Source organism: Roseivivax sediminis, from assembly GCF_900112685.1.
GTDB classification, from domain to species: Bacteria; Pseudomonadota; Alphaproteobacteria; order Rhodobacterales; family Rhodobacteraceae; genus Roseivivax; species Roseivivax sediminis.
On record NZ_FOMS01000013.1, the window covers coordinates 45,132 to 126,030 of the forward strand.

General features: G+C 68.0%; 70 protein-coding genes and 1 tRNA gene. 33 read left to right on the forward strand and 38 right to left on the reverse strand.

The genetic code is table 11. From position 1 onward, the window contains the following. From F3H57_RS22330 to F3H57_RS18020, 3 genes are all read right to left on the reverse strand, one after another. Positions 1-893, reverse strand: an 893-nt coding sequence (locus F3H57_RS22330) for a calcium-binding protein (RefSeq protein WP_394349844.1), incomplete at its 3' end; no start/stop codon positions are given. A 1,128-nt stretch (positions 894-2,021) separates the two neighbouring features. Continuing rightward, positions 2,022-2,098 (reverse strand) — tRNA-Ile (locus tag F3H57_RS18015). Between the two features lie 58 nt (positions 2,099-2,156). After that, complete coding sequence (locus tag F3H57_RS18020; protein ID WP_149757623.1) at positions 2,157-3,806, reverse strand: calcium-binding protein; 1,650 nt, start codon at positions 3,804-3,806, stop codon at positions 2,157-2,159. Between the two features lie 172 nt (positions 3,807-3,978). Between F3H57_RS18020 and purM the strand changes: the two genes are divergently transcribed. Together purM and purN are read left to right on the forward strand one after the other, a co-directional pair. Beyond that, the gene (gene purM / locus F3H57_RS18025; RefSeq protein WP_149757625.1) at positions 3,979-5,022 is read left to right on the forward strand and encodes a phosphoribosylformylglycinamidine cyclo-ligase; all 1,044 of its coding nucleotides are present in this window, start codon (positions 3,979-3,981) and stop codon (positions 5,020-5,022) included. Beyond that, positions 5,019-5,615 (forward strand): phosphoribosylglycinamide formyltransferase, encoded by a 597-nt coding sequence (purN, locus tag F3H57_RS18030; protein WP_149757627.1) that lies wholly within the window; start codon positions 5,019-5,021, stop codon positions 5,613-5,615. The genes purM and purN overlap by 4 nt, the downstream gene beginning before the upstream one ends. On the opposite strand, the gene F3H57_RS18035 is transcribed toward purN, so the two are convergent. Further along, a complete protein-coding gene (locus F3H57_RS18035; RefSeq protein WP_149757629.1) occupies positions 5,606-5,794 on the reverse strand; it encodes a hypothetical protein in 189 nt (62 codons plus the stop codon). The two genes, purN and F3H57_RS18035, sit on opposite strands and share 10 nt — an antisense overlap. Before the next feature lie 187 nt (positions 5,795-5,981). Here F3H57_RS18035 and rnd point away from each other — a divergent pair, with 187 nt between their 5' ends. Next, complete coding sequence (gene rnd, locus F3H57_RS18040) at positions 5,982-7,145, forward strand: ribonuclease D (RefSeq protein ID WP_149757631.1); 1,164 nt, start codon at positions 5,982-5,984, stop codon at positions 7,143-7,145. Positions 7,146-7,455: 310 nt separating this feature from the next. Here the strand turns inward: rnd and F3H57_RS18045 are convergent, their stop codons facing one another. Next, the gene (locus tag F3H57_RS18045; RefSeq protein ID WP_149757633.1) at positions 7,456-7,977 is read right to left on the reverse strand and encodes a hypothetical protein; all 522 of its coding nucleotides are present in this window, start codon (positions 7,975-7,977) and stop codon (positions 7,456-7,458) included. A 161-nt stretch (positions 7,978-8,138) separates the two neighbouring features. On the opposite strand from F3H57_RS18045, the gene F3H57_RS18050 reads away from it, so the two are divergent. Further along, on the forward strand, positions 8,139-8,549 hold the full coding sequence (locus F3H57_RS18050; RefSeq protein ID WP_149757635.1) for a SufE family protein: 411 nt from the start codon (positions 8,139-8,141) through the stop codon (positions 8,547-8,549). Between the two features lie 173 nt (positions 8,550-8,722). Here F3H57_RS18050 and F3H57_RS18055 read toward each other — a convergent pair whose 3' ends face one another. From F3H57_RS18055 to F3H57_RS18070, 4 genes are all read right to left on the reverse strand, one after another. Then, a complete protein-coding gene (locus F3H57_RS18055) occupies positions 8,723-9,943 on the reverse strand; it encodes a glycerophosphodiester phosphodiesterase family protein (RefSeq protein WP_149757637.1) in 1,221 nt (406 codons plus the stop codon). A 96-nt stretch (positions 9,944-10,039) separates the two neighbouring features. Further along, positions 10,040-11,704 carry a mechanosensitive ion channel family protein gene (locus tag F3H57_RS18060; RefSeq protein WP_149757639.1) on the reverse strand — a complete coding sequence of 555 codons (1,665 nt, stop codon included), beginning with the start codon at positions 11,702-11,704 and terminating at the stop codon, positions 10,040-10,042. Between the two features lie 96 nt (positions 11,705-11,800). Further along, positions 11,801-12,163: an SUF system Fe-S cluster assembly protein gene (locus F3H57_RS18065; protein ID WP_149757641.1), complete on the reverse strand. Its 363-nt coding sequence runs from the start codon at positions 12,161-12,163 to the stop codon at positions 11,801-11,803. 68 nt (positions 12,164-12,231) lie between these two features. Continuing rightward, the gene (locus F3H57_RS18070; protein WP_149757643.1) at positions 12,232-13,047 is read right to left on the reverse strand and encodes a LysR family transcriptional regulator; all 816 of its coding nucleotides are present in this window, start codon (positions 13,045-13,047) and stop codon (positions 12,232-12,234) included. Between the two features lie 300 nt (positions 13,048-13,347). On the opposite strand from F3H57_RS18070, the gene ubiG reads away from it, so the two are divergent. After that, complete coding sequence (ubiG, locus tag F3H57_RS18080; protein ID WP_149757647.1) at positions 13,348-14,058, forward strand: bifunctional 2-polyprenyl-6-hydroxyphenol methylase/3-demethylubiquinol 3-O-methyltransferase UbiG; 711 nt, start codon at positions 13,348-13,350, stop codon at positions 14,056-14,058. 42 nt (positions 14,059-14,100) lie between these two features. On the opposite strand, the gene rimK is transcribed toward ubiG, so the two are convergent. The 4 genes from rimK to F3H57_RS18100 form a co-directional block, all read right to left on the reverse strand. Beyond that, entirely contained in the window at positions 14,101-15,510 is a 1,410-nt protein-coding gene (gene rimK / locus F3H57_RS18085; RefSeq protein ID WP_149757649.1) for a 30S ribosomal protein S6--L-glutamate ligase, read from the reverse strand. 80 nt (positions 15,511-15,590) lie between these two features. Next, entirely contained in the window at positions 15,591-16,370 is a 780-nt protein-coding gene (locus tag F3H57_RS18090) for a DUF2189 domain-containing protein (RefSeq protein ID WP_149757651.1), read from the reverse strand. Positions 16,371-16,671: 301 nt separating this feature from the next. Beyond that, positions 16,672-16,938, reverse strand: a complete 267-nt coding sequence (locus F3H57_RS18095) for an NfeD family protein (protein WP_149757653.1) — start codon at positions 16,936-16,938, stop codon at positions 16,672-16,674. 4 nt (positions 16,939-16,942) lie between these two features. Then, positions 16,943-17,848 carry an SPFH domain-containing protein gene (locus F3H57_RS18100; RefSeq protein WP_149757655.1) on the reverse strand — a complete coding sequence of 302 codons (906 nt, stop codon included), beginning with the start codon at positions 17,846-17,848 and terminating at the stop codon, positions 16,943-16,945. 109 nt (positions 17,849-17,957) lie between these two features. On the opposite strand from F3H57_RS18100, the gene tgt reads away from it, so the two are divergent. From tgt to F3H57_RS18145, 9 genes are all read left to right on the forward strand, one after another. Beyond that, a complete protein-coding gene (gene tgt / locus F3H57_RS18105; protein WP_149757657.1) occupies positions 17,958-19,085 on the forward strand; it encodes a tRNA guanosine(34) transglycosylase Tgt in 1,128 nt (375 codons plus the stop codon). 206 nt (positions 19,086-19,291) lie between these two features. Further along, entirely contained in the window at positions 19,292-20,905 is a 1,614-nt protein-coding gene (locus F3H57_RS18110) for a thiamine pyrophosphate-binding protein (RefSeq protein WP_149757659.1), read from the forward strand. Further along, positions 20,889-22,103, forward strand: a complete 1,215-nt coding sequence (locus F3H57_RS18115; RefSeq protein ID WP_149757661.1) for a CaiB/BaiF CoA transferase family protein — start codon at positions 20,889-20,891, stop codon at positions 22,101-22,103. The genes F3H57_RS18110 and F3H57_RS18115 overlap by 17 nt, the downstream gene beginning before the upstream one ends. A gap of 145 nt (positions 22,104-22,248) precedes the next feature. After that, positions 22,249-23,616, forward strand: a complete 1,368-nt coding sequence (locus F3H57_RS18120) for a tetratricopeptide repeat protein (protein ID WP_149757663.1) — start codon at positions 22,249-22,251, stop codon at positions 23,614-23,616. Positions 23,617-23,643: 27 nt separating this feature from the next. Next, a complete protein-coding gene (locus F3H57_RS18125) occupies positions 23,644-24,885 on the forward strand; it encodes an OpgC family protein (protein ID WP_149757665.1) in 1,242 nt (413 codons plus the stop codon). Positions 24,886-24,893: 8 nt separating this feature from the next. Then, positions 24,894-26,435, forward strand: a complete 1,542-nt coding sequence (locus F3H57_RS18130; protein WP_149757667.1) for a glucan biosynthesis protein — start codon at positions 24,894-24,896, stop codon at positions 26,433-26,435. Then, positions 26,423-28,306, forward strand: a complete 1,884-nt coding sequence (mdoH, locus tag F3H57_RS18135; RefSeq protein WP_149757669.1) for a glucans biosynthesis glucosyltransferase MdoH — start codon at positions 26,423-26,425, stop codon at positions 28,304-28,306. Before F3H57_RS18130 ends, mdoH begins: the two co-directional genes overlap by 13 nt. Before the next feature lie 115 nt (positions 28,307-28,421). Further along, on the forward strand, positions 28,422-29,270 hold the full coding sequence (locus F3H57_RS18140; protein ID WP_188129733.1) for an alpha/beta hydrolase family esterase: 849 nt from the start codon (positions 28,422-28,424) through the stop codon (positions 29,268-29,270). A 505-nt stretch (positions 29,271-29,775) separates the two neighbouring features. Then, on the forward strand, positions 29,776-31,167 hold the full coding sequence (locus tag F3H57_RS18145) for an Nramp family divalent metal transporter (protein ID WP_223163128.1): 1,392 nt from the start codon (positions 29,776-29,778) through the stop codon (positions 31,165-31,167). A 102-nt stretch (positions 31,168-31,269) separates the two neighbouring features. On the opposite strand, the gene F3H57_RS18150 is transcribed toward F3H57_RS18145, so the two are convergent. From F3H57_RS18150 to F3H57_RS18170, 5 genes are all read right to left on the reverse strand, one after another. Further along, a complete protein-coding gene (locus tag F3H57_RS18150) occupies positions 31,270-32,271 on the reverse strand; it encodes an oligopeptide/dipeptide ABC transporter ATP-binding protein (protein ID WP_149757671.1) in 1,002 nt (333 codons plus the stop codon). Next, on the reverse strand, positions 32,268-33,236 hold the full coding sequence (locus tag F3H57_RS18155; RefSeq protein ID WP_149757673.1) for an oligopeptide/dipeptide ABC transporter ATP-binding protein: 969 nt from the start codon (positions 33,234-33,236) through the stop codon (positions 32,268-32,270). The genes F3H57_RS18150 and F3H57_RS18155 overlap by 4 nt, the downstream gene beginning before the upstream one ends. 127 nt (positions 33,237-33,363) lie before the next feature. Next, positions 33,364-34,269 carry an ABC transporter permease subunit gene (locus F3H57_RS18160; protein WP_223163132.1) on the reverse strand — a complete coding sequence of 302 codons (906 nt, stop codon included), beginning with the start codon at positions 34,267-34,269 and terminating at the stop codon, positions 33,364-33,366. A 25-nt stretch (positions 34,270-34,294) separates the two neighbouring features. Further along, entirely contained in the window at positions 34,295-35,218 is a 924-nt protein-coding gene (gene oppB, locus F3H57_RS18165; protein WP_149757677.1) for an oligopeptide ABC transporter permease OppB, read from the reverse strand. 133 nt (positions 35,219-35,351) lie between these two features. After that, a complete protein-coding gene (locus F3H57_RS18170; RefSeq protein ID WP_149757679.1) occupies positions 35,352-36,974 on the reverse strand; it encodes a peptide ABC transporter substrate-binding protein in 1,623 nt (540 codons plus the stop codon). A 445-nt stretch (positions 36,975-37,419) separates the two neighbouring features. Between F3H57_RS18170 and pyrH the strand changes: the two genes are divergently transcribed. The 8 genes from pyrH to paaZ all read left to right on the forward strand — a co-directional run bounded on the left by pyrH (position 37,420) and on the right by paaZ (position 45,172). Further along, positions 37,420-38,145 (forward strand): UMP kinase, encoded by a 726-nt coding sequence (pyrH, locus tag F3H57_RS18175; protein WP_149757758.1) that lies wholly within the window; start codon positions 37,420-37,422, stop codon positions 38,143-38,145. Between the two features lie 58 nt (positions 38,146-38,203). Next, positions 38,204-39,103 carry a PaaX family transcriptional regulator C-terminal domain-containing protein gene (locus tag F3H57_RS18180; protein WP_149757681.1) on the forward strand — a complete coding sequence of 300 codons (900 nt, stop codon included), beginning with the start codon at positions 38,204-38,206 and terminating at the stop codon, positions 39,101-39,103. A gap of 91 nt (positions 39,104-39,194) precedes the next feature. Continuing rightward, positions 39,195-40,187 carry a 1,2-phenylacetyl-CoA epoxidase subunit PaaA gene (gene paaA / locus F3H57_RS18185; RefSeq protein WP_149757683.1) on the forward strand — a complete coding sequence of 331 codons (993 nt, stop codon included), beginning with the start codon at positions 39,195-39,197 and terminating at the stop codon, positions 40,185-40,187. 60 nt (positions 40,188-40,247) lie between these two features. Beyond that, entirely contained in the window at positions 40,248-40,532 is a 285-nt protein-coding gene (paaB, locus tag F3H57_RS18190) for a 1,2-phenylacetyl-CoA epoxidase subunit PaaB (RefSeq protein WP_149757685.1), read from the forward strand. Continuing rightward, a complete protein-coding gene (paaC, locus tag F3H57_RS18195; protein ID WP_149757687.1) occupies positions 40,532-41,380 on the forward strand; it encodes a 1,2-phenylacetyl-CoA epoxidase subunit PaaC in 849 nt (282 codons plus the stop codon). Before paaB ends, paaC begins: the two co-directional genes overlap by 1 nt. Then, entirely contained in the window at positions 41,374-41,895 is a 522-nt protein-coding gene (gene paaD, locus F3H57_RS18200) for a 1,2-phenylacetyl-CoA epoxidase subunit PaaD (protein WP_149757689.1), read from the forward strand. Before paaC ends, paaD begins: the two co-directional genes overlap by 7 nt. A gap of 67 nt (positions 41,896-41,962) precedes the next feature. Then, entirely contained in the window at positions 41,963-43,039 is a 1,077-nt protein-coding gene (gene paaE, locus F3H57_RS18205; protein ID WP_149757691.1) for a 1,2-phenylacetyl-CoA epoxidase subunit PaaE, read from the forward strand. Between the two features lie 84 nt (positions 43,040-43,123). Beyond that, the gene (paaZ, locus tag F3H57_RS18210; protein WP_149757693.1) at positions 43,124-45,172 is read left to right on the forward strand and encodes a phenylacetic acid degradation bifunctional protein PaaZ; all 2,049 of its coding nucleotides are present in this window, start codon (positions 43,124-43,126) and stop codon (positions 45,170-45,172) included. Positions 45,173-45,176: 4 nt separating this feature from the next. Here the strand turns inward: paaZ and F3H57_RS18215 are convergent, their stop codons facing one another. Genes F3H57_RS18215 through paaG form a run of 4 tightly spaced genes read right to left on the reverse strand, consistent with a single transcriptional unit; the run spans position 45,177 to position 48,336 of the window. Further along, positions 45,177-45,770 carry a TetR/AcrR family transcriptional regulator gene (locus F3H57_RS18215; protein WP_149757695.1) on the reverse strand — a complete coding sequence of 198 codons (594 nt, stop codon included), beginning with the start codon at positions 45,768-45,770 and terminating at the stop codon, positions 45,177-45,179. A gap of 1 nt (position 45,771) precedes the next feature. Then, positions 45,772-47,082, reverse strand: a complete 1,311-nt coding sequence (gene paaK, locus F3H57_RS18220; RefSeq protein WP_149757760.1) for a phenylacetate--CoA ligase PaaK — start codon at positions 47,080-47,082, stop codon at positions 45,772-45,774. Beyond that, the gene (gene paaI, locus F3H57_RS18225) at positions 47,082-47,534 is read right to left on the reverse strand and encodes a hydroxyphenylacetyl-CoA thioesterase PaaI (RefSeq protein ID WP_223163129.1); all 453 of its coding nucleotides are present in this window, start codon (positions 47,532-47,534) and stop codon (positions 47,082-47,084) included. The genes paaK and paaI overlap by 1 nt, the downstream gene beginning before the upstream one ends. Before the next feature lies 1 nt (position 47,535). Beyond that, a complete protein-coding gene (paaG, locus tag F3H57_RS18230; RefSeq protein WP_149757697.1) occupies positions 47,536-48,336 on the reverse strand; it encodes a 2-(1,2-epoxy-1,2-dihydrophenyl)acetyl-CoA isomerase PaaG in 801 nt (266 codons plus the stop codon). 148 nt (positions 48,337-48,484) lie between these two features. Between paaG and F3H57_RS18235 the strand changes: the two genes are divergently transcribed. Then, positions 48,485-49,804: a cytochrome-c peroxidase gene (locus F3H57_RS18235; protein WP_149757699.1), complete on the forward strand. Its 1,320-nt coding sequence runs from the start codon at positions 48,485-48,487 to the stop codon at positions 49,802-49,804. A gap of 122 nt (positions 49,805-49,926) precedes the next feature. Here the strand turns inward: F3H57_RS18235 and F3H57_RS18240 are convergent, their stop codons facing one another. Beyond that, positions 49,927-51,444 carry a CRTAC1 family protein gene (locus tag F3H57_RS18240; protein WP_149757701.1) on the reverse strand — a complete coding sequence of 506 codons (1,518 nt, stop codon included), beginning with the start codon at positions 51,442-51,444 and terminating at the stop codon, positions 49,927-49,929. Beyond that, complete coding sequence (locus F3H57_RS18245) at positions 51,441-52,712, reverse strand: ROK family transcriptional regulator (RefSeq protein ID WP_149757703.1); 1,272 nt, start codon at positions 52,710-52,712, stop codon at positions 51,441-51,443. The genes F3H57_RS18240 and F3H57_RS18245 overlap by 4 nt, the downstream gene beginning before the upstream one ends. 216 nt (positions 52,713-52,928) lie before the next feature. On the opposite strand from F3H57_RS18245, the gene xylF reads away from it, so the two are divergent. The 3 genes from xylF (at position 52,929) to F3H57_RS18260 (ending at position 56,149) form a co-directional block, all read left to right on the forward strand. After that, positions 52,929-53,960 (forward strand): D-xylose ABC transporter substrate-binding protein, encoded by a 1,032-nt coding sequence (gene xylF / locus F3H57_RS18250; RefSeq protein ID WP_149757705.1) that lies wholly within the window; start codon positions 52,929-52,931, stop codon positions 53,958-53,960. A gap of 123 nt (positions 53,961-54,083) precedes the next feature. Beyond that, positions 54,084-55,382 (forward strand): sugar ABC transporter permease, encoded by a 1,299-nt coding sequence (locus tag F3H57_RS18255; protein ID WP_149757707.1) that lies wholly within the window; start codon positions 54,084-54,086, stop codon positions 55,380-55,382. Continuing rightward, positions 55,382-56,149, forward strand: a complete 768-nt coding sequence (locus F3H57_RS18260; RefSeq protein ID WP_149757709.1) for an ATP-binding cassette domain-containing protein — start codon at positions 55,382-55,384, stop codon at positions 56,147-56,149. The genes F3H57_RS18255 and F3H57_RS18260 overlap by 1 nt, the downstream gene beginning before the upstream one ends. Positions 56,150-56,226: 77 nt before the next feature. Here the strand turns inward: F3H57_RS18260 and F3H57_RS18265 are convergent, their stop codons facing one another. Further along, a complete protein-coding gene (locus F3H57_RS18265) occupies positions 56,227-60,585 on the reverse strand; it encodes a choice-of-anchor I family protein (RefSeq protein WP_149757711.1) in 4,359 nt (1,452 codons plus the stop codon). Positions 60,586-60,725: 140 nt separating this feature from the next. Next, positions 60,726-60,905, reverse strand: a complete 180-nt coding sequence (locus F3H57_RS18270) for a hypothetical protein (RefSeq protein WP_149757712.1) — start codon at positions 60,903-60,905, stop codon at positions 60,726-60,728. Between the two features lie 210 nt (positions 60,906-61,115). Here F3H57_RS18270 and typA point away from each other — a divergent pair, with 210 nt between their 5' ends. Together typA and F3H57_RS18280 are read left to right on the forward strand one after the other, a co-directional pair. Continuing rightward, complete coding sequence (gene typA / locus F3H57_RS18275; protein ID WP_149757763.1) at positions 61,116-62,933, forward strand: translational GTPase TypA; 1,818 nt, start codon at positions 61,116-61,118, stop codon at positions 62,931-62,933. Beyond that, a complete protein-coding gene (locus tag F3H57_RS18280) occupies positions 62,930-63,250 on the forward strand; it encodes a cupin domain-containing protein (protein WP_188129734.1) in 321 nt (106 codons plus the stop codon). Before typA ends, F3H57_RS18280 begins: the two co-directional genes overlap by 4 nt. 3 nt (positions 63,251-63,253) lie before the next feature. On the opposite strand, the gene F3H57_RS18285 is transcribed toward F3H57_RS18280, so the two are convergent. From F3H57_RS18285 to alaS, 3 genes are read right to left on the reverse strand one after another with little or no spacing between them, the layout of a single operon-like run. Next, entirely contained in the window at positions 63,254-63,601 is a 348-nt protein-coding gene (locus F3H57_RS18285) for a DMT family protein (protein WP_149757716.1), read from the reverse strand. Further along, complete coding sequence (locus tag F3H57_RS18290) at positions 63,598-63,885, reverse strand: DUF1330 domain-containing protein (protein ID WP_149757718.1); 288 nt, start codon at positions 63,883-63,885, stop codon at positions 63,598-63,600. Before F3H57_RS18290 ends, F3H57_RS18285 begins: the two co-directional genes overlap by 4 nt. A gap of 2 nt (positions 63,886-63,887) precedes the next feature. Then, positions 63,888-66,545: an alanine--tRNA ligase gene (gene alaS / locus F3H57_RS18295; protein WP_149757724.1), complete on the reverse strand. Its 2,658-nt coding sequence runs from the start codon at positions 66,543-66,545 to the stop codon at positions 63,888-63,890. A 160-nt stretch (positions 66,546-66,705) separates the two neighbouring features. Here alaS and F3H57_RS18300 point away from each other — a divergent pair, with 160 nt between their 5' ends. Then, complete coding sequence (locus F3H57_RS18300; protein WP_149757726.1) at positions 66,706-68,277, forward strand: SLC13 family permease; 1,572 nt, start codon at positions 66,706-66,708, stop codon at positions 68,275-68,277. A 157-nt stretch (positions 68,278-68,434) separates the two neighbouring features. Here F3H57_RS18300 and recA read toward each other — a convergent pair whose 3' ends face one another. Continuing rightward, the gene (gene recA, locus F3H57_RS18305) at positions 68,435-69,508 is read right to left on the reverse strand and encodes a recombinase RecA (RefSeq protein WP_149757728.1); all 1,074 of its coding nucleotides are present in this window, start codon (positions 69,506-69,508) and stop codon (positions 68,435-68,437) included. Between the two features lie 182 nt (positions 69,509-69,690). Between recA and F3H57_RS18310 the strand changes: the two genes are divergently transcribed. Continuing rightward, positions 69,691-70,314 (forward strand): gamma-glutamyl kinase, encoded by a 624-nt coding sequence (locus F3H57_RS18310; protein WP_149757730.1) that lies wholly within the window; start codon positions 69,691-69,693, stop codon positions 70,312-70,314. Position 70,315: 1 nt separating this feature from the next. Here the strand turns inward: F3H57_RS18310 and F3H57_RS18315 are convergent, their stop codons facing one another. Next, positions 70,316-71,227, reverse strand: coding sequence for a LysR substrate-binding domain-containing protein (locus tag F3H57_RS18315; protein ID WP_149757732.1), 912 nt, complete (start codon positions 71,225-71,227; stop codon positions 70,316-70,318). A gap of 35 nt (positions 71,228-71,262) precedes the next feature. Here F3H57_RS18315 and F3H57_RS18320 point away from each other — a divergent pair, with 35 nt between their 5' ends. Next, entirely contained in the window at positions 71,263-71,472 is a 210-nt protein-coding gene (locus tag F3H57_RS18320) for a hypothetical protein (RefSeq protein ID WP_149757734.1), read from the forward strand. A 9-nt stretch (positions 71,473-71,481) separates the two neighbouring features. On the opposite strand, the gene F3H57_RS18325 is transcribed toward F3H57_RS18320, so the two are convergent. From F3H57_RS18325 to F3H57_RS18345, 5 genes are all read right to left on the reverse strand, one after another. Then, positions 71,482-71,799, reverse strand: a complete 318-nt coding sequence (locus tag F3H57_RS18325; protein WP_149757736.1) for an antibiotic biosynthesis monooxygenase family protein — start codon at positions 71,797-71,799, stop codon at positions 71,482-71,484. A gap of 378 nt (positions 71,800-72,177) precedes the next feature. Then, a complete protein-coding gene (locus tag F3H57_RS18330) occupies positions 72,178-74,397 on the reverse strand; it encodes an anthranilate synthase component I (RefSeq protein WP_188129735.1) in 2,220 nt (739 codons plus the stop codon). A 212-nt stretch (positions 74,398-74,609) separates the two neighbouring features. Further along, the gene (locus tag F3H57_RS18335) at positions 74,610-76,127 is read right to left on the reverse strand and encodes a tripartite tricarboxylate transporter permease (RefSeq protein ID WP_149757740.1); all 1,518 of its coding nucleotides are present in this window, start codon (positions 76,125-76,127) and stop codon (positions 74,610-74,612) included. Next, positions 76,127-76,609, reverse strand: a complete 483-nt coding sequence (locus tag F3H57_RS18340; RefSeq protein ID WP_149757742.1) for a tripartite tricarboxylate transporter TctB family protein — start codon at positions 76,607-76,609, stop codon at positions 76,127-76,129. The genes F3H57_RS18335 and F3H57_RS18340 overlap by 1 nt, the downstream gene beginning before the upstream one ends. Positions 76,610-76,678: 69 nt before the next feature. Further along, positions 76,679-77,656, reverse strand: coding sequence for a Bug family tripartite tricarboxylate transporter substrate binding protein (locus F3H57_RS18345; protein WP_149757744.1), 978 nt, complete (start codon positions 77,654-77,656; stop codon positions 76,679-76,681). Positions 77,657-77,858: 202 nt separating this feature from the next. On the opposite strand from F3H57_RS18345, the gene F3H57_RS18350 reads away from it, so the two are divergent. Beyond that, a complete protein-coding gene (locus F3H57_RS18350; protein ID WP_149757746.1) occupies positions 77,859-78,176 on the forward strand; it encodes an NIPSNAP family protein in 318 nt (105 codons plus the stop codon). 11 nt (positions 78,177-78,187) lie between these two features. Here F3H57_RS18350 and F3H57_RS18355 read toward each other — a convergent pair whose 3' ends face one another. After that, on the reverse strand, positions 78,188-79,084 hold the full coding sequence (locus tag F3H57_RS18355; protein WP_149757748.1) for a dihydrodipicolinate synthase family protein: 897 nt from the start codon (positions 79,082-79,084) through the stop codon (positions 78,188-78,190). A gap of 75 nt (positions 79,085-79,159) precedes the next feature. Continuing rightward, positions 79,160-79,873: a GntR family transcriptional regulator gene (locus F3H57_RS18360; protein WP_188129736.1), complete on the reverse strand. Its 714-nt coding sequence runs from the start codon at positions 79,871-79,873 to the stop codon at positions 79,160-79,162. 150 nt (positions 79,874-80,023) lie between these two features. On the opposite strand from F3H57_RS18360, the gene F3H57_RS18365 reads away from it, so the two are divergent. Then, positions 80,024-80,899, forward strand: an 876-nt coding sequence (locus F3H57_RS18365) for an aldehyde dehydrogenase family protein (protein WP_223163130.1), incomplete at its 3' end; no start/stop codon positions are given.

Sequence of the window (80,899 nt, forward strand, 5' to 3'; positions counted from 1 at the left end):
TCGTCGCCGCCATCGGAGCCGTCGTCGCCGCCCCCGGAGCCGTCATCGCCGCCATCGGAGCCGTCATCGCCGCCACCGGAGCCGTCGTCCGGGCCGTTGCCTGCCAGCAAATCCTCGGCCGTCACAACGCCATCGGTAAATTCGAAGAACTCCACTCCGGAAACAGTGTCACTGCCGGTTTCGCTGTTGAGGATGATTTGGGACGTATCGCCCGACGCAGATGCGTCCTGGAAGGCGACGCCGGCCTGCACCGTGTCGTCACCGTCGCCGCCCTCGATCACGTCCGATCCGGCACCGCCGTTCAGGAGGTCCGCGCCGGTGCCTCCGTCAATCGTGTCGGACCCCGTGCCGCCGGAAAGTTCGTCGTTTCCCGCGCCGCCTGCGATCTCGTCGTCTCCGCCGGCGCCGGCAATTGTATCGTCGTCGCCAGCGCCACTCATTATGTTGTCAAAGCTGTCTCCGGTGAAGTCGTCGGCGGCTGGCGTTCCCAAATATGGATTGGCAAATACCGACACGTCTTGGTCTTGGTCGATGTTCAGGGAGAGAAGCACCGCGCTCAACTCTCCGGGGGCTCCATCGGGATAGTGGAAAAAGATATCTCCGCCTGCCTCCAGCACGGCGACTTCGACCTGTTCGCCGAGCGAGACGAACAGCCCGGTGAGGGGTTCCTCGAGACCGACCTGGGCCGTGCCGCCGCCGATATAGGTGACCGGTTCGCCGTTCAGTGTCGATATGCCATCGTCGTCTGTCGACAAGGTTCCGTCGTTGTCGGCGAAGGTTGCCGATTGCTCGCTCCCGAACGCCGAAAGCACGAGCGTGGTGTTTTCCTGTAGCAGATCCGCGGAGACAAGGGTGCCGTCGTACGGGGTCACGTTGATCGTTTCGGTTGGCATGTTTTGGCCCTTTTTTGAGTGAGAACCTTCAATCTCAGGAATGATCCGAACAGCGCGCCGCCAATCGGGCGGCACGGTTCGCTTTCCTCTCGCATATGCTCCGCGGACTCGCGGAGCATTCGGATTGAATTTTTAATATGACCCGACGTGACGAAATGTCGTCCACACACGCCCCCATTGCGCATGTCGAGTGTCTTACGGCTGAAACTTTGGCGCTGTCATCCTCCTCCAATGGCTGCCAGCGTAACGACCGTAAGCCGACATTATACCGATTCCAATTCCGGTCAAAAACTTTCTCGCTTTATTAACATGCGATTAATCATATCTCAGGGGCGCTTGATCGCTTTGTCACGAAATCGGCTTTTTAAGACTTTCGTCGGAAAGGGCGTGGTAGAAGATAATAAAAACAAAATCTTAAGGATTCTGGAGATGTTTATGTCCAGCGATCGGTAGCTTCAATTTCGGGATGAAATATGGCCGGCTGACTGTATTTTGCCGTATTGATGTCGCTGCCGGCGGAGCTTGCCATTTCCATGTCGAATTCATCGGCAGTAAGTCGATCCCGATGTCTCGTAGCCCTTCGGCGCCCGGACTGATTTTATCGGAGGCGTTTTGGGATGTCAGAGTGTCGTTGTCGACCTTGACATGGCGCGCCTCTGCAAGCCGCGCTGCGGCATGTCCGTCGAGATATGCCCCGACGCAGACTTCACGCGCGGATCGATACCCCATACGCAGTTGCGCCCATCCGAGCCGGATGCCCGGAGCCCGCTTCTGCCCGACTTCCTCGATCAAAGCGGTTCGGACAGGGTGCGCGAAAACATTATCGCCCGCTACCGGTCGGCGCGATGCGCGTGCCACACCGTCCTTGCGCTCGCGATCGTCCGACCACTGGGCTGCGGCCGATGGACGGGATCGCGCTCGCGGCCCGAATCGCGCCGCGCACCAGGTGCATGCGATGCGGTGGCCGCTCGGTCGATCTGCGGATCGCCTGGGGCCGCAAGCCAACCCGCTGGACGGCGCTAGTGCGCAGAGTGAAGCAAGATCTCAATGATCCATTGAAGGCCACGACAATGGATGAACGCGAGTTTGGGTTCTTTGGCGTTGATTTTGAAACTTAAATTGGGGTCATGGTAGGCCCGGCAGGACTCGAACCCGCAACCAAAGCGTTATGAGCGCTCTGCTCTAACCAATTGAGCTACAGGCCCCCGTCGCATGTGGTGCCGCGTCGGGACGGCGCCGTCAAGCATCGCCGCGGCGCGCCCGTCAGATGAACGTCGCAAGATCCTCCAGCGCGACGGAGCCCGCCCCGAGGCCCTCGAACTCGACCTGCGCGGAGAGATCATCGCGGCTGAACAGGATGAGCGCGTCGCCGTCCTCGGCCGTGCCGAAGGTCACTTCACTGCGGCGGACCCCCTGGAATTGGATGATGTCCTCGCCGGGGGCGAAGTCGGTGACCAGGTCGCTGCCGAACGCGGCCTCGAAATTGACCGCGAAGACGAAGGTGTCGGCCCCGGCGCCGCCGGTCACGGTGTCATTGCCGCCGCCGCCGTTCAGCTTGTCCGCGCCGCTCCCGCCGGTCAGTGTGTCGGCGCCGGGTCCGCCGCGCAGGTCGTCGGCGCCCAGTCCGCCCGCAAGACGATCCTCGCCCGCCGCGCCGAGCAATGTGTCCCGTCCGGCGCCGCCCTCCAGCTCCTCGCCGGCGGTGTGCCCTTCGAGCCGATCGTGCCCGATCCCGCCGCGAAGTGTGTCGGCGCCGCCGCTCTCGTAACTGCCGTTGAAATTCGGCGCCGCGCTCAGCCAGTCGTCCCCGAGGCCGCCCGACAAAAGGTCGGCGCCGGGCCCGGCATTCAGGGTGTCGTCGCCGCGTCCGGCATGGAGCGAATCGTTCCCCGCGCCGCCAAACATCTCGTCGTCGCCGAGCCCGCCGCCCAGGAGGTCGTCACCGCGTCCTCCGTCGACGATGTCCCCGCCATTTCCGCCCGAGAGCGAATCATCGCCCGCATTGCCGTAAAGTTCATCCCACCCAGGTCCGCCGGCGAGGATGTCGTTGCCATCGCCGCCCGATAGGATGTCGGCATGTCGCCCGCCGAACAGTCGGTCGCCGCCAGCCCCGCCCGAGAGCGCGTCGCGACCCGGACCACCGCCGACGAGATCGGCTCCGGGCCCGCCATCGACCCGGTCGGGTCCGGCCCCGGCGCCTATGATATCGTTGCCCGTTCCGCCGGAGATGTCGTCGCCGCCGCCGAGGCCCCAGAGCGCATCCCCGCCGCCTCCGCCCTCGATCGTGTCCCAAGTCTCAGCGCCGATGAGGTTGTCGCCTCGGCCGGTGCCGATGAGAGGCGGGATCGCGGGCAGGTCCGGTTCGGGATAGCCGCCGGTCGCCGCGGTCAGCAGCGAAAACGGTCCTCCGCCTAGGAGCGGTCCGCTCTGGATCGGCTCAAAGGACACGCGGCCGTCCTCCTCAAGGAACGCGATGTCGGAATAATCGAGGTCGGGCAGGGGCGGACCGTTCAGGACAATGTAATCGGTCTCGTGCTCGCTGTCGCCGAAACCGCCATACACAGTGTCCTGCATGCGCACGAGCACGTCGCGCGGGACGTCGTCCACCACCATCCGGCGCAAGGAGAACACGACGCTGTCGTACTCTTCTAGGCGGTCCGACGGTATGTCGGCGCCGAGCTCGGTAAAGTAGTCAGGCCTTGGATCGCCCTCGTTGCCGCCCAGACTCGTCTCGATCCCGCGGATTGTCCCCGAGACCGTACGCAGCCCGTCGTCGTCCAGCAGCATCATGTGATCGTCGCTCACGTCGAGCGCGAGCCTGATGTCCGTGGCGCCGTAGTCGTAATCTCCGCCGTCCGTACTGTAGGCGAACCAAGAAAAGGTCCGGATGCCGGTAAATGAAATCTCGGGCATGCGTGTCTTCCCCGCTCAAAATGACTGGAAACAGGCTAATCTTCGGGATGCGTTCTGGCAACGAGGCGCTTCGGCGCCATGATGGCGGCCCCGCTCTGCGGTGCCCGTGACCATTGCCGTCGCGGTGCCCCTGCGCTAGGGCGCAGGGCGACAGCAGCCGGGATGCGCGCCGATGACAAACAAGACCGGGATCACCTATGCCGAGGCGGGCGTCGACATCGCCGCCGGAAACGCGCTCGTCGACCGGATCAAGCCGGCGGCGAAACGCACCGACCGGCCCGGCACGATGTCGGGCCTCGGCGGCTTCGGTGCGCTTTTCGATCTGAAGGCCGCGGGCTTCTCCGACCCGGTGCTGGTCGCCGCCACCGACGGGGTGGGCACCAAGCTGCGCATCGCCATCGACACCGGGCACCTGTCGGGCGTCGGCATCGACCTCGTGGCGATGTGCGTGAACGACCTCGTCTGCCAGGGGGCGGAGCCGCTCTTCTTTCTCGACTACTTCGCCACCGGCAAGCTCGACACAGAAAGCGCCGCGCAGGTGATCGAGGGCATTGCCGAGGGCTGCGCGCGCGCGCGCTGCGCGCTCATCGGCGGCGAGACGGCCGAGATGCCGGGCATGTACCCGCCGGGCGATTTCGACCTCGCAGGCTTTGCCGTGGGCGCGATGGAACGGGGCACGGCGCTGCCCGCCGACGTGGCCGAGGGCGACGTGCTTCTCGGTCTTGCCTCGGACGGGGTGCATTCCAACGGCTACAGCCTGGTGCGCCGGCTGGTGGAGATGTCGGGTCTCGGCTGGGACGCGCACTGCCCGTGGCAGGACGGCCCGCTGGGCGCCGCGCTTCTGGCGCCGACGCGCCTCTACGTGCGGCCGGCGCTTGAGGCGATCCGCGCAGGCGGCGTGCACGCGCTTGCCCACATCACCGGCGGCGGCCTGACCGAGAATATCCCCCGCGTCCTGCCGGAGGGCCTTGGCGCTGAGATCGACCTCGGGGCCTGGGAACTGCCGGGCGTCTTCGCCTGGCTTCGCGAACAGGGCGATATCGAGGCGGGCGAGCTACTCAAGACCTTCAACTGCGGCATCGGCATGGTCCTCGCCGTCGCGCCGGACCGCGCGGAGGCGCTGAGCGCCACGCTCTCGGAAGCCGGGGAGCGCGTGGTCCCGCTCGGCCGCGTGGTGCCGGGGCAGGGGGTCGCCTATACCGGCACGCTGAGGTGATGCGTGTCGCCATCCTGATCTCGGGCGGCGGGTCGAACATGACCGCGCTCGCCGACAGCATGACCGGCGATCACCCCGCGCGGCCGGTTCTGGTGCTGTCAAACCGGCCCGACGCCGGCGGGCTCGCGCGGGCCGACGCCCGGGGCATCCCCACGGCAGCCGTCGACCACCGCCCGTACAAGGGCGACCGCGCGGCGTTCGAGGCTGCGCTGCACGACACGCTTTGCGCGGCGCAGCCCGACCTGATCTGCCTTGCCGGCTTCATGCGGGTTCTGACCGAGGGCTTCGTGGCGCGCTGGCAGGGCCGGATGATCAATATCCACCCCTCGCTCCTGCCGAAATATCGCGGGCTCGACACCCATGCCCGGGCGCTCGAGGCCGGCGACACGGAAGCCGGCTGCACCGTGCACGAGGTCACACCGGCGCTCGATGATGGCCCGATCCTCGGGCAGGCGCGGGTGCCGGTGCGGGCGGGCGACACGCCCGACAGCCTCGCCGCGCGGGTGCTGGAGGCGGAACACCGGCTCTATCCGGCGGTGCTCCGCAGGCTGGCCGAGGGCGACAGGAAGCGGCTCGATCTGCCTCAGCGATAGGCCGGACTGACCGAAACGTTGCCGTGCCACTCGCGCGGGCCGCCCTGCATCTCGGGCGGCTGGCTGACGAGGGCGAGCGTGCCGATCAGCAGCACGGCGGCGGTCAGCGCCGCGGCCCAGGTGCCGAGGTCGTGGCGCTGGGTGCGGGACGGGGTCGGGGACAGGTCTATGGCGGTCATGGCGGTTCTCCTTTCAAGGGCCGGACAGCCCCGAGATAGGCATGCGTCATCAATTCCTGAAACGAATGTTCGTGGTCCGCGTCATCGCGTTTCGTGATGAAAGCCGCGCGCCATCGCCACTTTGCTTCACCTGCCGCAATCCGATAGGGTGCTCCGGATTGACACCGAATTCGAACAGCGGGCCCGCATGATCACCATCACCACCACGGACGACCTGGCCGCGTTCTGCGACAGGGCGAAGGGCCAGCCGTACGTGACGGTCGACACCGAATTCCTGCGCGAGCGCACGTATTACTCCAAGCTCTGCCTGATCCAGCTGGCGCTGCCCGGCTCCGACGAGGGCGGCGACGTCGCTCTGGTCGATCCGATCGAAGGACTGGAGATGTCGCTCGAGCCGCTGATGGACCTCTTTCGCGATACATCCGTGGTCAAGGTCTTCCACGCCGCAAGACAGGATCTGGAGATCTTCCATGTCGATCATGGCGTGATCCCCGAACCCCTGTTCGACACGCAGGTCGCTGCGATGGTCTGCGGCTTCGGCGAACAGGTGGGCTACGAGACGCTGGTCAAGCGCATCGCCAAGTCGTCGCTCGACAAGTCCTCGCGCTTCACCGACTGGTCGCGCCGGCCGCTGTCGGACGCACAGAAGACCTACGCCGCCGCTGACGTGACGCACCTGCGGCAGATCTACGAATATCTCGACCGCCGCCTGCGCGACACCGGCCGCCATCGCTGGGTGGCCGAGGAGATCGCCGCGCTGCTCGACCCGGCCACCTACACCACGAAACCCGAGGAAGCCTGGCAGCGGATCAAGACCCGCTCCTCCTCGCCGCGCTTTCTCGCGCTGGTGCAGGAGCTGGCGCGTTTCCGTGAGGCTTACGCGCAGGAGCGCAACATCCCCCGCAACCGCGTCTTCAAGGACGATGCGCTGTCCGAGCTCGCCTCCACCAAACCGCAGAGCCTTGCCGATCTCGGCCGCTCGCGGCTCTTGCTGCGCGAGGCGCGCAAGGGCGACATCGCCGAGGGGATCATCGAGGCGGTCTCGCGCGCGCTTGCCCTTCCCAAGGAGGAGCTCCCCGAGCCCGATCAGTCCCGCGACCGGCTGCAGGTGAACCCGGCGCTGGCGGACCTCCTGCGTGTGCTTCTGAAGGCCAAGACCGAAAGCTCGGGCGTCGCGCCGAAGCTGATCGCCCCGGCGGCCGAACTCGACGCCATCGCGGCGGGGGAACGGGACGTGCCCGCGCTCAAGGGCTGGCGGCGCGAGGTCTTCGGAGAAGACGCGCTGCGCCTCTGCGAGGGTCGAATCGCGCTTTCGGCCAAGGGGCGGAACGTGTCGGTGATCGAGCTCTGATAGGCGGCGGGGGCGTCCCGTCCGACCCGGTCGAGCCAAGCTCCACCCGCCCGAATATCACCGAAGGTGCCGGGCGTGCGCCGGTCCGGCCCGGCGGTCTGGCGCGATGTCACCCTTGTGCGCCGGTCGTATTGCGGAGGGAGTGGCGGGGATAAAGCGCAGACCTCGGAGGACCGAGCGCCAGCCTCCGGTCCGCCGCGCGCCCGACACCTGCGGTCGTTCAGCGGTGAAGCCATCCTTTCGGGCCGGTTCCGTGTGCCGTCCGGACGGAGCCCAGTGGTAGCAGCGCCCCGCGCGCAGCGGGGCCCGCTCAGCGCCGCGAGGTCAGGATGTTCTGGCGACCCCGCACTTCGATCCGGCTGATCCCGGCCAGTTCGTTGTCAGTGAGCCAGACCGCAGCCGTCGCCTTGCGCGCATCGGGACCGGTGTCGCGCGGACCCGGGCGCTGCAGTGCGTTGAACGTGTAGACCAGAGCGCCGCCCCCGGCCGTCTCGTCCGGGATCAGGCGGATGTCGAAGGGGCCGGCGCGGTCGGCGATGCCGGTGGCGCGGATGATCGCGCCGCCAGGGCGCCGCTCCACCAGGAGTTCGTCGATGACGGCAATGGGCGTGCCTGCATAGACCTGGTCCTCACTCCGCTCGCGGCGGAAGATCGATACGCCGCTGCTGCGCCGTGGCAGTAGAGGATTAACCTCGGACCCGGCTTCGACCGTCACCGGCCGCGACGTGGCGCCGCCGAACCAGTTGAACGGATTGAGGCGCGAGTCGCGCACAGTGCCGCAACTCGTCAGCACCAGCGCCGACACCAGCAGGACCCCGATAGATGTCTTCATGGCAATGCCCCGTCCCCGGTCCCGCCGTCCGGGCGGCAGGTCTTGTCCCGTGGGTTATCCGATTGCGCGGGCTTTGAAAAGCACCGCGGCACGGCGAAGGCTGGACGCGAGCCCGCCGGGATCATACGTCAGCGGGGACCGAAGGAACGGGGTATCCGGCAATGGCGCAGCAGGCATTCGAGGACGTGGTCGAGGATTTCGAGTTCCTCGAGGACTGGGAAGACCGCTACCGCATGGTGATCGAGATGGGCAAGGAGATGCCCGCGCTCGACGATGCCTTGAAGGTGCCGGCGACCAAGGTGGACGGCTGCGCCAGCCAGGTCTGGCTGCATCCACGCATCGAGGACGGCCGCTTCCATTTCCGCGGCGACAGCGACGCGATGATCGTGCGCGGGCTGATCGCCCTTCTGTTGCGCCTCTACGACGGGCTTGAGTTGCCGGCGGTGCGGGAGGTCGACGCCAAGGCGGAACTGTCGCGGCTGGGGCTGGAGGAGAACCTGTCCTCCCAGCGCTCCAACGGGCTGCGCGCGATGATCGAGCGCATCCGCGCCCTGGCCGCCGAGACCGCCTGACGGGACAGGTTGGGCAGATTGCCCACCCTACGGGTGTCGTGCTGAACGGGCCGGTGCTGGCCGGTGCTTTCGGGCCGGTGGTCACGCTCCCCGCTCCGAGCCACTCCGCAAGCTCAAGAGAATAGGGCGGCCCCGCAGGACCGCCCCCACTCATGCCTCTAAAGCCTCTGGACTCAAAGGCCCTTGCAGTTGGCGTAGTAGGTCACCGTTGCGGGCCAGTCGGAGAACACGCCGACCACGCCGACCTCCTGCGCCATCACGTCGAGCACCTCGAAATAGTCGCCATCGGTGTCGATCACGTCGTTGACCGACTCGTAGTACCAGCCGCCGCCCTCGTGCAGCGGGCCGGAGCGCTCCAGCGTCCAGGTGATCAGCTCGAGACCGGCCTCCTTGGCGGCCATCGCGTAGTCGGACGCGGTGATCGCGTCATCCTCGCCCACGGTCATCAGCATGTTCAGCGACGGCGCGAGGTAGTTCACGCCCTGTTCGGCGAGGGACGCGAAATCCTCCTGCCAGGTCTCGGGATCCTGCTCGTCGAAGCCCTCGGTCCACTCGACCAGGAACACCGCCTGCTCGCCGAATTCCGGTTCGTTCTCGATCCAGTAGAGCACGTCCTCGAGGTTGAACGATTGCGGCCAGACGCGCGACGGGTCGATGCCGGCGTCCTGGTACTCGTCGATCATCTTCTGCGCGTAGGCTTCCTGCGTGAACTCGCCCATCGGCATCTCGACCGACGGCGACTTCAGCTCGGGCGTGAAGTCGGCGCCCAGCTCGTCGAAAAGCGCGATCGATTCCGCGTGAGTCATCAGAGTCGCGCCGTTCGCGTAAAGGTCGGTGCGCCAGTCGGCGGTGCCGCCCACGTACTCCTCGGCCGTGGTCGCGGAGGCGTCCGCGGCGTCCATCTTCGGCTCGAGCGTGCGGAATTCCTCGAGCGTGATCTCCGAGGTGCGGCACTCGGCGGTGGCGTCCTCACCCTCGGTGGCCGGCGTGAACGGCGTCGTGCAGGTCTCGGCCAGATCGGTCGTGACGATGTTGGTGGTGGTGTGCAGGTCGTTCTGCGCGTGGCGGCAGACCAGTTGCTCGTCCGAGGTGAAGGTCACGTCGCATTCGAGGATGCCGGCGCCCTGGACCGCGGCGGCGCGGTTCGATTCGACCGTGTGCTCGGGGAACATCAGCGGCGCGCCGCGGTGGCCAATCGAGAACTTGGTGGTCTGCGGCTCCTGACCCCGGCAGGACATCAGCTCCGACTTCAGCTCGCTGTCGGCCATCTTGTCGATGAGGTAGAACGGGCGCGGGCCGTAGCTCAGCGCCTGCGCGTCTCCGCCCTCGGACTGGGCGAAGGACGAAACGGGCAGCGCCAGAAGGGCGGAGCCGAGAAGAAACGCACGGGTCATGGGAAAACCTCTCTGTTGATCCGAGGCCTTCGAGTGCCTGCAACCGGCAACGAAGACGTGACGGGGATGTTACGTTTCGATGACGCCCTCAGGCAATCATCCCGCGTCCATCGCGGAGACCTTCGGGAAGATCGGGTGCGCCTCGGTCGCCAGCTCGGCCGCCGCGGCCAAGATGCGCTCGCGCACCTCGCAGATGCGTGGCCAGGCGCTGTTGGGATCGGCGCAGGGCACCATGAACAGCACCTCCTGGCCGAAAACGTCGTGCCCGGCGACATAGACGCCGCGATCGACCTCCAGCGCCTTCTCCTCGTCGGTGTCGAGCCCGTCTAGCACCTCGTAATAGCGCCGGCGCAGCGCGGCCACGTCGGCGTCGTGCGCCAGCCGCAGCCGCACCTCGCCGATCAGGGCCGGATCGCGCATGGTCCAGTTCTCGAACGGCTCGTCGGCGAAATCGACGACCGGCACGACGATGCGCTTGCCGGTCCATTCGCGCAGCTGGACATAGGTGAAATGGATCCGCTCGACCGAGCACAGGTGCCCGTCATACACGATCTTGTCGCCGATCCGCGCCGACTGGTTCAGCGCGATCTGCATCGAGGCCATCACGTTGGACAGCATGTTGCGCGCCGCGAAGGCCAGGACCAGCGTGAACGCGCCGGCAGAGGCCAGGAGCGAGAAGCCCAGCGTGTTCATCAGGTTGGCTTCGCGCAGGATGATCCCGGCGCCGGCCACGACGACCACGACGATCATGCCGCGCCGGATCGCGGCGACCTTGGTGGCCTTCTCGCGCTTGCGCTCCTGCCCCTCGCCGGTGGCGGTCAGCGCGTCGCCGTCGAAGCTGATCAGCCGGTCCATGAACGCGTCGGCGACGTTGATGATCGCCCAGATGGTCGCGGTGACGAAGCCGATCGCGATGAGCGGGGACAAGAGCGTGTCGATTCGCCCCGAGAACAGGAAGACGTTCTGCGTGCAGATCGCCAGCGTGCTCGCCACCACCGCGAGGATCACCGGCGGCCGCAGCGCCACGAGGAAGCTGTCGCTGCCGCTATCGCGCCGCGTGCGGCCCAGCCCGCGCGACATCACCCTGTAGGTCAGCCGCCCCAGCCCCACGGACAGGCCGATGACCAGCGGCAGGCCGATGACCTCCCACCAGCGCAGGCCCCAGAAGGCGCGGGTGCGCAGGGGATCGGGTAGCCAGGCTTCGAGCCGCGAGGGGCCGTAGGCCTCGTAGAGTGCGGGGACATTGTCGACCGTCTGCCGCGAGATCACCCAGACCGGATCGGCATCCGGCACCTTCATGCGGTTGAGCCGTAGGCTGATCGGCCGGCCGTCGAGCTCTACCAGCGCCATGAGCAGGGACCGGCGCGGTTGCCCGGCCATGGCACTGTCGCTGGCGGCCTGCGCATCGAGCGCGTCGGGCCGGTCAAGAAGCTGGTACCAGTTCACCACCACCTTGCGGTCGATCACGGTGAAGAACTCGCGTGCGATCCGAGGGCCGTACTCCTCTTGCTCGTCTTCCGGCCAGCCGGCGAGGTCGAGCAGGTGCGCCGCCTCCTCGAAGCGGCTCGCCCGTCCGAGAGACAGGAAGCTTTCCACCGTCGATTGCGGCGTGGTCCGGTCGAGGTCCACGGGCGCCGGGCCGAGCCCGCGATTGAGCGCCTCGACCTCGTACCACGAGGTGGTTGCCGCGTTCTGCTGCGCCCCCGCCGCAACGGGTAGGAGCAGGGCAAGGCAGGTCAGGACGAATATGATAGGCCGCATATGCGGCGAAATGTAACGGCGCCGCCCCGGATCAAGCAACGCCGTGCACATTGTCGGCCCGGGCGCCGTCGCGCGAGGCCTCGCGCCCGGCCGCGCTTACATGAAGCCCAGCTCGAGCCGTGCCTCGTCGGACATCATGTCCATACCCCAGGGCGGATCCCACGTGATCTCCACGTCGACCTGTTTCACGCCGCCGATGGGCTCCACCGCGTCGGCGATCCAGCCCGGCATCTCGCCGGCGACGGGGCAACCCGGCGCGGTCAGCGTCATGATCACCTTCACCGCGTTCTCGGACGAGATGTCGATCGTGTAGATCAGGCCGAGATCGTAGATATTCACCGGAATCTCGGGATCGTAGACGCCGCGGCAGGCCTCGACCACCTGATCGTAGAGCGGATGGTCGGTGGTCGACGGCGCGATCAGCGGCGCGCCTTCGAGCTTGGGGCTGGCTTCGGTCATGACGGAGCGTCCTCTCCTGTAATCCGACCAAAGATATAGGGATCGGGGTTGCGGCGGTAAAGCCCGCGCTAGGGCCGCAGGGTCACGTCGGTCAGGATCGCAGCCACGGTCTCCAGTGCCGCGCGCACCGGCGGATCGTGGCGCGCGTCGTGATGGGCGACGAGCCATTCCTCGTGCGCGAGCGCGTCGATCTCGGCCCCGATCTGCACGAGCCCGCCCGCGGCGAAGATCGGCAGCACCACGCGCCCGATCCCGGCGCGGGCCATTTCCCGTGCGAGCCCCATGTCCGAGGCGGTGGTCGTGATGGCCCCCGCATGCGTCTCGCGCAGCCAGCGTTCGGAGGGGGCGGTGGCTGCGCCCCGGGGAAGGGCGATGTATCCCTCGATCCCGTCATGCACCGCGAAGACCGCGTAGCGGATTGTCGCGGTGACCCGCCCTGCCAGCCAGGGCTGATCGGGCCGGCGGTTGCGCACGCCGATATCGGCCTCGCGACGCGCGATGTCCACCTGCGCGTTGGAGGCGAGCATCTCCGGCACCCAACCCGCCCGCTTCGCCGGCAGGTGACGCGCCAGCAGCCGCGATGTCCAGAGCCCGGCGGTGATCCGAACCCGGGGCACGGCCTCGGCGGCGGCGAACCGATCCAGCCGGGTAGCGAAACCGCGCAGATCCGCAGCTTGCTCGGCCAGGTCGCGTCCATGCGCGGTCAGCCGGTAGCCCTGTGCGCCGCGCTCGAACAGCCGCGCGCCGAGCTGGCGTTCCAGCGCGGCCATCCTGCGACTGAGCGTCGGTGCCGAGACGCCCGTCGCCCGCGCCGCCGGTTCGAGCCTGCCGGCATCGGCCACCGCCAGGAACAGTCGCAACGCATCGAGCGACAGGTCTTTCATTTCTGAAAGTCTGCCTGCGGCATTCGTGTCTCCTGTCGGCGCATTTGCCGCGGCAGGATGGAACCGTTCTTCCATTATCGCAAGGAGTTGTCGCTTGTCCCCGCCAGACCTGGACCCGCCGAACGATCCCGCCCCGACGATCTACGCCGCCGAACGACGCTCATTCGAGCGTCAGGCCCGCCGCCGCCGCGCCCGGCTGCGGCGCGCGCGCCTCCTGCGCCTTGCCCGCGCCCTGCGCCGGATACGCTGGACGCGGGCGCCCGCCGGGATACCTCGCCGGTCGTAGTACCGATGGGGGGGATGAGGATGAGCACCCGCAACGATCTGACGATCTACGACGGCGCCGCCGCGCGCTGGTGGTCGGATGACATCCGCTGGGTGCGCACGCTCAGGAACCTCGTCCCCGGCCGCTTCGCCTTCTTCGACCGGCACGTGACCTGGGAGGGCAAGCGCGTCCTCGATCTCGGCTGCGCCGGCGGTTTCATGGCCGAGCCGATGACGCGGCGCGGCGCAGAGGTCACCGGCCTCGACCCGGCGGAGGAGGCGATCCGCGCCGCCCGCGACCATGCCGCCTCAGAAGGGCTCGACATCGCCTACGCCGTCGGTGTGGGTGAGGCGCTCCCCTTCGAGCCGGCCCGCTTCGACATCGTCGTCTGCGTCGATGTGCTGGAACACGTCGCTGACCGCGCTCAGGTCCTTTCCGAGGTGGCGCGCGTTCTGGCGCCGGGCGGGGTCTTCCTGTTCGACACCATAGCCCGCAACCGCCTAGCGGCGCTCCTGACCGTCCGTCTGGCCGAGGATGTGCTCGGCCTCCTGCCGCGTGGCACGCACGATCCCGACCTGTTCATCTCCCCCAAGACGCTGAAGGCGGAACTGCGGGCGGCCGGGCTGGAGCCCGGCCCCTTCAGCGGCCTCGGACCGCGCGGCATCACCCGCCGCGGCGATCTGACCTTCGGGCCGGTGCCCGTGCAGAGCGTGCAATACATGGGGATCGCGACGAAGCCGGGCTGACCGCCCGCGGCGCCCGGGGCGGACAGACGCCAAATCGCGCGCCTATCCCAGCAGCTTGCGCCGGCGCACGGGGGCGGGGCGCACCCGCTCCTCGATATGGTCGTAGAGCATCCCGGCGACGTTCTTCTTCGACGCGATCTCGATCCCCTCGAGCCCGGGCGAGGAATTGACCTCCAGCACCTTCGGCCCCGATTCCGACCGGAGCAGGTCAACCCCCGCGAAATTCAGCTTGAACGCCCTGGCCGCGCGTACCGCGGTCTCTCGCTCTTCCCGGCTGATCCGCACGACCATGGCCGATCCGCCGCGGTGCAGGTTCGACCGGAAATCGCCCTCCGCCCCGGTGCGCTTCATGGAGGCGACAACGCGCCCGCCCACGACGAGGCAGCGGATGTCTTCTCCGGCCGCCTCCTTCACGAAGTCCTGTACGAGGAAGTTCGCGCGCAGACCCCGGAAGGCGTCGATCACCGATTGCGCGGCCTTCTTGGTCTCGGCCAGCACCACGCCCTTGCCTTGCGTCGATTCCAGCAGCTTCACGATCATCGGCGCGGTGCCGACCAGCCGCATCAGCGAGTCGGTGTCCTTGGGCGAGGACGCGAAGGCGGTGTTGGGCATGCCGATCTTGTGCCGGGCCATCAGCTGGTGGGCATAGAGCTTGTCGCGCGACGCCGTGATCCCCTCGGAGCCATTGGTGCAGAACGTGCCGATGGTCTCGAACTGGCGGATCACGGCGGTCCCGTAGGAGGTCACGCTCGCCCCGATGCGCGGGATCACCGCGTCGTAACGGGGCAGGCGGGCGCCGTCGTAATGCACCTCGGGCGCCATCGCGTTGATCGCCATGTAGCAGCGGGTGGTGTCGATCACCTCGACCGTGTGGCCGCGTTTCTCGCCTTCCTCGACGAGCCGCCGGGTGGAGTAGTTGTTCTCCCGGCTCAGCACCGCGATCCGGAGCGCCCGGTTCGGCGCCCGCTTGCGCACCGCCGAAGAGGCGTAGACGTCGTAGCTCAGCTCTTTCTGCAAGAACCGGTCGGTGGCGACGATGGTGATGTGGTCCTTCAGCGCCTCGCGTCCCAGCAGCATCCGGCTGGCCATGCTGGCCCGGTTGGTCAGGGTCAGTTCGATCGGCCAGGCCTCGCCGCCGACCTCCAGCGTGCAGCCGATGACGTAGCGGCTCTCGCTCTCGCCGTTGGAACTCGTCACCATGCGCCGGTCGAGCACCTTGGCCGAGCAGGGAATGATCAGGTCGTCACGTCCCGGCACCGGGTGCACGGTGAAGCGCACCTGGGGGTTCTTGGACGAGCCAAAGGTCTCGATGTCATAGGCGTGCAGCGCCGAGGTCCGCGCGCCGGTATCGACCTTCGCGCGCAGCGCCGGCAGGCCGAGATCGGGCAGCGCCACCCATTCCTCCCATCCGAAACGGATGAGGTCCTGCGCGGGGTCTTCGGTGTCGCTCATGGCGGGTCCTCGTCGGGGGGATGGCCCCACGCAGCTATCAAGGCGCCGCGCGCCCGGCAAGCTCGCGCCGGGCAGGCAGGTCAGTCCAGCGCCCCCGCCGCGCGGGCCCGACCGTAGAGATGCCAGCTCGCGTGCCCCAGCACCGGCAGCACCACGAAGAGCCCCAGGAAGGCCGGCAACAGCGCCAGCAGCGTCGCGCCCGCGATGATCGCCGCCCAGAGCGTCATCACCCCGGGGTTTGTCCGTACCAGCCCCAGGCTCGCCCGCATCGCGGTGACGAAATCCACCTCCCGGTCGAGCAGCATCGGCAGGCTCACCGCCGTCAGCGCGAACAGAAGATAGGCCAGCACTGCGCCCACCGCCGCCTCCACCGCCAGCATCGTCAGCCCGTCGCCCGTCAGGTACGTCGCCAGCGCGTCGTGGCGCCCCATCAGCACCGACGGACCCATGAAGAGCGCGAAGAGCATGTGCGCCAGAAAACTCCAGAACAGCACGTAGATCAGGATCACCGCGCCGGCCCACGGGATCTGCCGGGTGCGCTCCGCCCAGACCACGCCGAGGACGCCGCGCCAGCTCAGCGCCTCGCCGCGCGCCCGCCGCCGGCTCACCTCGTAGAGGCCCACCGCCAGGAACGGCGCGGCCAACGGAAAGGCGAGCGTCATCGTCAGTGTCCAGGTCAGAAGCCCGGCGCCAAGCTGCACCAGCGCCAGCCCGAGCACGACGTAGACCCCGCTGAAGAACAGCCCGAACAGCGGCGCCGCCCGGAAATCGGCGAGCCCGGCGCGCAGCGCGGCCCCAAGGTCCGCCGCCTCCAGGCGTGCCGCCGCTCCACGCTCCGTCGTCGCGGGTATCACGGTCATGACATTCTCCTCCTTGGCTCCCCTAGGGCGAGGATATCGCAGGCGGCGCCTGCCGTCTCGCCCCGTGGGCCGCGACACCTCTGCGTCCGCAACGACCGACGTACGGGCAAGGGCGCGTGCCTCCCTTCATCTAACCAGGTAAACCCCGGGGAGCGCGAGCGGTTGGCCCCTCGCCGCGCAACGTCGGCATCCGGCGTCGCGCGCGCCCAAGGCCGAAAACGCGGCCACCGGGCCGCCCGTCCGGACCGCGTCGCGTATCCTCCGATCTCAGGACACTATCGCCACCGACTGCACAATCCGCCTACTTGTTCACGTCGTCCTCGACGATCCGCGCGCGCCCGTCGGGCCGGCCGAAGACTGCGCGCAGCACCAGCCACGAGGCGGCCGACAGCCCCGCCCAGATCGCCAGCAGCGCCGGCAGGCTCGCCGACAGCCAGATCCACATCATCAGCGACAGCGCCCCGGCGCCAAGCGCGAAACCGAGGAAGATGTAGCCCGGCACGAGCACTTCGAGGATCGCCAGCACGACCGCGCCGCAGAGCCAGAGCCACCAGATGTCCCAGGGCATGCGCTCAGTCCTTCTTCGGCGTTTTCAGCATCTTGAAGGCATCTCCGAAGGCGTCGAGCAGGTTCGACGGCAGGATCAGCGTCTGCCGTCCCTCGCTCTCGCCCAGCCTCGACAGCGCCTCCACCTGTTTGAGCGCCACCTGGTACTGCGCCGCCTCGAGCCCGTTGGCCTTGATCACCTCGGCGACCACGCCGGTGGCGTAGGCCTCGGCGTCGGCGGTGATGCGCCGCGCCTTGGCCTCCTGCTCCGAGGCGTAGAGCTTGGCGTCCGCGGCCAGTTCCACCGCGCGCTTTTCCCCCTCGGCCTCGGTCACCTGCGCCCGCCGCGCGCGTTCGGCATTGAGCTGCTGGAGCATCGCAGCCCGCGTGGCATCGTCGAGGTTGACGTCCAGAAGCTCGGCCCGCGTGACCTCGATCCCCCAATCGTCCACGACCGACACGAGCTGCTCCTTGATCGACGCGGTCAGCGCGGAGCGGTTGGACTGCACCTGGTCGAGTTCCATCTTGCCGATCTCCGAGCGCACGATCCCCGCGACGGTGGTAGAGATCGCGCCGTCCACGTCGCGGATGCGGTAGACGGTCTTTTCCGGCTGCACGATGCGATAGAAAACAGAGGTGTCGACCTTCACCAGCACATTGTCGTGTGTGATTGCGTCCTGCTGCATGGTCGGCAATTGTCGCTCGAGGATCGAAATACGGTGCGCCACGCTGTCGATCACCGGCACGATCAGGTTGATGCCGGGCGACAGGACCGACCGCAACCGGCCGAAGCGTTCGACCACGAACTGCTCCGATTGCGGGACGATCTTCACCGCGCGAAAGACGAGGACCACGATCAGGATGGCGATCAGCAGGAAGATCAGCCCGCCGCCGCCTTGAAGGATCATGTCGAAAATCGCGTCGGGTGTCATGGCGGGCGCTCCTGCACGGGGTCTGACCTGTTGAAGCAAGACGCGGCGGCTTTTTCAACGCTTCTCGCGCGGGGTTGCCGGCTGCGGCGGCTTGCGGCAAAGGGCAGCAATGCCTGCGTTCTCCTTCACCCTCGCCGCCCGAGACGGCGCAGCCCGCACCGGGCGGATCGACACGCCGCGCGGTTCGATCCGCACGCCCGCTTTCATGCCCGTCGGCACCGCCGCCACGGTCAAGGCGATGCTGCCCGAAAGCGTCGCCGCGACCGGCGCCGACATCCTTCTGGGCAACACCTACCACCTGATGCTGCGCCCGGGGGCGGAGCGGGTGGCCGCGCTCGGGGGGCTGCACCGGTTCATGAACTGGGACCGGCCGATCCTCACGGATTCGGGGGGCTTTCAGGTCATGTCGCTGGCGGACCTGCGCAAGCTCGACGAGAACGGCGTGACCTTCCGCAGCCATATCGACGGCTCGCGCCACGCGCTCAGCCCCGAGCGGTCGATGGAGATCCAGCGGCTTCTGGGCTCGGACATCGTGATGGCCTTCGACGAATGCCCGGCGCTGCCCGCTGATCGCGACCGGATCGAGCAATCCATGCGCCTGTCGATGCGCTGGGCGGCGCGCTCGCGCGAGGCGTTCGGCGACCGGCCGGGTCACGCGCTCTTCGGCATCCAGCAGGGCGGGCTGGAGCCCGATCTGCGCGAGGAAAGCGCCACGGCCCTGCGCGAGATCGGCTTCGAGGGCTACGCCATCGGCGGGCTCGCCGTAGGTGAGGGGCAGGAGGCGATGTTCGGCTGTCTCGACCACGCCGTCGGCTGGCTGCCCGAGGACCGGCCGCGCTATCTCATGGGCGTGGGCAAGCCGGACGACATCGTTGGCGCAGTGGCGCGTGGCGTGGACATGATGGATTGCGTGCTGCCCTCCCGCTCGGGGCGCACCGGGCAGGCCTGGACGCGGCGCGGACAGGTCAACCTGCGCAATGCCCGCCACGCGGACGATCCGCGCCCGCTCGACGAGACCTGCACCTGCCCGGCCTGCCGCGGCTATTCGCGCGCGTACTTGCACCACGTCGTGCGCGCCCGGGAAATGATCGCCGGCATGCTGCTGACCTGGCACAACCTGCATTACTATCAGGAACTCATGCAGGATCTGCGGGACGCGGTTGCGGAGGGACGTTTCGCGGCCTTCGAGTCGGCGTTCCACGCCGCGCGGGCCGAGGGGGATATCGAGCGGCTGTGAGCCTGCGCGCGCAGCTCTCGGTTCGCCGCCTTGTCGGTCTTACGCTCGAAGTCTGAGGCGTCGTTGGCGCTGCCGCCTTTGAATCGGCGCCCTCTTCCATTCGCGGCCTGCCACGGGCCGCGCCGCGCAAATGCGGTGCGGCTTGCGTTCCGCCGCCGCGCGGGGCTTTCTGTGGCCGAGCCCGCCGCCCGGCCGAGAGGACCCGCATGACATCTTCCCTGCGAACCGCCGACATCCTCGCGCGCCGGCTTGCCGCCGCGGGCTGCCGCACCGCCTTCGGGATGCCGGGCGGCGAGGTGCTGACCTTCGTCGACGCGCTGGGCGCGGCGGGTCTGCGGTTCGTGCTGGTGCGGCACGAGAACGCCGGCGGCTTCATGGCCGAGGGCGTGCATCACCGCGACGACGCGCCCGGCGTGCTGGTGGCGACGGTAGGCCCGGGCGCGCTCAACGCCGTGAACGTGGCCGAGAACGCGCGCGAGGACCGGGTGCCGCTGATCGTGGTGACCGGCGCCGTCGATACGGACACGGCGGCGCGCTACACCCATCAGGTGCTCGACCAGCGGGCGGTCTTCGGCGCGGTCTGCAAGGCCAGTCTCACCATGGTCCCCGGCGCCGCCGAGGCGATTGCCGACAAGGCCATCGCCATCGCCACGGACGGGCGGCCCGGCCCGGTGCATATCGACCTGCCGATTTCGGTGGCCGACGCGCCGGCGGTGGAGGCCGCGGCGCAGCGTCGCCGCCCCACGCTGCCGCTCGTCCCGGCGCAAACGCCCGCTTTCGAGGCGGCGCGCGCGGCCCTCGCAGGTGCCAGGCGGCCGCTCATCGTCGCCGGGGTGGATGCCGTCAACGAGGGGTTGACCGGCCTGACCGCCACGGCAGAGGCGCTCGGCGCCCCGGTGATCACCTCCTACAAGGCCAAGGGCCTGATCGCGGAGGATCATCCGCTCGCGCTCGGCGGCGCGGGCCTGTCGCCACTTGCCGACACCCACCTTCTGCCGCTGGTGCGCGAGGCGGACGCGGTGATCCTGGCCGGTTACGACCCGGTGGAAATGCGCATCGGTTGGCAGGACGCGTTCGATCCGGACGCACAGACCGTCATCGACATCTCGGCGGTGCCGAACACGCATTACATGCACCAGGGCAGCGTGAACGTGCACGGCGCCATCGGTCCGACCCTCGCCGCCCTGACCGAGGGTACGGGGCAGGCGACCGGGTGGAGCGGGCGCATCGAGGAGGTGCGCGCCGCGCTGGGCGCCGCCTTCGCGACAGGGCCGGACTGGGGGCCGGCGGCGGTGATCGACACCTGCCGCCGCGTCCTGCCGCGCGACGCACTGGCCAGCGCGGACAGCGGCGCGCACCGAATCCTCCTCAGCCAGATGTGGCGCTGCTTCGAGACGCGGGCGCTGGTGCAATCCTCGGGTCTGTGCACGATGGGCTGCGCGGTGCCGCTGGCGATGGGCATGTCGCTGGCCTCGCCCGACAGGACGGTGGTGTCGTTCTCGGGCGATGCCGGCTTCCTGATGGTCGCCGGAGAGCTCGCGACCGCCGCCGATCTCGGCCTGCGCACCATCTTCGTGGTGTTCGTCGACCGCTCGCTCGCGCTCATAGAGCTCAAGCAGCGCCAGCGGCAGATGAACAATGCCGGCGTCGATTTCGGCCGCACCGATTTCGCCGCGCTCGGCCGCGCCATGGGCGGGCAGGGCGCCAGTGTCGCCTCCGTCGCCGATCTGGAGGCCGCGCTCGAGGCCGCGTTGGCGGCCGACACCTTCACCGTGATCGCGGCGGAAATCGACCGGAGAGCCTATGACGGACGCATCTGAACCAAAAGGCCCGCTGGACGGGCTGATCGTCTGCGATCTGTCGCGGATCCTTGCCGGGCCGACGGCGACGCAGCTTCTGGGCGACATGGGCGCGCTGGTGCTGAAGATCGAGAACCCGAAGACCGGCGGCGACGACACCCGCGCCTGGGGCCCGCCCTATGCCGAGACGACGGACGGCGTGCAGGACCTCTCGGCCTATTTCATGGCGGCCAACCGCTCCAAGCTGTCGGTTGCGGCGGACATCGCGACGCCCGAGGGGCAGGCGCTGGTGCGCGAGATCGCCATGTCGGCGGACGTGGTGATCGAGAATTTCAAGCCCGGCGGGCTGGAGAAATACGGGCTCGATCACGGGACGCTCTGCGCCGCGCGGCCGGATCTCGTCTATTGCTCGATCTCGGGCTTCGGACAGACCGGGCCGAACCGGCACCTTGCGGGCTACGACCTGATGGCGCAGGGCTATGGCGGGATTATGTCGCTGACCGGGCCGGCGGACGGCGCGCCGCACAAGGTCGGCGTCGGGATCGCGGACGTGATGTGCGGGATGTATGCCTGTATCGGCATCCTCGCCGCCCTGCGCCACCGCGACGCGACCGGAGAGGGCCAGCATATCGACCTCTCGCTGGTCGACAGCCAGATGGCCTGGCTCATCAACGAGGGTACCAATTACCTTTCGTCCGGGCTGCCGCCGGCGCGGCGCGGCAATGCGCATCCCAATATCTGCCCGTACGACGTATTCCCGTGCGCGGACGGCTACATCATCCTCGCGGTCGGCAACGATGGCCAGTTCCGCCGCTTTGCCGGCGCGATGGGCCGGCCGGAGCTTGCCGACGATCCGCGCTTCCTGACCAATCCGCTCAGGCTGGAGAACCGCGCCCCGCTCACGGAAATTGTTACAGATATGCTCGCCGCAGAGCGCCAGAGCAGCATTCTTGAGCGGCTAGGCGCGGTCACGGTGCCGGCCGGTCCAATTCACACGGTGGCGCAGGCCTTGACCTCGGACCAGGCCCGCTCGCGCGAAGCGGTGATCGCAGCGCCGCGGCCCGATGTGGTCGGCGGTTCGGTGCAACTCCTTGGCAATCCGCTGAAATTCTCGCGCACACCGGCGCGGGCCACCGCCCCTCCGCCGCGGGTCGGGGAGCATACGGACATCGCGATGGAGCGGCTGCGCGCGGCTCTGGCCCGGCGCAAGGACGGGTGAGGGGCCACTAGGCGCCGTTCACAAATGCGCAGGCTGGCGGCCATGTGACATGAGCGGGCAACCTCTGCGGCTTAGGCTTGGAACACGGAAGGCGCGCGTCTGCGTGCCTGCCGCGTATGCCCTGCCTGCGAGGATCGACGCCGCCATGCCTTTCGACATCTGCCGCGCCGAGACCGGTCTCGAGACGCCGGAGGCCGCGGAGGCCTGGGACAGGATGGTGGTCGCCGTCCTGAGCCACGGCGCCGCCGCGCCCGAACTCCTGGGCCGGGTGCTCGCGCTGGAGCCGGATGCGCCGCTGCCGCTGGCGGCCAAGGGTCTCTTCTGCCTGATGCTCGGCCGGCGCGAGATGACCGAGGCGGCGCGCGCGGCGCATTCACGCGCCGAGCGAGGGCTGCGCGAGGGTCACGCGCCGCCGCGCGCGCGGGCGTGGGTAGCGGCGCTGGGTTGCTGGCTGGCCGGGCAACCGGGCGGCGCGGTCTTTCACCTGGAGGGGGTGCTGGTCGCCAACCCAGCCGACACGCTGACAATGAAGGTCGTGCACGGCATCCGCTTCATCCTCGGCGACGGGCCGGGGATGCGCCGATCGGTGGAACGCGCGCTGGACGGGCACGATGCCGAGCACCCACTCCTCGGCTACGCGTTCGGCTGTCACGCCTTCGCGCTGGAAGAAACGGGGGACTACGCAGAGGCCGAGGCGGTCGGCCTGCGCGGGCTGCGCCACGCACCGGCGGACGCCTGGGGCCTGCACGCGGTCGCGCATGTCCACGACATGACGCACCGGCCGGATGCCGGCATCGCCCTGATCGAGGGCAACCGCGCGGCCTGGGGCCATTGCAACAATTTCCGCTACCATGTCTGGTGGCACAAGGCGTTGCTGCATCTCGACCGGGGGGAGCACGAAACTGTCCTCGATCTCTACGACACCCGCATCCGCCACGAGAAGACCGACGATTACCGCGATTTCGCGAACGCCGCCTCGCTGCTGATGCGGCTGGAACTGGAGGGTGTGGCCTGCGGGAGGCGCTGGGCAGAACTGGCGGACCTTGCCGAGACGCGGCTGTCGGACGGCTGCCTCGTTTTCGCGGATCTGCACTACATGCTGGCACTGGCCGGCGACGACCGACCGGGGGCGGCGGCGCGGCTGGCCGCGCGGATCGCCGCGCGCGGCGACGGCACGACCGAGACGGGCCGCATCGCCGCTCATCCCGGGGTCGCCGCCGCCGAGGGTCTCGCCGCGTTCGGAGAGGGCCAGTATGCCAGCGCCTTCGCCCGGCTCGTGGCGGCGCGCGCCCACATGCGCACGATCGGCGGCAGCCATGCGCAGCGCGACGTGTTCGAACGGATTACCGTCGATGCCGGCCTGCGCGCCGGCTGTCACGAGGCGGTGGCGGCGATCCTCGCGGAACGGACGGCCTTGCGCTCGGGCCGCGCAGACGCTTTTGCTGAAAGCCGCATGGCCGCGCTGGCCGAGGCGACTCGCGGCGCGCAGAACCCGCTTTTTGCCGCGCAATGACCGCGCCGCCGGATTGAAACGACCGAAATGACACTGGCCCAGAGCGACGCGGCGCCGGCCGCCCAGACCACGCCGCCCACGCTCGCCGCGCACAATGCGCCGCGCGCCCGCATCCGCGACCCCCGGCTCGACTTCTTCCGCGGACTGGCGATGTTCATCATCCTCATAGCGCACGTGCCCGGCAACTGGGTGACGCGCTGGATTCCGGCGCGTTTCGGCTTCTCCGACGCGACGGAGATCTTCGTCTTCTGCTCGGGCATGGCCTCGGCCATCGCCTTTGGCCGGGTGTTCCGCGAACGGTCCTGGTGGCTCGGCACGGCGCGGATCGCGTTTCGCTGCTGGCAGGTCTACTGGGCGCATATCGGGCTCTTCCTCGCCATCGCCGCCTATGTTGCGGCGATGGACGCCACCGGCGCCTTCGCGCGCGACTATGTCGGCCAGCTCAACCTTTATCCGTTCTTCGAGGACACGCAGCAGAACCTCGTGGCGCTGCTTACGCTGACCTACGTGCCGAACTATTTCGACATCCTGCCGATGTACCTGGTGATCCTGGCGATGATGCCGGTGCTGGTGGCGCTGGTGAATGTGCACCGATGGCTCGGCGCGGCGGCGGTGATCGCGGTCTGGGCGCTGGCGCAGGCGCAGGTGCTGGCCTTCCCGGCAGAGCCCTGGTCGAACCGCGAGTGGTTCTTCAACCCGTTCGGCTGGCAGCTCGTGTTCTTCACCGGGTTCGCGTTCATGACCGGCTGGCTGCCGGCGCCGCCGCGGTTGCGCTGGCTGATCTGGATCTGCATCGCGTTTCTTGTGGTGACGACGCCGCTGTCCTCGCCGCGCGTCGTCGACCTTCTGCGCATCCTCTGGCCGGCGGCGGCGGAGTGGGCGATGGGCCTCTATCCCGAGATCCGGCCGCTGAGCTGGAAGACCGATTTCGGCGTGCTGCGCTACCTGCACTTTCTCGCGCTGGCCTATGTCGCCTGGATCGCGGTCGGCCCCGCGGGCGAGCGGTTGAAGCCGCCGCCGGGGGACGGCGCCGTCGCGCGGATGTGGCGCGCGGGCCTCGCGGCGATCCTGAAAGTGGGTCAGCAATCGCTCGCCATTTTCATCACCTCGATGTTCCTGGCGCGCGTCCTCGGCGCCGTTCTCGACGTCGTCGGGCGGAACCATCTGTCGATGTTCCTCGTTAACTGCTGCGGTGCGGCGATCCTTGTCGCGATGGCGTATGCGGTCGGCTGGTTCAAATCGCAGCCCTGGCGACAGGCGAAGACATAGGATTTAACATGTTCAGACGAGAGGTCCTGGCCGGTCTGGCGGCTTGCCTTGCAACGCGCGTGCAGGCGCAGGATCCTGAAGGCGAAGCGGGCAACGATCACGTCCCCGGCCTGCGGCTCGGCGATCCGTCGCCCTTCGCGCCCGACGACGTGCGCGAGCTTGCCCGACAGCGGGCCGCCGCGCCCTACGAGGCGCCACAGCGCGTTCCCGAGGCGTGGAACCAGATCGACTATGACGATTACCGCGCGATCTGGTTCGACCCGCGCAACGCGCTGTGGAACCAGAGCGGGAAAGAGCCCTTCCGCCTCGACGTCTTCGCACCCGGCCTCTACTTCCCGACGCCCATCGACATCGACATCGTCGAGGCCGGGGAGGCGCGGCCCATCGCCTTCGATCTGGAAGTCTTCGACCGCTCCGACCGCTTCCCGGACCTGCCGATCGACGACACGCTGGGCTATTCCGGCTTCCGCCTGCGGGCGGAGCTCGAACATCCCGACATCTTTACCGAATTCGCCGTGTTCCAGGGCGCGAGCTATTTCCGTGGCATCGGCACCGGAGAGATCTACGGCCTGTCGGCGCGCGGGCTGGCCATCGACACCGCCGAGCCCGACGGTGAGGAATTCCCCGAGTTCCGCCGCTTCTGGATCGAACGGCCGCGGCCGGGCGCCGATTCCATCGTCGTCCACGCGCTTCTCGACAGCCCGAGCGCGACCGGCGCCTACCGCTTCGTCCTGAAACCGGGCAAGGCCCTGCAAATCGGCGTCGAGGTAGAGATCTTCGCGCGCGAGCAGCTGACCCATGTCGGCTTCGCGCCGCTGACTTCCATGTTCCAGTTCGACGAGACCAACCGCGACCGGTTCTCGGATTTCCGTTCGGCCATCCACGACAGCGACGGGCTGCTGATCCACAACGGCGCGGGCGAGACGCTGTGGCGCGCGCTCGCAAACCCGAAGCACCTGCAGATCAGTTCCTTCGTGGACGACAATCCGCGCGGCTTCGGCCTCATGCAGCGGGCGCGCGATTTCGAGGATTACGGCGATCTGCAGGCACTTTATCACCGGCGGCCGTCGCTCTGGATCGCGCCGCGGGACGGCTGGGGGCCGGGGGCGGTGACGCTGGTGGAGATCCCGACCGATGACGAGGTCTACGACAACATCGTCGCCTATTGGCGCCCGGCAGAGCCGATGAGCCCCGGCGCGTCGCGCGTCTTCGCCTATGACATGACATGGTCGCAGGAAAGCGACTACGGCACCGGGCTGCGCGTGCTCAACACCCGCGCGGGCGCGGCCCGTGACGGCGGGTTGCGCTTTGCCATCGACTTCGAGGACGGCGATGCGCTGCCGGACGATCTGTCGAAGGTCGATGCGCTGGCGCGTGGCACGGGCGGAGAGATCAGCCCGGCGATCCTCCAGCGCAATCCCGAAACGGGTGGCGCCCGGTTGGCCTTCACCCTGCATCCGGGTGACGCCTCGCAGGTGGAGATGCGCGCGCAGCTGCGGATTAACGGCGCACCGCTGAGCGAGGTCTGGCTGTACAGATGGACCGCCTGACCCCCGATCCCGGCTTCATGCCACCACGCGCACCGCTTGCGATGCGCGAACAGAGCTTCCGCACCCGTCCCGAGGCGCCGCGCAAGCTGCCGCGTTGGCGGCTGTCCGACATCGCCTGGCGGCTCGGCGCCTTCGGCCCGGCGGTGGCGATCACGCTGTCGCTGATCTTCGGGATCGCGCGCTGGTTCCGGTCGGGCGGCTTCACGGTTCAGGAAGGGCTCGTCGTCCTTCTGATCGGTTTCACCTTCATCTGGGTGTCGCTGTCGGTCTCGGCGGTGCTGATGGCGATGCTGCGGCTCTGGCTGGGGCGAACCCCCGCGCCCTCGGGGCCGCGGCCACGCCAGCGCATCGCGCTCCTGGTGCCGGTCTACAACGAATGCCCGTGGGAGGTGATGGGCAACGTCGCGGCGATGCGGCGCGAACTGGCGCAGGGGCCGCACGGCGACGACTACGCCTTCTTCATCCTCAGCGACACCGGCGACGAGGCCATCGCGGCGGCAGAGCGGCGCGCCGTCGCCGCCTTGCGCAGCGAGCCGGGCATCCACGTGCACTACCGCCGGCGGGCCGAGAACACCGACAAGAAGATCGGCAACATCAACGACTGGATCGCCGGCTGGGGCGCCGACTGGGACGCGATGGTCGTGCTCGACGCCGACAGCCTGATGACCGGCGCGGGGCTGCGGATGCTGGCCGACGCACTGGCGCGGGATCCCGATGCGGGGCTGGTGCAGTCCTTCCCGGTGCTGATCTCGGCCGAGACGCTGTTCGGCCGGATGCAGCAATTCGCCACCTCGGTCTACGGCTGGCTTCTGGCCGAGGGGCTGGCGCTCTGGTCGCGGTCCGAAGGCAATTACTGGGGCCACAACGCCATCATCCGCACCCGCGCCTTCGCCGACAGCGCGCGCCTGCCATACCTGCGCGGGCGCGGGGGGCGCGAGTCGCTTATCCTCAGCCACGATTTCGTGGAGGCGGGGATGCTGCGCCGCGCCGGCTGGGCGGTGCGCTTCCTGCCGCGCGCGGGCGGCTCCTTCGAAGAGACTCCGGCGACGCTGATCGACTACATCCTGCGCGACCGGCGCTGGTGCCAGGGCAACATGCAGCACCTGCGGCTCCTGCGCGCGCGCGGCTTCCACCCGATCTCGCGCTTTCACATGGTGCAGGGGGCCTTCGCCTACCTTCTGTCGCCGGCCTGGATCGTGCTGCTGGTCGTCTGGGCCATCTTCCTGCCGATGACGGCCGATGCGCCGGTGAGCTATTTCAGCACCTCCAACCCGCTCTACCCGGTCTGGCCGCAGATGAGCCGGATCGACGGCGGCTGGTTCCTGCTGTTCATCTACACGATGCTGCTTCTGCCGAAGATCGCAGCGGCGGCGCTTCTGGCCGGCACGCGTGGGGTGGTGCGGCTTTACGGCGGGGCGGCGCGGTTCACGGCGACGACGCTGACCGAAATCGCGCTCGCCATCCTCTACGCGCCGATCCTGATGGTTCAGCAGAGCGTGGCGGTCCTGCGTGCGGCGTTCGGCAGGCCGAACCCCTGGGCACCGCAACGGCGCGGTCGCGCTGTTCATGGCTGGGCCACGCTGCTGCGCTTTCACTGGCTGGAGACGCTGCTGGGCGCGGGCATGCTGATCGGCATGGGGGCGGGTCTGTTGTCCCTTTGGCTCGCACCGGTTGCGGCCAGCCTGACGGCGGCGGTTGTGCTGTCGCGCCTCTCCGGCCTGCGCGTGTCCGAATGCCGGGTGGCGCCGCTGCGCCTCGAGACGCCGCTCAGCTTGCGCGAGCCGCGGGTGCAGACCCGCGCCCGTGCCGAGCGCGCCCGCCTGCGCGTGCTTATCGAGGCGCCGGAGGCGGCGTCCATTGCCGCCGAGTAGCGGTGCGAGTGTCTCAGGCCGTGGACGCATGCCCGCGGCGCGTCACATAGGGGGAGGGCGGGTGCAGCCGCGCCCCCGGCTTCGTCGTCCGTCGTCCATGTCGAAAGAGGTGCCCATGCCCGTGCCGATCCTTCGCATCGCTGCGCTTGCCTGCCTCGGCGCCATGAGCGCCGTCGCCGCCGAAGCCGGCTGCGGCCCGGTGGCCGAGCCGTGTGAGGTCGAGGCCGGCACCTACCATGTGGAGCAGCCGGACATGCCCGCGGAGGGCGCCCCGGCGCTCATGTTCATTCATGGCTGGGGGGCATCCGGCGAAGGCACGCTGACCATGCGCGGCGTGGTCGAGACGGCGCTGGCGCGGGGTTACGCCGTGATCGCGCCGGACGGCATCCCGCGCGAAGGTCGATCGGGCAGAACCTGGGCGTTTCATCCGGACCGCCCGCAGCGTCGTGACGAGATCGCCTTCCTTACGGAGGTGCGCGACGACGCGGCAACGCGATTCGACCTCGATGCGGGCAAGATGCTGCTGGCGGGGTTCTCCATCGGCGGGTCGATGACCAGCTATCTCGCCTGTGCGGAGCCCGAGGCGTTCGCCGCCTACGCACCGGTATCGGGCAGCTTCTGGCGGCCGCATCCCGAGGGCTGCGCGGGCCCGGTGCGACTTCTGCACACACATGGCTGGCGTGACGGGACTGTGCCGCTCGAAGGACGGCTCCTGCGGGGCGAGAACCTCGAGGCTCCGGATGCGGTTGCGCAGGGAGATGTCTGGTACGCCATGGATCTCTGGCGCCAGGCGGGCGGGTGCCGTCTTCAGGCGGACACGTTCGGCGACGACGGGACCTATTGGCGCAAGGACTGGACCTCCTGCGTCGATGGCGCGAGGCTTGCATTCGCGCTCTTCGACGGCGGGCACGCCGTGCCGCCGGGTTGGGCGAGGATGGCGCTCGACTGGTTCGAGGCCCGCTGAGCGGGCGGGAGTCCGGCCCCTGTCGCCCCGTCCGGCAGGTCGCTGACGGCTTCGCATCGACCGACCCGCCGGAGGCAGTTTGTCCGCGGTCGAGGCCTATCGCGAGCGCCCGGACGCCTGGCGCCGGCTGGTACTGGGCGTGCCCGGGACGTCCGGTGTGCCCGGCTTTCCGCGACTTGGACCATGAGGCGCATTCCTTGGCCGGGCAAAGCGGAGGGAACATTAGCCACTGTTAAGTCTGATGAATTTGTTCTCGGCGGTTCTCCGCGGACCGCCGGTTAATTGACCATCCCACAAACATCAATTATCTTGCCACTTGGTGTGTGGTATGCCAGCGTACCAGCGCGGGCTGTTCGGCGACGCGGTGTCGGCATTCGCGAATCGTCACCATGCCCCAAGACAACCGCATTCGCCCGACGGGGACGGCATCACATTCGGCAAGACTTGATTCGCCGGATGCAGTCGTTTGTTGGGGGGACATGTTTCATGTCTGGGAGGACAAGACTTGACTGACACTTTGACGAACCCCGGTGTCGCGGGTCCGAGCGCTTCGGACGACGACGCGCAACGGGGCAGCGACATCTACATCGACGCGCCGGGGACGACCCTGACCGACACCTGGAAGAACGCGGGTCCCGGCATCGCCGCCGCGATGACGGGGATCGGCGCCAGCCACATCATGCACGGGCCGACAGCGGGTGCGCAGTTCGGCTATGCGCTGCTTTGGATCGTCCCCGTCGCCTACATCCTGAAGTACTGCTGTTTCGAGTTTGCCCACCGCTACACGATGGTGAAGGGCGAGACGATCATGAACGCCTATGCGCGTCTCGGCAAATGGCCGTTCTGGTACCTGGGCTTCCAATCGCTGGCCAACACATTCGGCATCGCCGGCCGTGCCCTGGGTTGCGGCGCGATGCTCTGGGCCGCGTTCCCGATCATGCCGCTCGAAGCCTGGTCGATGCTCGTCCTGCTGGTGACGATCGCCATCCTGTGGCTCGGCAAGTACAGCGTGTTCGAAGGCATCGTGAAGGTCGCGATCATCGTCTTCGCGCTGTCGTCGTTCGTCGCCTTCGCGCTGCAGGCGCCGCCCGCCGCCGACTACCTGTCGCGGCTGCTGCCGACCCTGCCACCTGCCGGTGCGATGATCCTCTTCGGGTCGATGTTCGGGTACTTCCCGACCACGACCGAGGTCTCGGCGATGCAGTCGAACTGGGCCGTCGATAAGAAAAGCGGCATGGTCTACGTCAAGGAAATGCGGGCCAAGGGGTACAAGGTCGAGGTTCACCCCGACTACATGAAGAACTCCATGACCCTGTACCGTCGCGACATGAACGTGTCCTACATCGTCGCCGCTCTGACCGGCATGGTGTTCGTGATCGTCGGTGCCGTCGTGCTGAACCCGATCGGCCTCGTTCCCGAAGGCCGCGAGATGGGCGTGACCATCGCACGCATCTACACCGACACGTTCGGCGCCTGGGTGTTCCCGATCATCATCGCCGGCGGCATCGCCGCGCTGTTCTCGACCGTCTTCACCTATTTCGACGGTCAGGCCCGCGTGTTCGAGGAATGCTGCGTCCGCCTGAAGACCGACTGGGACAAGCCGACGACGCGCAAGCTGATCAACCGGGGCTTCCAGGTGCTCTGGGTCATCGGCGGTGCGGCCGTGATGTTCGGCATGCCCAAGCCGATCGTCGTCGTGCAGGCTGCGTCGATCCTCGCGCTGATCTTCTCGCCGATCATCTACTGGATGACGATCAAGGCGGTCACGGACGGCTTCGAGACGCCCGAAGAGCGTGAGCACATGCCCGGTAAGTTCATGCTGGGTCTGGCTTGGACCGGGACCATCGGGCTGGCAATCGTCTCGATCTACGTGCTGATCGCGATGGCCATCGCTTAAGCTGAGATCCCTGAAAAAAGTGGCGCCGCGCCGGGAGAGGTCCCGGCGCGGCGTTTTCTAATCGGAAGTGTGGCGACGTGGCTGGCGCCGCACGGTCGCGCTTCAGGCCACCTCCTCGGCGGTCAGGCGGCCGGGAAAGAGGCAGGCGCATTGGTGCCGGCCGCGCCCGGGCTGCGGCACCTCCTCGGCGCAGGCGGCTTCGGCGCGCGGGCAGCGGGTGCGAAAGACGCAGCCCGAGGGCGGCGCCATCGGTGAGGGCAGATCGCCGTGCAGCGGGATGATCGTCTTTTCGCGCTCGATCACCGGGTCCGGGACTGGCACCGCCGACATGAGCGCTTGCGTGTATGGGTGCTGCGGGTCGGCATAAAGAAGCTCCGACGGTGCCTTTTCCATCATCCGGCCGAGATAGAGCACCATCACCTCGTCCGAGATGTGCTTCACCACCGACAGGTCGTGCGCGATGAAGATCATCGCGAGGCCGAGGTCGCTCTGAAGCTCCTGCAGAAGCTCGATCACCTGCGCCTGGATAGACACGTCGAGCGCCGAGACCGGCTCGTCGCAGATCAGCAGCTTGGGCTCCACGATCAGCGCGCGGGCGATGCCGATGCGCTGGCATTGCCCGCCCGAGAACTCGTGCGGGTAGCGGTTGATCATCTGCGGCAGCAGGCCGACGCGGTCCATCATGTCGCGCACACGTGTTTTCACCTCGTCCCGGCCGAGGTCGGGGCGATGGGTGCGCAGCGGCTCCGCAATGATCTGGCCCAGCGTCATGCGCGGGTTGAGCGAGGCCAGCGGGTCCTGGAAGATCATCTGGATCTCGGAGCGGTAGCGCTTCATCCGCGACGGCGATAGCGCCAGAAGATCGTCGCTGCCCTGCCAGATCACCTGGCCCTCGGCCGGGGCCATCTGGATCAGCGCGCGCGCCAAGGTGGACTTGCCGCAGCCCGATTCGCCGACGATTCCGAGCGTCTGGCCGGGCATGAGATCGAAGCTCACCCCGTTCACGGCGTGCAAGTGGCGCGGCGCCGTCCACGGCATGTCGCCGGGCCGGGTGATCCGGAAGCGAACGTTCACGTCACGCGCGGAAATCAGTGGCGTGGTCATGCGGCGACCTCCTTCACGGGGCGGTGACAGGCGCGCTCGCGGGCCTCGCCGGCTGGGGCGAGGGGCGGCATCACCGCGCAATCCTCGTCGGCGAAGGCGCAACGCGGCCGGAACGGGCAGCCGGACGGCGGGCGCGCCATGTTCGGCGGGTTGCCGGGGATCGCCTGCATCGTCTCCTGACCCCGGTCGACGCGCGGCACGGCCTGCAGAAGCCCGCGCGTATAGGGGTGCGTCGGCTGGGCAAAGATCGGATGGACGGGCGCGCGCTCCATCACCTTGCCACCGTACATCACCGTCACACGCTCGCAGAAGCCGGCGACCACGCCGAGATCGTGCGTGATGAGCATGGTTGCCATGCCGAACTCGGCCTGCAATTCCTGCAGGAGGCGCATGATCTGCGCCTGAACGGTGACGTCGAGGGCGGTGGTCGGCTCGTCCGCGATCAGAAGGTCGGGCTGGCACAGCAGCGACATGGCGATCATCACCCGCTGGCGCATCCCGCCCGAGAATTCGTGCGGGTAGAGCCGGATGCGGTCCTTCGCGCCGGGGATGCGCACGGCGTCGAGCATCCGCACCGCCTCGGCCAATGCGGCGCGCTTGCCAAGACCCTTGTGCAGCATCAGCACCTCGGCCATCTGGTCGGAGATGCGCATGTAGGGGTTCAGCGACGTCATCGGATCCTGGAAGATGATTGCGATGCGCTCGGCGCGGATGCGGTTGAGCGTGCGCGCGGGGGCGTTCAGGATTTCCTCCCCGTCGAAACGGATGGAGCCGGAGGCGCGGCCGTTCTTCGCCAGCAGGCCGAGTGTCGCAAAGGCGGTCTGGGACTTGCCCGAACCGCTTTCGCCGACGATGCCCAGCGTCTCGCCGCGGTCGAGCGTCAGCGACAGGCCGTTGACGGCGTGAACTTCGCCGTCGCCGGTATCGAAGGACACGTTCAGGTCGTCGATCTCGAGAAGGGGCATGTCAGGGGGCCTCCTGGCGGTGCGGGTCGTGGTGTGGGGCCGGGCTGCGCCGCCCCGGGGGGGCGGGCCGGCGCTGCCCGGCGTAGCCGCCGGGCGGGCGCGTCGATCGCGCGGGTGCCCTGCATCCTCACCGATCCTTCGGGTCAAGGGCGTCGCGCAGCCCGTCGCCCACGAAGAAGAAGCCGAAGAGCGTCAGGCAGAAGAACAGGAGCGGAAAGGCAAGCTGCCAGATCGTGCCGTAGGCCATGGTCGACGCGCCCTGCGAGATCAGTGCGCCGAGCGAGGTCAACGGCTCCTGCACGCCGAGGCCGAGAAACGAGATGAAACTCTCCGTCAGGATCATCAGCGGTACCAGAAGCGTCGCGTAGACGGCGATCACCCCCAGCAGGTTCGGCACGATGTGGCGGCGGATGATGGTCACGCCCGAGACGCCCGTCGCTCGCGCCGCCTCGATGAACTCGCGGTTCTTGAGGCTGAGCGTCTGGCCCCGGACGATCCGGCTCATCTCCAGCCAGGAGATCAGGCCGAGCCCGACGAACAGCGCCGTCATCGACCGGCCGTACATCACCAGGATCAGGATCAGCACGAACATGTACGGTATCGCCATCAGGATATCGACCGCGCGCATCATCGCCGCGTCGACGCGTCCGCCGACATATCCCGCCGTCGCGCCGTACATCGTGCCGACCACCACCGCGACGAGCGCGCCGACAAGGCCCACCATGAGCGACACCTGCGTGCCCTGAACGGTGCGCGCGTAAAGATCGCGGCCAAGCTCGTCCACGCCGAAATAATGCCCGTTTTCCAGCGACGGGCCGCCCTCCTGCGCGACGACGCCCATGACGTTGTAATCGAGCTCTTCGTTGGACCACTGGGCGAGGTATCCGCCGAAGAGGGCGAAGAGCGTGACGAAGACCAGAAGGACCAGCCCCACCATCGCCGCCTTGTTGGACAGGAAGCGCCGCCGCGCATCGGCCCAGAGCGAGCGGCCCGCGACCTCGTCCTCGCCCATCCGTTCGGCGATCGCTTCCATGCGTTCGGAATCGTAGACCATGGGCTCAGTACCGGATCTTGGGGTCGATCCACCCGTAAAGGATGTCGACCACGAGGTTGAACAGGATCGTCAGCGTGCCCATCAGGATCGTCACCCCCATCATCACCGCATAGTCGCGGTTGAGCGCCGAATCGACGAAGGCCTTCCCGATGCCGCCGGTGGAGAAGTAGACGTCCACCACCACGGACCCGGTGATCATCCCCACGAAGGCCGGCCCGAGATAGGAGATCACCGGCAGCATCGCGGGTTTCAGCGCATGGCGCAGGATCACCCGCCGCTCGGGCAGGCCCTTGGCCCGCGCCGTGCGGATATGGTTCATGTTCAGCGTCTCCAGCATCGAGGACCGGGTGATCCGCGCGATGGAGGCCATGAACGATGTCGACAGCGCGATCACCGGCATGACCAGGTATTCCCACTGGCCGCCCTGCCAGCCGCCGCCCGGCAGCCAGCCGAGCCAGAGCGTGAAGGTCAGCACCAGGATCGGGGCCATCACGAAGTTCGGCAGCACCTGCGCGCCGATCGAGACGCCCACCGCGAAATAATCGAGGACGGAGTTCTGCCTGATCGCCGCAACGACGCCGAGCGTGACGCCGACGACCACCGCGACGATGAAGGACAGTATCCCGTAGGTCAGCGTGACCGGAAAGCCCTGCGCGATGATCTCGTTCACCGTGCGGTCCTTGTAGATGAAGGACGGGCCGAAATCGAACTCGGTCACGATGCCCCAGATATAAGTGAAGATCTGGCGCCAGAGCGGCTGGTCCAGCCCGTACTTGGCGTTGAGGTTCGCCAGCACCTCGGGCGGCAATTCGCGTTCGGACGTGAACGGCCCGCCGGGCGCGGCGTGCATCAGCACGAAGGACACCACGATCAGGATAAGGAGCGTCGGCACCGCGATGGCAAGACGCTTGAACGTATAGGACAGCATGGGCGGCTCCCCGGAGGCTGGGCGACGCGGCGGTGAAGCGGTCAATCGACGGAAGGTAGCGCGGTGCGGCCGGCTGGCAGCCCCGCGGGCGGGGCCGGAGCGGGGCGCCCGGGCAGGGGCGCCCCGTGCGGCGTCACTCCGCCATGCGGTAGAGGTCCTTGCCGTACCAGGTCTGCATCACGTTCTCGGTCGGGATGCCGCCGATCTCGGGGCTCAGCATGTCGACGTTGGCGTAATGGTAGATCGGGATGATCGGCATTTCCGCGGCCAGGATGCGCTCGGCCTCCTGGTACATCGGCAGCGGATCCTCGGCGGTCTTCGACTCCGCCATCACGGCGTCGTACTCGTCGTTGAAGAACTCGCCGTTGTTGTGGCCCGAATACGAGGTGAAGAGGTCGAGATAAGTCGACGCCTCGTTGTAGTCGCCGCACCAGGCATAGCGCGCCAGGTCGAAATCCTGGCTCTGCATGCGGTCGGTATGCACCTTCCACTCGTAGTTCGACAGCGTGATGTTCACGCCGATGGCCTTGAGCATCTGGCTCGCCGCGATGGCGATCTTCTTGTGGTCCTCGGACGTGTTGTACTGCAGCGACAGCTCGAGCGGATCGTCGGGGCTGTAGCCGGCCTCTGCCATCAGCTCCTTGGCCTTCTCGAGCCGTTCCTCCTGGCTCCAGTCCGCCCAGTCGAGGTCGGGGCGTTCGAATCCCGCGGTAGCCCAGTGGGTCCAGTTGTAGCTTGGCTCCTGGCCGCCCTGGAGGATGCGGTCCACGATGATGTCGCGGTCGATGGCATAGGCCAGCGCCTTGCGCACGTTGACGTCGTTGAGCGCCTCGGGGCCCTTGTCGCCCACGTTCATCATGTAGATGTAGCTGCACGAATATGGGGTGGAGGTCGCCTGGTCGGGATATTCCTCCTTCAGGCGCGGGAACTGGCCGGCCGGAATGTCGACGCGGTCGAGCTCTCCGGCGAGGTAGCGGGTCAGCGCCTGGTTCACGTCGTTGATCGTCAGCGCGGTGAGGTTTTCCATCACCACGTTCTCGGCGTCCCAGTAGGTGCCCGACTTGGACATTTCCACGCGCTCGCCCAGGATGTGCTCATCGAGGACGTAGGCGCCGTTGCCGACCATGTTCTCGGGCCGGGTCCAGTTGTCGCCGTGCTCCTCGATCGTCGCCTGATGCACCGGGAAGGTGGAGGCATGCACCACCATCTGCGGGAAGTAGGGCAGGGGCGTGGTGATCGTCACTTCGAGGGTGTGGTCGTCCACGGCGCGCACGCCGAGTTCCGATGGCTCCACGTCGCCGGCGATGATCTCGGCGGCGTTCTCGATCTGCATCAGCTCCATGTACCAGGCGTATTCCGACGCGGTCGCCGGATCGGCAAGGCGCTGCCAAGCATAGACGAAATCGCCGGCGGTGACCGGATCGCCGTTCGACCATTGCGCATCCTCGCGCAGGGTGAAGGTGTAGGTCTTCTGATCGTCGGACACCGTGTGATCGGTCGCGACGCCGGGCACCAGCGCACCCTGCGCGTCCTCGTTGTAGAGCCCCTCGAAGAGGTTGCGCAGGATGTCCGAGCCCTCGACGTCGGTGTTGATCTGCGGATCCATCGACTTGATCGCGTCGAGCAGCCAGAACGTGTAGCTCTGCTCTTCGGCCAGTTCCACGCCCTCGGGCACGGGGTTGTCGGCAAGGGCGGGGCTTGCGGCGAGAAGCGCGACCGCGGACGCGGCGAGGCTGTGTTTCAGCACGGGTGTCATACCTCCGGATAGAATTATGGCCCGGGTCGGTTGCCCGCCCGGAATGATCAAATTTGACGGACGAAGGGGGGAGGGCTTCAAGCCTATCGTTGCGGAAGGCGGGTTTGCGTACGTGTATCGGCCAGAATTTGCCTACCGCGTAGGTTGCGTGCAAGGGGAACGGCAGCGCTGCCGTCAGGCGCTTTTACGATCATGACGCGAGACGGGGGCTGCGCTTGGCAAATGTTGCGAATAGCGATTCGCGGTCGGCGGCTTTCCTGCCGAGTGACCCTTGGACCCTCGGTCGGTTCTTGCATGCGCGTCTCCGGACGTTCGTTCGTTGGGCATTTCGAATTTTTGCAACTTGTTGAAAGTAGATAAAATTCGTTGCGCGTTGACTTGCGCGGGGCGCTCCGATACCAGACCGGCGGCGTTAGCGGAAACGAGGAGCAGGCACGTGCGGGTGATGGTCAAGATCAGCGGCGAGGCCTTGGCCAGTGGTGCCGCCGGCGTCTTTTCGGACGATGCGATTTCGGCGGTCGTGAAGGAGATCCTGAAGCTGCAGGACACCGGGGCGGAGGTTGCCTGCGTCATCGGCGGTGGCAACATCTTCCGCGGCTCGGTCTCTTCGGACTGGAACATCGAGAGGGTCGAGGCCGACAACGTCGGCATGCTCGGCACCATCGCCAACGGCATCCTCCTCCGCGCCAAGATCGAGGCGACCTCCGATATCGAGGTGCGCCTGATGTCGGCGCTCACCATTCCCCAGATCGGGGAGCCCTACATCCGCCGCCGCGCCCAGCGGCACCTCGAGAAGCGGCGGATCGTGCTTCTGTGTGGCGGCATCGGAGAGCCGTACCTGACCACCGACTACCCGTCGGTGCAGCGCGCGATCGAGCTCGACTGCGACTGCGTGCTGGCGATGAAGAACGGCATCGACGGCGTCTATGTCAGCGATCCCCGCAAGGATCCGGATGCCAAGCTCTACAAGACGCTGACCTTCGAGAAGGCGATCAAGGATCGGCTGACCTTCATGGATCACGCCGCTCTCGTGCTTGCTCAGCAGCACCGGATGCGCGTTCACGTGGTCGGCTTCGACGAACCCGGCGCGGCCGGACGCGTGCTGAACGGCGAACAGGTGGGCACCACCATCACCGACGACGGCGGCGTGACCTTCTACGAAGACGCCTGAGTGGCGCGCGCGGCTTTGCCGCGATAGGGTCCGGCGGCACGGTCCGGGATCTCCCCACATGCACGACGGCCTGTCCGCCGAACCTCTTCCGACCGCGATCCGCGATGCGCTGAGCACACCGGCGCCGCGCGCCACGCGCTTCATCGTCACGATCTACGGCGATGTGGCCGAGCCGCGGGGCGGCACGCTTGCGATGGGCACGCTGATCGAGACCTGCGCGGCGCACGGCATTTCCGAAAGCCTTGCGCGGACAGCAGTGTCGCGGCTCGTCGCGTCGGGACGGCTCGACGGCGAGCGCGTCGGCCGGCGCAGTTTCTATCGGCTCACGGACGCCGCGCGGGCGGAGTTCCGCGCCGCGGCGCGGCTCTTCTACGATCCCTGGTCGGAGGCGCGCGGCTGGCTCTTCGCGCTGGGGGAAGCGGCGCTGCCGGAGGATCTGTCGTCTGTCGCCTGGGCGCGCATCGCGCCCGACCTCGCGCTGGCCCCCGACCGGCCGGACGTCACCCGGCCCGATGCGCCGCTTGTCGCCGGGACAGCGCTGACGGGGCAGGCGCCCGTGGCGTTCGCCGCCGCGCACTGGGATCTCTCCGGCGTGGGCGAGGCCTATCGCGCCTTCCTGCGCCGCTACGCGCCGGTCGCCGCCGCGCTCGGCTCCGGGCCACTGCCGGAGGCTGAGGTCTGCCTCGCACTTCGCCTGCGGCTCGTCCACGCTTACCGCCAGGCGGTTCTGTCCGATCCGCGCCTGCCGGTCGGGACGCTGCCGCGCGACTGGCCGGGGCCGGAGGCTCGCACGGTTTTCGCGACTGCCTATCTGAGACTGGCGGAGATGGCGGACGCTCATATCGGGGCCAGCTTCGTCGACGCCGGCGGCGCGCTGCCCGCGGAGACGGACGCGACGCGCGCGCGTCTTGCGAGCCTGCGCCGGGTGCTCGCCCCGGCAGCGGGCCCCGCGCGCTGAAAGCGTCACGCCAAATCGGATATCCGTACTTTAAGTGTGACGTCTCGTGCGTTATGTTCTTAGCAACGGCACCCCCGGCAGGAGGCACCCCATGTACGCCCAGATGGTGAAATCCGAACCCACCGATCGCGATCCGACGCCCGAGGAGCAGGCGTTCCAGGCGCGCATCGACGCGGGCGAGAAGATCGAGCCGAAGGAGTGGATGCCCGAGGGCTACCGCAAGACGCTGGTGCGTCAGATCGGCCAGCACGCGCATTCCGAGATCGTAGGGCAGTTGCCCGAGGGCAACTGGATCACCCGCGCCCCGACGCTGGAGCGCAAGGCGATCCTGCTGGCCAAGGTGCAGGACGAGGCGGGCCACGGGCTCTACCTCTACTCGGCCGCCGAAACGCTCGGCATCAGCCGCGACGAGATGTTCGAACAGCTTCATTCCGGCAAGGCGAAGTATTCGTCGATCTTCAACTACCCGACGCTGACCTGGGCCGATATCGGCGCGATCGGCTGGTTGGTGGACGGCGCGGCGATCATGAACCAGGTGCCGCTCCAGCGGACGTCCTACGGGCCCTATGCCCGCGCGATGGTCCGCATATGCAAGGAAGAAAGCTTCCACCAGCGTCAGGGCTACCACATCATGATGAAGATGGCCCGCGGGACCGACGCGCAGCGCGAGATGGCGCAGGATGCGCTCAACCGGTTCTGGTTCCCGTCGCTGATGATGTTCGGCCCGTCCGACAAGGACAGCGTGCATTCCAAGCAGTCGATGGCCTGGAAGATCAAGATCAACACCAACGACGAGCTGCGCCAGCGCTTCGTCAACGAGACCGTGCCGCAGGCGGAGTTCCTGGGTCTGACCGTGCCCGACCCGGACCTTGCCTGGAACGAGGAGAAGGGCGGTTACGACTTCTCCGAACCGGACTGGGACGAGTTCTACGAGGTGCTGAAGGGCAACGGCCCGTGCAATCGCGAACGGCTCGGCGCCCGCGTGACGGCATGGGAGGACGGCGCGTGGTTCCGCGAGGGGCTGACGGCCTACGCGGAGAAGGCGGCGACGCGGCGCGCGGCCTCGGCCACCGCGGCGGAGTGAGCGGCGCGCCCCACCGGGTGCATTTGCGGGCCGGGAGAGGCCCAACCTGAGGAGGAGACGATGCGCAAGGAATGGCCCCTCTGGGAGGTCTTCATCCGTTCGGCCCACGGGCTGAACCACCGTCACGTGGGCAGCCTGCACGCCTCCGACGCGGAGACCGCGATCCGCAATGCCCGTGACGTCTACACCCGCCGCAAGGAAGGCGTGTCGATCTGGGTGGTGAAGTCGGCGGACATTACCGCCACGGCCCCGTCCGAGAAGGGACCGCTCTTCGATCCGGCGGAGGACAAGGTCTACCGTCACCCGACCTTCTACGACATCCCCGACGACGTGGAGCATATGTGATGCCCTCGCTGCCCGACATGGCGACGCCGAACGTGACGGAGCTTGCCGCCGGCAGGCGCGGCGCGTCGCGCGACATGCTGGCGGAGGTGCCGGACCTCAAGCCGGCGTTCTTCGAATGGCTCTGCCGGATGGGCGACACGACGCTGATCCTTGGCCATCGGCTGTCGGAATGGTGCGGGCACGGGCCCGCGCTCGAGGAAGACATCGCCATCGCAAACACCGCGCTCGACCTCATCGGGCACACGCAGATGTGGCTGAACCTCGCCGGCGAGGTGGAGGGGCAGGGCCGGTCGGCCGACGATCTGGCCTATCTGCGGGACGCCATGCACTTTCGCAACGCGCTGCTTGTCGAGCTGCCGAACGGCGACATCGGCCGCACGCTGATGCGCCAGTTCCTGTTCGACGCCTGGCACCACGAGATGCTGGGGCGGCTCGAAGGCTCCGCCGTCACCGAGGTCGCGGAGATTGCGGCGAAGGCGAAGAAGGAAGTCGCCTACCACCTGGACCGGTCCAGCGACCTTGTCGTGCGGCTCGGCGACGGGACGGAGGAGAGCCACGCCCGGATGCAGGACGCGCTCGATATCCTCTGGCCCTATACCGGTGAGTTTTGCACCGGCGACGCGGTGGACGCGGCGGTGGCCAAGGCCGGCATCGCCCCGCGCCCCGAGGATCTGCGCGCGCCCTGGCTCGCCTTCGTGGGCGAGGTGCTGGAGGAGGCGACGCTGGACATGCCGCAGAACGGCCATGCCCAGAAGGGCGGCCGGCAGGGGCGGCACACGGAGCACCTGGGCTATCTTCTGGCCGAGATGCAGTTCCTCCAGCGCGCCTATCCGGGGGCGGAATGGTGACCGAGACGCTGCCCGACACCGCCACCGTGCGCGCCTGGCTGGACGAGGTGCCAGACCCGGAGATCCCGGTGATCTCCGTCACCGATCTGGGCATCGTGCGCGACGTGGGCTGGCAGGGCGACACGCTCGTCGTGGGCGTGACGCCGACCTATTCGGGCTGTCCGGCGGTCGCCGTGATCGAGTTCGAGATAGAGGCGCATCTGCGCGCGCGCGGCATCGAAGAGGTGCGCATCGAACGGCGCCTGTCGCCGCCCTGGACGACCGACTGGCTGACCGACGCGGGCCGCGAGAAGCTGCGCGCCTACGGCATCGCGCCCCCGGTGGACGGCACCGCGCAGGACGTCTCCACCTTGCGCGCGGCGCGGATGGCGGGGGGGACGAACCTCGTCGTGGAATGCCCCCGCTGCGGGTCCGGCGCGACCGAGAAGCTCAGCCAGCACGGCTCCACGCCCTGCAAGGCAGCCTATCGCTGCCACGAGTGCCTCGAGCCCTTCGACTACTTCAAGTGCATCTGAGAAAGACGGGGAGCCTGATGTCTGCCGCAGCGTTCAAGCCTGTTCGACCGGTCCAGGAGGGGGTCTGATGGCCCGCTTCCACCCCCTCACCGTCACCGACGTGCAGAAGACGACGCGCGACGCCGTGGTCGTCACGCTGACGCCCGGCGAGGCGGACGCGCCCGCCTTCGATTTCACGCAAGGCCAGTACCTGACCTTCCGGCGCGATTTCGACGGGACGGAGCTGCGCCGCTGCTATTCGATCTGCGCCGGGCTCGACGACGGGGCGCTGCGCGTCGGGATCAAGCGGGTGGATGGCGGCGCCTTCTCGACCTGGGCGAACGAGGAGCTGCGCCCCGGCGACACGCTCGACGCGATGCCACCCATGGGCAGTTTTCACACGCCGCTCGATGCCTCTGCCGACCGCCACTACCTGGCCTTCGCGGGCGGGTCGGGGATCACGCCGGTCCTGTCGCTTCTGCGCACGATCCTCGCGCGAGAGCCGGGCGCGCGCTTCACGCTGGTCTTTGCCAACCGGCAGGTCGGCTCCATCATGTTTCGCGAAGAGATCGAGGATCTCAAGAACACCTATCTGGGGCGCCTGTCGGTGATCCACATCCTCGAAAGCGAGGCGCAGGAGATCGACCTTTTTTCCGGCCGGATCGACGCGGAGAAGATGGAGGCGCTGTTCACCCACTGGATCGACGCAGGCGATATCGACACCGCGTTCATCTGCGGGCCCGAGCCGATGATGCTGACCATCGCCGACAGTCTGAAGGCGCACGGGCTGCCAGAGGACCGCATCAAGTTCGAGCTCTTCGCGTCCGCCCAGCCCGGCCGTGCGAAGACACGCGCGGTGTCGAAAGAGGCGGCGGCCTCCGGCGCGGTCTGCGCAGTGCAGGTGACACTCGACGGCACGACGCGCAGCTTCGCGATGCCGCGCGACGGCACGGTGCTGCTGGATGCCGCGCTCGACAGCGCGCTGGATGCGCCGTTCTCCTGCCGCGCCGGGGTCTGTTCCACCTGCCGGGCCAAGGTGCTTCAGGGCGAGGTGGAGATGGAGACGAACCACGCGCTCGAGGATTACGAGCTGCGCGCGGGCTACGTGCTGACCTGCCAGTGCGTGCCGCTCTCGGACACGCTGGTGGTGAGCTACGATGAGTGAGCCACGCGGGGCTACGGGCGTCGCGCCGCGCATGCAAGGCGCCGCGGCGGCGGCCCTCGTCTGATACGGGAAAGGACCGGTCCAATGCTCAAGAGCGCACCGCGCCGACTGGAAAGCTACGTCTCGGGCGCGTGGCGTCCCGGCGCAGGCGAGGGGGCAGAACTGCTCGATGCCGCGACCGGCACCGCCGTCGCGCGGATCGGCGCGGACGGGATCGACCGCGCCGCCGCGCTTGCCCATGCGCGCGAGGTTGGTGGGCCGGCGCTGCGGGCCCTGACGCTGCACCAGCGCGCACTGATGCTGAAGGAGATCGGCCTTCGGCTCATGGACGGAAAGGAGGAGTTCTACCTCGAGAACTTTCATACCGGGGCGACGCGCAAGGACGGCTGGATCGACATCGACGGCGGCATCGGCACGATGCTGACCTTCGCCTCGCGCGCCAGGCGCGAGTTTCCGAACGCCCACGTGATCCCGGAAGGCCCGGTCGAGCAGCTCTCGCAGGACCAAAGCTTCTCGGCCCAGCACATCCTGACGCCGCGCCCCGGTGTCGCGATCCACATCAACGCCTTCAACTTCCCCGTCTGGGGCATGCTGGAGAAGATCGCGCCGTCGCTCATCGCCGGGATGCCGTGCGTGGTGAAACCCGCCTCCCAGACAGCCTACCTGACGGAGTTGGTGGTGCGGCGGATCCTCGGGATGGGCGTTCTGCCGGAAGGCGCGCTCCAGCTTCTTTGCGGCTCGGCAGGCGATCTTCTCGACCATGTCGAAGAGGCGGACGTCGTCACCTTCACCGGCTCCGCGGCGACGGGTCAGAAGCTGCGCGTGCATCCGACGATCGTCGCCCGTTCGGTGCCGTTCACGATGGAGGCCGACAGCCTCAATTGTTCGATCCTCGGCGCCGATGCCGGGCCGGGCACGCCGGAATTCGACCTTTTCGTGCGTGAGGCGGTGCGCGAGATGATTGTGAAGGCCGGGCAGAAATGCACCGCGATCCGCCGGCTGATCGTGCCCGAGGCGCATGCCGACGCGGTGTCCGAGGCGATTTCGGACCGGCTCACGAAAACTGCTGTGGGCCTTCCCGATGACGAGACCGCGCGCATGGGCGCGCTGGTCAGCCGCGGCGACCGCGACGGGGTGCGCGCCCGGATCGCGGAGCTTCAGGCAGAGGCGGAGATCGTCGCCGGAAACCCCGGCGAGGTGCGCGTCGTGTCCGGCGATCCCGACCAGGGCGCCTTCCTCAACCCTGTCCTGCTGCGCTGCGCCGCGCCGCTGACCGCGCGCGCCGTGCACGACGTGGAGGCGTTCGGCCCGGTCGCCACGCTGATGAGCTACGACGCCCCCGAAGAGGCGGTGGCGCTGGCGCGGATGGGGCGCGGATCGCTCTGCTCCTCGCTTTTCACGAACGATCCGGGCACGGCGCAGGCGATGGTCGCCGGCATCGCGCCGTTTCACGGCCGGGTGTTGATCGGCAACCGCGCCTCGGCGAAATCGTCCACCGGTCATGGCTCCCCGCTCGCGCCGCTCGTGCATGGCGGGCCGGGCCGCGCCGGCGGCGGGGAGGAGATGGGCGGCATGCGGGGCGTGAAGCATTTCATGATGCGCACCGCGGTGCAGGGCGCGCCGCACCTTCTGACCGCCGTCACCGGCCAATGGTCGGACGGCGGCGCCACGGATCGCGGCACCCATCCTTTCCGCAAGTCGCTGGGCGAGCTGCAGCTGGGCGATCAGCTTCTGACCGAGGCGCGCACCATCACCGAAGATGACACGGAGCATTTCGCCCGCTTCACCGGCGACACGTTCTACGCCCACATGGACGAGGCCGCCGCGCAGGCGAACCCGTTCTTCGAGGGGCGCGTCGCGCACGGCTACCTGATCGTGTCCTTCGCGGCGGGCCTCTTCGTCTGGCCCGATCCGGGGCCGGTGCTGGCCAACTACGGCATCGACAACCTGCGGTTCCTGACGCCGGTCTATTTCGGAGACACGCTGCAAGTGCGCTTGACCTGCAAGGAGATCAATCCGCGCGAAGAGGCCGAACATGGCGAGGTGCGCTGGGATTGCCTCGTCGCCAACCAGCACGGCGAGACGGTGGCGCAATACGACGTGTTGACGATGGTGGCGAAGAGCTGGACCTGAGCGGTCAGCGCAGACCGCGCACGCCGTCGAGGATCAGCGCCGTGGCGAGGTCGGCATAGCTGTCGCGGGTGATCGGCCCACCATCGTGGAACCACATGTAGACCCAGTTCATCATCCCGAAGAGCGACATGGTGACGGGCATCAACCGCTTCTTCTCGCCTTCGTCGAGCCCGGGATGCACCTCTGCGATCACCTCGGAGAAGCGCCGCACGATGCGCCGCTCGATGGCGCGGATCTCGGCCTGTTCGACCGCGGGCAGCTGCGCGTTGAGCTGTACATTGTGGAAATCGTCGGCACCGCGATAGGCCTCCAGCACCGTGCCGACTAGGCCGCGCAGCCGCTCTTCGGGCGGCGCGGCCGGATCGTCGGCGGTCTCCAGCGCGGTGTCGAGCGCCTCCAGATGCGTGGAGATGATCGCGAAGATAAGCGCGTCCTTCGACGGGTAGTAGTGGTAGAGCAGGGACTTCGACACGCCCGCCGCGCTCGCGATCTGCGCCATCGACGCGCGTTCCATCCCCATGGCGGCGAAGACGCGCGCGGCCTCCACCAAGAGGCCGTGGCGCTTTGCGTCGAAGTCGCGGGCGCGCGGGCGGGCCATCTCAGCCCGGCTCGCGATTATCGACGACGCGCCGCGCCTTGCCCTCGGACCGCGCGACGCCGGACGGTTCGTGCACCTCGACCGTCGCGGTGACCCCGATCACGGACTTGATGTGCTCCGCCAGGTCCCGGCCAGCCGCAGCGCGCGCCTCGGGCGCGGCATGGGTCGCCGTCGCCTCGGCGTGCACGATCATCGTGTCCATGCGACCCTCGCTGCGCAGCTCGATCTGGAAATGCGGGGCGAGGCCGGCGCATTTCAGCACCTGTTCCTCGATTTGCGTCGGGAAGACGTTCACGCCGCGCAGGATCATCATGTCGTCCGACCGGCCGGTGATCTTCTCCATCCGCCGCATGGAGCGCGCGGTACCCGGATGCAGGCGTGTGAGGTCGCGCGTGCGGTAGCGCACGACCGGCAGCCCTTCCTTGGTGAGCGTGGTGAACACCAGCTCCCCCATCTCGCCGTCGGGAAGGACCTCGCCGGTCTCTGGGTCGATCACCTCGGGGTAGAAGTGATCCTCCCAGATATGCAGGCCGTCCTTGGTCTCCACGCATTCCTGGGCGACGCCGGGGCCCATCACCTCGGACAGCCCGTAGATGTCGACGGCGTGCATGTCGAAGGCCGCCTCGATCTCGAGGCGCATGGCGTTGGTCCAGGGCTCCGCCCCGAAGATGCCGACCTTGAGCGAGGACTCGCGCGGGTCGATCCCCTGAGCGCGGAACGCATCGAGGATCGACAGCATGTAGGACGGCGTGACCATGATGATGTCGGGCCGGAAATCGGTGATCAGCGTCACCTGCCGTTCGGTCATCCCGCCCGACACGGGCACCACGGTGCAGCCGAGCTTCTCCGCCCCGTAATGCGCGCCGAGCCCGCCGGTAAAGAGCCCGTAGCCATAGGCGACATGCGCGATGTCGCCCTGCCGGCCGCCCGAGGCGCGGATCGAGCGGGCCACGATGTCCGCCCAGCGGTCGACATCGCCCTGCGTGTAGCCCACCACAGTCGGCTTGCCGGTCGTGCCCGAAGAGGCATGGATGCGCGCGATCCGATCGCGCGGGACGGCGAACATGCCGAACGGGTAGGCGTCGCGCAGGTCCTGTTTCGTCGTGAACGGAAACCGCGCGAGATCGGTGAGCGAGGTGAGGTCGTCCGGATGCACACCCGCCGCGTCGAACTTTGCGCGGTAGACCGGCGCGTTGTCGTAGGCATGACGCAGCGACCATTTCAGCCGCTCGAGCTGCAGCGCCGCGATCTCGTCGCGGCTGGCGATCTCGATGGGATCGAGGATCTCCTTCGGCGGGGTCAGGTCCAGCATCATGTCTCCTCCCTTGGATCGGCGGGGAGCACCCCGGCGATGTCGCGGCCAAGCTCGCGCGACTGCCCGCGGAACTCCGCGATCACGGTGCCGTCCTGCCGCGCGATGGTCACGTCGTAGAGCCCCGAGCGCCCGGCCAGCGCCACTTCCCGCGCGGTGGCGGTCAGCGTCTCCCCCACCGGGCCGGGGCTGAGATAGGTGATGGTGTTCGACTGCGCGACGGTCACGCGGCCGTAGCTGTTGCAGGCGAAGGCGAAGGCGCTGTCGGCCAGCGTGAAGATGTAGCCGCCGTGGCAGATGCCGTGCCCGTTCGCCATGTCGCCCCGCACCGTCATGGTCAGCACCGCCTCGCCCGGCGCGATGCGCAGGATGTCCATGCCGAGCGCCTGGCTCGCGCGGTCGGTGCGCCACATCGCCTCGGCGCTGGCGCGGGCGACCTCTTCGGGCGTCACGTCACTTGCCCTGAAAGCGCGGCGCGCGCTTCTCGAGGAAGGCGGTCACCCCTTCGGCGTAATCGGCGGAGCGCCCGGCCTTGGCCTGCGAATCCCGCTCCGCGTCGAGCTGCGTGTCGAAGTCGCGCTGCGCCGCGCCTTGGATCAGCCGCTTGGTCATGCCGAGGCCGAGCGTCGGCCCCCCGGCCAGCCGCGCGGCCAGCGCGCGGGCCTCCTCCATCAGCGCGTCGTCCTCGACCGCTTTCCAGATCATGCCCCAGGCGGCGGCGTCCTCTGCGCCGACCGGCTCCCCGGTCAGGGCGATCGCCTTGGCGCGCGCCTCCCCTATGAGGTGCGGCAGCATCCATGTACCGCCGGCGTCCGGCACCAGGCCGACCTTCGCGAAGGCCTCGATGAACCGCGCCGAGCGCGCGGCGAGCACGATGTCGCAGGCCAGTGCGATATTCGCCCCGGCGCCCGCCGCGACGCCGTTCACCGCCGCGACCACGGGCTTGTCCAGCCCCCGGATGCGCCGCATCAAGGGGTTGTAGAAGGTCTCCAGCGTACGGCCGAGATTGGGCGGCTCGGTCCAGTTGCGCGGATCGCGGTCGCCGAGATCCTGGCCCGACGAAAACGCCCGACCCGCACCGGTCAGCAGCACCGCGCGGATCTCCGGCTCCACGTTGGCGCGGTCGAAGGCCGCGCGCAGCCCCAGATGCATCGCCTCGTTGAAGGCGTTGAGCGTCTCCGGCCTGTTGAGCGTGATCTCGAGCACGCCGCCCTCGAGCCGGGTCAGGACCGGCACGCCGTCTGGATCGTCCATGTCTCCTCCCGTGCGACTCCTCCATCGCTGCCGGCATTCCATGATAAACCGTCCGGTCGGTCAATGAATTCCTGCAACCGCCATCAGCACAGGCGGTCTTGCATCGCCGCGCGGCCTCGCGTCATGTGGCGGGCGAGGGGGACCTGACATGCGCCACGCCATCCTGGCCGGGATCCTGGCCGCCTCCACGCCCGCGGTCGCCGGGCCCGATCTGCCGCCGCCGCTGACCGATGCCGACTTCCTGCCGGTGCGCGCGGACGAGGCGCGGCTCGGCCAATTGCTGTTCTGGGACCCGATCCTGTCGGGCAACCGCAACATCTCCTGCGGGACCTGCCATCATCCGCGCTTCGCGACCGGCGACGGCGTGTCGCTGGGCCTCGGGGAGGGTGGCATCGGCCTTGGCCCGAAGCGCGTCGCAGACCCGGAGAATCCGCCCGAGGAGCTGATCCCGCGCAACGCCCCACCGCTCTTCAACATGGGCGCGCGGGCTGTCACGGCGATGTTCGCCGACGGACGGATCGAGGTCGATCCCGCGCGCCCCTCGGGCCTGCGGACCCCGATGGAAGAGGAGATGGTCGCCGGCTTCGACAACTTGCTGTCGGCCCAGACCATGTTCCCGGTCCTCAGCCAGGACGAGATGGCCGGGCATTATTCGGAGAACGAGGTCGCGCAGGCCGCGCGGCAGGGCTTCATCACCGGGAAGGGCGGTGCCTGGGCGCTGCTGTCGGACCGGATCGCGGCGATCCCCGCCTACCGGGCGCGGTTCGAGGCGGTCTATCCCGCGATCGCGGCGGGGCGCGAGATCGCCTTCACCGATATCTCCAACGCCATCGCCGCCTTCGTTGCGTTCGAGTGGCGCTCGGACACCGCGCCCTTCGACGAGGTGTTGCGCGGTCAGGCGCAGCTCGACGGCGCGGCGGCCCGAGGCGCGGCACTGTTCTACGGCGATGCGGGTTGCACGGGCTGCCATTCCGGCCCGCTCCAGTCCGATTTCGATTTTCACGCCACCGGCCAGCCGCAGCTCGGCCCGGGCAAGGCGGCGCGGTTCGAGCGACATTCCCGCGATGTCGGCCGGATGCGCGTGACCGGCCGGGACGAGGACGCCTATGCCTTCCGCACGCCCTCCCTGCGCAACGTCGCGAAGACCGGGCCGTGGGGGCATGCCGGCGCCTTCACCGACCTCGGCGCTTTCGTTGCACAGCACGCCGATCCCTCCGCCGGCCTCGACTCCTATCCACGCGCGGTCACGCTGCCCGAGACGGAGCTTGCAGAAGGCCTCTGGACAATCCTCGACGATCCTGCGGAGCGGGAGGAGATCCGCGCCGCCGCGCGCCTCGGCCGTGCCCTGAGCGACGGCGAGATCACCGACATCCTCGCCTTCCTCGACACGCTCACCGATCCCGCCGCGCTCGAGGGGCGCCTCGGCATCCCCGAAAGCGTGCCGAGCGGCCTTCCGATCGACCGCTGAGCATCACCGACCGCCCGCGCGTCCCACATTGGACCGATGCGCATACCCCCGGCTTCTTTGGGCTTCAAATACTCAAATCCCGACCGTACCGCCCGCGCCGTCGCAGGGCAGGCGCGTCCACGTCACCGTAGCGGCGGCAGCGTCTCGCGCTCGAGCCTCACGCGCTGTCCAGCATCCACGCTTTGCCAGGCACTCCAGTCCGCACCCGGCCAGCGAACGCGCAGATCCGCCCGCGTCGCGCCTCCGAGCCCGAAATGGACCGGTCCGGCCTGGCCCCCGGCGTGCCCGCCGCCCACCGTGACCTCGCGCGCGACGACGCCGGCTTCGGTACGCCGCTCGATCCACGCGCCGACCGCGCGGGTGTTCGGCGCCGCCTGCCGCAGCTCGACCGACAGCCAGTGCCCCGTGTCCGGCGTCCGGTTCTGCCAAAGCTCCATCGGCGCGCGGCGGTTCACCACCGCGAGGTCGAGCCGCCCGTCGCCGTCGAAATCGACGAGCGCCGCGCCGCGCGACCGCGCCGTCGTGGCGATCCCCGCCGCCACCGAGGCCTCCGCGAATACGGCCTCCGGCCCCTGCATCAGCAGGTTGTTGGGGTCTTTCATGGCGTTCGACGGCATCTGGTCGACGTTGCCCTTGGCGATGAAGAGATCGAGCCGCCCGTCGTTGTCGATATCGCCGAACTCCGCGTGCCAGCCCGTCGCCGGGCGCCCGTCGTCGCCCACATGCGGACGCTGCGCGTAAGTGCCGACGCTGTAGGGCGCGCTTACGAACTCTGTGCCGTTGCCGAACTGCAGAAGCTGGTCGCCCATGGAGGTCAGCATCACGTCCGGAAAGCCGTTGCCGTCCACGTCCGCAGAGGCGATGCCCATGCCCCAGAGCGACACCTCCTCCCAGCCGTCATCGGTCCCGCGCGGCTCGAGCGGATCGAGCCGCCACATCTCCTCGTGCCCGCCGCGCACGTAGTAATGGCGGTCGTTGGAGATGCGCAGCTCCGGCGTGCCGGTGCGCTGCCAGTCGGAGATCAGCATCGACAGCGCGCACCAGCCCGGCGAGAGCGGCACCGGCGGGCCGTAGAGGTCGCCGTCCGGTCGGATCAGCGCGTTGTCGTCGCATGCCTCGAAGGGGCCATCGGGATCGGACCGGTCCACGTAGTTGCCGAAAGCGAGCGTCGGCAGTGTCTCGCCGTCCTCCCAGGTTGCGCTGAAGGCGGTCGTCCAGGCCGCGCCGGGGTCGAGCCCCAGGTCCGCCGTCGCATCGGTGAAGCCGCAGGCGCCGTCGCCCTTCAGGATCGCGTTCGCGCCGACCCGCAGCACGACGAGGTCGAGGGGGCCGTCTCCGTCGATGTCGAGGGGATAGGCTCCGGTCACGCCCGTCATCTCCGGCAGCTCGCCCGTCTCGAAGCGCAGCGGCGCGCCCGGGCCTTGCGTGGCGTTGACGAAGAGTCGGGCGGGCGCCGCGCCGCCCGCCGCCAACATGTCCGGTCGGGCGTCGCCGTTGCAGTCGAGCACCGCCAGCCCGCCACCGACGAAATGCTCCCAGCCGCCGGAATAAACGTGCGCCACAGGCAGGCCGCCGGAGCGGTCCACGAAGGTCGGCTCCGCCGCCACAGGTGCGGCGAGAAAGAGCGCGAGCCACTTCATGCCGGCTCCTCCCGCGCGGCACCGAGATGGCGTTCGGTCACCGTCGACAGTGCCAGCGCCGCGGCGCCGTAGCCCCAAAGCTGGTCGCCCCAGGCGTGAACCTCGATCCGCGGCGCGGTGCGGCCGGTTTCCAGAATCAGGCGGTTCATCTCGGACAGGGTGTCGTCGGCATAAAGAAAATCGTAGCGCATCCGTTCCCCGGCGAGGATGACCAGTTCGGGATCGAACAGGTTCACCACGTTGGCCAGCCCCACCGCCAGGAACCGCCCCGCGCGGTGGAAGATCGACCGCGCGGCCGCGTCGCCGTCCTTGGCCCGGGCGTGGAGCGTGCCGAGAAGCTGGGACAGCGGCAGTGCAGGCTGCCCGATCCGGCCGAGCGCCACCGCCGCTTCGCGTGCCAGCGCGTAATCGGCCACGTAAGCCTCGAGGCAGCCGCGCTGCCCGCAGCGGCAGAGCGCCCCGTCGAGCTGCACCTTGGTGTGGCCAAGTTCCATCCCCAGCCCGCGCGCGCCGCGATACAGACGGTGGTTCAGCACCAACCCCATGCCGACGCCGTGCTCGATGGTGACCACGGCGAAATCGGCGATCCGGCGGCCCACGCCGAACCACAGCTCTGCCAGCGCCACGAGGTTGGCGTCGTTGTCGATCGCGACCGGCAGGCCCAGCCGTGCCTCCGCGGCAGCGGCGAGCGCGACGTCACGTTCCGGCAGGAGCGGCGACCAGACCACCCGGCCGGACGGCGCATCGACGAAGCCCGGCAGCCCGACGCCGAGCGCCGAGAGGTCGCGACGGTCGATCCCGGCGCGGCTGCAGACATCCTCGATCAGGCGGTCGAGCGTGCTCAGCGTCTCGTCGAGGGTTTCGGTCCCGGCGGCCGGCGCACAGGTGGCGGCCAGTTCGCGTCCCGCGAAGTCGAGGATGACCACGCCATGCTCGCGATCCGACAGCTTGATGCCGCAGACCGCGAAGGCATCCGCCCGGACGCCGAGGGCGACCGGCGGGCGCCCGCGGCTGCCGTCCTGGCCGTCGCGCGGGGCGGCGACCTCCGTCAGGAAGCCCGCCTCGATCAAGTCCGAGGTCAGCGTCGTCACCGAGGCCGGCGAGATGCCGAGATCCTTGGCCACTTGCGCACGGCTGATGGCGCCCGACGCGCGGACGCGTTCGAAGATCTGCTGGCGCAGGGGGCGCTGCACGTCGGACATCGGCGCGATCAGCGGGCCGAAGCCCTGCGGGGCGCTCTCGGCCAAGGGTTCCGTAAGGTCGTCCATTTGTTCGCTCTCCGAACTAATCCAGCCGATCTCCTGCGGCGCGGACCGGTCCGCTCCTCCCCTCAGAGCAGTGTGCAGGCGATCTCGCCCACAATCGCCACTATCTTCAACGAAATTTATTTTGACAACCGAATTTAATGTGGCACTTTTGGAGCCGTCACGGCGATTCCGCCGCAATGGCCCGCGGGGACGGGTCGCGACATGGGAGGATATCTTATGCAAAGAAGAACGCTGGTCGCGGCATTGGCCGCGGCGACCTGCCTGACGGCGCCGGCCTTCGCGCAGGACGACATGACCGTGGGCGTGAGCTGGTCGAACTTCCAGGAGGAACGCTGGAAGACCGACGAGGCCGCGATCCAGGGCGCGCTGGACGAGGCGGGCGCCGACTACGTGTCCACGGACGCGCAATCGTCCTCGGCCAAGCAATTGTCCGACGTGGAAAGCCTGATCGCGCAGGGCGTCGATGCGCTCATCATCCTTGCGCAGGACGCGTCGGCCATCGGCCCCGCCGTGCAGGCCGCCGCGGACGAAGGCATCCCGGTCATCGCCTATGACCGCCTCATCGAGGACGAGCGCGCCTTCTACCTGACCTTCGACAACATCGAGGTCGGCCGCATGCAGGCGCGCGCGATCCTCGAAGAGCAGCCGTCCGGCAACTACGTCATGATCAAGGGCTCGCCCACCGATCCCAACGCGGATTTCCTGCGCGGCGGTCAGCAGGAGGTCCTGCAGGAGGCGATCGACGCGGGCGACATCACCATCGTCGGCGAAGCTTATACCGACGGTTGGCTGCCGGCGAACGCCCAGCGCAACATGGAACAGATCCTGACCGCCGAAGGCAACGAGGTCGACGCGGTCGTCGCCTCGAACGACGGGACCGCGGGCGGCGCCGTGGCGGCGCTGACGGCCCAGGGCATGGACGGGATTCCGGTCTCGGGGCAGGACGCCGACCACGCCGCGCTCAACCGCATCGCCAAGGGCACGCAGACGGTGTCCGTCTGGAAGGACAGCCGCGAGCTCGGCAAGCGCGCGGGTGAGATCGCCATCGAGCTCGCCTCCGGCACGCAGATGTCCGAGATCGAGGGCGCCGAGTCCTGGACCTCCCCCGGAGGCACCACGCTGTGGTCGGAGTTCCTGAACCCCGTGCCGATCACCCAGGACAACCTGGAGACCGTGGTCGAGGCCGGCTGGATCGAGCAGGATGCACTCTGCCAGGGCGTCTCGGACGGCCCGGCGCCCTGCAACTGATGCCGCAGGCGGATGGCGGCCCGAGTCGCCATCCGCTCCACCGGACCGGCCGGAGCCGCGCGGAGCACCCCGCTGCGCCCGGCCGCGATCCGTGATACGTTTTTCCTGACATCGGAGGGGACAATGGCCGAGACCGCCGAAGCCAAGGCCGGATCGCCGCAGCGCAAGCGCCTTCTGGATACGCTGGAGGTCGACTCGCGCCTTCTGGGCATGATCGGCGCCTTCGTGGTGCTTTGCCTCGTGTTCAACGTCTTCACCGACGGGCGTTTCCTGACACCGCGCAACATCTTCAACCTGTCGATCCAGACCGTGAGCGTGGCCCTGATGGCGACCGGCATGGTGTTCGTCATTGTCACGCGGCACATCGACCTGTCGGTCGGCTCGCTGCTGGCCACCTGTTCGGCGGTGATGGCGATGACGCAGACGGTGGTGACGCCGGAATGGCTGGGCCTGGGTCTCAATCACCCGCTGACGGCGCCCATCGCGCTGCTGTTCGGGTTGATCTGCGGTACCGCCATCGGCGCGTTCAACGGCTGGCTCGTCGGGTACCTGACGATCCCCGCCTTCATCGTGACGCTGGGGGGCTTGCTCGTCTGGCGCAACGTCGCCTGGTATCTCACCAATGGGCAGACCATCGGCCCGCTCGATTCAAACTTCGTCCTGCTCGGCGGTATCAACGGCACGCTCGGGGAAAGCGCCTCCTGGGTCGTTGGCGTCATCGCCGTGGTGGCCGCGATCCTCGCGCTGGCCGCGGGGCGCCGCTCGAAAAAGGCACATGACTTCCCGGTCAAACCGCTCTGGGCCGAGGCGTTTCTCGCCGTGGTGATCGCGGCGGTGATCCTAGGCTTCGTCGCCACGCTCAACGCCTATGACGTGCCCAGCAACCGGCTGGAACGGATGTTCGAGGCGCGCGGAGAGACGATGCCCGAGGGCTACTCCACCGGCTACGGCATCCCGTACTCGGTCCTGCTCCTGATCCTCGTGGCGATCGTGATGACGGTGGTGGCGCGCAAGACGCGGCTCGGCCGTTACATCTTCGCAACCGGCGGCAACCCCGACGCGGCAGAGCTGTCGGGCATCAACACCCGCCTCCTGACGGTGAAGGTCTTCGCGATCATGGGCTTTCTGTGCGCGCTGTCGGCCGCCGTCGCCGCCGCCCGCCTGACATTCCATTCCAACGATATCGGCACGCTGGACGAGCTGCGCGTGATCGCCGCGGCGGTGATCGGCGGTACCGCGCTCGCCGGCGGGATCGGCACGATCTACGGCGCCATCCTCGGTGCGCTGATCATGCAGTCGCTGCAATCGGGCATGGCCATGGTCGGCGTCGACGCGCCGTTCCAGAACATCGTCGTCGGGTCGGTGCTGGTCGTCGCCGTCCTCGTCGACATCATCTACCGCAAGCGCACGGGAGCGAAGTGATGGTGGACCGCAGCGGAACGCCCCTTGTCGAGCTCAAGGACATCTCCATCGCATTCGGCGGCATCAAGGCCGTCGATCACGTGTCGGTGGATCTTTACCCCGGCGAGGTCGTCGGCCTTCTGGGCCATAACGGCGCGGGCAAGTCGACGCTGATCAAGTGCCTGTCGGGCGCCTACCGGCAGGATTCCGGCGATGTCTACATCAACGGCGAGAAGGCGACGATCAACAACCCCCGCGACGCGCGCGGCTACAACATCGAGACGATCTACCAGACGCTCGCGCTGGCCGACAATCTCGACGCGGCCTCCAACCTCTTTCTCGGTCGAGAGATCGTCACGCCGCTCGGCCTCGTGAACGAAAGCGCGATGGAGGCGGAGACGCGCAAGGTGATGCACCGGCTCAACCCCAATTTCCGCAAGTTCAACGCGCCGGTCTCGGCGCTGTCGGGCGGGCAGCGGCAATCGGTGGCGATCGCGCGGGCGGTCTACTTCAACGCGCGCATTCTTATCATGGACGAGCCGACCGCCGCGCTCGGCCCCGCCGAGACGCAGATGGTGGCCGAGATCATCGGAGAGCTGAAGCGCCAGGGCATCGGCATCTTCCTGATCGACCATGACGTGCATCAGGTCAAACGCCTCTGCGACCGCGCTGCGGTGATGAAGAACGGCGAGCTTGTCGGCGGGGTGGTTGAGGTCGACAAGGTGTCGACCGACGATCTTCTGGGCATGATCATCGCCGGCAAGACGCCGGCGCATCTCGCGGCCTGACGCGCGGCACGGATCTATGCCCGGAGATGGAAAGGAGCCCCCGCGGGGGCTCCTCGTCGTTTTGGCCTGGCGCCGGATCAGACGAAGAGGAAGTCGTCCGTGCTCAGGTCCGCCGCGTCCAAGCCTGTCAGGGTGATCGTGGTATCCGCCACTGCGACGACCGCGCCGTCGTCGCCGTCCGTGATCGACAGCGCGCCGAAGCCGCCCTGACCGATCACCCGGATCATGTCGGTGCCGTCCACGAAGTCGGTGATGACGTCCGCATCGCCCGCGCCGAAGTCGCGGAAGACGAAGATGTCGGCGCCGTCACCGCCGGTCAGCACGTCCGACCCGACCCCGCCGTTGATGACGTCGTCGCCGTCGCCCCCGTCGATGGTGTCGTCGCGGCCGCCGCCGGCGATGAAGTCGTCGCCGGCGCCGCCGGAGAGCAGGTCGCTGCCGAGGCCGCCGCCGATGGCGTCGTCACCCTCGCCGCCGGAGATGGTGTCCATCCCGTTGCCGCCGCCGAGGCTGTCGTCGCCGGCGCCGCCCATGACCATGTCGTCCTGGAAGCCGCCGCCCATCGTGTCATCGCCGTTGCCACCATCGAGCGTGTCGTTGCCCGATCCGCCGGCCACGACGTCGTCGCCGTCGCCCGCGGTGACCCGGTCGTTGCGGCCACCCGCGCCGATCGTGTCGTTGCCGGTGCCGCCGTCGATCACGTCATCGCCGAAGCCGCCGCCGATCATGTCGTCGCCGCCGCCGCCGTAGACGATGTCACGGCCCGCGCCTGCACCGATCACGTCGTCACCGTCGCCGCCATCGATCACGTCCGCGCCGATCCGGCCGAACAGCAGATCGCGGCCCGCGCCGCCGGTCAGGTCGTCGTCGAGATTGCCGCCGAGCAGAAGCTCGCCCGCGTCACCGGCGACCAGCGACACGCCCGGGTTGATGCCCGACACGGTATAGACCGCCGTGTTGCCGTCGCCTTCATAGGACACGTAGATCTTGTCGGTGCCGTCGATGCTTTCGGATGCCGGCACGAAGTCGATCACCTCGGGGCTGATATTCCCGTAAGCCTCGCTGTCGATGTAGTTGACGTAGCTCGGGTTTTCCGGGTTGGAGAGATCGAAGACGAACACACCGTTGTCACGCTCCAGCCCGATGAAGGCCAGCGGGCGGCCGTCCACCATGCCGACCGCGACCGCCTCGGGCTCCACGCCCTTGTTGTCGGAGCGGTCGTCGAAGTCGCCCTCGTCCTGATTGAAGAGCTCCGGCCGGATTTCCGCGATCAGGCGCGAGAACTGGGCGCCGCTGTCGAACACCACGTTGCCCTCGGTGTCGAGGACGGTGAAGGAGCGGGAGCCGTAGGCATAAAGCTCGTCGTAATCGCCGTCACCGTCGGTGTCGCCGAGATCCGAGCGGATGCCCTGCGGCCCGAGGTTTTCGTCCCGCTGGAGGACCTCCGCGTTCGGGAAGGCGGTGGGGTCAAGCTCCACGTCGCCGACCTCGGTCTCGGTGTCGTCCCGTGCGTCGCCCTCGTTGGCGGAGACGATATAGGTCTCGCCCTCGAACTCGTAGGAGGCGATGGCGTCGGGCTGACGCATCCCGAAGACGTTGTCATAGGTCTGCAGGTTGATCGCGTTGTCGTCGTTCGAGGCGTCGAACGGCACTTCGCCGCGATCGGTGAGCCCGAAGGAGCGGATGTCCGTCACCTCCATGTTCACCAGGTCGATCACCGCGTAGGCGTTGGCCTCCTGCAGCGACACCCAGGCTTCCTCGCCGCCCGGCAGGACGGTGATGTATTCGGGCTCCAGATCCTCGGAAACCGAAACGCCCGGCTCCAGCAGCACGCCGGCTTCGCGCAGCTCGTCCTCCATGCCGTCGAAGGCGGTGAAGTCGAGCGTCGTCACGGTCGCCGCGGCGGCGCCGCTCGACACGTCGATGACCGATACGCTGCCCTGCGGATTGCCCGCGTCGGTCGGCTCGCCCTCGTTCGCCACGAGGATCGTCGAACCGTCCGCGTTGAAGGTCACCATGTCCGGCAGGTTGCCGACCGCGACGGTGTTCAGGAGCGTCCCGGCCTCGTCATAAAGCACGACGACGCCGTCGACCGCGTTGCCGTCTTCGTCCTCGACGTTGATCGCGGCGGCGATCAGGCCGTTCTTTGCGGCGACCGACTGCACGCCAGCATAGCCTTCCACCTCGGTCAGGTCGAACGTGCCGACCTTTTCCAGCGTCGCGGTGCTGAAGATGTCGATCTGGTCCTGCGCGGCGTTGGTGACATAGGCGAACGCGCCGTCCACCGACACGACCTCGGAGCCGCCGGTGAAGAGCTCGGTCTCACCCGAGTCGAGCTGACCGTCACGCAGGATGCGGATGGAGCGGTCGGGCTCGTCGATGGTGATGAAGTCCTGGCCGCCGTTCTGGGCGAGCTGGACGATGCGGGTGTCGTTGGACGGGCTGACTTCGGCATTGTCGAAGGCGTTGTCCTCGTCCGCGAAGTTGGCTTCGAGATATTCGCGGAACGCCTGCTGCTCGCCGAGGATGTTGTCCGCGTCGGGATCGGTGGTCACCGTGCCGTCGTCAGTGACGAAGCGGATGTTGGTCGCCAGTTCCTGGAAGGGGTAGCTGTCGCCGTTGTTGTTCACCAGGAAGTCGAGCGCGACCATGCCGATCGTGTCGGGCGCGGCGCCCGTGAAGCCGCCATCCCGGTAGACGACGATGTCCTCGCCGGTCTCGGGATCGACGATGGCGATGGTCTGCACGCGCTCGCCCGCGGTCGCGGTCTCCACGGTGCCGTTCGCCGCCGGGATGTAGTCGCCGTCCTCGTTCGTGGCGAAGTCCTGCGCCGTCTGCGTCTCGTCGAAGGAGAAGCGCAGGCCGCCGATCTGGGCGAACTGGCCGGGCGTGCTGCCGGCCTCGGTGTCGGTGGCCGCGACCGCGTGCTCCAGGAGCTGTTTCAGCCCCTCCTTGGTCACGTCGAAGAGCGCCAGGCCGTTGTCGAAGCGCAGCGAGTTCTCGACATCGAGCTGGCTGACAAGGCCGTCGCCCTCGGTCGGGGTGCCGTCCGCGTCGACGCTGCCGATCTCGGCGCGGATGCCGCCGCCGTTCTTGAACGACACGACGATGTTGTCATCGACCTCGCGCGCGGCGGCGAGGTTGGCGTCGGCGGTGAGGTTGCCGAGGTTCGTCTCTTCGGTGCGGACCGATTCCCGGCGGCCGTCGAGGAACACCTCGTGCGCGCCGTAGATGACGCCGTCGCGTTCTTCCACGATCCCGGCGACGGCCGAGGTCAGGTCCTCGACGATGTCGGCTCTGGTGGAGCCGTCGATCGCCTCCTCGACGCTGTCTGCGCCGGTGGCGGCGAGCGTTCCGGCCTCGTCGGTGGCGAAGACGCCGGATTCGGCGGCATCGACGCTGGAGGTGTCGACCACGCCGTTGTCGTCGAAAGTCACGACGAGGCGGCCGACATAGGAATATTCACCATCGGTACCGACGATCAGCGTCGGCTCGCCGTCGGCGTTGGTGGTGGCGAACGGATAGGTTTCCTCGGCCTCGTCACCGTCGCGCAGGGTATCCTGCTCGTCCGCCTGCAGCGTGTTGGAGCCGCCGGCGATGATGATGTCGACGCCCGACAGAAGGCCCGCCAGCTCCTGCTCCAGCGCGAACTGCTGCAGGTGCGAGGTGACGATGATCTTGTTCACGCCGTCCGCGATCAGCGCGTCGATCTGCGGCTGCAGCACCTCGGCGAGGGCCGCCATGTCGTTGGCGCCGCCCGAGGTTTCGTCCACGCCGCCCGTGGAAGAGATGCTCTCGATGATCTGGGTGGTCGCGCCGACCACGCCGATGCGCTCGCCGCCTTCCTTGATGATCGTCGCAGGCGCGATGGAGGGCCCGGCCTCGCCCGCGGCGAGGGCTTCCAGGGTTTCGTTGTAGCGGTCCGAGAACAGGATCTCGTCGGTGGCGAGGCCTGAAAGGTTGCCATCGCCAGAGAAGTCGAGGTTCGCCGACAGGTACGGGAAGAAGGAGCCGGCCCATTCGACCACGCCTTCGCTACCCTCGGCGCCGATGATCTCCGAAAACGCGCTGGTGCCGGCGTCGAACTCGTGGTTGCCCACGGCGGAGGCGTCGAAGCCGATGAAATTCATGATCGACACGTCGACCCGGCCGGCCCCGCGGCCGAGGTCGAGCTCGGGCAGCGTGTCGGCGTCGAGGCCGAGCACCTCTGTGTAGTAGCGGGCATAGGCGTCGGTCAGGATGCCGCCGAAGGAGAAGTCCGCGGCGGTCGAGAAGAACACTCCGGGAATGTAGTTGTCGCCGGACGAGATGGTGACCGTGTTCTCGTAGGTGTCATCGAGCGAATCGACGATCGCGGCGAAGTTGGGCGCGTTGTCGAGAGCTTCGACCCCGCCTTCGAGATCGTTGGCGTGAAGCAGTTGCAGCGTATAAGGCATTCAAGTCCCCGAAGCATTCGATTGGTGAGCGAGCTGGGGGCTATCATGCCAATGTGACAGTTTTGTCAGGCGTACATCGATGGGGAACCCACCCGTCGCTGCACCGTCAGGAAAACCTTGCCTTCGGAAGGCTTTAATCGTCAGAAGAATACGCACGACAAGATGACGACCCAGACCGCACCGCCAGCCAGCGTCGCGGGCACCACCCACCATCCCGTCAATATCGGTGGCGTATCCTGCGCGTCGGCGTGCTGCGTGTCGGTCGGCCGCTCCGGGTCGTGCGCCATGGCGCAGCCCCCGGACTTGTCATGTATGACCATCCTGTGTCTCCCTGCCCGAACAATAGCGGCATTCGACACATTTTTTACAGTCCAAAGGCTAATAATTGGCAAATGCGGTCGGCCCTCGTCGTTCGGGTCGGGCCTGCTCCGCGCGGTGCGGTCTTCCGCGCGAGGCAGGTCCGATGCCCTCTGGCCTTTTGCCCCCGTGACGGATAGGTGCCCGGCGAAGAGCCCCGAAGGATGACATATATGGACCTGCGCAACGTCGCGATCATCGCCCACGTGGACCACGGCAAGACGACCCTGGTGGACGAATTGCTGAAGCAATCGGGCGCGTTCCGCGAGAATCAGGCCGTGGCCGAGCGGGCGATGGACAGCAACGATCTCGAACGCGAGCGCGGCATCACCATCCTCGCAAAGGCGACGTCGGTGGAATGGAAGGGCACGCGCATCAACATCGTCGACACCCCCGGCCACGCCGATTTCGGCGGCGAGGTGGAGCGCATCCTGTCGATGGTCGACGGCGTGGTGCTGCTGGTGGACGCCGCCGAAGGGCCGATGCCGCAGACCAAGTTCGTTACGTCCAAGGCGCTCGCGCTCGGCCTGCGCCCCATCGTGGTGCTGAACAAGGTCGACAAGCCGGACGCGGAGCCCGACCGTGCCCTCGACGAGTGCTTCGATCTCTTCGCCAATCTCGGCGCCGACGACGATCAGCTCGACTTTCCGCACATGTATGCGTCGGGCCGGTCCGGCTGGGCCGATCACGACCTGGAGGGGCCGCGGAAGGATCTCTCCGCGCTGTTCCGGCTGATCGTCGATCACGTCCCGGCCCCCAAGCAGGTGGCGCATGTGGACGAGGATTTCAGCATGTTGGCGACGACGCTGTCGGCCGACCCGTTCCTCGGCCGCATCCTCACCGGCCGCGTAGAGAGCGGCAAGGTCAAGGTGGGCGCGACGCTGCAGGCGCTGTCCCGCGTCGGCCAGAAGATCGAGCAGTTCCGCGTCAGCCGCATCCAGGCCTTCCGCGGCCTGAGCTACCAGGACATTGAGGAGGCGCGCGCCGGCGACATCGTCACGCTCGCCGGCATGCAGAAGGCGACCGTGTCCGACACGCTCTGCGCGCTCGCGGTGGACGAACCGCTCGAGTCGCTGCCGATCGACCCGCCGACGATCACCGTGACTTTCGGCATCAACGACAGCCCGCTTGCCGGCCGCGACGGCAAGAAGGTGCAGTCCCGCGTGATCCGCGACCGCCTGATGAAGGAGGCGGAAAGCAATATCGCCATCAAGGTGAAGGATACGCCCGGCGGCGAGGCGTTCGAGGTGTCGGGCCGCGGCGAATTGCAGATGGGCGTGCTGATCGAGAACATGCGCCGCGAGGGTTTCGAGCTTTCCATCGCGCGCCCGCAGGTCATCATGCGCGACGGCGAGGACGGGCGCGAGGAGCCGGTCGAGGAAGTCACCATCGATGTCGACGAGGACTATTCCGGGGCGGTGATCGAGAAGCTGACCGGTGTGCGCAAGGGCGAACTGGTGGAAATGAAGCCCTCGGGCACCGGCAAGACGCGCATCATCGCGCATGTCCCGGCGCGCGGACTGATCGGCTACCAGGGGGAATTCCTGACCGACACGCGCGGCACCGGCGTGATGAACCGGGTGTTCCACGGCTGGACGCCCTACCGGGGCAAGATCGAGGGTCGCCGGGCCGGCGTGCTGATCTCCATGGAGTCTGGCGAGGCGGTGGCCTTCGCATTGTGGAACCTCGAAGAGCGCGGCAAGATGTTCATCGGGCCGCAGGAGAAGGTCTACGAGGGCATGATCATCGGCGAGCACAGCCGCGACAACGATCTCGAGGTGAACCCGCTCAAGGGCAAGAAGCTCACCAACGTGCGGGCCAGTGGGTCCGACGACGCGGTTCGCCTGACGCCGGCGACGGTGCTGTCGCTGGAAGAAGCGATCGCCTACGTCAACGATGACGAATTGGTGGAGGTCACGCCCAACGCCATCCGTCTGCGCAAGCGCTACCTCGATCCGCACGAGCGCAAGCGCATGAACAAGGCGCCGTGACGGGCCTCAAGCGCAGTCCGGGCCTGACGGGCCACGTTACGGGCCGTGACCTCGAATGCGGGGTCACGGTCCTTTTCGTGACGGTGGACGAAATCGGGAAGGGGCCCAAGCTGCATTGGCATCCCTATGACGAATTGTTCGTGATCCGGCGCGGGCGGGCGCGTTTCACCGTCGGCGACGAGGTGATCGAAGGCGGGCCGGGCGACGTAATCCGTGGCCCCGCGCGCATCCCGCATCGTTTCGAGGTGATTGAGGCGCCCTACGAGGCGCAAGATATCCACCTCAACGACGAGTGGATCCAGACCGATCTCGAGTAGCGGTCAGAGCGGCCCGCGAAAGATGAAGAACGCGCCGGCGGCGATGAAGGCAAAGCCCACCGCGTGGTTCAGGGTGATCGGCTCTTTCAGATAGGTCACGGAGAACCCGGCGAAGATGGCGAGGGTGATCACCTCCTGCATCGTCTTGAGCTCCGCCGCCGAATAGACCCGGTGGCCGAGCCGGTTCGCCGGAACCGCCAGACAGTATTCCAGGAGCGCGATCGACCAGCTCACCAAGATGACGAGCCAGAGCGCGCGATACGGGAATTTCAGATGCCCGTACCAGGCCAGTGTCATGAAGACGTTGGAGGCGACGAGCAGCAGCGGCGGCACGACATGCGCCGGCGTCATTCCGAGGTTTCGACGATCAGCAATTCGCGCTCGGAGGCGCCGCGCGCATGGCTCAGTGCCTCCTGGTAGGCGTCCGAGTGATAGCAGGCCTCTGCCGCCTCGACGCTGTCGAACCTGGCGACCACGTTACGCGGCCGTTCCTTGCCCTCGAGCTGCACGAAGCGGCCGCCGCGCGCGATGAAGCGGCCGCCATGCGCGGCGATCGCCGGGCCGGCGAGCTCGGCGTATTTCTTGTAGGCGGCCTCGTCGGTGACGGTGACGTGGGCAATCCAGAGTGCGGGCATCTTTATCCTCCGATCACGGCCTGCGCCGCCTTGATGGCCGCCTCGGCGTTGTCCGCCGACGGCCCGCCGCCCTGCGCCATGTCGGGGCGGCCGCCGCCGCCCTTGCCGCCGAGTTCCGCCACCGCGGCTTTCACGAGATCCACCGCCGAGACCCGGCCGGTCAGATCCTCGGTGACGCCTGCGGCGACCGCCGCCTTGCCGCCGGAATCGGCGATCAGCAGCACCGCGCCAGATCCGATGCGCGCCTTGTGCTCGTCGATGAGCGGCGGCAGGTCCTTGCCGGTGACGCCCGCGACCACCTGGCCGAGGAACGACACGCCGTCCACCTGCGTGGCCTCCGGCGCGGCGCCGCCGCTGCCGGCCATCGCCAGTTCGCGGCGCAGCTGCGCGACCTCGTTCTGCAGCGCCCGGCGCTCTTCGGCGAGGGTCTTGACCCGCTCCCTCAGATCGGCGCGCGAGGTCTTCAGCTCGGTCGCCAGCTCGCCCACCGTGCGGGCCTGCGCGGCGAGGAAGTCGAAGGCCGCGCTGCCAGTCAGCGCCTCGATCCGCCGCACCCCGGCCGAGGACGCGCTGTCGGCGGTCACCACGAAGACGCCGATATCGCCGGTCTGCGCCACATGCGTCCCGCCGCAGAGTTCGATCGAATAGGTCGACCCGTCCGGGCCCTTGCCCGATCCCGGCGCGCCGCCCATGGAGACCACGCGCACCTCGTCGCCGTATTTCTCTCCGAACAGCGCCTGCGCACCGATTTCGCGCGCATCGTCGGGGGACATGATCCGCGTCGTCACCGGCGCGTTCTGCCGGATGTAGTCGTTCACTTCCGCCTCGATCCGGCGCACTTCCTCGACCGTCAGCGCCTTGCCGTGGCTGAAGTCGAAGCGCAGCCGGTCCGGCGCGTTGAGCGACCCGCGCTGCGCCACGTGATCGCCGAGCGCGCCGCGCAGCGCCTCGTGCAGCAGGTGCGTCGCCGAGTGGTTCGCGCGGATCGACGTGCGGCGCGCGTGGTCGACCTCCAGCTTGGCATAGGCGCCGGCCTCGATCGTGCCCTCGGTGACCTCGGCGAAATGCAGGAAGACGCCGGCAACCTTCTTGGTGTCGGTCACCCGCGCTCGGCCCGCGTCGGTCACGATCTCGCCGGTGTCGCCCACCTGGCCGCCGGCCTCCGCGTAGAACGGCGTCTGGTTCAGGACGATCTGCACGCTCTCGCCGGCGCGCGCCGCGTCCACGCTGGCGCCGTCGCGGACGACGGCCTGAACCTGGCCCTCGGCCGTTTCGGTGTCGTAGCCGAGGAAGTCCGTCGCGCCGTGCTCGTCCGCGATGTCGAACCAGATCTCCGCGTCCGCCGCTTCGCCCGAGCCGGACCAGGCGGCGCGCGCGCGGGCCTTCTGCTCGGCCATCGCCGCATCGAAACCCTCGGTGTCGACACTGCGCTCACGCTCGCGCAGCGCGTCCTGCGTCAGGTCGAGCGGGAAGCCGAATGTGTCGTATAGCTTAAAGGCCGAGGCGCCGGGCAGGGGCGTCCCCTCCGGCAGACCCGACAGTTCCTCGTCCAGTAGCTTCAGGCCGCGATCGAGCGTCGCCTTGAACTTGCTCTCCTCGAGCTTCAGCGTCTCCTCGATCAGCGCCTGCGCGCGGCCGAGCTCCGGATAGGCGGCGCCCATCTTCTGCACCAGGCTCGGCACCAGCCGGTGCATCACCGGATCCTTCGCGCCCAGAAGGTGCGCGTGGCGCATCGCCCGGCGCATGATCCGCCGCAGCACGTAGCCGCGCCCGTCGTTCGACGGCATCACCCCGTCCGCGATCAGGAAGGAGGTGGAGCGCAGGTGGTCGGCGATCACCCGGTGATGGGTCGATCCCGGCCCGTCCGGATCGGTCGAGGTCACGTCCGCCGAGGCCTCGATCAGCGCGCGCATGAGGTCGGTCGCGTAATTGTCGTTGGTGCCCTGCAGCAGCGCCGCGACCCTCTCGATTCCCATGCCGGTGTCGATCGACTGCGCGTCGAGCTCGCGCATCGAGCCGTCCTCGAAGAGCTCGTTCTGCATGAAGACGATGTTCCAGATCTCCACGAACCGGTCGCCGTCCTCCTCGGGCGTGCCCGGAGGGCCGCCCCAGTACTGGTCGCCATGGTCGAAGAAGATTTCCGAGCATGGCCCGCAGGGCCCCGTCGATCCCATCTGCCAGAAATTGTCCGAGGTGGGGATGCGCAGGATCCGCTCGTCGGGCAGCCCAGCGACTTTCTTCCAGATATCGGCGGCCTCGTCGTCGGTATGGTAGACGGTGACGAGAAGCCGGCTCTTGTCGATGCCGAGTTCCTTCGTCACCAGCTCCCACGCGAAGGGGATCGCGTCGGACTTGAAATAATCCCCGAACGAGAAGTTTCCGAGCATCTCGAAGAAGGTGTGGTGCCGCCGGGTGTAGCCGACGTTGTCCAGGTCGTTGTGCTTGCCGCCGGCGCGGACGCATTTCTGCGCCGTGGTCGCACGGGTGTAGTCGCGCGTCTCGACCCCGGTGAAGAGGTTCTTGAACTGCACCATGCCCGAATTGGCGAACATCAGGGTGGGGTCGTTGCGCGGCACGAGCGGCGAGGACGGCACAACCCTGTGGCCCTGCTTCTCGAAATAACCCAGAAAGGTCGAGCGGATGTCGTTGAGGCTCGGCATGACGGTCCTATCGGTCGAACGGCTGCATCGGTCCCGCCGGTCTAGCGCCGGGGCGGAGGGGTGTCCATAAGCCACCGGGCCGGCGGAACTTCGCCGGCGGTGCGCGGTTTCGACGTTACGCGAGGTGAAGGACTTAACGAACCACAGGGAGATCGCGATCATGGCCGAGGACACATCCGCCGACGACGACACGCTGCGGGACCCGCGCTGGCTCTGGGGTCTGCGCGCGCTGGGGCTTATCGCCGCGCTCGCCGTCTACCTGGCTCTCGGCGGCTCCGACGGGTTGTCCGAGGAGGCGCGGCGCGTCGCCGCCGTGGGTACGCTCATGGCGATATGGTGGATGACCGAAGCGCTTCCGCTGTCGGCCACCGCGCTGCTGCCGATCGTTCTGCTGCCCGCGCTTGCGGGGATCGAGGTCGGCGATGCCACCGCGCCCTATGCAAGCTCGGTGGTGTTCCTGTTTCTCGGCGGGTTTCTCATCGCCATCGCGATGGAGAAGTGGAACCTGCATACGCGCATCGCACTGATGACGCTGGCGCGGGTCGGCGTGTCGCCGTCGCGCATCGTCCTCGGGATGATGCTGGCGACCGGGTTCCTGTCGATGTGGGTGTCGAACACGGCAACGACGCTGATGATGCTGCCCATCGGCATCTCGATCCTGTCGCTGGTGGTGGACCGGTCCGACACCGACCAGGGCGCGGAAGTCGGAGACGAGGTCGCCGAGGGCAAGGCGGTGAGCGACGTGGTGCGCGACCCGCAGATCCAGCGCTTCGGCATCTGCCTTGTGCTCGCCATCGCGTGGTCGGCGTCGATGGGCGGGCTCGGCACGCTGCTCGGCTCCCCGCCCAACGCCATCGTCGCTGGCTACGCGGCGGACGAGCTCGACCGCGACATCAGCTTTCTCGGCTGGATGCTGATCGGCGTGCCGCTGGCGTTCACCTTCATCCTGATCGGCTGGGCGCTGATGACGCGGGTGCTCTACCGCTTCAAGCTCGACGAGATTCCCGGCGGGCAGGAGATGATCGAGGATCGCCTGAAGGACCTGGGCGCGCTGGGGCAGGGCGAGCGGATGGTGCTGATCGTCTTCGTCTCCGCCGCGTTCCTGTGGATCGTGCCGGGCCTTCTGAGCGAGGTCGGCTTCATCGATAGCGCGCTGCCCTGGCTCGGCATGCTCGACGACACGGCCATCGCGATCGCGGCGGGCATCGCGCTGTTCCTGCTGCCGGGCGCAACGGGCGGACGCATGGTGCTGAACTGGCGCGATGCGGAGAAGGGGCTGCCCTGGGGCGTGCTGCTGCTGTTCGGAGGCGGTCTGAGCCTGGCTTCGGCGGTGGCGGAGACCGGCCTCGACAGCTGGCTCGGCGATCAGGTCGAGGGGCTGGGCGGGCTGCCGATGCTGGCGCTGGTGGCGGCGGTCGTGACGATCGTGCTGTTCTTGACAGAGATCACGTCGAACACGGCCACGGCGGCGACCTTCATCCCGATCCTCGGCGGGGTCGCGGTGGGGCTCGACGTCGATGCGCTGACGCTGCTGATCCCGGCCGCCTTCGCGGCGACCTGCGCCTTCATGTTGCCGGTAGGCACGCCGCCAAACGCCATCGTTTTCGGCACCGGGGCGGTGACGATCGGCCAGATGGCCCGCGGCGGCGTGGTGCTGAACGCGATCGGCATCATGCTGGTCACGCTCTTCGCCTACATGCTGGGCGGGATCGCGCTGGGGCTGGAGTTCTGACCGGGGCGGGCAGGTTGCCCACCCTACGGGAGAGGATAATGCGCCGGGACGAGCGGCTACCGCGGAGTGGGGGCCAGCCCCCACGCCCCCGGAGTATTTTTCGGCCCAAAGAAGCAGGGACGCGGAAGAGAAGCGGGCGGTGGCGCGCCTGGGCGTGTCAGCCTTCGACCAATTCCTCGCCGCTGTCGTCTTCCGACATGTGGAACTCGAGGCCGTGCGCGGCGCGGATCTTGTCCTCGATGTCGAGGGCCATGGCGCCGTTCTCGCGCAGGAAGGTCTTGGCGTTCTCGCGGCCCTGGCCGATGCGTTCGTCGCCGTAGGAGTACCAGGCGCCGGATTTCTCGACCACGCCGGCCTTCACCCCGAGGTCGAGAAGCTCGCCGGTCTTGGAGATGCCTTCGCCGTACATGATGTCGAACTCGACCTGCTTGAACGGCGGCGCGACCTTGTTCTTCACGACCTTAACGCGGGTGGCGTTGCCGACGACCTCGTCGCGGTCCTTGATCGCGCCGATGCGGCGGATGTCGAGGCGCACGGAGGAGTAGAACTTGAGCGCGTTGCCGCCCGTCGTCGTCTCGGGCGAGCCGAACATCACGCCAATCTTCATGCGGATCTGGTTGATGAAAATCACCATGCAGTTCGAGCGCGAGATCGAGCCGGTCAGCTTGCGCATCGCCTGGCTCATCAGGCGGGCCTGCACGCCGACATTCGAATCGCCCATGTCGCCCTCGAGTTCCGACTTCGGCGTCAGCGCCGCGACGGAATCGACCACGACCATGGAGACCGCGCCGGAGCGCACCAGCGTATCGGTGATCTCGAGCGCCTGTTCGCCGGTATCGGGCTGGGAGATCAGGAGCTCGTCGAGGTCGACGCCGAGTTTCTTGGCGTATTGCGGGTCGAGCGCGTGTTCGGCGTCGACGAAGGCGCAGACGCCGCCCTTCTTCTGCTCTTCGGCCACGCAATGCAGCGTCAGGGTCGTCTTGCCCGAGGATTCGGGGCCGTAGACCTCGACGATGCGGCCCTTGGGCAGGCCGCCGATGCCGAGCGCGATGTCGAGCCCGAGCGAACCGGTGGAGGTCGACTCGATATCCTTGAACGGGTTGTCCCCGCCCAGTTTCATGATCGAGCCCTTGCCGAACTGCCGTTCGATCTGCGCCAGCGCCGAGTCGAGCGCCTTCTGCTTGTTCGCGTCGCTCTTGGAAGCCATGTTCAGAAGGTCTGCCGTTGCCATGAGATTTCCGCCCTTATTCCATACGTGCCGCCGCACGGCAATCGCTGCTTCGTTCACTTATTGTTCGCGCCAAGGTGCGATCAAAAGGGGAACAATTCAAGTCCGTTCTTCCCTTCGGCAGAGTTTCGCAACATTGTTAACGGCAGGTTACCGGGACGGACAAAAGACGGCGGTGCGGCACGATGCTGGTATTCTGGAAAGCGCGGCTGGTGCTTCTGGCGGTGCCGAAGACGGGAAGCTCGGCCTACGCCGCCGCGCTCGCACCGCATGCGGGAATGGTGATCACCGATCCGCCGCAGCTCAAGCACGCGCCGGTCTATCGTTACAACCGCTTCTTCCGCCCGATGTTCGAGAAGATGGGGGCGGAGAGCATGGACGTCGTCGCCGTTATCCGGGAGCCGATTTCGTGGCTCGGGTCGTGGTGGCGTTACCGGCAGCGACCGTTCCTCGATGGCAAGCCGGTCTCCACGCGGGGGGTGAGTTTCGACCAATTCGCAGGGGCCTGGTGCCGGGGGGAGCGTCCGCCTTTCGCCGATGTCGGCGACCAGTCGAAGTTCGTCGAGACGCGGCCGAACGGCACGCAGGTGACGCACCTGTTCCGCTACGAGGAACGCGAGGCCCTCGACGCCTTCCTGTCGGAGCGGCTTGGCGTGACCGTGGCGCCGGGGCGGGAGAACGTATCCCTGGCCGCGCGTCTGGAGCTCTCTCCGCGGACCGAGGCGAAGCTGCGCCGCAAACGCGCCGCCGATTTCGCGTTGTGGGACGGGATCGAGAGCGGAAGGCGCATCGCCGAGCCGCAGGTCTGAGTCATGGCGCCGAGGGCCCGCGCCAGGCGCGGACCGACCGGTCCAGTTCGTCCGTGATCCAGTCGCGGAAGGCCCGCGCGGCGGGCTTGCGGTCGGACCTCGGGCTCAGCGCCAGCCAGTAGCTTTGCCCGGTGGCGTGCCGGCCCGGCAGCGGCGCGCAAAGCTGTCCGGCCTCGACCGCATCGGCGGCCAGGGTTTCCCAGGCCATGAACACACCATGCCCGGCGATCGCCGCGTCGAGGCAGAGCGAGGCATCGGCATAGGTGGGGCCGGAAAGGTGCTCCGGCACCGTCATCCCGTGTGCGGAGAGCCAGACCTGCCAGCCGAACAGCGACGGCGTCTCGCGGATCACGGGCAGCGACAGGAGATCCTCGGGCCGGCCGATCCGGCCGGCGAGGGCGGGCGAGCAGACCGGAAAGACCCGCTGTTCCAGCAGTCGTGTCGCCGCGATGCCGCGGCCCGGAGAGGCGCCCACACGGATGCCGATATCGACTTCGGAGCTGCGGAAATCGGTCATCTCGGTGCGCGGCTCCACCCGCACGCTGACCGAGGGGACCCGCGCGTGGAACCGGTGCAGCCGCCAGATCAGCCAGCGGCTGGCGAAGATCGGCGCGACCGAGATCGTCAGGGACTGGCCGTCCTCCTCGGCCAGCTGGCCCAGCGCGGCGGCGAGATGCTCCATCCCGAGCGTGAGGCGCGGCAGGATGCGGGCGCAGGCCTCCGTCGGGCACAGGCCGGCCGCCTGGCGGGTAAAGAGCGTCGCGCCGAGCCGGTCCTCGGCCTTGGCGAGCCGCTGGCTGACCGCGCCCGGGGTCACGCCGAGCTCATCCGCCGCAGCCGAGAGCGAGCCGGTCCGGCCGATCGCCTCGACCGCCCGGAGCGCGGAAAGCGGCACCCGGTTCAGGTGTCTCATTTTAGATTTTCTAAACACCGGGCGTCGCGAAGTCGATGCCCGAAAGCGCGCCGGCATGGCATCCTGCGCGCATGAACACATTTCTTCGATATGTATTTGAAACGCTGGCCGGGACCCCGAAAGACATGTGCCCCGGCCCTGACGACTGGCGGCGCGATCCGCTGTCGCATCCCGATCTGCGGGGGATGTCGCTGCGCGAACTTGCCGACCTGCCGTTCGATCCGCGCGATATCGCTCCGGATTGACCGGGGCGGTCAGTCCTTTGCGATATGCTGGATCGGCGCGAAGCCCTCGAAGCTGGGCGCGCCGTCGTAGAGCTTCTTGGTCGTGCCGGCATCCTTGTGCGCGGCGCGGAACGCCTCCGATTTCGTCCAGCCGATGAAAGCCTCCTCGCTCTCCCAGATCGTGTGCGAGGCGTAGAGAACCTTGCCGTCCGCCTCGGGGCCTTTGAGCATGTGGAACTCGACGAAGCCGGGCACCTGCTTGAGGTGACTGTCGCGGCCGAGCCACAGGTCCTCGAAGGCCTGGGCGTTCTCGGTCGGGACGGTGAAGCGGTTCATGGCGATGTACATGGATGTCCTCCGGGTCTGGGTCCTGCTTCCTGATCTGGAGCGGTTCGTTGGCCGTGTCACCCCCCTGACGGGCACGGTGCTGCCAGTTGCCGGCCACGTCCCGGTTCGGTGCGCCCGGGGGTCATCGGCATGCTCTAGGTCGGTGGGGAGATCGGTCTTCCCGAAGAAGACGGTATCAGCGCACCGGCTGTGCGGGTTGCGCCCCGAAAAGGGGTGTCTCGCGCTGCTCAGGCTGCGCAACACGTTGGGCCCGCACTTCGACCTTTACCTGAATTGTTCGTATCAAGCATCTGATTACAAATAAATTTTGTCCTCTGATCCGAGCCCGTTCATGCGGAGGCAGACGGCCCGCCATTGTAGGATTTGCGGGGGCGGGCCTCAGGTCGCGGTCGAACTACGCAGACCGCCCGCCGCCCGCGCCGGCACGAGATCGAGCATGTTGCGGATCAGGCGCAGCCCCATGTCGCCCTTGGACGTGATGATCGACTCGGGGTGGAACTGCACGGAATGGACGGGCAACGTCCGGTGCGAGAGGCCCATGACAACGCCGTCCGCCGACCGCGCCGTCACCTCCAGAGCCTCGGGAACCTTCTCCTCCAGCGCGTAGAGCGAATGGTAGCGCGCGACGTCGAACCCCTGCGGCAGCCTGTGGAAGAGCCCCTTGCCTCCGTGACTGATGCTTGTGGACACGCCGTGGCGCGGCTCGTCGAGCACGCCGAGCGTGCCGCCGAAATGCTCTGCGATGCCCTGAAGGCCGAGGCATACGCCGAAAACGGGAATACCAAGCGACACCGCCTTGGCGATCGTCGCGTCCAGGTCGAAGTCGACCGGTCTGCCGGGGCCGGGGGAAAGCACGACGAGATCGACGCCGTCATCCATCATCACGCGGGCCGGCTCTGCGCGGTAGGTGCGCAAGGCCGGCTCGAAGGTGCGGATGTAGCTGGCGAGGGTGTTCACGAAGCTGTCCTCGTGATCGACCATCAGCACGTTCAGACCGCGGCCGGTGTAGCCGTCCGTGGCGCGGCGGGGCAGCGCGTGGGTCGTGCCCGGCGCGGCCTCCGCGTCCAGGGCGGCGAGGAAGGCCGACGCCTTCACCCGCGTCTCCCGCTCTTCCGCCGCCGGGTCGGAATAGTAGAGCGTGGTGGCCCCCGCCCGCACGTTGGCAATGCCGCGGCGCACCTGCACCATTCGGATCGACAGCGCGGTGTTGAGCGATCCGTCCGCCATCATCCCGCCGATTGCCCCTGCATACCAACGCCTTGGAGACTTTTCTTCACGTTCCAGAAAGCGTACCGCCCAGGTCTTCGGCGCGCCCGTCACGGTCACCGCCCACATGTGCGAGATGAAGGCGTCGAGCCCGTCATATCCTTCCGCCAGCTCTCCGACGACGTGATCGACGGTGTGGATCAGGCGCGAATAGAACTCGATCTGCCGGCGCCCGCGCACCTCGATGGAGCCGGGCACGCAGATGCGCGCCTTGTCGTTGCGGTCGACGTCGGTGCACATGGTCAGCTCCGCCTCGTCCTTGGTGGACGACAGCAGCTTCAGCACCTGGTCGGCATCCTCCAGCGGGTCGGCGCCGCGCGGGATGGTGCCGGAGATTGGGCAGGTCTCCACCTTGCGGCCGGTGGTGCGCACGTACATCTCGGGCGAGGCGCCGATGAGGAACTCGTCCGCGCCGAGGTTCATCAGGAACGCGAAGGGCGAGGGGTTGGTCTTCATCAGCCGCCGGAAGACGGTCGAGGGCGCCGAGTGCATCGGTTTGGAAAAGCACTGGCCCGGCACCGCCTCGAAGAGGTTGCCCTGAAGGAATTCATTCCGTGCGCGCTCGACCACCGCCTCGTATTCGCCGGGGTCGTGGTCGCAGACGATGTCGGCGGAATTGTCGGCCTTGCGCTGGAACGGCGCGGGCACATCGGCGCGCGGGTGATCCTCGGACCGGTGGCCGTCATAGTCGAAAGCGTAGCGCACCATCACGCCGAGTTCGGACCCGACCGCGGACTTGAAGAGCCGGTCGGGCACGAAGAGCACGATGTCGCGCTGGTCGTCCTCGCGCGCCATCTGCATCTCGATATCGTCGAAACCGAAGATCAGATCGTAGCCGAACGCGCCGTAGAGCCCGAAATCGCCCAGCGCCGGGTGCTGGACGGCCTGCCAAAGCGCCCGGATCGCAGTGAAGATCGACGGCTTGCGCGTCCGCTCCTCCTCCGCGATGACCGCGCCGTCCGGCAGGGGGTCGACGCTGCCGAAGATACGGTCCGGCTCATCCTCTCCCAGGGTGATGCCGGGCGTGTGCTCCAGCACGTCGCGGAAGAACGCCAGCAGGCCCGCGCCACGTTGGCAGAACGCGCGCAGGGTAAACGCGCGGCCCGTCGCCTCGAACGCGATCAGGGGATTGGTGAAGCCGAAGTTCCAGATGGAATAGCGCGAGGGGTACTCGTAGTTCGACGCGAGCGCGAGGCCGAGCACCTCGTCGAGGTCACCGATGATGCGATCGAAGGCACCTTTTTCGGCCACCGCCGTGGTGGCGGTCACGCGCAGCGTGCGCCCGCCCGGAGCGGTGAGGTCGGCGATGTCCTGGCGGGTCTCTTGGTCCATTTCGGCGGTCCGGCAACTGGGCGTGGGAATGGCGGCGACCATAGGCCGCCGCGCCGCGCGATGTCCAGACGGGCAGCGGGGCGGAGTGCGCGCGCTCTATCTTCCAGCGGAGGGCTGACCGGACTTTCGATCCTTGCCCAAGCGTCACGGGCATTGGTTCGCGTCCGTTGCCGAAGCCGCGGGGCAGGGCGCCGGGACCCAGACCCGAACGATCAGCTCTGGATGCCGCGCTTCCGCCCTCGGATCAGGATGGCGTAGACGAACACCACCGTCAGCGCGAGGAAGAACAGGCTGTCGGGGCTCGTCAGGAAGACCATCGGATTGCCGTCGTTCAGCGACAGCGATCGCCTGAGGTACTGTTCCAGGTCCGGCCCGAGGATGAAGCCGAGCAGCATCGACACCGTCGAGTAGTTGTTGCGCCGCATCACGTAGGCCAGCACGCCGAAGCCGAGCGCGAGCGACATCTGGAAGGCCGAGTAGGTGGCGACGTAGCTGCCCACCAGCGCGACCACCGCGATGGCGCTGTAAAGCAGGCCCTTGGGGATCGACACGATCCGCACGAACCACGGCCCGAACAGGAACAGCGTCAGCGGCACCAGGATCAGCGCGCTGATCAGGAGCGAGGCGAACATAGGTGCGAGCAGGTCGGCCTGGTTCTCCAGAAGGCGCGGGCCGGGCTGGAGCCCGTTGATGACCAGCACGCCGAGGACGATGGCCGTGGTCGGATCGCCGGGGATGCCGAACATCAGCATCGGCACGAACGCCCCGCCGCACATGGAGTTGTTGGCCGATTCCGCCGCCGCTATCCCTTCGCGCGATCCCTTGCCGTATTCCTCGGGGTGCTTCGACGACGAGCGCGCCGTGGCATAGGACACGAAGGCCGCCATCGACCCGCCGGCGCCCGGCAGGATGCCGATGCCGTAGCCGATGAACGCGCTCTTGATGTAGGTGAATAGCCCGATGCGCCGGATCTCGGACATCGGCGGAACGAAGTCGCGGCGTCGGATGCCCATCTCCTCGGCTCTGGTGTCGGGTGTGCCGATGGAGGCGCGCCACGTCTGCGCCTGAATCAGTACCTCGCTGATTGCGAAGGCGCCGATCACGATGGGCATGATGTCGATGCCCTCGACCAGCGTCTCGGTGCCGAAGTTGAAGCGCGGGATCGGCTGGAGCACGTCGATGCCGATGGTGGCCAGCATCACGCCGAGCAGCGTTGCCACCACACCCTTGGCGATGGCGCCCTTGTCGACGATGATGATGACGACGAGCGCGAACAGCACCAGCGCGAACTTGCCCGGCGTGCGGATCAGAAGGGATATCTCGGCCGCCAGCGGCATGAAGGCCATGAGGAGGATCGCACCGACGCTGCCGCCGATCATGGAGCCGATCGCGGCATGGCCGAGCGCGTTGGCGCCCTTGCCCTGCTTCATCAGCCGGTTGCCCTCGATCGCCGTCATCATCGACGAGGGGGCACCGGGGATGTTGATCGTCGTCGCGGTGATGGAGCCCGAATACATCCCGGCCATGAAGATCGACGCGCTCATCACCAGGGCCGGGATCACGTCGATCGTGTAGGTGATCGGCAGAAGCAGCGCGATGGCGAGGACCGAGGTCAGGCCCGGCATCGCGCCGAAGAAGGTGCCGATCAGGAAACCGGCCACCATGAAGGCCAGCACGGTCCAGTCGAGCAGGGCGCCGAAACCGCCGGCGAGCGTCAGAAAGGTGTCCATCAGATCGGCCCCCCGGCGAGGGTGGGCAGGCGCACGCCGAAGATCACAGCGAAGAGGCCGTAGAACACGGCCGTCACTGCCACGGCGTAGAGCGCGAAGCGCACGGGACGGCGCGTCTCGAAACCGAAGGTGAGAAACAAAGCGGCCACGAAGAGCAGAGTGGAGAGGCTGTAGCCCAGCGTCCGGAAGAGAGCGATGTAGGCACCAGTGGCGACAACCACGAGCACCGGGCGCAGGAGCGATCCGCCATCCGCGTCGCCCTCGGGTTCGGGGGGATTGCGGACCTCCTGAACAAGAACGATCAGCAGCGCGGCGTACATCAGCACCGCGGCCAGCACGGGGATCGTGCGCGGTCCGATATCGCCGGCCGCGCTGAACTGCGTGCGGATGTCGAAGGCCGCGGCCAGGTAGATCGTCGTCACCACGATCAGCACCAGCGGGAACACGATCCCGCCGCGCGCGAAACGGCCGTTCAGGTTCATCTGCTCCTCCCGTTCAAAAAGGGCGCCGGGGCGGACCCCGACGCCGGCTTGGTCATCTTGCTGCCGGGATCACTCCGACAGGACGCCCGCTTCCTTCAGGGCGTCCATCTCGTCGAAGAGGCCTTGGGCAGTCTCTTCGGCCCACTGGGTCACCTCGTCGGTGCCCAGCCAGTTCGGGGTCACGCCGATCTCGGCCACCCAGTTCTGGAACTCATCGCTCTCGTAGGCCGCCTGGTAGGCGCTCTCGAGCGCCGTGATCGCCTCGTCCGGCGTGTCCGCCGGTGCGGCGAAGACGATGAACGACCCGTTCTGCAGGTCGACGCCGGCTTCGGGCGCGGTCGGCACGTCGTAGGTCGGGTTCTTGGCGGTGGAGAACTCCACGAGGCCCCGCACGGTGCCGTCGTCGATCAGGTTGGCGAAATCGCCGAGCGAGGTCAGCGCCACGTCCACCTCGTCCGACAGAATCGCTTCCTTCTGGGGCGCGGCGCCGCCGGGATAGGAGACGATCTTGAACTCGGTGTCGGTGAGGTTCTGAAGCTGCAGCAGCGTCAGGTGAACCCGCCCGCCGAGGTTCTGCACCGCCACGCGCACCTGGCCGGGATCGTCCTGCGCGGCGTCGAGAAGGTCCTGCAGGTTCTCGTAATCGCTGTCCGCGTCGACGATGATCGCGTCGGGCTCGCTTGTGATCCGCGCGATCAGCTTGAGCTTGTCCATGCTGTAGGTCGGCAGCATGTCCTGGTAGGGCACGGTGACGATGCTGTCATAGGTCAGCGCGGCGATGGTGTAGCCGTCGGCACGGGCGCTCATCACCTGGCCGACGCCGGTGGCGCTGACGCCGCCCTCGATGTTCTCCACGTACATGGAGGCATCCTCGAACTCGTTCTCGGCGATGTTGGTGATCTTGCGCACGATACCGTCGGTGCCGCCGCCGGCGCCCCACGGCACGACCACGCGGATGTCGCGCTCGGGATACTCGGCGAGTGCCGCGGCGGGCACCAGCGCGGTGGCCGTAAGCGCGGCCGCGGCGAACAGTTTGCGTCCTTGCATGTCGTCTCCTCCTCTGATCGCGGCGGTCCCAAATGCGCCGCTTCGGGCCGTCCGGCCCGGGTTCTGGCCGTGCATCCGGACGCGCCGGCTTGCCTTTCGACCAACTGATACATTACTATATGAATTGAGCGCCGGCTGGCAAGACGTTTCGGCCGGGGCCGCGCCCATAGGCGTCAAGCAATTGATTCGGGAAAGAAATCACATGATCTACGACCACCGCACCTATACCTGCCGGCCGGGAACGATCGGCAAGCACATGGCGCTTTACGGCGAACACGGCTGGCCGATTCAGCGCAAACACCTGGGCGATCCGGTCGTCTACGGCGCCGTGGAGACCGGCGACGTGAACTCCTACGTCCATATCTGGGTGTTCGACGACGCGGCCGACCGCGCGACCAAGCGCGCGGCCCTCGCGGCGGACCCCGAATGGCAGGAATACCTCAAGAAGAGCGCCGAGGCCGGCTACCTCGTCAGCCAGGTCAACAAGATCCTCAAGCCGGCGCCCTTCTTCAAGGGCTGACGCGCCTTGTGTCACGCCGGCAGGTCCATATGCGCGAGGATCGCGTCGAGCTCTGCGATATCCTCGGCGGTCAGCGTACCGCCGGGGGCACGCATCGCCGCGTGGGCGAGCGCCCCGCGGCGGCGCATCACCTCCTTGCGAAGGGCGATGCCCATGGCACCCTGCGCCTCGTGCTTCAGGAGCGGCAGGTAACGGTTGAAGAGCGCGTGCGCGCCCGCGACATCATTGTCGAAGCGCATCAGCCGGTCGACGCCCGACAGCATCTCGGGGTAGGAAAAGCCCGCCATCGGCCCGTCGGCGCCCCGCGCCAGTTCCTGCGGCAGGTAGAGCCCGTTGTTGCCGGTCAGGATCCGCACCGGCCAGGGCACCGTGGCCCGCAGCGCGGCGACCTTGCGCGCGCTCGGCATGTCCTCTTCCTTGACCACGGCGATCTGCGGGAAGGCGCCGATCAGCCGCGCCATCGCCGGCACCGACATCTTCACGCCGCTGGAGGCGGGGAAGTCCTGCAGGACCACCGGCACATCGCCGATGCGGGCGAAGACGGCGTCGAAATAGGCCATCAGATCCTCGTCCGTCCGCACGCTGGCGGGCGGAGAGATCATCACCCCCGCCGCACCCTCGGCCCGGACCTGCGCAGTGACCTCCGCGAGGAGTGCGAGGTTGGGCGAGGACACGCCGGCGATCACGGGCCGCCCGTTCGAGGCGGCGACATAGGCGGCGGCGACGCCGACCGTCTCGTCCGGTGTCAGCGTCTGGGCCTCGCCGCTGACCCCGAGGACGAGCAGGCCCTTCGCCCCGTGGCGGTGATAGAACGCGGTCAGCGTGTCGATGCTGTCGTGATCGACGGTGTCGTCCGGGGCAAAGGGGGTCTGGGCGACGACGTGCAGGCCCTGGGTGTCTTCAAGCATGACTCCTCCGTTGCGCGGCGCCGGGCGCGCGCAGGTGTTAGGGGTTGCGGGGCAGGGCGCGCGTGGCGGCGCCGGTCAGGCGAAATAATCCTCGTGCGTGGCGCGGAATTCGCCCACCCAGTCGGGCGACTTGAACAGGTGATCGCGCATCGCCGACATGGCGGCCTCCACGTCGCGGGCTTCGATCGCGTCGACGATGGCGTCGTGGCCGCGCAGGATGGCGCGGATCTTTTCGGGCGAATGGCTCTGCAGCCGGCGCACGCGGTCGAGGTGCCCGGCGCGGGACCGGATCAGGTCGTGCAGCGCTTCCCGTCCGAGCCCGTCGAACAGCGTGCGGTGGAAATGCTCGTCGAGTTCCTGGAAGAGGCGCAGCTGGCCGTCCTCGTCCCGGACCGAGCGCTGCAGCGCGATCACCGAGCGCGCGCGCTCCACCGTCTCGGGCGCGCCGCGCTCGGCAAGGTGGCGCACGACCTCGGTCTCGAGCGCGCGGCGCAGGAAATGGCCTTCGTGCACCAGCGCTTCGTCGATACGCGTCACCAGCGTGCGCGATTGCGGATAGATGCGGACGAGCCCGTCGGTCTCGAGCTTCTGCAGGGCGTCGCGCAGGGGCGTGACGCTCACCTCGTAATGCTGCGCGAGTTCCGCACGCAGAAGGTTGGTGCCCGGCGGCAGCTCCAGCGACAGGATCCGCTGGCGCAGGTCGTCGTAGATCCGCGAGGACGCGGAGGGACGGGTCTGCGGGGCGTCGCGCCGCACCAGCTCCAATGCCGCTTTCACAGATGTGTCCATCCTCGTCCTCCCGGTCGGTGCCGCCGGCATCATTCCACGGTTGACCCCAAGGATAAACTAAAATATTAGTGCATATCAAGGGGCGTGTTCGATCGCGCTCACCGGACCCGCATTGCGATCCCTCATCAGACAGCAGGAGGACCGACCATTATGGATGGCTCCCATTCCGATTTCACCCCGCACGGCCAGCACCTGATCGCGGGTGCCTGGGTTGCGGGCGAGACGACGTTCCGCTCGGAGCCGGCGCACGGCACGGCGCACGTCTACTCGGTGGGCACGCCGGCGCTGGTGGACCGCGCCTGCGAGGCCGCCGAGGAGGCGTTCGCCAGCTACGGCCAGTCGAGCCGTGAGGACCGCGCGGCGTTCCTCGACGCGATCGCCGAGGAGATGGAGGCGCGGGTCGACGCCATCACCGGGATCGCCATGTCCGAGACCGGCCTGCCCGAGCCGCGCATCCGCTCGGTGGAGCTGCCGCGCACCGCCAACCAGCTGCGGCTGTTCGCGAAACACATCCGCGACGGCGCCTATCTCGACCGGCGTCACGACGCGGCCATGCCGGACCGCCAGCCGATGCCGCGCCCGGACCTCAAGATGGTGCAGCGCCCGATCGGGCCGGTCGCCGTCTTCGGCGCCTCGAACTTCCCGCTGGCCTTCTCGACCGCGGGCGGGGACACCGCCTCGGCGCTCGCCGCCGGCTGCCCGGTCGTCGTCAAGGGCCACGGCGCCCATCCCGGCACGTCCGAGATCGTCGCCGAGGCGATCAAGGCCGCGGTGGAGCGCTGCGGCATGCCCGCGGGCGTCTTCTCCCTCGTGCAGGGCGGCAAGCGCGATGTCGGCCAGGCGCTGGTGCAGCATCCGCTGATCAAGGCGGTGGGCTTCACCGGCTCGCTCGGCGGCGGGCGCGCGCTGTTCGACCTCTGCGCGCAGCGGCCGGAGCCGATCCCGTTCTACGGCGAGCTCGGCTCGGTCAACCCGATGTTCCTTTTGCCCGAGGCGGTCAAGGCGCGCGGCGCCGAGATCGGCAAG

What these genes read in the sequence shown, in the direction of transcription:
- F3H57_RS18320 (WP_149757734.1), top strand. Translation starts at nt 71,263, where the DNA reads ATGCCCGAAAGCGCGCCGGCATGGCATCCTGCGCGCATGAACACATTT.
- F3H57_RS18325 (WP_149757736.1), bottom strand. Translation starts at nt 71,799, where the DNA reads ATGTACATCGCCATGAACCGCTTCACCGTCCCGACCGAGAACGCCCAG.
- F3H57_RS18355 (WP_149757748.1), bottom strand. Translation starts at nt 79,084, where the DNA reads ATGCTTGAAGACACCCAGGGCCTGCACGTCGTCGCCCAGACCCCCTTT.
- F3H57_RS18235 (WP_149757699.1), top strand. Translation starts at nt 48,485, where the DNA reads ATGCGCCACGCCATCCTGGCCGGGATCCTGGCCGCCTCCACGCCCGCG.
- F3H57_RS18160 (WP_223163132.1), bottom strand. Translation starts at nt 34,269, where the DNA reads ATGGAAGCGATCGCCGAACGGATGGGCGAGGACGAGGTCGCGGGCCGC.
- F3H57_RS18310 (WP_149757730.1), top strand. Translation starts at nt 69,691, where the DNA reads ATGCTGGTATTCTGGAAAGCGCGGCTGGTGCTTCTGGCGGTGCCGAAG.
- F3H57_RS18035 (WP_149757629.1), bottom strand. Translation starts at nt 5,794, where the DNA reads ATGACCGCCATAGACCTGTCCCCGACCCCGTCCCGCACCCAGCGCCAC.
- xylF (WP_149757705.1), top strand. Translation starts at nt 52,929, where the DNA reads ATGCAAAGAAGAACGCTGGTCGCGGCATTGGCCGCGGCGACCTGCCTG.
- F3H57_RS18290 (WP_149757718.1), bottom strand. Translation starts at nt 63,885, where the DNA reads ATGCCCGCACTCTGGATTGCCCACGTCACCGTCACCGACGAGGCCGCC.
- paaK (WP_149757760.1), bottom strand. Translation starts at nt 47,082, where the DNA reads ATGCTGGACCTGACCCCGCCGAAGGAGATCCTCGATCCCATCGAGATC.
- F3H57_RS18330 (WP_188129735.1), bottom strand. Translation starts at nt 74,397, where the DNA reads ATGGACCAAGAGACCCGCCAGGACATCGCCGACCTCACCGCTCCGGGC.
- F3H57_RS18315 (WP_149757732.1), bottom strand. Translation starts at nt 71,227, where the DNA reads ATGAGACACCTGAACCGGGTGCCGCTTTCCGCGCTCCGGGCGGTCGAG.
- F3H57_RS18155 (WP_149757673.1), bottom strand. Translation starts at nt 33,236, where the DNA reads ATGCCCCTTCTCGAGATCGACGACCTGAACGTGTCCTTCGATACCGGC.
- F3H57_RS18265 (WP_149757711.1), bottom strand. Translation starts at nt 60,585, where the DNA reads ATGCCTTATACGCTGCAACTGCTTCACGCCAACGATCTCGAAGGCGGG.
- F3H57_RS18300 (WP_149757726.1), top strand. Translation starts at nt 66,706, where the DNA reads ATGGCCGAGGACACATCCGCCGACGACGACACGCTGCGGGACCCGCGC.
- paaC (WP_149757687.1), top strand. Translation starts at nt 40,532, where the DNA reads ATGCCCTCGCTGCCCGACATGGCGACGCCGAACGTGACGGAGCTTGCC.
- F3H57_RS18255 (WP_149757707.1), top strand. Translation starts at nt 54,084, where the DNA reads ATGGCCGAGACCGCCGAAGCCAAGGCCGGATCGCCGCAGCGCAAGCGC.
- oppB (WP_149757677.1), bottom strand. Translation starts at nt 35,218, where the DNA reads ATGCTGTCCTATACGTTCAAGCGTCTTGCCATCGCGGTGCCGACGCTC.
- F3H57_RS18360 (WP_188129736.1), bottom strand. Translation starts at nt 79,873, where the DNA reads ATGGACACATCTGTGAAAGCGGCATTGGAGCTGGTGCGGCGCGACGCC.
- F3H57_RS18350 (WP_149757746.1), top strand. Translation starts at nt 77,859, where the DNA reads ATGATCTACGACCACCGCACCTATACCTGCCGGCCGGGAACGATCGGC.
- paaD (WP_149757689.1), top strand. Translation starts at nt 41,374, where the DNA reads ATGGTGACCGAGACGCTGCCCGACACCGCCACCGTGCGCGCCTGGCTG.
- F3H57_RS18345 (WP_149757744.1), bottom strand. Translation starts at nt 77,656, where the DNA reads ATGCAAGGACGCAAACTGTTCGCCGCGGCCGCGCTTACGGCCACCGCG.
- F3H57_RS18115 (WP_149757661.1), top strand. Translation starts at nt 20,889, where the DNA reads ATGACGGACGCATCTGAACCAAAAGGCCCGCTGGACGGGCTGATCGTC.
- F3H57_RS18065 (WP_149757641.1), bottom strand. Translation starts at nt 12,163, where the DNA reads ATGACCGAAGCCAGCCCCAAGCTCGAAGGCGCGCCGCTGATCGCGCCG.
- F3H57_RS18055 (WP_149757637.1), bottom strand. Translation starts at nt 9,943, where the DNA reads ATGACCCGTGCGTTTCTTCTCGGCTCCGCCCTTCTGGCGCTGCCCGTT.
- F3H57_RS18060 (WP_149757639.1), bottom strand. Translation starts at nt 11,704, where the DNA reads ATGCGGCCTATCATATTCGTCCTGACCTGCCTTGCCCTGCTCCTACCC.
- paaB (WP_149757685.1), top strand. Translation starts at nt 40,248, where the DNA reads ATGCGCAAGGAATGGCCCCTCTGGGAGGTCTTCATCCGTTCGGCCCAC.
- F3H57_RS18335 (WP_149757740.1), bottom strand. Translation starts at nt 76,127, where the DNA reads ATGGACACCTTTCTGACGCTCGCCGGCGGTTTCGGCGCCCTGCTCGAC.
- F3H57_RS18240 (WP_149757701.1), bottom strand. Translation starts at nt 51,444, where the DNA reads ATGAAGTGGCTCGCGCTCTTTCTCGCCGCACCTGTGGCGGCGGAGCCG.
- F3H57_RS18045 (WP_149757633.1), bottom strand. Translation starts at nt 7,977, where the DNA reads ATGAAGACATCTATCGGGGTCCTGCTGGTGTCGGCGCTGGTGCTGACG.
- F3H57_RS18245 (WP_149757703.1), bottom strand. Translation starts at nt 52,712, where the DNA reads ATGGACGACCTTACGGAACCCTTGGCCGAGAGCGCCCCGCAGGGCTTC.
- F3H57_RS18125 (WP_149757665.1), top strand. Translation starts at nt 23,644, where the DNA reads ATGACACTGGCCCAGAGCGACGCGGCGCCGGCCGCCCAGACCACGCCG.
- F3H57_RS18285 (WP_149757716.1), bottom strand. Translation starts at nt 63,601, where the DNA reads ATGACGCCGGCGCATGTCGTGCCGCCGCTGCTGCTCGTCGCCTCCAAC.
- alaS (WP_149757724.1), bottom strand. Translation starts at nt 66,545, where the DNA reads ATGCCGAGCCTCAACGACATCCGCTCGACCTTTCTGGGTTATTTCGAG.
- paaG (WP_149757697.1), bottom strand. Translation starts at nt 48,336, where the DNA reads ATGGACGATCCAGACGGCGTGCCGGTCCTGACCCGGCTCGAGGGCGGC.
- paaA (WP_149757683.1), top strand. Translation starts at nt 39,195, where the DNA reads ATGTACGCCCAGATGGTGAAATCCGAACCCACCGATCGCGATCCGACG.
- F3H57_RS18050 (WP_149757635.1), top strand. Translation starts at nt 8,139, where the DNA reads ATGGCGCAGCAGGCATTCGAGGACGTGGTCGAGGATTTCGAGTTCCTC.
- F3H57_RS18070 (WP_149757643.1), bottom strand. Translation starts at nt 13,047, where the DNA reads ATGAAAGACCTGTCGCTCGATGCGTTGCGACTGTTCCTGGCGGTGGCC.
- mdoH (WP_149757669.1), top strand. Translation starts at nt 26,423, where the DNA reads ATGGACCGCCTGACCCCCGATCCCGGCTTCATGCCACCACGCGCACCG.
- F3H57_RS18260 (WP_149757709.1), top strand. Translation starts at nt 55,382, where the DNA reads ATGGTGGACCGCAGCGGAACGCCCCTTGTCGAGCTCAAGGACATCTCC.
- paaE (WP_149757691.1), top strand. Translation starts at nt 41,963, where the DNA reads ATGGCCCGCTTCCACCCCCTCACCGTCACCGACGTGCAGAAGACGACG.
- pyrH (WP_149757758.1), top strand. Translation starts at nt 37,420, where the DNA reads ATGGTCAAGATCAGCGGCGAGGCCTTGGCCAGTGGTGCCGCCGGCGTC.
- ubiG (WP_149757647.1), top strand. Translation starts at nt 13,348, where the DNA reads ATGAGGATGAGCACCCGCAACGATCTGACGATCTACGACGGCGCCGCC.
- F3H57_RS18150 (WP_149757671.1), bottom strand. Translation starts at nt 32,271, where the DNA reads ATGACCACGCCACTGATTTCCGCGCGTGACGTGAACGTTCGCTTCCGG.
- F3H57_RS18170 (WP_149757679.1), bottom strand. Translation starts at nt 36,974, where the DNA reads ATGACACCCGTGCTGAAACACAGCCTCGCCGCGTCCGCGGTCGCGCTT.
- F3H57_RS18100 (WP_149757655.1), bottom strand. Translation starts at nt 17,848, where the DNA reads ATGACACCCGACGCGATTTTCGACATGATCCTTCAAGGCGGCGGCGGG.
- rnd (WP_149757631.1), top strand. Translation starts at nt 5,982, where the DNA reads ATGATCACCATCACCACCACGGACGACCTGGCCGCGTTCTGCGACAGG.
- F3H57_RS18270 (WP_149757712.1), bottom strand. Translation starts at nt 60,905, where the DNA reads ATGGTCATACATGACAAGTCCGGGGGCTGCGCCATGGCGCACGACCCG.
- F3H57_RS18340 (WP_149757742.1), bottom strand. Translation starts at nt 76,609, where the DNA reads ATGAACCTGAACGGCCGTTTCGCGCGCGGCGGGATCGTGTTCCCGCTG.
- F3H57_RS18140 (WP_188129733.1), top strand. Translation starts at nt 28,422, where the DNA reads ATGCCCGTGCCGATCCTTCGCATCGCTGCGCTTGCCTGCCTCGGCGCC.
- F3H57_RS18215 (WP_149757695.1), bottom strand. Translation starts at nt 45,770, where the DNA reads ATGGCCCGCCCGCGCGCCCGCGACTTCGACGCAAAGCGCCACGGCCTC.
- tgt (WP_149757657.1), top strand. Translation starts at nt 17,958, where the DNA reads ATGCCTGCGTTCTCCTTCACCCTCGCCGCCCGAGACGGCGCAGCCCGC.
- purM (WP_149757625.1), top strand. Translation starts at nt 3,979, where the DNA reads ATGACAAACAAGACCGGGATCACCTATGCCGAGGCGGGCGTCGACATC.
- F3H57_RS18090 (WP_149757651.1), bottom strand. Translation starts at nt 16,370, where the DNA reads ATGACCGTGATACCCGCGACGACGGAGCGTGGAGCGGCGGCACGCCTG.
- paaZ (WP_149757693.1), top strand. Translation starts at nt 43,124, where the DNA reads ATGCTCAAGAGCGCACCGCGCCGACTGGAAAGCTACGTCTCGGGCGCG.
- F3H57_RS18130 (WP_149757667.1), top strand. Translation starts at nt 24,894, where the DNA reads ATGTTCAGACGAGAGGTCCTGGCCGGTCTGGCGGCTTGCCTTGCAACG.
- recA (WP_149757728.1), bottom strand. Translation starts at nt 69,508, where the DNA reads ATGGCAACGGCAGACCTTCTGAACATGGCTTCCAAGAGCGACGCGAAC.
- F3H57_RS18020 (WP_149757623.1), bottom strand. Translation starts at nt 3,806, where the DNA reads ATGCCCGAGATTTCATTTACCGGCATCCGGACCTTTTCTTGGTTCGCC.
- F3H57_RS18120 (WP_149757663.1), top strand. Translation starts at nt 22,249, where the DNA reads ATGCCTTTCGACATCTGCCGCGCCGAGACCGGTCTCGAGACGCCGGAG.
- rimK (WP_149757649.1), bottom strand. Translation starts at nt 15,510, where the DNA reads ATGAGCGACACCGAAGACCCCGCGCAGGACCTCATCCGTTTCGGATGG.
- F3H57_RS18110 (WP_149757659.1), top strand. Translation starts at nt 19,292, where the DNA reads ATGACATCTTCCCTGCGAACCGCCGACATCCTCGCGCGCCGGCTTGCC.
- F3H57_RS18095 (WP_149757653.1), bottom strand. Translation starts at nt 16,938, where the DNA reads ATGCCCTGGGACATCTGGTGGCTCTGGCTCTGCGGCGCGGTCGTGCTG.
- typA (WP_149757763.1), top strand. Translation starts at nt 61,116, where the DNA reads ATGGACCTGCGCAACGTCGCGATCATCGCCCACGTGGACCACGGCAAG.
- F3H57_RS18180 (WP_149757681.1), top strand. Translation starts at nt 38,204, where the DNA reads ATGCACGACGGCCTGTCCGCCGAACCTCTTCCGACCGCGATCCGCGAT.